Genomic DNA, 115,343 nt, shown 5'->3' with positions numbered 1-115,343 from the left:
GTAAACCCTGAACTAATGGGCTTTCCAAGTGATTGGGAAAACGAAGCAACCTGGTTAAAGTAGTAAATAGCTGCTCTAAATCCTAACGATCGTTGGGATTTTGACTTGTCCTAAAATAGGTTTACACAAAAAAGTGTAAAAATGAATCAAGAAAGTATAGCCATTTTAGGACAGTGGCGTAACAACAAGCTGTATTTCACAGATCATGAGAAAAAGTTGATTATCGAAGATTATCTCTCTGGGAATGAGACCAAGCAAACAGTTTATAGCCGTTATACTGGGTATCCATCTGAAAATGGTAAAATAACGATGTGGATGCGTAAATTTGGTATTGATGATAAATTCGCAAAAAACACTAATTTTGAGATTATGCCAAAGCAAAACAAAGAAAAATCACAAATTTCTGATGATTTTGAGATGCTCAAACTCAAGAAACGAATATCAGAGTTGGAAAAACAGTTGCAAACAGCTGAAATGAAAGCCATTGCTTTTTCAACCATGGTAGATATTGCTGAAAAAGAGTTTAATATTCCTATCCGAAAAAAGTCCAATACCAAGCTATAGAAATAATGAAGGAAAACTTCAAGAGTATAAGTTTAGCCGACTTATGCTCATGGTTTGGTGTGACCAGACAGGCTTATTACCAAAGTAAAAATCGCGTTCAACAGGATTTAATCGAGCAAGAGATATTGCTGGGCAAAATCGGCGATATTCGTAAAAATCATAATCGTTTAGGCGGAAGAAAATTATTTTTTAAACTAGAGGATTTTATGGATGAACATCATATAAAAATGGGTAGGGATGCTTTTTTTGATTTACTTAGGGATCATAATCTACTCATAAAACAGCGAAAACGTTATCATGTAACCACTAACTCGAATCATTGGATGAAGAAGTATCCCAACTTGATTAGAGAGATAGAACCTCTTGGTCCTAATCATGTTTGGGTGAGTGATATCACTTACTGGAAAACAAAAGGTGGGCACTACTACATCAGCTTTATTACGGATGCTTATTCAAGAAAAATCGTTGGTTATCAAGTTGCTGATACAATGGAGGCTGTAGAAAGTGTAGCTGCTTTGAAAATGGCAATTAAAACACTGAAACCAGGTGCTGATGGACTCCTGCATCATTCCGATCGAGGTTCACAATATTGTAGTTCAGTTTATGTAAAAACGCTAAAGAAAAGCAATATCGCAATATCAATGACGCAGAATGGTGATCCACTAGAAAACGCTATTGCAGAGCGTATTAATGGAATAATAAAGGGTGAGTATTTATTTGATTATGAGATAACATCTCTTTCAAAAGCAAAAGAGGTCCTAAAATCAGTTGTCAAGCTATACAATGAAGATCGTCCTCACTCAAGCATTGGCTATGCGGCTCCATCTCAAGTACACAACAATAATACGGACTTGGAAATAAAACGATTATGGAAAAATTACTATCAAACACACCAAGCATGCGAAATCATACGGTAGGTTTTTTTAGGCATATCTTCAGAATAGGTATTAAAAAACTCAGAACCGAAATCCTGAGTTTACCTTATCTGATCAACCTATTCCTCATTAGTTGCTCCTCAGCAGAGCTAATTTCCGCTTCAGTTGATAACAACAAATGTAAAACTATTTTAGGACTAAAATTTAAATGTAAATTTGTACAAGGACTATCAATAAATAAAAGTTAAATCTGTAAACTTTTTTTAGGACGGGTCAAACATCCATCTTCCCTCCTCCAACATCCCAAATCCCTCTTCTCAAATATATTTCTCAGGAAAAACCTCAAATAAATTTTGATTATTTCAAAAAAACGCTATTTTTGCAAACCCAATTGAGACTTCAATTTCTCCGGAAATAAAGTTAGGCCCTATAACTCAGCTGGTTAGAGTAGCTGACTCATAATCAGCAAGTCCCTGGTTCGAGCCCAGGTGGGGCCACAACATTGGAATGGAAGCACTTACCGCGAGGTAGGTGTTTTTTTAATATTAAATCTCTACTTGGAAATTGATTTTTAATTGTTTGAACACATTAAAAATAAAAATTGGACTTTTATGTGATATTATTTTATAATCCAATTAAAATGAAAGAAAATAATTCTAAAAATAAACTAAATAGATTGAAAATAAATTCGAATACCATTATTATTCTAATAACTTATTGAATTGTTTATTTAAAAAACAGTTAATAAATTAGTTAATTTCATTTATATCTGTCATTTATATTTGTAAATTGTTACTAATTGTATATATTTGCTTTTGACATGAAATTTTAAATTATGGAAAAGAAAAAATTATCTTTAGCTGCTGCTTCTATCTTTGGAAGTGCTTTAGCTGCAATTATTGGAGTCACTGCGGACAATAGCGTCGAAAACACGTTAAGTAATGATGGGAATGTGAATATTATTTCAAATAAAACTAAAAAACCAATAACTGTACTTAAGTTAAATCCTAGCAATCCTGAGGCTAGTAGACTTATTGCTCAGCATGGTTCGCACTCATCACATAGTTCGCATTCATCACACTCATCGCATAGATCGAGTTCTTTTGTATAACATCTATGGATTATATTTTTAAAGAAAATACAATTCATCTGTACTTTAATAAAAGTTTATACACACTTGATGCACTTTTTAAGTGTATATACTGGTATGGTAATAATTGGAACATAGTTATAGATGAGCATCCTGAGAAAATTGAATATTACGCATTAAATATTAGTCCGAAATCTGAAGATCTATCTCTGGACCATAACAAGGTTAAACTTTTTGTATCTAAATTCATTAATGACATTAATGATTATCAGTTACGAGATATAATTACTAAAGAAACAAAGAATATTAGAGATCTATTAGTTGCAAAAGCATTTTCATCTGGTGAATTTGATGAAGAGCCTCCTGGTGAATTTGAAGATTTTTTAGGAACTGTACAATAAATTATGGAAGTATTAAGAGCAGATAGGAAGTTTAAGGATTTTAATTATTATAACCTTAAACAAGATAATTATTTTTTACTCCCCTTTAAATTTCACCGATTAAAAAACAATAAAGAAGTTATTGTGAATGAGGTAGGTGATTTTATCATAGTAGATCCAGGAACTGTAGAAAAAATTGTAAAAAGGCAAGTGTCAAAGGAAGATGATGAAGATTTATATGCTAACTTATTAGCAAATTTTTTTATATCAGAGGAAAGAATCAGCCCACTTATTGATGTTTTAGCTACCAGATACAGAACAAAAAAGCATTTTCTTAATTATTTTACTGGGTTACATATATTTGTAATTACTCTTCGATGTGAACATACTTGTTTTTATTGCCAAGTTTCTCGAGCAACAGAAAATAAGGATATGTTCGATATGAGTATTGAAAATATTGATAGAGGTATAGAGTACATGCTTAGATCACCAAACCCTCATGTGACCATGGAGTTTCAAGGAGGTGAAGCATTGTTAGCATTTGATAGAATAAAATATGCAGTTGAAAAAGCGGAAGTAGAAACTTCCAAAGTAGGTAAAGGATTAACTCTCGTTGTTTGCACAAATTTAGCTGTTGTTAATGAAGAAATTTTACAGTATTGTAAAGAACATAAAATACTTATATCAACATCATTAGATGGCCCAAAACATGTCCATGATCATAATAGGCATAAACCACGCGCAAGTAGTTATGAGTTCGCAACAAATGGAATTAACTTAGCTAGAGAAATTCTTGGGCATGATCAAGTTTCTGCACTAATGACTACCACAAAATATTCTCTTGACTATCCAATAGAAATCGTTGAAGAGTATTTCAATAGAGGTTTTTCAGGTATTTTTCTAAGAAATATCAGTCCTTATGGTTTTGCATTACGTACTGAGAAAACTAAATACGAAACTGCCAAATTCCTTGAATTTTACAAAGTTGCTCTAAACAAGGTTTTGGAGTTTAATCTAAATGGAACATATTTCACTGAAGATTTAGCTAAAATCTTCCTTCAAAAAATGATTACTCCATTTGGTGTAGGTTATGTTGATTTACAATCTCCTGCTGGACTAATTAATGGAGTGATAGTATATAATTATGATGGAAGTGTCTATTGTACTGATGAAAGTAGAATGCTAGCAGAGCAAGCTGATTTCACTTTTAAATTAGGAACACTTGAAAATTCCTATGAAGAACTTTATTTCGGAGATAAGGCAATGGAAATTTCAGAAGTATGGGCAAATGAAGCACTGACAGGATGCTCAGAATGTGCATTCCAACAGTATTGTGGTGCTGATCCAGTTCACAATCATGCCACTCAAGGTAATATGTATGGTTATAGACCAACAAGTGACTTCTGTGAAAAAAACATGAGTGTCATTGAATATTTATTAGAGCTAATGGATGAGAATCCTGAAATTAAAGAAATCTTCGAAGGATGGGTTGCGCCAAGGACGCACTAGTTAAAATTTTGAGGTACAATGAATTTAAGAACAAAAGGTAAGGCTGAAAATATAGAGGAAATTTTTATTGGTAAAGTAAGTTTCAAAAATTCCGAGGAAGAATTTATTGAGGTTCATTCTATTGATGGAGATATTGTCTTTGTAACTAAGGAGTATTTACCAAATAAATCAAAGCAAGTTTTTAATATAAAGAATATTTGTGATTTCAGTTTAGAAGATGTTGTTTCAATAAATGGAGCAGGCGGAATAAATATTCTCTACAGAAAAAATTCATTTCATAACACACTCCTATTTACAGAACGGTGTAATAGTAATTGCCTAATGTGCTCGCAACCTCCAAAAGATAAGGATGATACAAAGGTTTGGCATTACATCCACTCCAAAGCCATTCCTTTAATTCCCAAGGACTGTTTTGAATTGGGAGTATCAGGTGGTGAACCCACCATATTGGGTGATAATTTTTTTAATCTAATCCAACAAATATCACATGAACTACCAGATACAAGCATCCATGTATTGACAAATGGTAGAAATTTTGCAAAAAATCATTGGGCTGAAAGATTAGGTAAAATAAACAATCCTAATATGATGTTAGGAATACCATTATATTCTGATTTTTATCAACAACACGACTATATAGTACAAGCCAAAAACGCATTTTATCAAACTATTTTAGGATTACACAATTTAAATAGATACAATATAAGGTTAGAATTAAGAATTGTTTTACATAAACAAACAATCGGGAGACTAAAAAACCTTTCACAATATATTTATAAAAATTTACCATTCATTGAGCATGTAACCTTTATGGGCTTAGAAAATATAGGATATACCCCATTCAACATGGATAAATTGTGGGTTGATCCTTTTGATTACAAAGAAGAGCTAGAAGAGGCTGTTTTATTTTTGAATAAGAAAGGTATGAGGGTTTCAATCTATAATACCCAGTTATGTTTATTGAATGAAAAGTCACATGAATTTGCGAAAAAATCTATTTCTGATTGGAAAAATGAGTATTTGGAAGTCTGTGATCTTTGTAAAAAGAAAGAGGAATGTGCAGGTTTCTTTAGATGGAATTTGGATATGAAAGGGAAACATGTTACTCCATTCGTGTAATAATTTTTATAAATTATTAGGTTATGAAATTTGGATTTAGAACCCCCAGTTTAAAGAAAAGAATTTCAGCTCAAATATCTCCTAAAAGATATTTAAGAGACAATCTGGGATTTAAAGTTCCTAAAGGATACGGTTTATTTACAAATCCAAAGAAAGCTGTTTATAACAAACTTTATAATAAAACTTCTACCGGTTGCATTCTTTTAATTGCACAAATCAGCATATCGGTCTTTATAGTATTATTTTTTATTCGTCATTAATGTTCTAGAATATAAATATTATACTCATTAATTTCTTTAATTTTCTTTAGCCTAAAAGACTTTGGTATTTCATATGTGTGATCTTTGCCTAATAAAAAATAAATTCTCTTAAAATCGTCAATTTTTACGTTTTTTAAAGATCTTAAGTCCGCAACCATTGCATTTTCCTTCGCATAAATCTTTGCTACAATTGGGAATTCAGTTACAATTAAATCATTTTTTTCATGAATTCTAAGAACTTCTAAAACTGGCTCTATTCGCGAGTACTTCTCATCATTGGAAAAGTTTTTCCTAGTTTCGAAAGTTTGATAAATTAAAATTGGAATTATGAGAGCAGATGCTATAATAGTTTTATCAGAGTACTTTAAATAAATCAAATTTAAATAATAGCTAATAAATATTGCTATTAAAGGAAAGAAAGTTGTAGTATATCTTAAGGTTTCAAAGGGAGTAACTCTACCAGTCAAAAGATAATTATAATGTCGATAGTGAAGAAAAGTAACTAGGTAATAACTTCCAATAAATAATACTACTAAGTAGATAAATTTATTACTTTCTTTTTTAAAGAAAAAAAGAAAAATAGATATTATAAGCAAAACACCTGATATTCCCCAAAGTTCAAAAGACATCATTCCTTTAAAAAAAGCAACTGTATTATCAAATAGATATTTTAATGAAAAAGTACTACTTCCAATGTCACTGGAATATTCCATTTCCGTATCATATACTCCTAATATTAATGTTAATAGAAGTGAGGTCAGAGTGATTGCGATAATATTAAATGCAATGTGCAAATGATATTTCACTTTATAAAAAAGTAAAATTATTGCAAAGATTATGAATAATATAAAGTTCTCTCTGTTAGAAATACTTGCAATACTTGCACATAATAAAAAATAGTAGAAATATTTATTACTTCCTTTTTTAAAATATTGAGAAGTTAGAATTAAACAAAGAAACACAAAAAGTGAAGAAAATATTTCTGAATTTCCTGTAGTTGAAAATAAAGGATAGAATGGCGTTAAACTAAGAATTAATGTGAAAATTACTCTTTGACCTTTTTCTTTTTCAAAGGTATAAAATGCCATTAATATTCCGAATGTAATTATTAAATTAAGAAGGAAAATATTAATATAATCACTTCCAAATATTTTATTGAAATTGTACACTACGTAAGCAAAAGTTGTATAATGAGCACCATATGATAGGTACGATATACAATCTTTATAAGATCCAATATCACATGAAATGCACTGAAAAATATTTTCTTTGTTTAAGATATGATTTTCAAAATTCAATGCATTATCATAATAAATAAATGAGTCCTCATATTCTAATCCCCAAAAATTAAATTCCAGGAAAAGTAATCGACTCAAAAAAAATATGGCAATCGTAAAAACTAAGAAGTAAATTTTTTTCATTTAATGATTATGCGAATAAAAGTAGGAACTAATAGTAAGTGTAATGTATCTGTTTTAAAATGAATATATAATAATTGAATTTATAATTAATATATAATAATTGAATGTACAATTAATAATTTAAAATAAACTTAATATTTAACCCGTTTTAAAAGATATAATTAAACAGAACTTTTTTCACATAACTATTTAAAGATGTTGAATGTTTGGCTATAAAGAGTTAAATTCACCTAGTATTTAGGTGAAAAATTATTGCTGGTATCCTTTTGAGCCTGCTTGTACATATTCAATATTATCACTATAATTTAATTTCAAAATGAATCTCCCTTTTGCAAAAAATTTATCAACTTCCAATTTAGCTTCTGTTTTCAACAATACTTCTGCAACCTATAAATTCTATTGGTTATTAAGTATTGTTGAATTAGTCGAAGAAGGAATTATAGAAATTCCTAAAACAAAAATTTTCGCAAGAATGATCAGTAATTCGTGGTACACCATCAATTATTTTCATTTGTCTTTTGGAAAGCAGGATAAATTTCAAACAGCAGTAGAAGAAATATTGATTTCTGAAAATCTAACTATTGATGCGAAAAAAGATAATATAAATTCCACTCTGGAAAATTCTTCCATTAAATCTACAAGAAAAAATTTATTTCATTTTGATAAAAATGTTCCACATTGGTTTCTTTCTTCGTGGTTTCCGAGCAAGAACAGGAACGAGATTTATATTGCTTCACAATCTTTCGAAAACAATTGCATATATGCACTTCATTCTGATAAGATTGTAATTAATGCGGAATGGATTGAATACTTACAATTAAATTCAAAAATTATAAAAGATTTCTGCTACTGGAATTTAGCATTGTTTTTACAAAATAGAAATCCAAATGTTCCCGACATTCCTAATAAATTGATTAAGCCTCCGGTTAGAAATGGTCTGTCAAAACAAACTAATCAATACTGGAAAATAGTATTTGAGGATAAAGGTTTTATCGAATGTATTTTTACCGGAAACAAATTAACTTTAGAAGACAGAAATTTCGCATTGGATCATTTTGTTCCTCATGCTTTTGTTTCTCACGATTTGATATGGAATCTTGTTCCTATAGATAAATCTTTTAATTCTTCCAAAAGTGACAAACTTCCTTCCATTGAAAGGTATTTTGATAAGTTTTTCTATCTTCAAAAAATGGCATTTGAGATAGTGAAAGATAAAAACCCAAAGAATAAATTCATCGAAGAATATCTAACCATATTCCCAATATTAGAAAGTGTAGATGATTTTAATTATCTACGATATAAAGAAAGTGTTCAGCCACTGATTACCATTGCAAGTAATAATGGTTTTTTATTAATGTAAAATGAATAATCAAAATCCAAATACTCACCTAACCGCGATTGAGAGAACGTCACTTTCTTATCCAGCGCGAATTATCCAAAAGCAAAACAAATTAGTTGGAAAGATTCTTGACTTTGGTTGTGGTATTGGAAAAGATGTAGAAATTTTAAAAGAAAAAGGTTTTGACATTGTTGGTTATGATCCTTTTTATTTTCCAAATTTTCCGACCGAACAATTTGATACAATTTTATGTTTCTATGTTCTTAATGTCCTGCTTCCAGAAGAACAAGCAGAAGTTTTAATGAATGTTTCACATCTTCTAAAACCAAACGGGAAAGCCTACTTTGCAGTAAGAAGAGATATTCAGTACGAAGGTTTTAGAATTCATAAAGTGCATAAGAAAGAAACATTTCAATGTATTATCAAACTTCCATATGTCTCAATTTTTAAAAATGAAAATTGTGAAATCTATGAGTATCTACATTATACAACAGCAAATAGAGGAAATGAAACGTTGTCTCCATTTTTGATAGGAGAGGAAACCAGAGAATTAATAGTGGAAACAGCTACAGTTTTTTCTTTCTCTGATAAATTTCCAGTTTCAGCAGGACACGCTTTGATTGTTCCTAAAAGACTGGTTTCAAATTATTTCGAATTAACACTCAAGGAACAAACTGCTTGTTGGATCGTTGTAAATAAAGTTCAAAAAATTCTTCAAGAAAAATATAATCCAGCTGGTTTCAATATCGGAATCAATATAAATGGAGAAGCTGGACAAACGATTTGGCATTCGCACATTCACATTATTCCCAGATACAGTGGAGATGTTGTCAATCCGAGAGGTGGAATCAGAGGAGTTATTCCTCACAAAAAAGAGTATTAAAATTCTATTAAAGAACTTTCAAGTTCAGCTTTTTCCAACTCATTTTTCTAAATTTGCCTCTTCAATTTTAACAAACCCTACAAATGATCGACAAAAACTTCTATCTCGAAAACCTTTCCGCCTTTGATATCCTCATTCAGGATGATGACCATAAACAGGCGAAGGAAGTTATTTTTCGCGTGTATAGTATGTTGCAACGCGACAAAATCTGGCTTCGTGAGGTCGCGACAGAAGAGGAGATCTTTGAAGAAGACGCTGAGCTTTTGGAAGAGGTTGAGGAAGAACTCAAAGAACTCGATCTGAAATATGATTTTCGTTTCGATGATTTTTACAAATTGGTTCAACAGGAAATGCGGAAAATTCAATCACCATCAAATTTGAATCTTACATCTGATCAATTTGAAGTTGAGGATGATGAAGAAGATTTTAAGGAAGATGATGATTTCGATGAAGACGAGGAGGATTTTGACGAGGAAGATGATGATGAGGACGACGAGGATCAATTCAGCCATCTTTCTGATGAAGAACTGGATTCCGTTACCGATTATATTCTGGAAAGTGCAAAAACAAGATTCGATTATACAGCGCTTTTAACCGAATTTCCGCATACGGATGAATCTTTTTTAGATGACGAATTTATTTTGCCACTCATCGCCGCAAAAGCTTTTGGGGAAACCGATCAGGAGATTGCGGAGAAAATGCTGGAGAGTTTTGAAATGTCCGGTTACCAAATTGAGATGCAAGAACTCCTCAAAATGATTGAAAAGAAAGGAAAAGAACTGGGACTCGAGATTTTAGCTTTTAAGATCGCAGCCGACTCTTTGCAGCAAGGAGCGCATCCAACTGCGGTGGTTCATCAGATCTCCCAGTTATTAAGAGCTTAAGTAAGTTGAATAAAATTTCGGTAGCTTTCTGACAATTTTGAATTTATCTTTGTTCCTTTAGAAATCCTACAAAATTTCGTCTCATGTCTCAAAAAATTGAATCAAAACTTCTTCATAAAAATACAAAACCGACCAGCATGCGGATTTTGGTTTATGACTTTTTAAGCGTGCAGGAAGCGGCACTTTCGCTTTCTGAAATTGAAAATCATTTTGACAATGCCGATCGCACAACCATTTACAGAACTCTAAAAACTTTTGAAGAAAAAGGAATTGTCCACAGCATTCAGGAGAATTCTACGACGAGATATAAGTTGTGTCATGATGATTGCGACGAAAAAACGCACAAAGACTGGCATCTGCATTTCTACTGCAAGATCTGTAAACAAACGACCTGCAAAGAAGATATTTCCTTTCCAGAATCGGTGCAGGGAAATTTTAGAATTGATGAGATCCGGCTTTTTGCAAAAGGAATTTGCGAAAATTGCCTCGAAAGTTTGCAATAGCATTGCATTTGCTATACCGTTACCTTTGCAATAAAATTATTCAATATGGAGGAATGCTGTAGTACAGAATCTAAAAAACAACCCACTCATTCGGAACATGAAGGTCACGATCACGATCACGATCATTCTCACGAAACGGGAGATCAAACGACTTTCCAGCTTTTTCTTCCGGCCATCATCTCTTTTATCCTTTTACTTCTCGGAATTGTTTTCGATTACTGGCTAGAACCCAAATGGTTTTCCGGCTGGATCCGCCTCGTTTGGTATCTTATCGCTTATATTCCGGTCGGAATTCCGGTTTTAAAAGAAGCTTTTCAAAGTATCATTCAGGGTGATGTTTTTTCGGAGTTTTTCTTAATGGGAATCGCAACCGTGGGTGCTTTTTCGATCGGCGAATATCCGGAAGGTGTTGCAGTAATGCTTTTTTATTCCGTCGGAGAAATTTTTCAGATAATGGCAGTAACCAAAGCACGATCTAATATTAAAGCTTTGCTCGATCAAAGACCCGATGAGGTGACGGTCATCACTTCCGGCAAACCTCAAATTGTAAAAGCTGAAAAAGTAAATATTGATGAAATTATTCAACTCAAATCCGGGGAAAAATTAGGTCTTGATGGAGAATTACTTTCTGAAAAAGCCTCCTTTAATACCGCTGCATTAACGGGTGAAAGCAAACCCTCTACCAAAATAAAAGGGGAAAAAGTCTTAGCAGGAATGATCAATCTCAACACGGTAAGTCAGATCAAAGTAACCGCCGCTTACGAAGACAGCAAGTTGAGTAAGATCTTAGAAATGGTTCAGAATGCAACTTCTCAGAAAGCACCAACTGAATTATTCATCCGGAAATTCGCGAAAGTTTATACGCCGATCGTGGTTTTTCTCGCTCTCGGAATTACATTCTTACCTTACTTTATAGTAAATGATTACGTATTTCGGGACTGGCTTTACAGAGCGCTCGTTTTCCTTGTAATTTCCTGTCCTTGCGCTTTGGTGATCTCGATTCCGCTCGGTTATTTTGGAGGAATTGGTGCCGGAAGTCGGAACGGAATTTTAATTAAAGGCAGTAATTTTTTAGATCTTCTTGCTAATATCCAAAACGTGGTCATGGATAAAACCGGCACCATGACAGAAGGGGTTTTCAAAGTTCAGGAAGTTAATTTTCAACCTGGATTTAATAAAGAAGAAATTCTCCTCATGGTCAATGCTCTGGAAAGTCAAAGTACGCATCCGATCGCGACTGCTATTCATGAATTTGTGGGCGAGGTCGATCATTCTCTCGTTTTGGAAAATGTGGAAGAAATTGCTGGTCAAGGTTTAAAGGCGACCATTAAAGGAAAAGAATTGTTGGTTGGAAATTTCAAATTGCTGGATCAGTTCAACATTTTGTACGACTTAAATCACGCCAATATTGTGTATACCTTGATCGCAATTGCTTTTGATCAAAAATTTGTGGGCTACCTCACGATTGCAGATGTTATTAAGGAAGATGCTCAGTTAACCATACAAAAGTTAAAAGCTTTAGGCGTGAAAACGACCATGTTGAGTGGCGACAAAACGGCGGTGGTGAAATATGTCGCGGAACAGTTGGGGATTGCAAATGCTTTCGGAGACTTGCTTCCGGAAGATAAAGTGAATAAACTGAAAGAAATTAAAGCGCTGAATCAAAGTGTCGCTTTTGTGGGCGATGGCGTCAATGATGCGCCGGTTGTAGCCTTGAGCGATGTTGGAATTGCAATGGGCGGTCTCGGAAGTGATGCCACGATAGAAACTGCAGATATCGTTATTCAGGATGATAAACCGAGCAAAATCCCAATGGCGATCAATATTGGGAAGCAGACGAAAAAGATTGTGTGGCAGAATATCAGTTTGGCATTTGCAGTAAAAGCCGTCGTCTTAGTTCTCGGTGCAGGTGGTTTAGCAACCATGTGGGAAGCCGTTTTTGCAGATGTCGGAGTCGCAATGCTTGCAATTTTAAATGCAGTCCGAATTCAGAGAATGACTTTTTGATCTTCTAGAATTTTTCCTCTTTAATTATTGATGTATTCATTGTTGTGGATCGTTGGGTGAAGTTTAAGAATTCAATTCCCTAACTCGACTAATTTAAATGTTAAGAGAAGTTAACTTGAACTGATCCATGTTCAAATAATATCTTATTCTCTAAATTTGTAGGATCAAAAAAATAATTGAAATGAATTTAAAAGGAAAAAGCGCCATTGTTACTGGTGGTGGAAGAGGTCTTGGAAAAGCCGTGGCTTTGATCTTAGCGAAAGAAGGAGTTAATATAGGGATTACCGGAAGAAATGAGGAAAATTTAAAAACGACGGTTGAAGAATTGAAAGGTTTAGGCGTTCAGGCTTCTTATGCAATTTTCAGTATGGATGAAGAAACTTCAGTGCAAAAAGGAATCGCAGATCTAGCAAAAGATTTGGGTGGAGTAGATATTCTCATCAACAATGCCGGAATCGGTAACTTCGGAAGTATTGAAGAAATGCCGTCTGAAACTTGGGAGCAAGTCATAAAGACGAATTTGTTTGGCGTTTATTATGCAGCAAAAGCAGTTTATCCATTTTTGAAAGAAAGAGGAGCCGGAGATATTGTAAACGTGGCTTCAACTGCAGGTTTAAAAGGTGGACCAAATATGTCGGCATATGCAGCTTCAAAAGCAGCGGTCGTTTCGTTATCACAATCGATGATGGCAGAATGGAGAAAAGAAAACATCCGCGTCATTACTTTAACACCAAGTACGATCGCTTCTGATATGTCGATTCAGGGCGGACTTACAGACGGAAATCCAGACACCGTTTTACAACCAGAAGATTTCGCAGAATGGGTAAGAGATATTTTAAAAATGAACAGAAGAGTATTAATTGCGAATGGTTCTATTTTTTCAACGAATCCATAAATTTCATTCCTGTGAAATACTCAAATACAATAAATATTATTATAGTAGCAACAATAGCAAGTTTTGCCTGCTTTTGTTGTTTATCGTTTAAAACGTTCATGATGCAAGCAGAAACTCAAATAATCGCGCACCGAGGATATTGGCAAACGGAGCCTCCAACAGCAAAAAATTCGCTTCAAGCTTTAGAAAATGCTCAGAAATTAAATATTTATGGGACAGAGTTCGATGTTCGAATGTCAAAAGACGGCGTGCTGGTCATCAAGCACGATGAGAATCATGGCACCATGAAAATTTCGGAAACTAATTTTGATGATCTGGAAAAACAGAAATTAGAAAATGGCGAGAACATTCCAACTTTAAAAAACTATTTAGAAAAAGGGAAAAAGAATCCAACTTTAAAACTGATTATAGAGTTAAAGCCAATTAAGTCGGAAACAAAGGAAGATGATTTGGTTCGTAAAACAATTCAAACGGTCAAGGAACTGAAATTGGAATCACAAACCGAATTTATTTCCTTCAGTTTAAATATTTGTGAACAGATCAAAAAATTAGAGCCAACTTTTAAAGTACACTATCTGAAAGGAGATCTTTCTCCTTTAGAAATAAAAGAAAAAAAACTTGATGGTTTAGATTACGATTATTCTGTTTTTCTGAAACATCCTACTTGGATTTCACAGGCGAAAACTTTAGGATTAATAACCAATTCCTGGACAGTTAACGATGTTGAAATATTCGAAAAGCTAAAAAAACAAGGAATTGATTTTATCACCACTGATATTCCTGATCAATTGATGAATAGGTAAAAAGAATTTCATTCAATCAACCTCAACTTAATATTTTTCATAACGGATTTTAGTGAAATTTCTTTGCGACCGTAATTTTTCAGAAGTAAGATGATTTAAAACTTTGCGTCTTCGCGAGAAAATGCCCAAAATTACTTGTTACAAAATCATGCTCAACTGCACTCTTTTCCGCTCTTCATCAATCTCTACAACTCTTACCTGAACATCTTGATGCAGTTTCACCACTTCATTCACATCCGACACAAAACCTTCTTTCAGTTGGGAAATATGAACCAATCCGCTTTCTTTAATTCCGACATCTACGAAACAGCCAAACGCTGTGATGTTGTTTATAATTCCGGGAAGAATCATTCCGGTTTTTAAATTCTTAATGGATTTTACATTCGGATCGAATTCAAAAACTTTAGCTGCTTTTCTTGGATCTAAACCAGGTTTTTCCAGTTCTTTCAAAATATCCTTAATTCCTAAAATACCAACAGTTTCGGTAATATATTTTTCAGGATCGATCGTTTTAATCTGCTCTTTATTCGCGATGAGGTCGTTCGTTTTAATTCCTAAATCTTTCGCCATTTTTTCTACAATTGAATATGCTTCCGGATGAACGGCAGAATTATCCAAAGGATTTTTACCATTTGTAATTCTAATAAATGCTGCGGCTTGTTGATAAGCTTTTTCACCCAATCTTGGAACTTTCTTTAATTGTTTGCGGTCTTCAAAAGCGCCATTTTCGGTGCGGTAATTCACTATGTTTTCTGCCATCTTTTCTCCAATTCCCGAAACATAGCTAAGTAGTGATTTACTCGCTGTATTCAAATTAATTCCAACCGAATTTACACATTTCATCACCGTAGAATCGAGTTCGTTTTTCAATTGCGTTTGATCTACATCGTGTTGATATTGTCCGACACCAATAGATTTTGCATCAATCTTCACCAATTCAGCCAACGGATCGGAAAGTCTTCTTCCAATAGAAATCGCTCCACGAACCGTTACATCAAAAGTCGGGAATTCATCTCTCGCAATTTTACTCGCAGAATAAACCGATGCTCCAGCTTCTGAAACCACAAAAACTTGCGGCGGCTTATCGAAAGCAATTTTCTTAATAAAGAATTCAGTTTCGCGACTCGCCGTTCCGTTTCCAATCGAGATCGCTTCAATATTAAACGAGTTCACGAGCGACCGAATTTTTTTCATCGCCATTCCCGTTTCATTTTGCGGTGCGTGTGGATAAATGGTTTCGTTGTGCAGCAAATCACCTTTTTCATCCAGACAAACTATTTTACAACCGCTTTTAAATCCTGGATCGATGGCCAAAATCCGTTTTTCACCCAAAGGAGAATCGAGGAGGAGTTGGCGCAAATTTTCAGAAAATATTTCAATGGCTTTTTGATCGGCTTTTTCTTTCGCTTCCTGTAAAGCTTCATTGGAAATGGCAGGTTCCAGCAATCTTTTATAAGAATCTTTGATGGCCAAAGCAATTTGATCTGCACATTCATTATTCGATTTAATGAGGGCATTTTCTATAAATTCCAGAGTTTCTTCCTTATCAATTCCAATATTGGTTTTTACGAAACCTTCCGTTTCTGCGCGCAACATTGCCAATAATCGGTGCGACGGAATTCTGTTCAAACTTTCTTCCCATTCGAAATATTGCGAAAATTTTTGAGCAGCTTCTTCCTCTTTTTTAGCTTTTACAACTTTGGAAGTGATGATGGCTTTTCGCTGAAACAATCGCCGCAAAATTTTCCGGACGTACATATTTTCATTGATCCATTCTGCCATAATATCTCTCGCACCTTGCAAAGCTTCTTCCTCAGAGGAAACTTCATCGTTCAAATATTTTGAAGCTAAAGAATTTACATCATTAGAATTTTGACTCATAATCATTCTTGCCAAAGGTTCTAATCCTTTTTCTTTCGCAGCATCGGCTTTTGTTTTTCGTTTTTTCTTGAAAGGCAAATACAGATCTTCGAGTTCCTGAAGATCAAAACTTTCATTAATTCTCCTCTTCAAATCTGGACTTAAAGCATCCTGTTCTTCAATCGATTTTAAAATGCTTTCTTTCCTTTTGACGATTTCCACAAACTGTTTGTTGAGTTTGAAAATTCCTTCAATTTGAACTTCATCCAGATTTCCCGTCATGTCTTTTCGATATCTGGAGATAAATGGAATAGTACAATCTTCCGACAACAATTTCAATGTAGCTTTGATGCTGTTGTCAGATAATTGGAGGGATTTTTTAATATAATCAATGGAATTCATATTGCATTTTTAGATGCGCTAAAATAAGAAGTTTAAGAGGAATTGAAAGGATTGTTTCAAGAAATTAAAAGTCTTAATTTAAATCGCATAAACCTGAATTTCTTTAAAATAAATTTCAAAATAGTCACATAGATAAAATAAATGAACGTTCATTCTTTTTTATTGTACCTTTGTAGAGTTAAAAAAAAGAATAAGATGAAAGTAATATTTTGGGTGATCATAAGTATATTTTTAGCAGGTTTAATGATGGTTTCAGGAGTGTATCACTTGTTGAATCCTGAATTTTACGTTCCTATCGTACCTTCCTATTTTCATTTTCCGCTGGCAATCGTTTATCTTTCGGGAATTGTGGAGCTGCTTTTAGGCATCGTCACTTTATTCTTGAATCAAAAATATACGAAGTACGGCTTGTTCGGAATTTTCGTTCTGATGTTGATTTTCCTGCCGCTTCATATTTCAGATGCTTTAAAAGATCAACCCGCTATCGGAAGTCATACCGTTGCTAATGTTCGATTGTTTTTTCAATTTGTATTGATCTGGCTTTCCTGGAAATCCTACCAATTTACTTCACTGGCAAGAATCGAATCAAGATGAAGAAAGAAAAAATATCCGACAAGAGAACTGCGCTTTTGAACGCAACCTTGACTTTGGTGAATAATCATGGTTTTCACAATGCGCCGATGTCTAAAATTGCACAACTCGCAGGTGTCGCTCCAGCTACGATTTATCTATATTTCGAAAATAAACAGGATCTCGTCAACAAGTTGTATTTAGAGGTTAAGGAAGATTTTAGCAATTGTGCTTTCCAAGGTTACACCGAGGATTTATCAGTAAAAAAAGGTTTTGAACTCATCTGGTTTAACATCGCTAATTACAAACTCAATCAAATTAAAGAAGCCAACTTCTTATCGCAATGTGATAACAGTCCAATGATCGAAGAGGAGATTCGGGTAGAAGGATTGAAAAATTTACAGCCTTTATTAAATCTTTGGGAAAGAGGAAAAAAAGAAGGAATTATAAAACCTCTTTCCGACTTTGTTTTGTACGCTTTTACCGTTTATCCGCTCTCTTTTTTATTAGGAATGCAGGAAAGGGAAATTTTTACTTTAAGTGAAGAAGCAAAAGCGGAGACTTTTAAAGCAGCTTGGGACGCGATTAAAATGTAAATTATTTTTCAAAATATTAATTCTTTAAAAATTAAAAAATTCAACACAATGAATAAAACAATAGTACTAAACAGTCGTCCAGTTGGGAAACCTCAACTTTCTGATTTTAAATTGGTGGAGGAAGAAATGCCTGTCGTGAAAGAAAGTGAAGTTCTTTTGAAAACAAAATTTGTTTCCGTAGATCCTTATTTGAGGGGAAGAATGAGTGATGCAAAATCTTATGTTCCGCCTTTTGAACTTCAAAAAGCAATGAGTTCTGGAGTCTTAGCAGAAGTTACAGAATCGCAAAATGAAAAATTCAAAAAAGGAGATTTCGTATCTGGAATGTTGAACTGGAAAGAATTTCAAACTTCAAAAGGAGAAAACCTTTTGAAAATAGATGATCAAACTGCACCACTTTCTAACTATCTCGGTGTTTTGGGAATGACCGGATTAACGGCTTATTTCGGATTAACAGAAATTGGAAAACCTCAAAAAGGAGAAACGATTGTAGTTTCCGGAGCAGCTGGAGCGGTCGGAAGCATCGTTGGTCAGATCGGAAAAATATTAGGTTGCAGAGTTATTGGAATCGCCGGAACAGACGAAAAAGTAGAAATGCTAAAATCTAAATTTGGTTTTGATGAAGCCATCAATTATAAAACAACGACGGACATGACCAAAGCGATTGCAGAAGTTTGTCCGGATGGAGTTGATGTTTATTTTGACAATGTTGGTGGAACAATTTCCGACAGCGTTCATGCTAATATCAACAGAATGGGAAGAATTATTGTGTGTGGTGCGATTTCGGCTTACAACGATACTTCAGTTCCGCAAGGTCCAAGAGTTGAACATTTCTTAATTCGGAAATCTGCTTTGATGCAAGGTTTCATCGTAGGAAATTATGCGGAAAAGTTTCCGGAAGGAATGAAACATTTATCCCAATGGTTATCCGAAGGAAAATTGACTTATTCAGAAACCATCGTGGAAGGTTTTGAAAATATTCCACAAGCTTTCATGGACCTTTTTGAAGGGAAGAATGAAGGAAAAATGATCGTAAAAATATAAAACAGTAAAATAAATAATATGAACAATTTTAAATACAGAAATCCAACAAAAATATTGTTTGGTAAAGGTCAAATAGAAAATCTCTCCACCGAAATTCCGGCAAACTCCAAAATATTAATGCTTTACGGTGGTGGAAGCATTATGAAAAATGGAATTTACGATCAGGTGAAAAAAGCACTTTCAGGCTATGAAGTTGTAGAATTTGGTGGTATTCCTGCAAACCCGGAATACAGCGTTTTACTAAAAGCTTTAAAAGTAATAAAAGACGAAAAGATCACTTACCTTTTGGCAGTTGGTGGCGGTTCTGTAATCGACGGAACTAAATTTTTATCAGCTGCAGCTTTATACGAAGGCGAAACGCCGTGGGATTTATTGACCAATAAAAAACCCGTAACAGAAGGAATGCCTTTCGCAACGGTATTAACGCTTCCTGCAACCGGTTCCGAAATGAATTCTGGATCCGTAATTACGAGAGCAGAAACAAAAGAAAAATTAGCTTTTGGCGGACCGGGAATGTTCCCGCAATTTTCTGTCCTTGATCCGGAAGTAGTAAAATCGATTCCTCAACGTCAGTTGGCAAACGGAATTGCAGATGCTTTCACGCACGTGATGGAACAATATATGACGTATCCGATCGGTGCAAAATTACAGGATCGTTTCGCGGAAAGTATCATGCAGACTTTGGTTGAAACGGCTCCGGAAATTATGAAAGATCCTTCAGATTATGAAGCGGCGTCTGATTTTATGTGGAGTTGTACCATGGCTTTGAACGGATTAATTCAACAAGGAGTTCCGGGAGATTGGGCAGTTCATTCCATGGGACACGAATTGACCGCTCTTTATGGAATTGATCACGCCAGAACTTTGGCCATTTTAGCCGGAAATCATTACCGATATAATTTCGAAACCAAGAAAGAAAAATTAGCACAATACGCAGAAAGAGTTTGGAACATTACAGAAGGTACTTTAGAGGAAAAAGCCCACGCTGGAATTGACAAAACAGACGAATTCTTTAAATCTTTAGGAATTGATATTAAATTATCAGACTACACCAAAGACTATTCTGAAACCGGAAGTACCGTTGCAAAACGCTTTACCGAAAGAGGTTGGGAAGGATTGGGCGAACATAAATCTTTGAAACCTTCTGACGCTCAGAAAATTATCGAAATGAGTTATTAAGAAAGAGATAAGGCAAGTTTTAACTTAAAATTGACCAAAGCCTTTGCTAAGTTTAATCCTTTGCGGCCTTTCGAAAACAGCATCTTTGTTAGAAAATCTTCGCGCGCTTTGCGTTAAAAATTGAAATATGAAACAGAGAGCAGAATTTAAATTAACTATTAAAAAAAATATATTATGAAAATATTATTTGTCTTAACATCACACGATCAATTAGGAAACACTGGCGAAAAAACCGGATTCTGGATTGAAGAATTTGCGAGTCCTTATTATTATTTAGTAGATAAAGGAGTTGAGGTTACTTTAGCTTCTCCAGCAGGCGGTCAACCACCAATTGATCCCACAAGTGACAAACCGGAAAATCAAACTGAATCAACGAAAAGATTTAAAGCTGATAAAGATTTACAGGAAAAATTAAGCAAAACACACCAACTTTCTGAAGTTTCAGCAACAGATTACGATGCTGTATTTTATCCGGGAGGTCATGGACCACTTTGGGATTTGGCAGAAAGCGAAACTTCCGCAAAATTGATTGAAAGTTTTTACAACTCCAATAAACCTGTTTCTTTTGTTTGTCATGCTCCTGCAGCGTTGAAACATGTGAAAAACAAGGACGGAGAACCATTGGTAAAAGGAAAGAAAGTTACCGGATTTACAAATACGGAAGAAGCTTTGGTGAAATTAACCGATGTTGTTCCATTCTTGGTGGAAGATATGTTGAAGGAGAATGGTGGAATCTACAGCAAAGCAGGTGATTTCGAACCTTACGCTTTAGAAGATGGTTTATTGATCACGGGACAAAATCCAGCTTCCTCTGAAAAAGTAGCTGAAATGTTATTGGCTAAACTTCAAAAATAAAATAGACTTCGGTTCTATTGATTAATTAAAATGTTTCAAAGTGAGTTTTCGCTTTGGAGCATTTCTTTTTAATATTGATACTTGTTTTTTGTGGTGATTACGAAGAAACATTGCGTTCTTTGCTCAAAATCTATATCCCAAACTTTCGACGAGATGAAATAATCTTTTCCTACTTTAGTACCAACCTAAAAATAATTTTTTGTGAACTCCAAAATCCTTATCATCGACGACGAATTAAAACTTCTCAAACTCCTCGGAATGATTGTTTCCAATGAAGGCTACGAAGTTTTTCAGGCTTCAACCGCGCGTTCCGGAATGAATATGTTGTCGAACAATGATATCGATTTGGTTTTGTGTGATGTTAAACTTCCGGATGCTTTTGGAGTTGATTTGGTTCGGGAAATTAAAACCAAATATCCACACCTCGAAATTATTTTGATGACCGCTTACGGAAACATTCCCGATGGCGTCCAAGCCATGAGAAACGGCGCATATGATTACATTGTGAAAGGAGATGACAACGAAAAAATTATTCCGCTCGTTGCCAAAGCTTTGGAAAAAGTAAAAGATAATCGCAAAAATATTCAGCAGGAAAAAGTGAATTCAAAAAGCGATTTTTCAACGATTATCGGGAAATCTCAAAGTTTTTTGTATTCGAAAATGCTCGCAGAAAAAGTTTCAAATACGGATACAGCCGTACTTTTAACAGGAGAAACCGGAACTGGAAAAGAAGTTTTTGCCAACGCAATTCACCACGAAAGTTCGCGGAAAAAAGGAAATTTCATGGCGATCAACTGTTCGGCTTTCGGAAAAGATGTTTTGGAAAGTGAATTGTTCGGACATAAAAAAGGTGCATTTACGGGTGCTGTTTCCGACAAAAAAGGTTTGATTGAGGAAGCCCAAAATGGAACTTTATTCTTAGATGAAATCGGAGAAATGCCTTTAGAACTGCAATCGAAAATGTTACGCGTTTTAGAAAGTGGGGAGTTTATCAAAATGGGTGATACCAAAATCTCTAATTCTAATTTTCGTTTGATCGCAGCTACAAATCGGGATTTGAAAGAAGAAAGTCGTCTCGGGAATTTTCGGGAAGATCTTTATTTCCGTTTAAATGTTTTCGAAATTCATCTTCCGCCTTTGCGGGAAAGAAAAGCTGATATTCGGGAATTGACAAACTTCTACATCGCTCAATTTTCGACGAAGATGAACCTTAAAAATATCATCATTAATGAAAATTTCTATAATAAACTAGAAAATAATTCCTGGAAAGGAAATATCCGTGAGTTAAAAAACACGCTCGAAAGAAGTCTGATTTTAATTGAAAACAACCAACTTTCTGCCGAAAATTTACCCACTTCAGAAAGTGGAAATTCGTTCGCCATGTCTTCCGTAGAAAAAGATCATATCTTAAAAGTTTTGAATTACACGAAAGGAAATAAAGCCGAAGCAGCGCGCCTTCTCGACATCGGCATTGCAACTTTATACCGCAAACTCGAGGAATATCAAATGAAATAAATAGAAATCTTTTGTCATTCTGAACAAAACAATGTACAATGAAGGATCTCTTTTTGAGATGCTTCGTTCCTCTTATGATAATTTCCGTTTTAAATTCCGATTGCTTTCTTACTGCTGAAAAATTTTAAAAAGAAACTTTTCGCCGTTGCTAAGTGAAACGCCTTTGCGCCCTTAATTTCTTCACAATGTTTTCAGCAATTCAGAAAAACCTTTGTGTTCTTTGCGTTTAAAAATCCCGCGCAATTCCATCTCATATTCACCTAAATAACTTCTCAATTTGAGAATCAAGCCTATCAAAATGATAGGCTTTTTTCATGTTTCTAATTTCAAAAAATCACCAGAAACTCTTTGTAGTAAGTCCATGCAAGGCTTTTAAAAAGTTGCGGACTACCATTTGTAAATCTTCTGGCATATTAAAATATAAAGCAATGATCAATTGGAGATTAAAATATTATAGAAAACTAAGATCCTGGCATTTACTCGCCGCTTTCTTTGGTCTCATTATTTTTGTCGGAATCACTTACAGAATCTTTAATCCTTAAAAATTTATAACAATGTTGACCCTCATTTTACTGGCTCTCGGAATTGGAATCTTTTTCCTCCTCGCCAAATCTATTAACTTTTTTGATAAAATTTAAACCTATGTGGACCTTATTTATCCTTTCACTCGCAGCATTTGGCTACATCTGCTACGTGCTCATCAAACCCGAAAAATTTTAAATTAAAACGAAATGAATATAGAATTACTAGGACTTGTCCTCATGTTCGTTGTCACCTTGATTTTAGCAATACCACTCGGGAAATATATCGCTAAAGTTTACGGACACGAAAAAACATTTTTGGATTTTATTTTTGATCCAATAGAAAGATTATTTTTCCGTCTTTCAGGTTTGAATCCGCTGACTGGCTGGAACTGGAAACAAAATATGATGGCTTTATTGGCAATCAATTTTTTGTGGTTTTTACTTGGATTGTTTGTTTTCATGAACCAAAGTTGGTTGCCTTTGAATCCAGATAATAATCCAAGTATGACCGCCGATCTGGCTTTCAATACGACTATTTCCTTTTTAGTGAACTGTAATTTGCAGCATTACTCCGGGGAATCTGGCGTAAGTTATTTGGGTCAGTTGTATTTAATGTTTCTTCAGTTTACCACAGCTGCAACAGGAATGGCCGCAGTTGCCCACGTTTTTGTCGCCTTCAAGGAAAAAACAACTGAAAATTTGGGAAACTTCTTTGATTTCTTCGTAAGATCTATTACAAGAATTTTAATACCACTTTCAATAGTAGTTGGTTTTATTTTATTGGTGAACGGAACTCCGATGACTTTCAACGGTAAAGACAAAATTACCAATATGGAAGGGAAAAGTATCGATGTTTCAACCGGTCCGGTTGCGGCTTTTGTACCGATCAAACATTTAGGAACGAACGGTGGTGGATTTTTTGGAACCAACTCCGCACATCCTTTAGAAAATCCGACCTACATTACCAATTTTACGGAGATGGTTTCACAAATGTTGATTCCTTTCGCTTTGGTTTTTGCATTCGGATATTTTATTAAAAGACGAAAATTAAGCTGGACCATTTTTGCCGTCATGTCAATTGGATTTTTATCCTTAATGGCCATGAATGTCGCCTTTGAAAATGCCGGAAATCCTGCTGTGCAGGAAATGGGTGCTAATATTTCCTTAGGGAATATGGAAGGAAAGGAAATTCGGTTTGGTTCCTCTGCTTCGGCTTACTGGAGCGTTGCAACCACCGTTATTTCTACTGGTTCTGTGAATTCTATGCACGACAGTTATATGCCACTTTCTGGAATGAATATGTTGCTCGCAATGATGATCAACTGTTTTTACGGTGGAGTTGGAGTCGGAATTCTAAATTATCTCGTTTTCATTATTCTCGCGGTTTTTATCAGTGGATTAATGGTGGGAAGAACACCGGAATTTTTAGGAAAGAAGATTGAAGCCAAAGAAATGAAGATTGCCATGATGATCGCACTTCTACATCCGCTTTTAATTCTCGCAGGAACGGCTTTAACGGCTTATCAACCGCAATTTGGAACGGCGACTTTGAATAATCCGTCCTTCCATGGGTTCAGCGAAATGCTTTATGAATTTACTTCTTCCTCTGCGAATAACGGTTCCGGTTTCGAAGGATTAGGTGATAATACGCAATGGTGGAATATCGCAACAGGAATCGTTTTGATTCTCTCCAGATTTCTGCCCATTATCGGTCCGGTTGCGATCGCAGGATTACTGGCTCAGAAAAAATACATCCCGGAAAGTGCCGGAACTTTAAAAACAGATACGCCGACTTTTGGTTTAATGACTTTGGGCGTGATATTATTGATCGCAGCACTGGCTTTCTTCCCGGCTTTAACACTGGGACCGATCGCAGAATATTTGACTTCGATCACCAAATAATTTTTGATAATTAAATAATGAAAACAAATAATACACAAAATCTTTTTCAAAAAGATTTAGTAAATGAAGCGCTGAAACAGGCTTTGGTAAAACTGGATCCCCGCGTGATGATCAAAAACCCAATTATGTTTTTGGTAGAAGTGGGAACGGTTGTGATGCTCGTTGTTTCCATCTGGACGTTGATGGGAGAAAAAAGTCAGGGAAGTTTCGGTTATAATTTTACCATATTTATTACGCTCTTTCTAACGGTTTTATTCGCAAATTTTGCGGAAGCCATCGCGGAAGCCCGTGGAAAAGCACAAGCAGATACTTTAAGAAAAACCAGAGAAGAAACTCCGGCTAAATTAATTTTAGAAAATAAACGAGGATTTGAAGTTGAAACCGTTCAGAAAATGTCTGCACAAATGCAACTCGGTGATATTTTCCTTTGCGTTGCGGGAGATCAAATTCCGATGGATGGCGAAATTATTGAGGGCTTAGCGACCATTGACGAAAGTGCCATCACAGGAGAAAGTGCTCCGGTAATTCGGGAAGCAGGTGGAGATAAATCTTCAGTTACAGGTGGAACAAAAGTTCTTTCCGACCGAATTAAAGTAAAAGTTAACACCAAACCCGGGGAAAGTTTTTTAGATAAAATGATCGCTCTGGTTGAAGGAGCAAGTCGACAAAAAACGCCTAACGAAATTGCTTTAACAATTTTATTGGCCGGATTTACTTTGGTATTTATCATCGTAACGGTTACCTTAAAACCTTTCGCAGATTATTCTCAAACTCCGATTACAATTGCAGCTTTTATTTCTCTTTTTGTTTGTCTGATTCCAACCACAATTGGTGGGTTACTTTCAGCCATCGGAATTGCAGGAATGGACAGAGCTTTGCGTGCAAACGTGATCACAAAATCTGGAAAAGCCGTAGAAACTGCGGGTGACATTGATGTTTTACTTTTAGATAAAACGGGAACAATTACCATTGGAAATAGAAAAGCGACTAATTTTTATCCATCAAATGGAGTAGTGGAAACAGACTTCATTAGATCTGCAGCCTTAAGTTCTTTGGCAGATGAAACTCCGGAGGGAAAATCAATTCTGGAACTCGCTGCTTTACAACCCGAAAACCTCATTATTGAAAATGCAAGTTTTATCGAATTCACCGCGGAAACCAGAAGTTCCGGAGTTGATTTCGCCGACACGAGAATACGGAAAGGTGCTTATGATTCCATTAAAAATATGACGGAAAAAGCCGGCAATTCTTTTCCTCCTGAAACGAAAGAAGCCGTGGAAAAAATATCTAATAACGGCGGAACTCCATTGGTAGTATTGGAAAACGATAAAGTGATCGGCGTTATTGAACTTCAGGATATTATCAAAACCGGCATGAACGAACGTTTCCAGAGGTTGCGTAAAATGGGTGTAAAAACCGTGATGGTAACCGGAGATAATCCTTTAACTGCAAAATTTATCGCCGAAAAAGCTGGAGTTGATGATTTTATTGCCGAAGCCAAACCGGAAGATAAAATGAACTACATCAAACGCGAACAGGAAAGCGGAAAACTCGTCGCCATGATGGGTGATGGAACGAATGATGCACCGGCTTTGGCGCAAGCAGATGTTGGTGTCGCGATGAACAGTGGAACTCAGGCTGCAAAAGAAGCCGGAAATATGGTCGATTTAGATAATGATCCAACCAAATTAATTGAGATCGTAGAGATCGGGAAACAACTTTTAATGACGCGCGGAACTTTGACAACGTTCTCCATCGCCAATGATGTAGCGAAATATTTCGCCATTATTCCAGCCTTGTTTATCACCTTTATTCCGGCCCTGCAATTTTTAAATATCATGAATTTGCACAGTCCACAAAGCGCCATTTTATCAGCGGTCATCTTCAATGCGATCATTATTCCGTTCCTCATTCCACTGGCTTTGAAAGGCGTAGAATACAAACCGATCGGTGCAAGTGCGTTGTTACGAAGAAACCTTTTGATCTACGGTTTGGGCGGAATTATCGTTCCATTTATCGGAATAAAATTGATCGATTTGGTCGTGACGTTCTTTATGTAAAAGTTTTTTATGGCAGACATTTGACTTCGTCGAAAAGCCTAATTTAATTTTTTTGGGCAGCTTTTTCCGCCTTCCATTCCCGCTTTTTTGCTCCTCGTTCCTCGTCACACAAAGAGCTTCATTCAAGTCGGGCTGCAATAATCGCTTGTTTCAAAACCCAGCTTTTAATAAAAAAATCAGTCAATTAATATAATTTTAATCTTAAAATAATGAAAAAATATATCGTACCAGCTTTAGTACTTACTTTAGGAATGGTAGTAGTAATCGGTGTTTACACGTTTATCGTCTTCGGTTTCGGAAAAATAATTCCAAACAAAGGACTTGCGGATCAAATTACCGTGAAAGGTCAGAAACAATATGCCAACATTGGACAACAGTTTACGCTTCCGCAATATTTTCACGGTCGACCATCGGTGGTCAATTACAATGCTGCCGGAAGTGGCGCAAGCAATAAAGGACCGAACAATCCCGAATATCTGGAAATGGTTCAAAAAAGAATTGATACTTTAAAAATGCAGAATCCGACCATGACTGAAGTAAAGATCCCAGTAGATTTAATTACCGCAAGTGGAAGCGGATTAGATCCAAATATTTCTGTTCAGGCAGCAGAATTCCAAATCGATAGAGTAGCCAAAGCCAGAAAAATCACTGCGGATAAGGTGAAAGAGTTGATCGCACAAAACTCAGCAGATGAAAATATAATCTTCTTTGCGCCTCAAAAAGTAAATGTGCTGAAATTAAACGCCTCGCTGGATCAACTGAAATAACCAATTTCCAGAAATAAGATCTTCAAACCGCAAAAGTAGCAAAAGACCGGATGGAAAGTGATCTGCAGAAGCAAGCAACATTTTATAATTGTTAAGATTCCCATCGATATGCGAACTTTTGACAGCAAAACAAAATCGGCCTTTTCTATCTTTTGTGGTTAAAGATTTTTAGACAAAATCTTGAGTTTCAAAATGTAACTCTTTAAAAAAAACAATACAATTTCATACCCTTTTTCAACAATGAAAAAATTAATTATATCAGCTTCAATATTGGCTTTTGGAATTTTCAATGCGCAGGAACAAACAGAATCAGCCGCTCCAAAAGTCACTTTTTCCGGTTATGCCGAAATTTTTTACTCCTACGATTTTAATCAGCCCGATAAGCATATTCGCCAACCTTTTCTTTATACCTACAACCGTCACAACGAGTTCAATTTGAATTTAGGATTGGTAAAAGCGAATTACACGACAGAAAACATGCGCGCCAATTTAGCTTTGATGGCAGGAACCTATCCGCAAGATAATATGTCTGCAGAACAGGATTTATTGAAACATGTCAGTGAAGCAAATATCGGATTCAAGATTTCTAAAAAGAAAAACATCTGGATCGATGCCGGAATTATGCCTTCTCACATCGGATGGGAAAGTGCCATCGGAAAAGATAATTTGACATTAACAAGAAGTATTGCTGCGGAAAATTCGCCTTATTTTGAAACGGGTGCAAAAATTTCTTATACCTCCGATAATGGTAAATTTTTCCTGAGTGGCTTGGTTTTAAACGGTTGGCAAAGAATTGCTCGTCCGGAAGGAAATCAAACGCTGGCTTTCGGACATCAGATCAGTTACAAATTCTCGGATAATTTTAGTTTGAACAGCAGTTCATTTGTTGGAAATGATAAACCAACCGTTGATAAAAAAATGCGTTATTTCCACGATCTTTACGCAAATTTTAATCTTGGAACAAAATGGTCCGGAATTGCAGGTTTTGACGCTGGAGCAGAACAAAATGCAAAAGGAAGTGAGAAATATAATTTATGGTATTCTCCCAATCTATTGCTGAGATATGCGATCACAGATCACACGAAAATCGGCGGTCGTGTTGAATATTTTAATGACGAAAAAGGCGTAATCATCGGAACTACAACACCAAATGGATTCCAAACTTTTGGATATTCCCTGAACATCGATCATGAAATTCAGAAAAATATTTTATGGCGAACCGAAGCGCGCGGATTTTCTTCAAAAGATGCTATCTTTATAAAAGATAATTTGCCTGAAAGCACGAATTTCTTTATTACAACAAGTCTTTCTGCCTGGTTTTGAAACTGAAAAAACTGCAGCTCAAATATAACAGTAACCAATCAGCCATGTCTTCAGCAGAACATTTTCTCGAACTCATTCAACGCTCCAAACGCGGTAAATTCAAGATTTATATCGGAATGAGCGCCGGTGTGGGAAAAACCTACAGAATGTTGCAGGAAGCGCATTCTTTGCTGAAACATGGTATTGATATTAAAATCGGCTACATCGAGCCACATCTTCGCGCAGAGACGATTGCTTTGGTGGATGGAATTCCTGCCATTCCAAGAAAATCTATTTTCTATAAAGGAAAATATTTAGAGGAAATGGATGTTCAGGCGATCATCAATGATCATCCTGACATTGTAATTGTTGATGAACTGGCGCATACGAATGTAGAAGGAAGCTCCAATAAAAAAAGATGGCAGGATGTCCTTGAAATATTGGAAGCCGGAATTAATGTTATCAGCGCCGTCAACATTCAACACATCGAAAGTCTGAACGAAAGTGTAAAAAATATCATCGGAATTGAAGTCACAGAAAGAGTTCCGGATAAAATTCTGGCACTTGCAGATGAGGTTGTGAATATCGATCTAACCGCAGATGAACTCATTTCGCGGTTGAAAGAAGGGAAAATTTATCCGGCAGACAAAATTCAAACCTCGCTCAATAATTTTTTTAAAAGTGATCATATTCTACAACTTCGAGAATTGGCTTTGAAAGAAGTCGCGACGCATGTAGAGAAAAAGGTAGAAACTGAAGTCACGAAATCGGTTAATACGCGTCCGGAAAAATTTTTAGCCTGCATCAGTAGCAACGAAAAAACTGCAAAAGCCGTGATTCGAAAAACCGCGCGTTTGGCGAGTTATTACAACAGTCGATGGACCGTTTTGTATGTTCAGTTACCCAAAGAAAATCCGGATAAAATTGCTTTAGATAAACAGAGATATCTCATCCACAATTTAAATTTTGCGCAGGAAATGGGAGCTCAGGTGGTGAAAAAAAATGGAAATTATATTTCAGATACGATCTTAGAATATGTGCAGGAAAATAAAATCACCACCGTTTGTGTCGGGAAACCACATCTCAATTTCTTTCAGCAATTCTTTCGACTCAACTGGTTTCATAACTTTGTGAATAAAATGATGAACGAAAAAGTAGATATCATCATTCTGTCGTAATTTTGCGGGCGTGTTGATATCAGCGTTTTTAATAAATGACCTCTTTCAATTAATTTTTCTAAAATGAAAATTAAAACAAAACTGACCCTCGGTGTCGGACTTTTATTCCTGATGATCGTTTTGCTCTCCGTCATCAGTGCATTGAACATTTATAAGCAAAAATCTGACACAGAAAAAATTCTGATCGCCAATTATAACTCTTTGGAATATTCTAAAAATATGATGCTGGCTTTGGATAAGATCGAGACAGACAGCACGCAGACGTCGATCTTTAAAAATAATTTAGCTTTAGAAAGTAAGAATTTAACAGAACCCGGCGAGAACGATTCTTACCAGAGTTTACTAAGCCATTTCCAGAATTTTCAGCAATCTCCGAATCTGGAAAGTGAAAAACTCATCAGAAATGACTTGGTAGAAATTATGCGGCTGAATATGAGCGCCATTGTTCAGAAAAGTGATACCGCTATCGCAACGTCCCAAACCGCCATCACCTGGGTGATTTCTTTGGGAAGTGTCTGCTTTTTAATTGCTTTTACTTTACTTTTTAATTTGCCCGGAAATATCGCCCGTCCAATCCGTGAACTGACAGAAAGTATCAAACAAATTGCGAATAAAAATTACCACGAACGCGTTCATTTTGAAGGCAGCGCTGAGTTTGAGGATCTGGCAAACTCTTTTAATTCCATGGCGGAAAAACTGGAAGAGTATCAAAGCAGCAATCTATCCAAGCAACTATTAGACAAAAAACGGGTCGAAACTTTGATCGCGAATATGCATGATCCTGTGATCGGTTTAGACGAAAATAATTTTATCAATTTCATTAATGAAGAAGCGCTGAAAATTTCCGGGTTGGTTAAGGAGGATATTTTTCGAAAATCAGCCTCCGAAGTTGCGGTTAATAACGACTTGTTGCGGGAACTTTTGCGCAATGCTTCTATGAATGACAAAACTGATTTCCCGATCAAGATTTTCGCAGACAATAAAGAAAGTTATTTTGAGCAGGAAATTATTCCCATCAATATTATTCCTACAGGTGAAACTGAAAAAAAAGAAGCTGGGAAAGTTATTTTATTAAGAAATGTTACGGCTTACAAAGAACTTGATTTCGCGAAAACAAATTTTATCGCTACCGTTTCGCATGAATTAAAAACTCCGATCTCCTCCATGAAAATGGGAACGCAATTGTTGAAAAATGAAAAATTTGGAACTTTAAACGAGCAACAAAAAGAACTCTTGAAAAGTATCGAAGAGGATGGCGAAAGACTACTCAATATCACAGGAGAACTGCTCAATTTATCTCAGGCTGAAAGTGGAAATATCCGTCTGAACATTAGAGATTGCAACGTTGCCAACTTAGTGAAAAATGCTTTGTCAAATAACTTGGTCATCGCGGAAAATAAAGAGATCGAATTGATTTCAGACATTCAAACAGAAGAAGTTCAAAACGTACAAGCTGACTTTGACAAAACGGTTTGGGTTCTCAATAATTTTTTGACCAATGCCATCAAACATTCTGAGATCGGCCAAAAAATAATTCTTTCTACAAAATCCGAGAATGGTAAAGTCAAATTTTCTGTGCAGGATTTCGGGAAAGGAATCGACGAAAAGTATCTATCAAAAGTCTTTGACCGCTATTTTCAAGTTCCGGAAGAACACCAGAACGGAACCGGTTTGGGTTTAGCGATCAGCAAAAATTTCATCGAGAAACAAGGCGGCGAGATCGGTGTAGAAAGTACTTTGAATGAAGGAAGTACTTTCTGGATGATTTTGTAAAAGCTCCGAAAGATTTCTATTTCCGATTCTTTTTCATAAAATCAGTCGTTTCTTTAAATCGATCACTTCCAGACCAAAGATATTGCAACACCATCGGAATATGACCTTTATTCAGGATGATCGGTTTCACATCTGGCTGAAATTCATTTAGCTTTTTCAGGAAATGTTCATTAGCAGTCTTAATCGACTGATAAGTTTTCGTTCCCACATAAATTAAAAATGGCGGCGAATTTTTATCCAGAAAATTAATGGGAGAGGCTTGATACCAGTTTTTCGGGTCATTACTCCAGGTTGCCAAATAATCGTCTTGCGAAGTCGGCGAATTTCTTTCCAGATAATCCTTCATATCAATTCCGGCGCCGTCATTTAAAATAATTCCCGCGATTGATTGTTCATCAATACCAAACTTCGGATTTAAAACTGCAGAAGCTACGAGTTGCGCACCCGCAGAATGTCCCGTCACAAAGAGATTTTTTGCGTCTCCGTTGTATTTTGAAATATTATTTTGAACCCATTTTACAGCAGATGCAATTTCCGTCGTCATTTCATCAACATTTGCTTTCGGACTCAAAGTATAAGAAGGAATCACCGTGATCACGTCTTTTTTTGCAAAGTTTCGCCCGAAAAAACCATATTGATCTTTATTACCACTGTTCCAGTTTCCGCCATGAACGAATAGTAGAACTGGTAACTTTTTATTTTCAGAATTTTTCGGGACAAAAATATTGAGTTTTAAATCTTCTTTTTTTGCAGATTGCCCGTACACCACATCTTTGTATTTTCTAGATTGACAGCTCATAAAAAGTAGAGATCCAAGCATGATATAAATTAATTTTTGCATGTTTAAAAATACGAGATTTTGATGAATTGGGTTTTGATAATGTCAAAACTAATTTTTATTGTAAAAACGCTAAATTAGTTTTTTATTAAATGAACATCTGAGAATATAAATTTTAGAGAAAAAGATGTAAAAATTAATTTTGAAAACCAGTATGATTAAAAGTTTTAAAAATTTAAGTGTATTGTTCATATTATGTTTTTTCGCAGGTTGTAGTGATAATAATGAGCGAAAAGAAATAGGTGAAAATATTATTAATGACAATGCAGATTTGTTTGTTTCTAATTTATATACGATTTCTCCTGAAAATACTCAGATATTCCTCATTAAAAAAGTTAGTGGTGGTGATTTTATTGATGAACATTGTGATTCTATTGTAGAAATGGAAGGCTTAAATTTGGTTGAAAATTGTAAAAAAGAACTTTATGAATTTTTAAACAAAGAAGGTTTTGATATCAACGAAAATACCAAATATGTAAGCTTTGACCTTGAAAAATTTCCAAGCAAAAGAACGGTGAAATTAATAGTAGATGAACAAGAAATTAGAGAAAAAGAGTATATAGAAGTAAGTTTTTCAAATTTTTATATTGACAATAAATTAGAAAAGGGATTTGTAATTGTTCGTGAGTCAAATCTTAGTAACGGTAGATATGGCGGGAAGGTTGAGATCTACTTTTTTGAAAATAAAGGAAATCGCTGGAAACTCTATAAAAACGAAATGTTACTAACGGCGTAATTTATATCTTTTGCAAATAAAAAAAAGCTGCGAGAAATTCGCAGCTTTTAATTGATAAGATAAGTTTTCTTAATGTTCTTCCTGACCATCAACGCCATGAGCGTGACCATGATCTAGCTCTTCTGCCGTCGCTGGACGGGTTGACTCAACTTCCAGATCGAAATGTAAAGTTTTCCCTGCCATTGGATGGTTAAGATCGGCGATAACCGCTTCTGGAGTCACTTCTAAAACGATTGCGTTCAAGTGATTTCCTTCAGGATCCTGTAAAGGTAAAATCGCTCCAACTGGCGGAATTCCCGATTCTTCAAACATTGAGATCGGTAATTCTGTTTTTGCATTCTCATCTTTGTCGCCATATCCTTCTTCCGGAACGATGGTAAAAGATTTTTTGTCTCCTGCAACCATTCCTTGAAGATGTTCTTCAAATTTTGGCAACATCATTCCAACACCATATAAAAAAGTGAAAGGATTTTCAGCATCTGTTTTTTCGATGAACGTTTTTTCACCATTGTCTTCGATTGCGTGAAGCGTGTATTGTAAAGCTACAACGTGATTTTTGTCTATTTTCATGAGGTTAATGTTAGCGGGGATTTCTAAATCCCTTTATTAAAGATCTATTTTAAAGACTAACTTTCAGTTTAATCTTATTCAGGTGCAAAGGTAATAATTTTGATTAAATTGGATTTTAAAACCAGAAAAGTCACAAAAGTGGTTTATTCTAAAGTGTGATCGAAGTTCAAATAAGATTTACAGTATTTAATTTCCGCAGAAAATCTTAATAATCTTAACATCTTATTTAAATCTTAATGGTAAAATTTTACGATCTATTTTCAAATGATGTTTAAAATTTATCAAGAAGGGCCTCGTTTTAATCAGTTTTCAATTCTACAGTAAAATTATCAGTCAAACGCAAAATTCCTTCAGTTAAACTTTCTGGATGTTCTGTAAATCCTTTCAGTTTAGAAGATTTTCCCTTGATCATCAGATCCTGAATCTGTTTCTCAGTCAATTTTTTCCCAAACATTTGAAATGGGACTTTAAATCCGCAACCTTTAAAATTAGAACAACCGATGGCAGTTTTTCCTTTCATCAGCTTGCTTTCTTTACATTTCGGACATTGTTCTTCTTCCCAAATAATCGTCGTAATTTTTCTTGGGGTTGGCTCTTTCTTTTCTTTCGTTTGAATTTCTTCCTGAATGGAAATCACTTTCGCTTTTTCGTTGATGACATTTCGGGTTAAATTCGTCACCATCGTGATCAACTCTTCTTTAAATTGAGAAGCATCATATTCGCCACGCTCGATTTTTCTGAGTTTAAATTCCCATTCTCCCGTTAATTCAGGACTTTTTAGCAATTCATCCTGAATCGTATCAATCAATTGAACGCCGGTTGAAGTCGCCAAAATATTTTTTTTCTTACGCTCAATATAATTTCTTTTGAAAAGTGTTTCGATAATGTTTGCTCGTGTTGAAGGTCTTCCAATCCCGTTATTTTTCATCATCTCCCGCAATTCTTCATCATCGACTTGTTTACCTGCAGTTTCCATAGCGCGAAGTAAAGTTGCTTCCGTATACGGTTTTGGCGGACTGGTTTTCCCCTGATGAATTATAGGTTTGTGTGGACCTTTTTCGCCTGCTTTAAATTCGGGAATCGTCTGTTCCTCGTCTTTTTCCTTTTTTTCGGGCTCTTCTTTTTTGTCTTTTACATAAACTTCGCGCCATCCTAATTCTAAAATCTGACGTCCCGAAGTTTTAAAAGGAATCGTTCCAACCTGACCTTCTACCAAAGTATTAGAAATTTTACATTCCGGATAGAAAACGGCGATAAATCTTTTCGCGATAAGATCATAAATTAATTTCTCTTCTCGGCTTAAGCTTGAAGAAGGCGGAATTTCTGTCGGAATGATCGCGTGGTGATCGGTTACTTTCGCATCATCAAAAACCGTTTTAGATTTAGGAATGGGCTGAGACAGAAGTGGTGCAGTAAATTCCCGGTAAAAATTCATGCTTTGAAGAATTCCTGCGATTTTCGGATGCAAACTTTCGGAAAGATAAGTCGTATCAACTCTTGGATAAGTCGTGTGTTTTTTCTCGTATAAACTTTGAATGTATTTCAAAGTATTCTCTGCAGAATAACCATATTTTTTATTTGCTTCAACTTGTAAAGCCGTCAAATCAAAGAGTCTGGGATTTTTTTCTTTTCCTTCTTTAATTTCAAAGGAGACAATTTCGAAAAGGTTTTGTTTTAAATATTCCAGACCTTTTTCAGCTTTTTCCCTCGTTTTTAAACGGTCGATCGCCGCAGTGAAAAGAACATCGCGATAAGTGGTTTTCAGTTCCCAGTATTCTTCGGTGTCAAAAGCATCGATTTCTTTTTGTCGTTGAACGATCATCGCTAAAGTTGGCGTTTGAACGCGACCGATAGAAAGTACGGTTTTATTTCCGCCAAATTTTTTGGTGAATAAGCGCGTCGCATTAATTCCTAAAAGCCAGTCGCCAATTGCTCGAGCGTTTCCCGCGAGATAAAGATTTTGATAATCCTCTGCAGGTTTCAAATTGGCAAAACCTTCTTTAATAGCTTCTTCAGTCAAAGAAGAAATCCAAAGTCTTTTTGTAGGTCTTTTACATTTCGCTTTGTGCAAAACCCAACGTTGAATTACTTCTCCTTCTTGCCCGGCATCGCCACAATTAATGACTTCCTCGCAATCGGCAACTAATTTTTCTATAATTTTAAATTGCCTTTCAACACCAGGATTTGAAATGAGTTTAATCCCAAAAGGATCTGGAATAATGGGAAGAAAAATAAGGTTCCAGGATTTAAGATGCGGACTGTAATCATGCGGTTCTTTGAGTGTACAAAAATGTCCAAAAGTCCATGTTACCCAATAACCGTTACCTTCGAAATAGCCTTGTTTTGGCATGTCTGCGCCTAAAACTTTGGCAATATCTCGCGCAACACTTGGCTTTTCAGCGATACATAATTTCATAGTTCAAACTTCATTTTCTAGACGTGCTACAAATTTGAGTAAATTTTTTCACATAAGGCGAATCATTTTTTTATTGAATAAAATCCTTCAAAAAAATTAAAAGCATTTTGCTTTTAATTTCCGAAGGAAATCTTAATTCTCTTAAAGTCTTCATTTAATCTTAATGGTAAAAATTTTAACTCCTTTAAGTTTTCAACACAAAAAAACGCTCCTGAAAAAATTCAGAAGCGCGAATATTATAAAGTTATTTATTTAAATATTCATAAACAATTTCGGGTTCACCGGCGTATTATTTTTATGAACTTCATAGTGAAGATGAGGACCTGTTGAACGGCCTGTATTTCCTGATTTCGCGATGACTTGATTTACATTCACGAGATCATTTGCTTTCACTAAAATCTGCGATAAATGTCCATAAAGAGTCGCTAAACCATTTCCGTGAGAAATAATCACGCAGTTTCCGTAACCTCCTTTTACCCCAGCGAAAATGACAGTTCCTTTTGCTGCACCGCGAACATCCGATCCATAAGGAACGGCAATATCCAATCCTTTATGAAACTGAATTTGATCTGCTTCTGCCGGTGGATTGTTTTTTTCTGCAAGAGAATTTTCAGGAGAATTTGGTAAAACTTTTTTTACGACATTTCCCAGACTGTCTTTCACTTCAACGTTTTGTGGAGTTGCTTTTGCGACAGGCTTTGTATTACCAACCGAAGCGAGTAGAACATTTCTGAAAGGAATTGGATTAACTCTCTTCCCGAAATTAGAAGAAATATAACCATCTGTAGGAATTCCGAGCGGAACTTGCTGCAGCTTATTTTGTAGATCGACTAAATACTTGCTGTAACGATTGCTCTGTTTTGATAAGTACACTGCATCTGAAAGGCTGTCTTGAGCAAGTGTTGCAATCTTTTCATCCGAAATATTTTTAGAAGCCAGAAAAGAATTGAGTTCTCTAACCGTATGATCCACCAAAACAAGATCTTTGCGCATTTCAGAATAATCGATGCTGTCTTTTTGAGTGTTGATCTGTACTAAATTGACTTCGTAATTTTTATTGTTTTTCTCAGAGAAAAGCTTTCCTATATAAAGAGCTTGTCCGAAAACCAGCAGTAGTAAAGCTCCCAAAAGTAGGTTTGTGTTTTTCTTTTTGCTTAAAAAGTTCTTCATTCTTATCTTGTTGAATTACAAATTTTTATGAATTTTGGTTTGCAAAACTAATAAAAAATTATCTTTAAGTAATTAATTTTATAAAAACTTTAACGTAGGGCTTAATTAAACGATTTCTTTCATTTTTGTTCAAAAGTCGAATGGAATACTTTTATTTAATCTTCTTTCTATTAATGTTTTGTCTTTTATATCTTGGATTTCTACCTTGTTTAATATTGTATCTTGCAAAAAAAAATTATGAAGAAACAGCTACTTTTTGTCTTACTATTTATCTCAATTACAATTTTTTCCCAGGATGTTAAAATTAAAAAAGAACAGGTGCTTTTAAATAATGTTCCAGTAGCGATCGTGAAAAATCCTTATCGCGACCATTATGAATATTCAAAATTGAATGGTGAAAAAATTTTCCAGGTAGATTTTAAAGGAATTATGCAATCTACTTCTCCCGATCCACTGTATTATTTAATCGTGCAATCAGCAGACGGTACTAAAAAAGGCGAAATTCCCTATGAAGTTTTAGTGACTTCTTTAAATTCAGAACGTATTATAACGCATGGTTTAGCTGTAAAATACAATGTATTCACAAGCCAGGGAATTGATACCAATGCATTGGATAAGATCTATGAAAAAGGGACTGGAACATTTTCTGATATCGCTGTTCAAGCGAAAACAGATGCAGGAGAGATCAATTCAAAAATAAATGGAATCACTGCAAACTTTAACCCCAAAATAACCAATACGAACGAAATTATTGCGAGTACTTTTGGTAGTGCAGCAAAAATTATAGGTAGAATTAATATGATTCCATGTAGCGCGTTTGATAGTAAAAGCTGCGTTTCTATTTATGATTTAGACGGAACTTTGGTAGCATCGGTAAAAGAATCGAAAGACGGCCACCGTAAATATGAAGTGAATACTTATGATGGAAAAAAATTCTTTTATAATTCAAAGGAAATGTATACGCCATCCAACAAATTTTTTGCGCAGGAATTAGTGACTAGAGTAATGGCAGAAGGATATATGCTTGCTCACCAAGCAAAAAATGATAACGAAAAAGTAAGAGTAGCGAGAATTGATGATGCAAAACAGCGCTCAGTCAATTTATATGGAATTCCCGGATTTGTTATCGAAAAAAATGGTACAAAAACAGAAGGGAACGTAACGGTTTATTTCCAGCAGCTAGATGTAAACAATACAGGAGAGGTTTTGCCAACGGAAGTTGCCGATAAGTTCGGTCAAGTTGTCATCGTGAAATATCTTAATGAGAAAAATCAGCCAAGAAGCAAAACGATCAACGCTTCTACAGGAGCGCAGTTTTGTGTGAAAACAAATACAGGCGAAACTTGTTATTATGGTTTGGATGTGAAAGGAGAAGCCATGAAAAAACTTCAGAATTTAAACTCTCTAAGTTTTAATAATTCCTATTATTACGAATTGTTATATAAAGGCCGCGGAATATCTGTTTTCCAGGATCCTGTTGAAAAGGAAAAATTGGTCGTTAAAATAGAGAAGGATCCAAAAGCTCTTATGTTAGATCGAAATTCATCCGACAAAGACGGCGCAAGACTTGCTGAATATCTTAAAGACTGTAAATCAGTTGTTGCAGACATTAAAAATAATAGTTTTAATATTAGAGAAATTGATGACTTAATACAGATCGCAAAAGAATACGGAGAATGCCGTAACTAAAAGGAAAATTAAATGAGACACTCTGCAATGAGTGTCTTTTTATTTTCACTAAAAATGATTCTAATTTGTATCTTTGTATTTGAAGTAATTATTATGGCAAATAAAGATCAAATCGACGATAAAGTGGTTGGAGTAATAGGAAGCGGAAGTTTTGCAACAGCGATTGTGAAAATGCTCACCGAAAACTGCAAAGTCGTGCATTGGTGTGTTCGAAACGAATTTGTGAAAGGAGCCATCGAGCTTCGTCATCACAATCCAACTTATCTGACGGCGGTCAATTTTAATGTTAAAAATTTAGCAATAACTACAAATGTTAATGAACTGGTTTCGGCTTGTGATATTGTAGTTTTAGCAACACCTTCCATTTATTTATCGGAAAGTTTAGATAAGATGACTTGTGATTATTCGGGGAAAATGTTTGTTTCCGCCATCAAAGGGATCGTGCCGAAAGTGAATGATGTTGTTGCCAATTATTTGCATGATGAATTCAAAATAGATTTTAAAAATCAGGCAGTCATCGCAGGACCTTGTCACGCGGAAGAAGTTGCGATGGAAAGACTTTCTTATTTAACGATCGCTTCCACAGCAGAAAATCAGAAGATTTTGCATGATCTTTTTTCCTCGCATTTTATTAAAGTGAACTCCAGTTGTGATGTCATGGGGAACGAATACAGCGCAATCCTGAAAAATATTTATGCCATCGGAGCCGGTATTGCAAGCGGTCTAGGTTATGGCGATAACTTTACGGCGGTTTTTGTAACCAACGCAATCCGCGAAATGGAGGTTTTCTTAGAGGGAATCCACGAAACGCCAAGAGATGTTAATGAAAGTGCTTATCTCGGAGATTTACTCGTTACGGCGTATTCACTTTTTTCCCGGAACCGCAATTTGGGAAATTTAATAGGAAAAGGATATACCGTAAAATCTGCTATTCAGTCGATGAATATGATTGCTGAAGGATATTATGCTGCAGATTCGATTTACAAAACATCCAAAGATAAAAAATTAAAAACGCCGATTATCGACATCATTTACAGTATTTTGTATGAGGAAAAAAACGCAGAAAAGCAATACAAAAAATTAACAGGAATACTGAATTGATGAAAACTGAAAAACAATATATCGTTCATACCTATTCGGCTTTAGAAGAAAAGTTAAATGTTTGGTCACATTTCATCGGCTTGCTGATGAGTGTGGTGGCGATGGTTTTATTGATTTTTCGTGCAATCGATTTAGAAAATATTTGGGCAATGATCAGTTTTCCTGTTTTTGGTTTGAGTATGGTGGTATTATATTCAGCATCAACACTGTATCATTATTCAAAAAGTCCCAAAATACGATATCGGATGAACATTGTCGATCATGCCGCTATTTATGTTTTAATTGCAGGAAGTTATACCCCTTTTGTTTTGGTTTCTCTGAATGGAGCAGAAGGTTACACCATTTTTTCCATCGTTTGGAGCATCGCATTTGTGGGCATTATTTTTAAAATTTTCTTTACAGGCAGATTCAATATTTTATCGACTGTTCTTTATGTCGCAATGGGTTGGCTGATTATTTTCAGTTTTAAAAGTCTCCTGCAACAACTTGATTTTAACGGAATTATTTGGTTGATTTCTGGCGGAGTTGCTTATACTTTAGGTGCTATTTTATATAGTATTGATAAGCTGAAATTAAATCATGCGATATTCCATCTTTTTGTTTTGCTGGGAACTTTCTGCCATTTTATTTCTGTTTATTTTTATGTGGTTCCTCTTGCTGCGACGCATATTTAATACCTTTTATCGAAATTCGTAATTCTAAATTATCAATATGCCAGATATCCTCAGTAAAAGAACGCCAAAACCAAAATATGATGTTGTCCTCATTGGCGGCGGAATTATGAGTGCCACACTCGCAACACTTCTTCACGAATTTGATCCTAATCTTCAGATTGCCATTTTTGAACGTCTCGGAAGATTAGCCAGTGAAAGTTCTTCCGCCTGGAACAATGCTGGGACAGGTCATTCTGCTTTTTGCGAACTTAATTATACGGTAGAAAAAGAAGATGGAACCATCGATATTTCAAAAGCAGAAAATATTGCGGAACAGTTTGAAATTTCAAAACAATTTTGGTCTTATCTCATTCAGAAAAATTATATCGACGAACCCAAAAATTTCATTAATTCCTGTCCACACATGAGTTTGGTTTTTGGGAAAAGTGATTCTGAATTTTTACGAAAACGTCATGAGAAAATGATAAAGTCAAACCTCTTCGAAGGAATGAAATTTTCTACCGATCATGACCAGTTAAGAGAATGGATTCCGCTCATCATGAGCAAAAGAAAAGATAATGAAGTTCTTGCCGCAACGAAAATGGATTTAGGAACTGATGTGAATTTCGGAACATTAACCAGAAAGATGGGCAGATTTTTGGCGGATGGTTCCAATGTAGAAATTTTCCTGTACCATGAAGCAAAAGATTTAGATCTTCTGGCGGATGGAAGTTGGAATATAAAAATTAAAGACCGCCTTCATAATCATAAGCAAGACGTTCACGCAGATTTCGTATTTATTGGAGCAGGTGGTTACGCATTGCCGCTTCTCGACAGTTCAGATATTTCTGAAAGTGCAGGATACGGCGGTTTTCCAGTTTCTGGGGAATGGCTCGTTACCTATAATCCTGAGTTAATTGCGCAACATCATGCGAAAGTTTATACCCAGGCAACAGTTGATGCACCACCAATGAGCGTTCCACACTTAGATTTAAGAATTATTGATGGAAAAAAAGCCCTGCTTTTCGGTCCCTTTGCAGGTTTTTCTACCAAATTTTTGAAAGAAGGAAGTTACCTAGATCTTCCTGAAAGCATTAATTTTAAAAATATTCGCTCTCTGTTCGGAGCTTGGTGGCATAATTTACCTTTAACCCAATATTTGGTGAGACAAGTTGCGATGACGAAAGCGCAAAGAATTCAGCATTTAAGGGAGTTTGTAAAAGATGCGAAAGAAGAAGACTGGGATTTAAAAATTGCTGGGCAACGGGTCCAAATCATTAAGAAGGATGACAAATTGGGTGGAAAATTAGAATTTGGGACAGAAGTTGTTGTGAACAAAAATGGGACCATTGCTTCACTTTTGGGAGCTTCTCCAGGTGCTTCCACAGCAGTTTTTGCGATGATGCAGGTGATAGAAAAATATTTTCCACATCAGTTAGAAAATGAATGGAAAGAAAAACTCCTGGAAATAATTCCTTCTTATGGTCAGAAACTATCTGAAAATAAGGATCTTGCCGAAAAAGTTAGAAATTATACGAAAGAAAAACTAGAACTGGAATATTAAAAATAAGCAATAAGTAATAAGCGATCAGAAAAAGTTTATTACTCATTACGGATTACTCATTACTCATCAACAAATGGCAACAATCACCAAACCTGAAATCATCCAGGAAGTACTGCAATCTCTCCAACCAAAGGTGGAGGAAGAAAAGCAAGTAATTGTTCACTGCTGTTTTCCGGCAACTTTTTTTGAAGGTAGTTTGATCAGAATCTGGAAATCTACTTATTTAATCGATGACAGTTTAGATCATAAAAGTAGTTTGATTCATCACGAAAATATCTCGCTTTTTCCTTACTGGACAGAGGTTCCTCCTTTTAAGGATTTTTGGTTTACGCTTATTTTTAGCGGTTTACCAAAGGAATGTAAAACGTTTGATCTTCAGGAAGTGATTCCGGAAGAAGGAGGTTTTCTGGTAAAAAATATTAAAAGAAATGGTACTGATGTGTATCGGGTAAAACTAACTTAATTATGAAAAAAATTACTTGCTTCTTATCATATCGTTGTTTTTGGTGAATTGTAATTCTCGTAACAGTACGGTTTCGCTGAGTTCTATTAGTTCAGAAAGAAAACAGATCGCACAGAACTTTGCACAAACCTTTCTAAAAAAATGCAGTGATAAAGATCATTCTGAAATTAGAGGTTTTAATATTTCAAAGAGGTTTCAACTTAAACTTTCTTCCGATTCCATTAAAAAAACCTGCGAAAGAATCGACCGAATCAACGGAAAAGTGACGGTCGAAAAATTAGTTTCTGTTCATACTAATAATTCTCCGAAGGATTTTCTGGATGTTTTTAATTTTAAAATTAAACAGGAAAAAATTCAAACGCAGTATTATCTTCATCTTGGAATGTATCGGGATCAGAATTATGTTGAACTTCCTTTTTATATTTCTACAGATGAAAATTATTACGAAACAGTCCGAAAAAAATATTATAAAAAATGAAGCCTCGCCAAATTTTAGTTTTATTCACCCTTTTGATATTTTCTTTTTCACAAGCACAGAAGAAAGAAATATCTGAGATTAAAAAATTCCAGAAAGAGTTGAATGCTGAATATAAAAATCCGAAAGAAACGCCTTTAAGAGGAAGCAATTTCACCAATTTCAAAAGACATCCTTTCTTTCCTATAGATTTAAAATATCGTGTTAAAGCAATATTTACGAAGAGCGAAAATGCGATTGCTTTTAAACTTCCAACTTCTTCAGGACGAACTCAACCTTATATCGAATTTGGGAAAGCTACTTTTAACTTAGATGGAAAAACTTACACTTTATCTATTTATCAGAGTTTGAATTTAAGTAAAAAAGAAGGTTTCGAGGATTATCTCTTTCTTCCTTTCCGCGATGTAACCAACGGAAAAGAAACCTACGGTGGCGGAAAATATTTGGATTTAAGAATTCCGAAAGCCGGAGAAATAATCATCGACTTCAACCAATCTTACCAACCTTTCTGTGCGTATAATGCTTACGATTATAATTGTCCGATAGTTCCTAAGGAAAATTTTTTACTGATAAAAATAAAAGCAGGAGTAAAATATGAAGATACTTATCATCATTAATTTTTTTAATGGCACAAAAATAGCTCTTTCAAAAGCAACTTAAAAATTGCAAATCATGGAATCTTCAAAAAAAAATACACCGGGACCAGTTGTTATAGCTTCAATTTCAGTAATTGTATTGTTAATTATTTTCTATTTTATACTCATGTTGTATTTTCCTGAATTACTTGCTCAAATGAGTTTAGGGGAAAAAGTGCCTGTGAAATAAAAGCTAAATAATTTTTAAAAATAGAATTGATTAGATTTATGTTTAAAGATTACGATATCAATTATCAAAAATTTAAAGTTGATATTTCGCAGCTATATATTCAGAAAAAAACACCGCATTTTAGCGGTGTTTTTCATTATTGATGTTAAATTACTTCTTGATGATCTTCACGGTCTGAGTTTTGGAAGATTTATCTTGAATTTTCAAAATGTACATTCCAGCAGATAATTTGGAAAGATCAAGTTTTACCGATTTTTCGTTCAGTTTTTGTTGTATTTGCAATTGTCCTGTAACTGAATAGATCATCACATTATCAATTTCTTCCTTATTTGAAACGTTCAAAAAATCTGTTATAGGATTGGGATAGAATTGAGCATTCAAACCAGAGGAACCTTCATTCACAGCAAGAGTTGCATCAATTTTAGTAAAGAATTGAAAATTTCCTGCCGTAATTAGAGTGGAGATGCTTGTAGCAGGATTCAAACTATAAATTCCTGTTGAAGTGGAAACTAAATAATTACCATTGCCCGCCGCGATTACGCCCCGAACAGAACCTGTAGAAATAGGCCATTTATTTAGCAGAACTCCTGCTGGAGAAAACTCATATATACCTGGAAGATTATTTCCTAAGGAACTAAATACCGCGACAATAACATTCCCGGAACTATTAAAATTCATCTGTTCTGGATTACTAACAACTCCAGAAGCAACAAATGCCGTGGAAACAGTACCGTTGTAAGAAATTTTAGCAATTCCATTCGTTGAAAATGAACTTACCAAAGCGTTTCCGGAACCTAAGTCTAAAACATCAAAAGGCGAAGTTATGGTGGGATAAACTCCTAAGTTTACACCCGCTTTTGAAAACCGAACAATTGAATTTGCCGTTGCTCCATTTGCAGTGCCTTCATTGGTCACCCAAACTTCATTATTTACAATATTTAATCCCCGAAGATTATCTAAACCTCCACTAATGGTAGATTGATAGGTTCCATTGAAAGAATAAATATAAATTGCATCTGCAAGTTGATCTGAGATCCATATTTTATTGTCAACTTGGGTTATACCTTTGATAGTTTGCGCTGAAATAGAGGAAGCGTCTATAAACGAAGCATTAAGAACTGAGCCATCACTTGCATTTAATTGAATCACTTTTTTAGTACTGGAATTCATTGCCAGAATACTTTGCTGAGCAAGCACCGAAACTAAGCAGCCAAAAACTGCCAGGAGAGAAAGAATAAATTTTTTGGTCATAACTGTATTTTTATTGGTTAACTATATAAAGATACAAATATTTCCTAAAAAATATATCTAAGGATTAAACGCTCTCCAGAAAATGATCGAAACTTAAAATAACCGAAACCGTTCCATCATTTTCTATTTTATTAAGTTGTAGCAACTCAATTTGATTGACAGAATTGATATCGAAAGGTTTTTGAACCCGAACATAATTTTCTGTAAACCCGAACATCATTCCATTTTTGTTTTCGTGTTCCCACAGTACAGGAAGAGTTTTGCCAACTTGACTTTGATAGAAGGCCATTTTCTTTTTCTCCGATAGAATTCTGAGCATCTTGTTGCGGCGTTTTCTTTCCGGTATAGGAACGACTCCATTCATTTCCGCAGCTTCGGTATTTTCTCTTTCAGAATAGGTGAAAACGTGTAAATAACTGATGGGTAATTGATTCAGGAAATTGTAGGTTTCTAAAAATTTATTCTCTGTTTCTCCCGGGAATCCGACAATAACATCAACTCCGATGCAGCAATCGGGCATCACTTCATGAATTTTATTAATTCTGTTTTGATAGAGAGAAGTTAAATATCGGCGTTTCATGTTCTTCAACAAATCGTCGCTCCCACTTTGCAGAGGCATGTGAAAATGTGGAACAAAACTTTTGCTTTGAGCCACCAAATCGATGCTTTCGTCTTTTAAAAGATTGGGTTCAATGGAGGAAATTCGGATTCTTTCAATTCCTTCGACTTGATCCAGTTCCGAAATTAAATCCAGAAAAGTATGTTCATGTTTTTTATTTCCAAATTCACCTTTTCCATAATCACCGATATTTACGCCTGTTAAAACAATTTCTTTAATTCCTTTTGCTGCAATTTCTTTGGCATTTCTTACAACACTCTCGATGGTGTCAGAACGTGAAATTCCACGTGCTAAAGGAATCGTGCAATAAGTGCATTTATAATCGCAACCATCCTGAACTTTTAAAAATGCTCTGGTTCGGTCTCCAATAGAATAACTTCCAATAAAAAAATCGGCTTCATCAATTTCGCAGGAATGAATGATCCCGTGGTTTTCAGTTTTCTGCAAATCATCCAAATAACTCAGAATGTTAAATTTTTCCTTCGCTCCTAAAACCAGATCTACACCTTCAATCGCAGAAATTTCTTCTGGTTTCAATTGAGCATAACATCCTAAAATAACTACCAAACCTTCTGGATTAGCTTTCATAGCACGCTTCACGTGAAGTTTACATTCCCGGTCTGCATTTTCTGTGACCGAACAAGTGTTGATGACATAAACATTTGCTTTGTCATCGAAACTTACTTTTTCGTAACCTGCACCGGTTAATTGTCGGGCAATTGTTGAGGTTTCTGCAAAATTTAATTTACAGCCAAGGGTATGAAAAGCAGCAGTTTTTGGGTGAAGTGAATTCAATTTGATAAAAAATTTAAGAATGCAAAGATAAGGAATTCAAAATTTCAAAAGATAAACTCTGAACCTTCTTTTTAGTTCTTATTCTATTTTGTATTCATCCCGAACTTCATCACTTTTTGCATAACAAACGGGTGAAGAATTTTGTTGAATCTCTGAGGAACCTTGATCTTTCAAAAGTTCAGTTGTATATTCGTGAGACTTATTTCTGGCGATGGAAAGGGTCTTCCAGTCCTCATTTTTTAACATTTTTGCTACATAAATAATTTGTCCGATATGGTAAGGATAATGCGCTAACTGCCGCAAAAGCGCATCGAAAACTGAATGGTTCTCACCCCGAATAAAAATAGTGGAATTTATATTTTCTTCGTTAATTTGGCTCAAAGCATCAAATAAAATAGTCCAGCCTTTTTCCCAGATTTGAAGCATTTTATCTTTTGAATGGATGTCGTTTTCAAATTCTGCATCTCGATTTCGCCATTCTTTTTCGCCATCTTCCGTCAGAAAATTCGTCCAGCGGGAAATCATGTTACCAGAAATATGTTTCACTATTGTTGCAATAGAATTACTGTCTGCATTATGCTGCCATAAAACCTGATCATCATTGAGTTGCTCAAAGGTTTTGTCTCCCAGATCTTTGTAATATTGAAATCTTTTTAATATTAAATTTTTCATTTTTATTAAAAATTAAATCTAAAGTTAACCATTTCATCGTATATATGCGTATGGATTGTAAAGTAACATCATTTATGGAGGATTTGAACTCCTTGAAAGTAGAAAATCTACAGAAATGGTTCAATGAAGAAAGTAAAATATGGATTCCACCTGCGAAAGAAATTCAGGGAGGAGGACGTATTTTAGCTATGTTCCGGGCAATTTTTAGAAAATATGAAAGTATCAACTGGCGCGAATCTGAAATTTTTGATCTAGGTAAAGGAAAATATTTTTACGAAACAATTTCTATTGGTAACCTTAGAGGAAAAGGTATTTACACCAATAATATTTGTACGGTTATAAGTTTTACGGACTGTGGTAAGATTAAATCGTTATCTGACTACTTTAAAGATACTTCTTCATTTTCATAACTACTACTACTCGAACTTTTCTTGATTATCCTTGAATAGAAATTGCATAAATTTTTGAGTTGAGGGATTTCAAATTCAAATATATTTTTTTTTAAATTTGAATACGGTTTATATTATTCCGTATTCAAATTATTTTTTTTAAAAAATTCTGATAAAACAATATTCAATACATTTGCACCTTATTTTAAATAAGACAGAAAAATGGATTTTAAAAACTTTACGATGCCTTTCAGCATCAACCCAGAATATTCTAAAAAAGTTGCTTATTTTTCAATGGAATTTGCCATTGATCAAGCCTTAAAGATTTATTCCGGCGGATTGGGATTTTTGGCAGGTTCTCACATGAGAAGTGCTTTTAACCTAAAACAGGATTTGGTAGGAATTGGTATTTTGTGGAAATTTGGCTATTACGATCAAGCCAGAAATCACGATCAAACTTTGCAGCCAACATGGACTGTAAAAATGTACAGTTTCTTGGAAGACACTGGAATTAAATTTCAAATTGAAATACATTCTGCACAAGTTTGGGTGAAGGTTTATTACCTTGATCCTGAAATTTTCCACACTGCTCCAATGTTTTTTCTTTCTACCGATGTGCCGGAAAATGATCATATCTCAAAAACAATCTGTCATCGATTATATGATGCGAACGAATCCACAAAAATTGCACAATATGTCTTGCTTGGAAAAGGCGGGGCAAAATTATTGGATGTTATGAATTGTGAAAGAGACATTTACCACTTAAACGAAGCTCATGGATTGCCTGCTGCATTTTATTTATTGGAAAAATTTGGAGGCGATTTAGAAAAAGTGAAAGAAAAGTTGGTTTTCACAACACATACTCCGGAAGAAGCAGGAAACGAGAAACACAATATTAATTTATGTCATGACATGTCTTATTTTTCTGGTTTGTCACTCGATGAAGTGAAGACCATTGAAGGAGTAGAAGACGCCCGTTTTAATCATTCACTTTGTGCGCTTAGAATGGCGAGAATCGCAAACGGTGTTTCTCAGCTTCATGGTGAAGTTTCCCGCAAAATGTGGAGCAAATACTCTAGAATTTGTGAAATTAAAGCGATTACCAACGCTCAGGATTTTAAATATTGGGCAGATAAACCATTATTCGATGCAAAAGACGATAATGATTCAGTTCTTTTCGACTTCAGAAAAAAGCATTTGAAAAAAAGAATGTTCAGAATTGTGGCTGATCAAACCGGAAATCTTTTCAATCCGAATATTTTTACCATTGTTTGGGCGAGAAGATTTGCAGGTTACAAAAGAGCAGATCTCCTTCTCCATGACAAGGAAAGATTCGAAAGATTATTGAACAATCCAAAATATCCGGTACAGATTATTTGGGCGGGAAAACCTTATCCAATGGATTACTCGGCGATTTCTACTTTCAATACTTTGGTTGAAGAAAGCAAATATTACAAAAATATGGCGGTTCTTACCGGTTATGAACTGGCGTTGAGTAAATCGATGAAACAAGGTTCTGATCTGTGGCTCAATAATCCAAGAGTTCCCAGAGAAGCTTCCGGAACTTCAGGAATGTCGGCCGCAATGTGTGGGTCTGTCAATCTTTCTACGGATGATGGTTGGATTCCGGAATTTGCGAAAAATGGAGTTAATTCATTTGTAACGCCGCAAGCAGATTATGATAATATGAGTATTTATGACCAGGATAATTTTGATCTTGAAAATTTATACCAAGTTTTGGAGAATGAAATTCTCCCAACTTATTACGATAATCCCGACCAATGGAGAAAAATTCAGCAGAATGCGATGGATGATGTGAAAGTTGCTTTTAATTCTGACCGAATGGCAGATGAATATTACAAGCAAATTTATACTGTATAAATTCAAAGTATTTCAATATTTAAGATCCGTCTCGTTGTATAATGAGGCGGATTTTTCTTTACATTTACCTTCATTTTAAAATTTTCAACTTATGAAACCAAGCATTTGGGAACTCGAAACTTTTTACCGAAATCGCGATGTAATTATCATTGGTGCTGGTTTTACCGGATTGTGGTCAGCAATTTCTATTAAAGAAAAATTTCCTGAACAATCAATTTTAGTGGTAGAAAGAAGTTTCGTTCCGATGGGAGCTTCTACTAGAAATGCTGGTTTTGCATGCTTTGGAAGTTTGACAGAAATTATTGCAGATGTTGAAAAAATGGGTTGGCCAAAAACTTTAGATCTGATCAGAATGCGTTTTGAAGGTTTGCAGAAAATTCAAACATATTTTAAAGCAGAAGAAATTGATTTTGAAAATTGCGGTGGTTTTGAAATTCTAAATGATGAAATGCCTTTGCAGCGAATAGAGGAAATTAATGAAAAATTGAAAACGATTACAGGATTAGAAAAAACTTTCTTTTTAAGCCCGGAAAAAATTGCTCAATTTGGTTTGAAAAGTGCCGGATATTTAGTTGAAAATCCTTGTGAAGGTTCCTTGCATTCAGGAAAATTAATTCAGAAACTTTTGGAAAGATGTCAAAAATTAGGGATTGAATTTCTTTTTGGGACAGAAATTCTGGAGATCTCTGAAGATGAAAATTTGGTCAAAATTATTACTGAGAATTTTCAAATTCAGTCTGAGAAATTGGTCACTGCAACCAATGCTTTTGCGACAGATCTGATCTCAAATATTGATTTATTTCCAGTTCGTGGACAAATTTTACTCACCGAACCTATCGAAAATTTAAAACTCAAGGGAACTTTTCATTACGACGAAGGATTTATTTATTTCCGGAATCTGGGGAATAGAATTCTATTAGGCGGTGCAAGAAATCAGGATTTTGAAACAGAAAAAACCATTTCTTTAGAAACGACCGAATTTCTTCAAAATTATCTCGCTCAATTTTTAAAAGAAGTTATTTTACCCGATCAGGAATTTAAAATTTCCAGTCAGTGGAGCGGAATTATGGCAATGGGAACTGAGAAATCTCCAATTGTAGAGAAGATTTCCGACAGACAAATCGCAGCAGTTCGACTCTCTGGAATGGGCGTTGCTTTGGCGCCGAAAATTGGCGAAATGGTGGCGGAAATGATTTAGTTGAAAAACGATACTTCTACTGTTTTCGTGATTATTACTCCCTAAAAAAATGCAATCCCTTTCAAAATTCAATTTAGGTTGAGCGAAAATTTCCGTATTTTTGCGAAAGTATGATTAACAGCGACCAAATAAAAGATGTTCAAGCCAGAATTGGTGCATTGTATAAATATCTTCAAATTGAAAAGAAAAAAATAGAAATCTCAAATGAGGAAGAGAAAACTCTCTCGCCGGAATTTTGGGATCAGCCGAAAGAAGCCGAAATTTTCATGAAACAGCTTCGGTCCAAAAAGAAATGGGTCGATGATTACGAAGAAATTTTTTCCCGATTTGAAGACATTCAGGTCTTAATGGATTTTGCAAAGGAAGACCCTGATTCTGAAGAGGAACTGAACGAATCTTTTCCAATTCTTGTACAAAAAATTGAAGATCTGGAGTTCAAAAATATGTTGTCCAACGAGGGCGACGAACTTTCTGCTGTACTTCAGATTACCGCAGGAGCAGGCGGAACGGAATCTTGTGACTGGGCGCAAATGCTTATGAGAATGTACTCAATGTGGGCAGAAAAGCAAGGTTATAAGTTGCGTGAACTCAATTTTCAGGAAGGTGAAGTTGCGGGTGTGAAAACCGTGACTTTAGAAATCGATGGCGAATTTGCGTTCGGTTATTTACGTGGTGAGAATGGAGTTCATCGTTTGGTGAGAATTTCGCCTTTCGATTCGAACGCAAAAAGACATACAAGTTTTGTGTCGGTTTACGTTTATCCTTTGGTCGATGACACGATTGAAATTAATATTAATCCGGCAGATATTTCCTTTGAAACCATGCGTTCGAGTGGAGCAGGAGGACAAAATGTAAACAAAGTAGAAACCGCAGTTCGGCTTCGTCACGCTCCTTCCGGGATTATGATCGAAAATTCGGAGTCGCGTTCACAACTTCAAAATAAAGAGAAAGCAATGCAATTGCTAAAATCCCGTTTGTATGAAATGGAGCTTGCCGAAAGAATGAAAGCTAGAAACGAGATTGAAGCCGGAAAAATGAAAATCGAGTGGGGAAGTCAAATTCGGAATTATGTCATGCAGCCTTATAAATTGGTAAAAGATGTAAGATCGGGCCACGAAACTACTGATGTTGAAGGAGTTATGAATGGTGATTTGACCCCGTTTTTGAAAGCTTTCTTGATGGCAGATGGAACTTCCGTTACGGACGATGATTTTACTTTGTAAACTTCAAGAAATTTAACAATTTATTCATATTTAAAAACCTTTCTTTTATTATCTTTGCGAATATGGGACATTTTGAAAGTTGGAAGGATTTACTAAATCCTGAATTTTATATACAAATGGGCGGTTTCTGGCTCATTTTGTTTATTATTTTTGCGGAGACGGGTCTATTTGTTGGTTTTTTTCTACCAGGCGACAGTTTGCTGTTTGTGTCAGGAATTTACGCTGTAGATATTATCAAAGAAACCTTCGGTTCTACAGGAAGCGATTTTTTAGATACCACCATCTTAGCGAGTGCAGTTTCAGTTGCTGCGGTAATTGGAAATGAAATTGGGTATTGGTTTGGTGTGAAAGCTGGTCCTGCGCTTTACAAAAAAGAAGATTCATTTCTGTTCAAGAAGAAATACCTTTTTCAGGCACATGATTTTTTTGAGCAACACGGCGCATTGGCTGTGATCATGGCGAGGTTTTTACCCGTTGTAAGAACATTTACTCCAATTGTAGCTGGAATTGTAAAGATGGATAAAACCCGTTTTTTAATTGATAATGTGATTGGAGCATTTCTATGGTCATTCTCACTTATTTTTGCGGGACATTATTTAGATGCCTTATTTCAAAATCAATTTAATATCGATTTGAAATCCCATTTAGAAGTGATTATTATCATCATCGTATTGATCACAACTGTTCCTATTATTGCTAAATTTTTCTTTGGTAAAAAGAAAGAAGTTTTAGTTTCAAAAGATGAAAATAGTCCAGAATAAATTCAATTGATTAAATTTTACAACAGCATTTTTCGAAATGCTGTTTTTTTTTATAATTAATGTTGAAGGTTTTCAACTTAATAAATCTGTGGAGATTAAGATAATTAATTATTTTGCTCTTTAATAAAAGTTAAGATATTTGGAAAGATAAAGGCATCGCGTTTTCGTTTTACAAATCTCGGAACATGACCAGAATCCTTCATAAATATTAATTTATGAGGGATGTTTTTTGAAGTTAAGACAGAATCTAAAGCTAAACCTTGACTTTTATTGACAAGAAAATCGCGATCACCTTGGAAAATTAAGGTTGGAATATTAGACACATTTGCAACTGGACTCGCTTTCTTAAAAGCTTCTAAATTGGAATCAAATTTTTCACCAACTACTTTTTGAAAAACTCCTTTGCTTATTTTATAATATTTGCTCTTCTGGTACCTTTCCGAATATAAATCGGTCGGACTGCTCATCGAAATCAATTTCTTGATCTCCTGTGGATTTTGATAGCCATAAAGCAGTGCTAAATGTCCACCTGCACTTTCGCCCAATAAAATGTAATTACTGGGTTTCAAATTCCAGGATTCTGATAGTTCATTGCTTTTGGAAATAGCTTTAGAAATATCTTCGACCTGTTCTTGATAACGGATTTCTTTGGTCATTAATCGATAATCAATATTGATGCTCGGAATATTATTTTCGAACAAAAAATTCTGAATCATTTTCATGTGTTCTTTATAACCAAATTTCCAACCACCGCCGTGAACAATCATTACGACTGGAGTTTCTTTAGAATAATTCGCTGGAAGAAAAACATCCATACGCTGTTGCTGATGATCACCGTATTTTATATTGTAGATTTTTTTGGAACCATTTTCTTCGATAGTTTTAAATTTTGTAGAACAGGAAGTGAAAACCATTCCTAGAATTCCAATAACCCAAAAGTGATAATTTAAAATTAATTTCTTCATGTTTTTATTGCTAACAATTTAATGCCAAAAAAGATTGTAAAACCTTTAATCATTATGTGTCAAATAAAAAAGAGACTTTGAAAAGCCTCTTTATATTTATTAGTTGAATAAGTCCCGAACTTTATCGAAAAAAGTTTTTTCTTTTCCGGAAGGTTCTGCCATCATTTCACCATTTTTAATTTGATTTTCAAAAAATTCTTTTTGATCAGGAGAAAGTCTTTGTGGCGTCCAAACATTGATATGAACGAACATATCGCCTTTTCCGTAACTATCGATACTCGGTAAACCTTTCCCTGAAAGTCTCAGAATTTTACCCGATTGAGTTCCGGCATCTACTTTAATTTTTACTTTTCCACCAACGGTAGGGATTTCTTTTTGCGTTCCTAAAGCTGCTTCAGCAAAAGAAACATATAATTCCTGATGAAGATTATCGCCTTCACGTTTAATGGTTGTATCAATTTCTTCTTCTACAACGACTAACAAATCTCCAGGATTTCCACCGAATGGAGCGTCGTTTCCTTTTCCGCGAACGCTGAGTTGAATTCCTTCTCTAGCTCCTGCGGGAATATTGATGGTTACTTCTTCGTCTTCTTTAATTAAACCCTGCGCATTTGCACCTGCAGGAATTTTATCGGCAATTTTACCAATTCCCTGACAAGTTGAACAATGTGCCTGAGTTTGTATTTGTCCAAACATGGTATTCATTACTTTGATCTGAACACCACTTCCGTGACAGGTTGTACAAGTTTTTGCAGTAGCTCCGGGAGCCAGTTTCATTTTCTTGACTTTAATGGTTTTTGTAGTTCCATTTACGATTTCTTCCAGATTCAATTTAATTCTCACCCGAAGGTTAGAACCGCGCAATTGTTGTCTTTGAGAACCGCCACCGCCGCCACCGAAATGTCCGCCAAAAATATCTCCGAACTGACTGAATATATCATCCATATTCATTCCGCCACCGAAACCGCCACCACCATAACCTCCTGCAGCACCGCCCATTCCTGCGTGACCATATTGATCGTAACGGGCTTTTTTGTTACCATCGCTTAAAACTTCGTAAGCTTCGGCCGCTTCTTTAAATTTTTCTTCTGCAGCACTATCGCCCGGATTTTTATCTGGGTGAAATTTGATGGCCATTTTTCGGTAGGCTTTCTTTATTTCCTCTGGTGAGGCAGATTTAGATATTTCTAAAACTTCGTAATAATCTCTTTTTGACATCTTAATTATATGAGTAATAAGAAATGAGTAATAAATAATGAAACCAAAAAGTTGTTCATCGTTTATTACTCATTGCTAATAATTTTTATTTACCTGTAACCACTTTTGCGAAACGAATCACCTTATCATTTAAAGTATAACCTGATTCGATAACATCTACAATTTTACCTTTCAATGCTTCGGTAGGTGCAGGAATTTGAGTTATTGCTTCGTGGAAATCTACATTAAAATCTTCTCCAGCATTTACTTCCATTAGTTTCAATCCTTTTTCAGTCAATTTATTTCTCAATTTTTGGTAGATCAATTCTACGCCTTGTAAATCAGCTTCGTTGCCATTTTTTGCAATTTCTTTTAAGGCTCTTTCGAAATCATCAAGAACACCCAACATTGAAATCATCATATCTTGATTTGCGTATTGGAAAAACTCCATTTTTTCTTTGGAAGTTCTTTTTTTATAATTTTCAAATTCCGCAAAAAGACGGATGTAACGGTCTTTTTCCTCTGCCAAAACTTCTTCCGACGAAGGTGCTGCTGTCACATTTTCTACCGTTTCGTTTTCATTATTCTCAGTGAACTCTTCTGGAGAATTCATTTGATCGTCTTGCATATCTTGATTTTCTGACATAATTTTATATTTTTAATATTCATCAATTCGCAAAGATTTTGCCAAAGAGCATTTTAGGACAATTCGGCAGAAAATATTCCTTTCCCAACATTAATGATAGGAAATTTTAGCAGAAAAACTGCATTATGGTAAAGTTATCGGAGGGTGTTAAATTTAAAAATAACTAATATTTCTTCCTTTGATCAGATTTAATGCGAAGGAAAAAATGTTTCAATGAGAAGATATAGGTTGAGAATGAGGATAATTCCGGCAATGATCCAAACCAAAATCTTCATCCATAATTTGTTTACGAATTCACCCATTTTCAGTTTTGAACCGGTGAACATTACTAAAGGTATGACGGCAAAACTCAATTGCATGGAGAGAATCACCTGACTTAAAACCAATAGATCGGTGGTTCCTTTTTCGCCGTAAATAATGGTTACAATTAACGCAGGGATTACTGCGATTAGGCGTGTAATTAAACGTCGCAACCAAGGTTTCAAACGGATATTTAAAAAACCTTCCATCACAATTTGTCCGGCTAAAGTTCCTGTTAAAGTAGAATTTTGCCCAGAAGCAAGTAGTGCAACTGCGAAAAATATACTTGCGAAGGTAGTTCCTAAAATAGGAGTCAACATTTTGTGAGCATCATGAATATCTGCAACATCTTTATTTCCGGTGGTGTGAAAAGTAGCTGCTGCGACAATTAAGATCGCGGCATTAATAAAAAATGCGAGGAACAAAGAAACGCTGCTGTCGATTGTTGCAAATTTGATCGCTTCTCTTTTACCTGCAGGTGTTCGTTCATAATTTCTGGTCTGTACGATACTGCTGTGTAAATATAAATTATGTGGCATGACGGTCGCTCCCAAAATTCCGATGCCAATATAAAGCATTGTCGGATTGGTGATGACCTCTTTTTGAGGAACCATTCCCGCCAAAATAGGGAAAATGTCTGGTTTGCTGAGAATGATCTCGTAAGCAAAACACCCGAAAATTACAACGATCAAACCGGCGACAATACTTTCAATAACGCGGAAACCTTTGGCCTGTAAAAATAAAATTAAAAATACATCGACGATGGTAATTGCTACTCCCCAAGTTAATGGAATTCCGAAGAGTAAATTTAAGGCAATCGCAGATCCAATGACTTCTGCCAGATCACAAGCCGCGATGGCGATCTCACATAAAATCCACAAAATAAAATTGGTGGTTGGATTAAAATTATCCTTACAAGCTTGCGCCAGATCTCTTTCTGCAACAATTCCTAATTTCAATGATAAATGCTGCAAAACAATCGCAAAAAGATTTGAAATTAAGATAACGGAAAGTAAGGTATAGCCAAACTGTGCACCACCCGCGATATCTGTTGCCCAGTTTCCAGGGTCCATATAACCTACCGCAACCATTAAACCCGGCCCGGCAAAAGCCATGAGTTTCCGCCAAAAGCCTGCGTCTTTAGGGATATTGATACTGGAGAAAACCTCAGGTAAAGAATTTGAAGATCTTTCTTTTCTCCAACCTTGCTTGAGGAGTTTTGACGCCATAAAAATGTTAAATGTTAGATTAGACTAACAAATTTAAATAAATAAATCTAATGTACAAAATTTAAATAAAAAAAATCCCGACCGAAGTCAGGATTTACGTTATATATTCTAAAGATTATTTTGCAAATCTTACTGCCATTTTTCTGTCAATAGCACGTTCATCGTTTGAAGCTGTAGGAGCGACAGTTGCGAATTTACTTCCGTAACCTTCAGCAGTCATTACCTGTGCGCCAACTCCTTTTTCAGTTAACCACTTTTTAATATAGTCAGCTCTGGCTTGAGATAACTTCACGTTAGCTGCTTCGTCGCCAACTTTATCAGTATAACCACCAACTTTGATTTTAGCTTCTGGATAGGCTTTTAAAATTGCTAATAAATTATCCATCTGTCCTGCAGAACCTGCTTCTAAATCAGTTGCAGATCCCATTTTAAAGTTTACTTTATCAAAAGTGTACCATTTATCTTTCAAAGCAGCATCATCAGCAGCATTTTTGTATCCGCCAGATTTCAGAAAAGAAATCATCGAATCTTCCATACCTCCTTTATATCCTTTCAATGCAGTACCATTTAAATCGATATTTTCATCAGTTTTGGTAGTTGTCATTGTAGCTGAATCAGCAGGAACCATTACAGCAGAAGAGTCTTTCGCTACCATTGTAGAATCAGTTGTAGTCGCTGTTTCTGTTGCCGGTTTGTTGCATTGTTTCCATAAGAACCATGCGGCAAGAGCAAGAAGTAATAAAGGCAATAACCATTTCCAGATTGATCCACCTTCGTTGTTATCGTCTGCTTTATCTACATTGACGTGGGTATTTGTATTTCCACCTCTGTTGACTTCAATTTTTGGTTCATCAAAAGAAGTAACTTTTACTTTTTCTGCTTCATGACCACCAAACATGTTTCCAACTCCCAAAGAAGCTAAAGATAATCCAGCAGGAAGCAATGATGAAACAATCCCCTTTTGATCGTGTAACAAGCTTGTAATTCCAGACGCACCTAGATTATTATCTGCGGCGTATTTTCCTACAGAACCTAATGTCGCTCCAGTAACCATATTTAACAATGAACTAGAAGAAGAATTACTCACTCCAGAATAAGTAGCTATTGCATTGACAATACCTTCAATTTTATCACCAAAAATTGCGGTTAAAACTGTTGTAATTAAAGAATTGTTTGAAGATCCTCCTAATAAATTACCAAGCATTCCGCTTGAAGAAGCACCTGTAATAGCATCTAAAACTCCTGGTTTGTCGGCATTGTTTGCCATTCCACCAACAATAGCTGGAAGTAATCCACTAATTGCTTTAGAAATTCCAGATTCACTTTCTCCAAACTGTGAAGCAGCTTGAGAAACTAATGCAGGACCTAATTGTCCTTTGATAAGATCAATGATGTTTAATGCCATAATAGTTTATTTTTAAAGTTTAACGTTCCCTGAGATAAGCAAATATTAATCCATTAACTTAAATAGTTCTTAATTTTATATAAAAATTAACATTTAAAACGCAAGTAATTAGGTATTTTGTCATTAATACGCTTTCGCAAAAATTACGCGCTGTGTTGAAGGTTTACCGGTGATTAATGAAACGCCTTCTTCCATTTTATTATCTAAAGGAATACATCTAATTGTGGCTTTTGTTTCATTTTTGATCTGCTCCTCTTCTTCGTCTGTTCCATCCCAGTGCGCAGAAATAAATCCGCCTTTTTCGTCCAGCACTTTTTTGAACTCTTCGTAAGAATTCACTTCTGTGATATGCTCATCTCGATAGGTTAAAGCTTTTTTATAAATATCTTCCTGAATTGTTTTAAGAAGGTTTTCAATGTAAACCTCGATATTTTCTAAAAGTTGCGTTTCCTTTGTCAAATTGTCTCTTCTAGCTATTTCAACGGTTTGGTTTTCTAGATCTCTGGCGCCAATTGCGATTCTGATCGGAACTCCTTTTAATTCATATTCTGCAAATTTCCAACCTGGTTTATTTTCAGTTCTGTTATCATATTTGACAGATATTCCTTTCTCTTTCAATTTTCTTTGAATCTCAAAAGCAACTTCGCTCACTTGCTGCAACTGCTCTTCTCCTTTAAAGATAGGCACAATAACAACTTGTATCGGAGCAAGAGTCGGTGGCAAAACCAATCCTAGATCATCAGAATGCGTCATGATCAACGCACCAATTAATCGGGTAGAAGTTCCCCAGGAAGTTCCCCATGCATGCTCTATTTTACCTTCTCTGTTGGTAAATTTTACGTCAAATGCTTTACCGAAATTTTGTCCTAGAAAGTGAGAAGTTCCTGCCTGAAGCGCTTTTCCATCCTGCATCAATGCTTCAATACAATAGGTTTCATCAGCTCCTGCAAATCTTTCGGAAGCAGTTTTTATCCCTCGAATTACAGGAATCGCCATGAATTTTTCTGCAAAATTTGCATAGACATCGAGCATCGTCTCGGTTTCTACAATCGCTTCTTCTTTTGTTGCGTGAGCAGTATGGCCTTCCTGCCAAAGGAATTCCGCCGTTCTTAAAAATAATCGGGTTCTCATTTCCCAGCGAACCACATTTGCCCACTGATTAATTAAGATAGGCAAATCACGATAAGATTGAATCCAGTTTTTATAGGTATTCCAAATAATTGCTTCGGAAGTTGGTCGAACAATCAATTCCTCTTCTAATTTCGCATCTGGATCTACAATCAGCTTTTTTGGATTATCAGGATCTGTCTTTAAACGATAATGCGTAACAACTGCGCATTCTTTTGCAAAACCTTCTGCATTTTTTTCCTCTGCTTCAAACAAACTTTTAGGAATAAAAATTGGGAAGTAGGCATTTACGTGCCCTGTTTCCTTAAATTTCTTATCCATTTCATCCCGCATTTTTTCCCAAATTGCATACCCATAAGGTTTGATGATCATACAACCACGAACTCCGGAATTTTCTGCCAAATCTGCTTTAACTACCAGTTCATTATACCACTTGCTATAATCTTCTGCTCTTGAGGTCAATTTTGCCATTATAATATATTATTTTATCTATTGATTTAACTTATTGATGCGCTTTGAATCTAATCTAAAAAGCGTAGTTTTACTCAAAATTCATACTATTTAATTGGTATAGTTTTGGTATAAATTGCAAATATAAATTAAATTAAACTTTTCACCTTATCATGGAAAAAATTACTTATAAAAAATTAATCAATTTGCTGAAATCCAAAGGACTTTTGGCAGTTGCAGGTGGATTACTTTTGATGTCTTGTGGATCCCAAATGGGTTATAGTGAGACCGACGGAGTATATTACGACCCGAGCAGAGATACTTTACCGGAAGGAACCGTTATGAACAGCGGGAATAGAGTAGGAGAATATTATGATTATCAGGCGAATGATAGCGCAAATAAATATCTGAATACCGATAATCGTAATGAAAACTGGAAAGATGATCAAAATTCTGAATGGGGAAATTATAATGGTACAGATACGTATTACAACGATTCCTCTTGGGGATCTCCTTATGGTTTTTATTCCGGATTTGGTGTTGGAATGAGTTTCGGTTGGGGTTCATCTTTTGGATACGGGGGCATGTATGATCCATGGGGTTACAATCCGTGGTATGGTTATTATAGTCCTTATTATGGTGGTTACTATAATAATTATTATGGTTATAATCCTTATTATGGTTACAATCCTTACTATGGCTACAATCCTTACGGAAATTATGGTTACGGAAACGGATACTACAATAGTTACAATGGTGGGTTTACTAATAAAAGAAGTGGTAGCGATGGTTCCTTTAATAATATGCGAAATTCTAACAATGGTTTAAGAAATAATAATTCTAACAATTCAGGTTTTAGAAATAACTCTCCCAATACAGGTATTAGAAATAACAATTCAGGAGGTTTCAGAAATGATGCTCCAAGATATAATACTCCGAGAATGAATAATGGCAATCAAAATAACCCAAGATTCAACCAGCAAAATAATGCACAGCCAAGAATCAGAACGAATTCTCAACCCTACAATACACCGAGACAAAACAATTCGCCGAGACAAGATGCGCCAACTTACCAACAGCCAACAAGAAGCAATTCTAATGACGGTGGCGGTTTCAGATCAGGAAACTCAGGTGGTGGATTCAACGGTGGTAATAGCGGATCTTCAAACTCTGGTTCCACCAGATCTAGCGGAGGTGGTGGTTTCAGAAGATAATATTTAAGAATTTATTTTAACAATAATAAGAAAATGATCAAAAAATCCTTAACGGTTTTGAGTATATCTGTTGCGTATTTTGCAAGTGCTCAAGATGTTTCAACAATTAGAAATACAGTAGAAGTTTATTCAAATTCAGCTCTAAACGGATCTTCCAAATATAATGCGATGGCAGGTTCTATGGGAGCTTTAGGTGGAGATGTTTCGGTTCTCAATTCAAATCCTGCAGGAATTGCAGTAAGTATAGCGAGCGAAATTTCCGGAACTCTATTTATTGAAAACAATAAAAATACAACAACCTACGCCGGAAAAACTTTGAACTACAAAGTTAACAAGACGAATTTAGGAAATACTGGCGGAATTGCAGCTTTTCAACTCAACTCATCATCTCCCTGGAAATTTGTGAATGTTGCGGTGAATTATTCAAATCAGTCTCTGGAAGATTATTCCGAAACTCCCGGTAATAGTAATTTAGTTTATGACATTAAAGATATTAGTGGCGTTGTAATAGACAACCTTGCTTTCGCAGGACATGCTTACAACCGGTACGGAAATCTTTCTAAAATGTCTGTCGGAGTCGGTGGTAATTACGACAACAGAATTTATGTCGGAGCGGGATTGAATTTTCATAGTGCAGCATTTGATCAATATGATACAGCAGCATTTACTGATAAAACAAACAATACCGACGTTTACAATAAACAATACACTCCTTTTTCGGAAACTTCAAATGGTTTTTCAGCAACTGTCGGAATTATCGGAAAAATTAATCACCAATTTAGATTGGGTGCGGCTCTTGAAACGCCAACTTGGTGGAGTATAGAAAGAGTTTATAGTGAGTATGGAAATTCTACAACCGGTGATGGAACCTACAGAGAATCTCGTAATCTTTCTACGCCATTGAAAGCTACTTTGAGTGCAGCATTTGTGGCAAACAAAAATTTCGCGATTAATGTTGATTATTCATTAGGATTAACCAAAGCCAAATATAAAGTAGAAGGACCTGCAGAAACCGAGTTGAATCAATTGATTTCAAATAATACCAAGAATCTTTCAGAAGTTAAAGTTGGTGCGGAATACAGAATAAGCGATTTCAGATTAAGAGGAGGTTACGCATTTGCGTCGAGTCCGTTTGACACGATGAAGATTAATTCAGTTCCAGATAATGGTGGTTCAGCAAATGTGGGCTACGACAATTTATTTGTAGGAAAAAGAAATACGATTGGCGCCGGAATTGGGTACGATTTCAAGTCTTTTTATATTGATGCAGCTTACCAAAATGTAACTTCAGAATATAGCAGTCCTTTCATTCAAGGTTCATTCGCAAATAATACTGGTTATTTCTCTGATCAATATGTTGTGAATTCAGATGCTTCAATTGTATCAAATGTGAAAAATAAGAAAGATAATTTCTTTGTTACACTCGGCTGGAAATTTTAAATTTCAGAACGATTTTAATCAATAACTTAAGGCTTCGAAGAAATTCGAGGTCTTTTTTTGTTCCAAATTTTTAATGCTGATGAAAAAGATGACCAGTCATCGCAAGCAAAATTCCCAATGTTACAAAACCGATTTTTTGCCAGTCAACATTATGGTTTTTATTGCTTTCGAAAATAATAACGGAAGAAATATGTAGGAAAATTCCTCCGACCAATGCAAGAAAATACACTTCTAAATCAGGATTAAAATATTTACCTAAAAGCAACCCAAAAGGTGAAGCCAATGCGAAAATTGCAATAATTAGAAAAGAGGAAGCCGAAAACTTTTTATTTTTAACCAAAAAAGCACCGAGTATAAAGGAAATTGGAATGTTATGAACCAAAATTCCGGTGAGATATGGGCTCAAGATTACCTTTTCATTTGCCAGCGGAATACCCTCCAGAAAGGCATGAACGAAGAGTCCAACCATCAAAGCCAAAGGTAGAATGTTTTTGCCTTCTGTATGATGATGAAAGTGACCGTGTTCAAATCCCTTCGTTAAATTTTCGAGCAACATCTGGAGCAAAACGCCGCCAATTACCCATAATCCAATATTGTGATGTTCTCCTGAATAAACTTGCGGGAAAACCTCATTGAGGCAGATCGTAATTAAAAATCCCGCACTCACAACCAAAAGATTTTTAGCAAATTTCTCTCTTTCTCCGAAAAATTTTCCAAGAAAAACACCGATCAAAACGCTTAAAATTAATAATAAAATAATCATTTGTCAGATTTAATAATTTTGCTTTTTCTGGAAAACATTGATGCAGCGTGGTGAATTTTCCAGATCGAAATCGCCCAGCTGATAATTGCCGAAGGTTTTCACCTTTTCAAAACCGAATTCCGCGCCATAATTTTCAATTTCTTCTAAAGTGTGAAGTTTTACTTTTTCAAAGTAATCATATTTTTGTCCTGTGTCCGTAAAACTGATATCTTTAATAATATGTCGGTCTTGAATTTTCTTTTTAATCGTAAATTCAATTTCTCCCTTTGTTTTTTGATCTTCTTTAATTAAAGTTTTCTCCACCCATTTTGCATTCAGAAAATCTAAAACAAAATAACCATTGTGATTCACCGCATTTGCAATGGACTGAAAAACTTTTTTGTCATCTTCGTCATTTTCAAAATAACCGAAACTCGTAAAAAGATTGAAGACAGCATCTGCTTTTTCGCTCGAAATTTTCGGAAAAATCTCATTTCGCATATCATGAACTTCAAATTTTAACCCTAAATTTTCGAACTGTTTATTATATAGAATACTCTCTTTCGACAAATCTAATCCCAAAACTTTGTAACCTAATTGATTTAAAAAAACAGAATGTCGTCCTTTTCCACATGCCAGATCAATAATTTTCGAGTCTTTCTGTAATGCTAAGTATTTGATTAGTAGAGATATAAAATTTTCAGCTTCTGCGAAATCCCTGTCTTTATAAAGAATGTGATAATAAGGTGTATCAAACCAAGTTTCAAACCATGCCATTGTGCAAAAATAACTAAATTTGCCGAAATAACTGAGCAACTTCTTTAGAGCTTTTTTCTCAAAGCCAAAGCAGTAAAGCCAATAACGAATTATGGATACAGAAAATTTAAAAATACAGATCAAAACTTTTTTCGGCCTCGAAGAAATTTTAGCAGAAGAGATTAGAAAACTTGGCGGATCAAATGTCGAAGTTAAAAACCGCGCAGTTAATTGTGAAGGCGACCTTGGTTTTCTTTATAAAATAAATTATTCCGCGAGAACAGCGCTGAAAATTCTCGTTCCTTTGCTTACTTTCAAAGCTTGGGATGAAAATCGTTTTTATGATAAATTGTTCGATTTTCCTTGGGATGAGATAATGACGGTTGATCAAACTTTCGCTATTGACACTACGATTTATTCAGATCGATTTTCGCATTCGCAGTTCATGTCTCAAAAAATGAAAGATGCGATTGTCGACTTCTTCAAATTTAAATACAATAAAAGGCCAAGTGTTGATACGCAGCAACCTGAAATAAAATTACACCTCCATATCGACAGAGAATTGGTGACGATTTCTTTGGATTCTTCTGGAGATGCGTTATTTAAAAGAGGTTACAGAAAAGAACAGGGTGAAGCGCCAATCAATGAAGTTCTTGCTTCCGGAATGTTGCAATTGGCAGGTTGGGACGGAAAAGGGAATTTCCTGGATCCAATGTGTGGTTCCGGAACTTTACTCATCGAAGCTGCGATGATCGCGATGGATTTACCTGCACAAACTTTCCGCAGAAAATTCGGATTTCAAAACTGGTTAAATTATGACGAAGAATTATTCAAAACCATCAAAGAAGTTCGCCTGAATCGTGTTCGGGAATTCACTGGGAAAATTGTTGGTTACGACATCGATGCCAACATGTTGCATGCATCAAGAATTAATATTGAAGCAGCCGAAATGGAAGATGTTATCGAAGTAAAAGAACAGGATTTCTTTGAATCAAAGAAAGATCTATTTCCGTTGTTGATGGTTTTCAATCCACCTTATGATGAGAGAATTGTAATTAATGATGACGAGTTTTACGCTAAAATTGGCGACACTTTCAAGAAAAATTATCCCAATACTTTGGCCTGGTTAATTTCCTCCGATCTTGATTCTATGAAAAGAATTGGTCTGCGACCTTCCCGAAAAATCAAACTCTTCAACGGGAAATTAGAATGCCGTTTTATGCAGTTTGAAATGTATGAAGGAACGAAGAAAATTCACAAATTAGAAGGCAGAGAAGGAGATAGTTAATTTCCAGTAGCAAATTAGCAAATCAACTAATTACCAAATCAGCGCATTGAATACCATATCAATCATCATCGCCATCTACAACCGAAAAGACGAACTTTTCGAACTCCTCAATTCCTTATCGCATCAAACCGATAATGATTTTGAGATCATTATTGTGGATGATGGTTCCGTGATCAATTTACGTCCAACTGCTGAATTATTTCACGAAAGGTTAAAGATTGAATTTTTCCGAAAAGAAAATTCCGGTCCAGGATTATCACGAAATTACGGCGCAAAACGTACCAAAAATGACTGGCTCGTTTTCGTAGATTCCGATGTGATTGTTGAAAAAGATTATATCGAAAACATTAAAAAAAATCTTGCAGAAATTCCATGCGACGCATTTGGTGGCGCCGACAAAGCGCACAAAGGTTTTAATCTCATGCAAAAAGCGATTTCCTATTCCATGACTTCCGTTTTTACTACGGGCGGAATTCGCGGAAGTAAAAAAGCCGTCACTAAATTCCAGCCGCGAAGTTTTAATATGGGCGTTCGAAAATCGGCTTTCGAAAAAGTCGGTGGCTTTTCAGAAATGCGAATTGGCGAAGATCCGGATCTCTCGATGAAGCTTTGGGAAAATGCCTTCACAACGGCATTTTTCGATAACATTGGTGTTTATCATAAACGAAGAGTTGATTTCGGAAAATTCTCAAAACAGGTTTATCAGTTTGGTTGCGCACGACCGATTCTAAATCAGCGGCATCCGAAATATGTCAAGATTTCCTTCGCATTTCCCTCGTTTTTTCTCATCGGTTATATCCTCGGATTCATCGAGTATTTCTTTTTTCAGCAAGGTTTGATTTTAGGATTTTACGGACTTTACACTTTCCTGATTTTTTTCCACGCTTTGTACCAAACCAAAAACATCAGTATCGCTGCAATGGCAATCATTTCAACGTATATTCAAATGTTTTCCTATGGTTATGGTTTCCTCAAATCCTGGATTTTACTCAATATTTTCCGTCAAAAACCCGAAGACGCATTTCCTTCCCATTTTCATAAATTTTAGTTTCATACAGAACTTTTTGGGCGACAAATTCCGCCCTCCATTCCCGCTTTTTTGTTTCGCGTTGCTACACAAAAAGAGCTCCATTCAGGTCGGGTCGCAATTCCCGCACAAAAACCTTATTTTTGCACAAAAGATAAACATGAACAATTACTTGGAATTCAATTTTAAGATAGAGCCTTTACAACCCTGGAATGAAATTTTAATGGCAGAACTCATAGAAATCGGTTTCGACAGTTTTACTGAGGAACACGACGGAATTTTGGCCTATATACAAACAGAATTATTCAAAGAAGAAGAACTGAAGGAAGTTCATTTGCTTCAGAATCCTGATATCAATATTTCGTATACTTTCCAGGAAATGCCGAACATCAACTGGAACGAAGAGTGGGAAAAAAACTTTTCACCGATTAATATCGAAGACCAAGTTTCTATTCGCGCAGAATTTCATCCAGATCAAAACTTACCGCACGAAATTATTATTCAGCCCAAAATGTCTTTCGGAACAGGACATCACGCCACAACATACTTGATGATCCAACAAATGCTCGGCATGAATTTTGAAAATAAAACCGTTTTAGATATGGGTTGCGGAACTTCTGTTTTAGCAATTTTCGCCAAACAGCAAGGCGCCGGAAAAACCGTAGCAATTGATATCGACGAGTGGTCTGTAGAAAACTCCATAGAGAATGCTGCGAGAAATAGCGTAGAACTTGAAATCTCTCAGGGAACTGCTGTGAATTTAGGAAAAGAAAACTTCGACATTGTTCTAGCCAACATCAACAGAAATATTCTCATTTCGGATATTCCGACTTATGTTTCTGTACTAAATACTGGTGGACAACTTTTATTGTCTGGGCTTTGCTTTTTTGATGTAGATGATATTCTGGAAGTTTGTACGGAACAAAAACTGACTTTGAAAAAGAAATTACAACGGGAAGAGTGGGTTTCTTTATTATTAGAAAATCAAAAAACCCTGTAAAAACAGGGTTTTAGTGACCTCGACTGGATTCAAACCAGTAACCTCCTGAGCCGTAATCAGGTGCGCTATTCAGTTGCGCCACGAAGCCGTTTTTCGGTCTGCAAATATAACAATTTTTTATTCGTCTCAAAAATGAAAAACTACATTTTATTAATTTTCATCTTATTTCTCAATTTTTCCTGCAAAAAAGAATCCAAAAGTGTAGAAAGCGATTGGCAAAAAATTTCAGGAAATGTTCAGCTTAAAACTGAAGGAAATGTTTTAAAATTAAAATCCGGGAAATTTAATTATGATTTACCCGCTTCAAAACTCCCTTTCAAAAAAGTCATTTTACTCAATGCAAGTTTGGTTGGTTACTTTACCGAATTAGGTTTAGAAAATAAAATCATCGGGATCTCAAGTCCGGAGTACGTTTTTTCTAAAAAGATTCACCAATTATTAAGTGAAGGAAAAATTCAAAATATTGGGAACGAACAGAAATATGATATTGAAAAAATTATCGCTTTAAAACCCGATGTCATCTTCACAAATTACATCGCAAGCTTCGATAATACCTACGATCTCCTCAAAAAAAATGGTATCGAAATTATTTTTCTGGATGAATATTTAGAGCAGAACCCTTTGGAAAAATCGAAATATTTATTGGTTTTCGGAAAGCTCTTAGATAAAGAAAAAGAGTCGGTTTCAAAATTTGATCAAATTAAAAATTCGTACGATTCGTTGAAAATTTTAGCTCAAAAATCAAAAGTAAAACCTGTAGTTTTAGCCAATGAAATGTACGGAAATCAATGGTTTTTGCCCGGCGGAAAATCTAATTTAGCCCAGTTTATTTCAGACGCAAATGGAAATTATATTAATGCATCTAATACAGATTTTAAAGCGGTTCCAATGAGTTTTGAAGAAGTATATGCGAAATCGCAGAAAGCTGAGTACTGGATCAATATCGGGAACCATCAAACAAAAAAAGAATTGTTGCAGATCAATCCCAATTACACCAAAATGAATGTTTTCAACGCCGGAAAATTATATACTTTGACCGGAAAAGAAGTCGGAAAATCTAATGATTACTTCGAAAGTGGCGTGGTTCGTGCAGATCTGGTCTTGAAAGATTATATCAAAATTTTTCATCCCGAATTATTCCCGAATTATAATTTAACTTACATGAAGGAATTGAAGTGAAATATATTTCTATTTTTGCACCTACAAATATTGATTACTCACAGACTTATTAACTATGTGGAAGAAAATTAAAAAACTTATTTTTATTATTATACTGGCGAATATCCTCTTTATTTTTTGGGGAAAATTCTTCAATCCACCGATTACGCTGACTCAGATTGGTGGTTTAATTGAATACGGAAAATTAGACAGAGATTATATTTCTTATGATGAAATGGGTTCTAACGTGAAAAGAGCCGTAATTGCCTCTGAAGATCAAGCTTTCTTTGACCACAATGGTTTCGATTATAAAGCCATTCAAAAAGCCATGGTACACAACGAACAAGGAAAAAAATTGCGTGGTGGAAGTACAATTTCGCAACAAACCGCAAAAAATATATTTCTTTGGCAGGGTAGAAGTTATATTAGAAAAGGTTTTGAGGCTATTTACACCTTCATTATCGAGTTGGTTTGGGGAAAAGATGTTATTCTAGAAAGGTATTTAAATTCCATTGAAATGGGACGTGGAGTTTTTGGTGTAGAAGCGGCTTCTCAATATTATTTTAATAAAAAATCCATCAATCTTACCAAAAGTGAAGCAGCATGGATCGCCGCAATCTTGCCTAATCCCGCAAAGTACGATCCGAAAAATCCTTCTGCTTATCTCAACAAAAAGCATAACTGGATTTTGCGCCAAATGAATAATGTGACTTTGAAATAATTTATCTTTGTCGCGATTATGCCAATTTACAGTCGAAATAAAGTCAGTTTTAAAGCTTTGCTTGAGCAATATTTCAGTTTCCGAAATGAGACGAAATCATTGGAGCCACTTTCTGAATTAATTCGAAATCTTCGGGAAAGTGATTTCGAGGATATTTTAGGTTTTCTGCGCGTTAATCACGATATCACCAAAAATTTCGGTTATTATATTAGAAATATTTTCAAGGATAAACCATTTAATTTATCATTGACGGAAGCTAATATTTTATCAGAAAATGCATTTTATCCCGAATTTAAAAAAAGACTTCTCAATAAAATTTTACCTGCTGTTGAAAACGAAAATACCGTTTGGTTTTTAGTCGATAGCGTGTCGGTCAGACCTTTGCGAGACCTTCAATATTTCAGAGATTTAGAAGATGAGCAATTAACAGAATTTTTTAAATTATTAGAGATTGATGATTTCATTACGCATCCAAATGTGAAATTAGAACTTCTTTTCTCCATGAATATTTTAGCATGGCGTATTATTGGAAATGCCATGGATGTTGAGGTGGTGAACATGGCGCCAGAATACAGAAAGTTTGATAACCCTTTTGTCGCGCTACAAAATGAACTCGATATTCTGAATGAAAATTATAAACAGGATCCAGATTTTGATCTTTCTTCCAAAGATGAACATTACAAACAGATCAAAGTTTATTTACAGCAAGGATTAGATTTTGTCAGTCTGGCTTTCAAAAATTCCGCGAAGTACGGAATTTCTGGCAAAATTAACCAATCGCTTCTCAAAATAAGACAGCAACTCGACCGAATGGGTGAAATTCTGGCGGTAATGGTTATTGATGACAAAGAAGAAGCTGTATTGAAGTCTAAACAATTGTTTTTCAATATATTAGAGTATAAATCGCATAAAACGAATCTTAGAGATCTGGTTGCAGACAGCACGACTTTGATGTCTCATCTTATTACGAATCACACCGCGGAAACCGGTACTCATTACATTACTTCAAACCGTAGAGATTACGTAAAAATGTTTTTGAAAGCGAGTGGTGGTGGAATCATCGTTGGTTGCTTGGTCGTTTTGAAATTATTTTTTGGTTCACTTTCCGGAAGCGATTTTTCTCACGCGATTTTGTATTCTTTTAACTACGCGATGGGTTTCATCATGATTTATTTGATGAGTTTTACTTTAGCTACAAAACAGCCTGCAATGACGGCTGCGACGATGGCAAAAGTTCTTTCAGAAGGAGAAAATACGCAGAAGAATTATGTTGATTTTGCTCATTTGGTTTCCAAAGTTTTCCGGACCCAATTTATAGCATTTATGGGAAATGTATTGCTTTCTTTCCCTGTTGCATTAATTCTTATTTATGGCTTAGACGTTCTTTTTCAACAGAATTTTGCGGCTGAAAAAGCCACTAAATTATTGCAGGATCAAGATCCGTTTCATTCAAAGGCGATTTTCCACGCATGTATCGCGGGATTTTTTCTTTTTATTTCGGGTATTATTTCCGGGAATGTTGCAAACAGTTCTGTATTTTACCATATTCCGAAAAGAATCGCGAAGAATCCGTTCTTAAATTACTTTCTTGGGGAGAAAAGGGCAAAAAGTATTTCAGAATATTATTCCCGAAACTGGCCTGGAATTATGTCTAATCTCTGGTTCGGTATTTTCCTTGGAATAACGGGTCCGATTGGTTTATTTTTAGGTTTAGATCTAGATATTCGTCATATTACTTTCGCAGCCGGAAACGTGGCTTTGGGATTTTATGGGAAGGGTTTTAATGTAGATACTTATACCGTTCTTTTAACGATAACCACGGTTTTCATCATCGGATTTTTTAATTTTGCGGTTAGTTTTGGGTTGTCGATGGTTTTAGCATTTCGCTCCAGAAAAGTAAATTTTGGAGAAGTGAGAGAGATTTATCGGGAGATTTTCAGATACTTTATGAGAAATCCGCTGCGGTTTTTCTTACCTATAAAATCTGAAAAATTAGATATTCGGGCACAAGAAATGGTTGATAATACAGTTTCTACAAAATCTGAAGATCAGTAAAATCTGCTTCCGGAAACTGTTCATTAAATTTATTCAGAAAAAAAGTTTTCCGCATTCTGAAATCATTTTTCAGTAAAGGAGATTTAATTTTTATTTCCAAAATTTTCTTACTCAGATTCACCGATTGTATTTCGTTGAAAAGAGCATCATTTAAATAGTCGTGCAGGAAATCTTTCACTTCAAAAGCCAGCAATTTATCTTCAAAACCATAAATTCTCGCGAAAGATTTCACGAGTTCAGAAGATTGATATTCTCTCTTTTTTTTCATTACAATTCAAATATTTTACTTTCCTCATTAATCCTTTTCACTACATTTTCCGTTCTTTCTTTGTTCGTATCAGTAATAAATATTTGTCCGAAATGTTCCTGATTTACGAGTTCTATTAATTGTGAAACTCTGGAATCGTCTAGTTTATCAAAAATATCATCCAACAAAAGAATTGGCGTTTTTCCGGTCAGTTCCTTAATTCTGTTCATTTGAGAAAGTTTCAGCGCGATTAAAAAAGATTTTTGCTGACCTTGACTTCCGATTTTTTTCAATGAATTTCCGTTCATTTCGAAAAGCAGATCGTCTTTATGAATTCCTTTGGTAGTATAAGTTATCGCTCTGTCTTTTTCTAAATTTTTGAGGAGTAAATTTTTGAATTTCTGGTCAGCTTGAGAATAGTCAAAACCTTCCTGTAAATCTGACTGATAATTAACCGTAACTTTTTCTTTTCCTTTGGAGATCGTTTCGTAATAACTTTGAATTAGAGGTAAGATCGAATCGGTAAACTGTTGTCTTTTTATAAAAATTTTGGTACCGAATTTAATTAATGGTTGGTTGTAAATTTCCAGATTATCTGCATCGAAATATCTGTTTTTTGCAAAACTTTTGAGCAAAGCATTTCTCTGTTGAACCGTTTTTTGATATTGGATGAGATTAAAAAGATATTCAGAATCAGTCTGTGAAATCATCGCATCTAAAAATCTCCTTCGACTTTCCCCAGAATCAGAAATTAAGTTAGAATCATACGGCGAAATAGTTACGCTCGGTAGAAAACCAATATGATCTGCGATTCTATCATAAGATTTGTCATTTTTCTTAATAATTTTCTTGGCATCTTTTGGTTGCTGAACTTTGATGATATTTTCTTTTTCGCCATCGTCAATTGTTCCTTCAATGGTGAAAAAATTTTCGTCAGTTTTAATGTTATTTAAATCTGTATTTCCCAAAAAACTTTTCGCCATCGATAAATAATGAAGTGCATCCAGAATATTGGTTTTTCCAACACCGTTATCGCCAACAAAACAGTTAATTTGCGCGGAAAATGCAAAGTTCCTTTCCTGATGATTTTTGAAGTTGAGAATTTTTAAAGTGGTGATGATCATAATCCTAAAATATTTGGTAGTTTTTCAGGGTTTTGATGATTTTCCCAAAATGAAATGATATAAATGATTTCTCCGTGAACGAGATAAATTAGACTATAATTTTTTAAAGTTAAAATCCTAGTTTCATTATTAAATGTTTTCTTCCCAGAAAAAGGACAGGTTTTTAATTGCTCAGTTCTTTGTTTGATCTCAATTTTTAATTTTTTTGAATACGATGTGTTTTTATTTCTATTATTCCAAAATAACAAAATTTCATCTCTTTGTTGCTTTGCAAAATGGGTCCATTCGACCATTAATTTAGCCATTCTTCATCCATTTTCTCCATTTCATCTTCGGTGTAAACTCCTCTATTTTTTACATCGTTCATTCCCCGTTCAATCATTTTCAAAACTGCAGGAGGTAAAATAATTTCTTCTTCCCGAAAATAGTCTTCTACTTCTTCCTCCGTCATTGGTTTCTCAGATTCATAGTGGGATTGCGGTCCAGAAACGGAATTAGTATTTTCCATATTCATTAATTCCCAAAGTTTGAAAATCAAATTTTGGTCTGAACTTTTGCTGATTAAATGAATAAGACTATTTTTAAGATCTTCGAAATTTTCCATCTTTCTAAATTTCAGTAAAGATAAAAATTTCATTTCAGACTGCTCTCAAAAAAGACTTTTGAATTTAGTTATCAAAATTAACGAAATGAGGAATATCGGTTCCAAATGAGTTGAAAGGGATCATATCGTTGCGATATCTATTAAAATCATACACTGGCTTGTTATCAAAAGGAACGCTCGGATAATACACAAATGAAACCTGAATTTTGTTGAAAACTAGATAGGGATTATTGATCAAGATACCGATCCCGAATTTTGAGTTTGTTTTCGCACTGAATAATTTTTGGTTGTTTTGTGAAAGCCAGCCTAAAGCGACAATACTATAGGGACTAAAATGAAAATTTTTCCAGGTTTTATCGATGAAAAATTGCATCTGATAGCGTAAAATCAATTTTTTTGTACCGATGAAATCACCGCTATAAGTAGGAAACTCATTTTGATTAGAAATATTGATACGGTCTTTGTAGGTAGAATTATAAAGTTCGCTTCCCCATGCAAAAGTAGGAGAGAAAAAATGTCTCACTTTGCCAAATTTAAAATTGTGCAGCTTTGTGTAATAAGTGCCCTCCAAACGGAAGGAATCGCTGTTTTCTGTTGCTTCATTAAAAAATCTTCCATATCCGGCGTTAACCGTAAAATAGCCCCAGTTGATAAAACTTCCAAGTGCTGCAGAAATTCCAGCATACGGAGTTACTTTACTGCTTCTTTTGATTAATCCTGAGGTAACTCCAAACGATTTACCGTAGGGAATATCTTCGGGAAGATTATAATCGAAGATATTTCTTTTAACAGAAAATTTCCTTTCTATATAGGTTGCTGAAGCTAAAAAGCTGTTGTAAGTCGCAAAGAAGTCCTGTTGGTCTATAATTGGACGATCTCTGTACTGGTAATTCTGAAAACGCCCCAAAACCGCAATATTCCGGGAAATTTCAGTTCTATCTCCGAAAAAAACAGGAAACTGATAACCGCCCCATAAATCTTGATTGTAAACTTTGATCTGAACTTCAGGGAAAACATCTGTGTTTTCAACAGGCATCAAAACTTTCCTCATAAAATATTCGAACGTAAATCCTCCCGCCCATCTTGTCAAAGGAGAAAAGAAATCTCGCCGCGCACTGAAATTGATTCTTTCATTATCCAAGAAATCTTTTTCTGCAGAAATTCCGGCATTGATGAACGTTCCAAACATGTTGTATGCCGTATAACTTCCATAAATTTTATTCTGTTTATCTTTGAAATCATTGTCATAAAGAAAACTAACTTCGTGTCCTAAACCCATCAAGTTTTCTTCTGTGATCCCGGCTCCAATTCTACTTCCGGAGAAATTTAAGCTAGGTTTCAAACTCCAGGAATCCAGAACTTTCACCATAACATCAATGGAATCTTTGGTTGCAGAACTGTCGATAATACTGATGTTTACTCGGTTGACAAATTGCATATTTCGCAAAACACGTTCAGATTCATATAATTTCTGAGCATTATATTTTTCACCTTTTTTGAAAAGAAGATAATTATTGATGGTAGATTTTTTAGAATCAATATGAACGCGGTCTGCAAGACGGTCGTACCATTTACTATCTCCATTTTTATCTGAAGTTTTATATCCAAAAGGGTCGATGGTCTCAATTTTTATATTTCTAATGATTTTGCCATCATAACTAACCTGAGCATGTTCTTTAGTTCTTGATTCCACTGAAACAGAATCTGCTTCTCGCCGAAAGATTAAGCGATGAATAAATTTTGTGGATTTTCGTTTGTCAGAAAACTTTTCAATTTTGTAGTATATCGAATCCTTTTTCTCTTGTGCGGAGACAAAAGATATGCAGGATAGTAATAAAATTAGAGGAAAAATAAATTTAGATTGCAATTCGTTTATTTTTGGGAAAGTGAATATCAATTAATGAGCCAATGTAACAGCATAAATAATAAAGGCATTCCGCTGCAAGTCTCTATCCAAAAAGAAAAATAAGAATCTTTATTACCGTTTTCTGACAAATAAATGAGGATAAAAGTGATGATCGATGTCAAATAAAAGGCAAAAGAATATTCGGGTTTTAAATAAAAAATAGCAATCATTAAACTTACAAAAACAAGGAAGTAAGCAAAATATTTTGTGTTTTGTTCACCTATTAATCGCGGGAAAGTAACAACAGTATCAGATTTCATATCCCGAATGTCAAACGGTAAAACCAACGCCGTGATGAACAGTAAACTGATCCAAAAAATCTCTGGATGAAAAGTTGGTAAGATCAACCAGGAATTGATCAATGCCCAGGTTAAACCCACATAAAATACTTTAAAAAGTGGAATTTTTCGAATAAAATATTTCAGGAATTTACTGTCATATAAAAGTCCAATAATAATAATGATCACCCATTTTACCAATCGACCATCATTGTGATTGTAGATAATTAAAGCCGCAGAAATAAGTCCGGAAATAACATTTAAAATTAATACTTTATAAAATATTTTCCCACTGTCCTGGTATTTCGTGTATAAATATCCGCTGAAGTAGGTAATGAAAATAAGCGCAATGGTCGGAGTTCTGATAATATCCTGCTCAAACATAAAAAACACAGCAAATAAAGTTCCCATTAAAGAAACATAAATTTGACTGTCGATGATGTATTTTTTTAGTAAATTTAAGCGGTGCATATCCATAAACCTACAAGGTTTCCAATCAGAAAACAAATCTATGAAAAATAAAATTTTTACAATCCTCCTTTTGCTATTTAGTTTTGCTTATGTTTTCGGACAGAAACAATATGATGACCAATGGAAAAAAGTCGCTGAAAATTACAAAACGGGAAAGTTCAAATCGAATCTGCCTTTAATTTTAGAAATTCAAAACCAAGCTATGAAAGAAGACAACTCCATTCAACTCATTCGTTCTTTGAAAGCAGAATTTAGCATTCTCAATCAAACTTATGATGATACTCAAAATAATTCTTCAAGCAAATTTTTTAAAAAATTGAGCGGTTTAGATGAGAAATTGAAAGGCGATGAAAAATTATTATATCAGGTTTTATTGGGCGAGTTTTTCAGTGATTATTACAATGAAAATCAATGGCAAATTAATCAGCGAACCAATTTCAATAATCAGGATGTTTCGCAGATTGAAACTTGGTCGAAACTGGATTTTAAAAATTATCTGACCAAACATTTTACCAGTTTAGAAGGGAAGAAATTGGAGTTACAGAAAATTAAAATGTCTAAATACAAAGAGATTTTTGAGGAAACCGAAGACTTAGATTTCTTCCCAACTTTGTTTGACTGGAATGCGATGAACGAAATTAAATTCTATAGTAATTCGCAGCTCTTCACGCCAAATGAACTGAAGATCAATCAATCTAAAATTTCAGATCTACATTCAGCATTAATAAATAAAAATTCGAGAAATTCAAAACTCTACTTTCAGCATCAAAAATTGAATGATGATTGCGCGTTTTCAAAATGTAAAGACAAATCCCAGCAACTTCAAAATCTCGCAAACTCACCCATAGAAGGTGATTATAAAGTATTGATCATTGCAGAGATCATCGATCAGTTAACTTCTGACCAAAAATATGCTGAAGCACTCTCTTTAATTAAAAATACGAAGCAGAAATATCTAAAATCTAAATTTATAAACAGTATTCTGAATCGGGAAAATGGAATTTTACAACCAACTTTAACGATACATTACGAAACTCACACGCAAGCAAATTTGCCGATTCACCTGGTTGCCGAAGCTAAAAATGTTTCGAAGTTGTCATTAAATATTTATGAAGTTAAAGATGATCAGCAGAACTTTTTGAAATATGTAGCGAACTCGTATGATAAAACTCGTTTTCCGGCGGTGAAGAAAACTTTGATCAGAAAAGAAGCTTTTGACGTTCAAGATCTAAAAGATTATAAAAATCATAAAACTTCTTTAGAAATTAAAGCACTTCCGTCTGGGATTTATCTCGCGGAATATGTGGTGGAAAATGCGATTCAGGAGAATTTTTATTTCATTGCGACGAACTCCAGAATCATCTATAATAAAAAAGATGAACGTAAACCGATCGCTGACCAATTACAACTGGTGAATCGTGAAAATGGAAAATCCGTTTCTAATGAAAATCTGAAAATCTTTGAATTTACAAACGATAAAAAAGCCAATTCTTTTATGGTAAAAACTGACCAATCTGCGCTATTCAAATTTCCAATTTCTAAGAGTAATGACTATTACCGTCATTATCTGGTTCAGCAACCTTCTTCAAATGATTACAATTTGATGCAGGTTTATGGCAATCGAAATTATAATCAACCGCAGAAAGCTGGACAGGAAAATCTTGCTCAGATTTTTATAGATCGTGGAATTTATCGCCCGGGACAAATTGTTTATTTTAAAGTAATAAACACAAAATTGCTAATGGATAAAGAATCTGTTGCGTCGGGAGTTTCGCAGCAAATAACTTTGAAAGATGCAAATGGGGAAATGATTTCTTCTCAAAAATTCACCACGAATGATTTCGGTTCTTACCACGGCAGTTTCAATTTACCCAATGGAAAACTCAACGGACAATTTTCTCTGGAAGTGGATTCCGATGATTTAGATCGTGAAGCGTCCAAATATTTCCAGATTGAAGAATACAAACGTCCGAAATTTGAAGTGACGTTTGAACCGATTAAAGAAGAGTATAAATACGGACAAACCATTGAACTGAAAGGAAAAGCAATGATGTTTTCCGGCGTTGCTTTGAGTAATGCAACCGTAAATTATGAAATCAAAAAACAGAATATTCGCTGGAGATATTTTTGGTGGTATCCAAGAGGAAATGATAATGAAAATTCGATCCTTGGAGAAGTGAAAACCAATGATAAAGGAGAATTCACCATTAAATTAGATCTGAAAGAAGATGAAACTTTAGAAGGTATTCAAATAGACAATTATCAGATCAACGCGTCTGTTACGGACATTAATGGTGAAACGCAATCTTCTACAGAAAATGTAAAAGTTGCCTCCGTTTCACATTACATTAAAACCGATGATATTAAAGATACTTTCACAGACGAACCTTTAAAAATTAAAGTTGAAACCAAAAACTACAACGATCAAAATTTAAAGAAATCGTACCAAGTTAAGTTGTCTAAACTTCAACCGAAAGAGAGAGTTTACCGTTCTAATTTCGAAACTCAAATTCAGGATTTACCGAAATTTTCGAAAGCAGAATTCATTCAGAAATTTCCCCACGATTATTTTTCAAAAGAAGATCAGGAATGGAAAACACAATCTGTCATTCTGAATGGAGTGCAGCGAAATGAAGAATTTCTCGATTTAGGAAAACTCGCCGCTGGAAATTATAAACTCGAACTCTATAATATCGAAGGAAAAGATACCATTAAAACAGAAAAAACATTTGAAGTTTTCGACAAGCGATTTTTAACAGATTCCCAAAAACCATATTTAAAAGTACTTCAACCGAAAACCGAATTCAAGCGAACTGAAAAAGCGAAAATATTTGTGTATTCCTCAGTGCCAGATGCTTTGGTCAATGTTTATGTCCAAAACGGAAATGGCGAAACTTCAACCGAACAGAAGAAATTTAAAAATGGACTTTTAGAATATGAAGTTTCATTTCCGAAGGACGAAAGTATTGATCAAATCAATGTTCAGTTTCAGTTGGTCGCTTTTAACGATGTAATAACGGAATCTATTAATTTAAATATTGCTTCCGACAAAAAACCTTTGCGAATTGAAACCGTAACCTTCCGCGATAAATTACAACCCGGACAAAAAGAAAAGTGGACAGTAAAAGTTCTTGGTGATGATAAAGAGAAAGTCAACGCCGAAGTTTTGGCGAATATGTATGATAAATCTTTAGATCAGTTTGCGGGAAATTCTTATATGTGGCAGGAAATCTATCAGAAATATTTCATCATGAATTCTTATGGAATTAATGAAAATTTGGCGGAGGAAAGTTTTAGTAAAAGAGTTCCTTATTTAGAACAGAGGAATTTAAGTATTCCAGAATTTAATTGGTTTGATGGTGCTATTTATGGAAATGTGTTGTACAATATGGCTCCTTCTCCGATGAAATCTGCAAATATGGAAGTGATGGCAGATTCTCAAATGGAAGTTTCTGGAAAAGTAGCGGGAATGAAAATGAAAAGAGATACAATATCCAAAAATAAAGAAATTGAAGAAGTTATAAAGATAGGAGGCGTGAAGAAAAAAGAAAACCTCGACAAAATTTCAGTTCGTCAAAACCTGAACGAAACAGCCTTTTTCTATCCAAACTTAATGACCGACAAAGATGGAAATGTTACTTTTGAATTTACTTCTCCGGAAGCGTTAACACAATGGAAACTCATGTTTTTAGCGCATACCAAAGATGCCCGTTCAGCAACTTTAGAAAAATCAGTGATTACGCAGAAAGAGTTTTCAGTAACGCCGAATTATCCACGCTTTTTGCGAGAAGGTGATGAACTGAATCTGCAATCAAAACTTTCCAGTTTGGTTGATAAAAAACTAAGTGGAACTGCGCAGTTGCAAATTTTAGATGCGTTTACCTATGAAGATATTTCATCTAAATTTAATTTAAATGAAACTCAAAAATCCTTTGAATTAAAGGAAAATGGAAATGAAGTCGTGACCTGGAAAGTGAAGGTTCCAAATGATGTTTCTTCCATGATTATTAAAGTCGTGGCAAAAGCGGGAGATTTTTCAGATGGCGAACAAAAAGCGATCGCTGTTTTACCAAACAGAATTTTGGTTACAGATGCTGTTCCGATCTTCGTGAAAGAAGGTCAAACCAAAACTTTTACATTAGAAAATTTAGCAAAAAACACTTCAACAACGGCAACGAACTTTTCTAATACTTTGGAATTGACGACGAATCCGATTTGGGAGATCATGTTTGCTTTGCCAAGTTTAAAAAATGATCCGAACAATTCTGCGGATGTGGTTTTCAACAAATGGTTTGCTGATGTTTTGGCTTCTGAGATCTTTAAAGCCAATCCGAAATTAAAAACTGTTTTTGAAGAATATCAAAGCAAAGGCTTGTTGGTTTCGAATCTTGAAAAAAATCAGGAACTAAAACAATTATTGCTGGAAGAAACTCCATGGGTTTTAGAAAGCAAAAATGAAACCGAACAAATGGAAAAACTCGCAAGATTATTTGATGCGAATAATATGCGAAATTCCGTTAAAGAAGATTGGTCAGAATTGCAGAAATTGCAAAATCCAGATGGTGGCTTTTCCTGGTATCAAGGTTATCCGAGTTCCTATTACAACTCGCTTTACATCTTGAAAAATTTAGGGAAAATTAATGAATGGCTGAAAGGAAATACGGTTGATTATCAATCTTCAGAACAAAAAGAAATGGTTGCCAAACTTATTAATTATGTTGATTCTGAAGTTCATAAATATTGGGATGTGAAGAAAGAATATGTGTGGAATAATTATGTTTTGGACTATCTCGACACGCGTCATTACTGGGAAAAAGACTTTCCACTAAAAGGAAAAGGAGCACAATTGAAAACTTTGGTCATTAAAAAAGCACCAACAGCAAAAATTACCGATTTCACTTTCTTTGGTTTACATCGTGCGGCGTTACTTTTCAATGATTATAAACTTCCAATTTTATCTAAAAAATTACTGACTTATTTGAAAGAAACTTCGACTGATTCAGAAACGCAGGGAATTTACTGGAAACAAAATCTCAACGATTGGGGATGGTATTCTTCCAAAACTGTAAATCACGCCGGAGCTTTGGAAGCCTTCAATAAATTAACGCCAAATGATGTTAATTTTATTGAAGAAATGAAGATCTGGCTGATCACACAAAAAGAAGTTAATTCCTGGGGAAGTTCCCGTGGAACGGCAGAAGTTATTTTTACCATTTTGAATTCAGGTATATCCTGGACTTCGAATGAAAGTGATAAAGCCACGATTATTTGGGGCGGAAAAGAATTGACTAATCCAGATCCGAAAGCAACAGGTTATCTAAAATCAACTTTAAAAAGAGAAAATATCGACAAAAATTTGGGAACAGTTACGGTTACAAAACCAGGTCCTGGAATTGTTCAGGGTGGATTATTCTGGCAATATTATGAAGATTTAGATAAAATTAAATCTTCTGAATCGTATCTTTCAATTACGAAAGAATTGTACAAAAAAATAAAAACAGTGAACGGTGAAGAATTACAAAAAATCACAGTTGAAACTCCGCTGAAAGTTGGCGATAAAGTTACCGTAAGAATGATTTTAAATACCGATAGAAATATGGAATTCATTCATCTGAAAGACATGCGTGCGGCAGGATTTGAACCTTTAAATGTGATTTCCGGTTACGAATGGAAAAACGGTTTAGGTTACTATCAATCTACAAAAGATGCTTCCACTAATTTCTTCATAGAATATATGCCAAAAGGAAAATACGTTTTCGAGTATGATTATATTTGCAACGCATCCGGAACATTCAGCAATGGAATCACGACGCTTCAAAATTATTATGCGCCGCAAATGAATGCGCATACGAAAGGAACGAACATCACGATTACCGAATAATTTTCGCTCCTATTAATAACAAATCCGTTTCAATTTTGAAGCGGATTTTTTTGGGCCATCTCGTGGGAAAACATTTGCTTGCGACAGCAAGAAAATGTTTTCCCACGAGACCGCGCTTTCCATTTCAATCTTTTTTATTTTGCCTGCGCTTTTGCCTTTCAAAAAAATAAAAAAGGATTTCCATTACAATCGCTTGTCCGAAATTCGGCAGAAATCATTAAACTCATTTTCTATACGGACAAGTTGCAACTTTTCCTTATGATTTTATGTGATATATCACTTTTTGATAAATGTCAAAGGATTCTTACCACAATAGCTGCAACTTTGTACCATCAAACAAACAACAGACAAAATGAAAACCTTTAAAAATAATTTGAGCAAACTGCTGCTCTTTTTTCCAGTATTTATATTTGCGCAACAGGCACCAACTTTAAAGGAGTTAATTGATAATGCTTTAATAAATGACGGAGCTTTAAACCAACAAATACTCGAAAATAAATACACCAAACTCGATGATCAAAAACTGAAAGATGTCTTTCTTCCGAAAGTAGAAGTGTCGGGTAAAGCTGGTTACTTATATGCTTCAGCACATTTACAATCTCCCGAAATTAATATTCCTGCCCTTCCGCCAATTTTTCCGGGTGCGACAATTCCAGAAGGACAACTTTCCAATAATCTTAATATTTCAGGGATTTCAGTCATGACAAAAGCCGAAGCAAGTATTCTTCTTTATTCAGGTGGAAAAGTGAAATACCTGAAAGAAGCCAATAAAGAAAAAAATATTTCTGAGAATTTATTAATGCAGAAAAGCCGTGATGAAATTATTACTGAGATTTCAAAAGCGTATGATCAAATGGCTTTGGTTCAAGAATCTAGGAAAGTTTTAGACGAAGCCAAAAAACGTTTAGATATTAATAAAAAAACTGCAGATAAAGCATTAGGTTATGGATTAATTACGCCTTACGATCACAAAAAAATAGAATTAGCACAAGCAAATCTGGACTCCAAATTAGTGGAGTATGAAGGGAAAAAGGAATTACTGATCACTCAGATTTATTTGTTAACAGGAATTGAGCGTGAAAGAATTGCCCAAATTCAACCCCAACTTCAAACGATTTCGTACGAAGTTCTAGACCAAAATATTGAAAATAGAGTAGAAATTCAAGCTTTAGATCACGGCATTAAAGCAACCGATTACAAAATAAAAGCCGAAGGACGATGGTGGGTTCCAAAAGTTCAGGCACAAACATCGGTAAGTTATTTTGGATTGTTTAATAATAATATTTCCACTTCAAAAGAACTCTTACCAAACTCTGGAAAAAAATTAGATTTGAATCCCGCAAATTTAAATATTTTACCTTTAGTTCAAGCCGGAGTTGGTTTTAAATGGGATGTTTTTGATGGTAATGAAGGAAAGCACTTGGTTGAAAAAGCCAAAATTGAAAAAGAAATTTTAGAAAATAAAAAACGTGATGCTTCCAAAAAGTTAAATTTGAATTTAGCAAACAATCAAACCATTTACACGATTGCAAATGCTCAAATCAAGTTGAAAGAAAAATCCCGTGAAATTGCAAAACAAGGTCTAGAACAGGTTGAAAAAGAATTCAGATATGGTACCAAAACTTCATCAGCTTTAATCGATGCCGAAAATGATTTAGAAAATGCAGAACTAGATTTGCAAAATTCCATATTTAATCAAAGAAGAAGTGCCATCGAACTCATGAAATCTACACAGAATTTACAGATCGAAAAACTTTAAAAACTAAAAACCAACCATAACAAACAAACAAAATGAAAAATACTGTATTAAAATCTTTCGTATTACTGGGCATTATCGCCCTTTCTGGGTGTAAAGAATCAAAACCGGAACGAGCTATCGTCGGGAAAACCAAAAAAGAAGTCGTTTCTTTTTCTCCAAAATTGACGGGCAGAATTCTAAAAATTTATGTGGAAGAAGGTCAAACCGTAAAAGCAGGAGATACACTTGCAATATTAGATGTTCCTGAAGTTTCTGCAAAAATCGCACAGGCAAAAGGGGCAACTTCTGCAGCAAAAGCACAAGTTCAAATGGCAAAAAATGGAGCGACAGCCGATCAACTTCGTCAGTTAAAAGCCAAACAAAAAGGATTGCAGGAGCAGTTTCAATATGCGCAGAAATCTTTTAACAGAGCAAAAAATATGTACCATGACAGTTTGCTTTCGCCCCAAAATTATGATGAATATTTTGCAAAATACCAAGGAGCAAAAGCACAGTTAGATGCTGTAAATGCTGAACTCCACGATGTGGAAGCAGGAACGCGTTTTGAAAAAATTGAAATGGCACAAGGTCAGGAAAACCAAGCAATGGGCGCTTTGCAGGAAGCAAATGTTGCTTATTCCGAACGATATGTAATTGCGACAAATGATATGGAAATAGAAACCATCGCTTTAAACAAAGGAGAATTAGCAACTGCTGGTTATCCGCTTTTTACAGGTTATATTCCCGCAACTTCTTATTTCAGATTCACAATTCCGGAAAGTAAAATTGCAAAATACCAAAAAGGAATGAGTGTAAAAATGCTCGTGAATTATTCAAATAAAGAATTCTCCGGCAAAATTGTAGCAATCAAACAATTGGCAAAATACGCCGATATTACAACCGCTTTCCCAGATTACGAACCAGAAGAAGCGATCTACGAAATTAAAGTGGTTCCCGAAAACCAAAATGTTGCTAAAGATATTTTGGTGAATTCTAATGTTACCTTAAAATAGTTCCCAAAACCCAATAAAATGAAACAAATAAGATATTTATTGAAAAGGGAATTCCGACTATTCTTTACAAACAGAACCATGTTATCGGTCTTCTTTTTGGCGCCGGTTTTTTATGCCTTGCTCATTGGTTTTACATACCAATCGGGGAAAGTCGAAAATATTCCTGTGATTGTAGTGAACCACGATAATACTCCGTTATCGAATCAAGTGGTTGAAATGTTGCAGGATAGCAAAACACTCAGAATCCTTAATTATATTAATGAACCCGCAAATCTGAAAGATGAAACGATTAAGACGGAAGCGGCGGCTGTGATTGTAGTTCCGGAACGTTTTGAAGCCATGATGCTTCAGAAAAAATATCCGGAAGTCAATGTTTATGTGAATACTTCAAATGTTTTAACAGCTAATTTTGCTACGAAAGCAATTCAGTTAACCTTAGGAACATTTTCCGCTGGTGCTGAAATTAAAACTTTGCAGAAAAAAGGAATGAATGCTGAAATGGCGAAAACCCAGTTCGAACCTTTTAAAGCAAATTATATTACGCTCTTCAACACGACCAGTAATTACCTTATTTTTATGTGGCCTGCGATGATGGCAGTAGTTTTACAGCAGGTTATTTTGTTGGCAATGGCAGTAACTTTTTCTGAGGAATTTAAAAGAGAATCTTTCATCAAAGATTTTGCAGGAAAAGAAAAGTATGCAGTTTTTGTGATGACCATAAAATGTCTTCCGATCTGGATTTTCGCGAATTTTAATATCCTATTTTTCTATCTGTGCAGCCTCTATTTTAAAATTCCCGTGCCGGAAAATCTCTGGAATTTCTTTTTAATAACCGCAGTTTTCGTTGTCGCAGCAACAAATTTGGGAGTTCTCATCAGTATTTTAGTTCCAGATGCGTTGAAAGCCACGCAAATTTTAATGGTTATCGCATCTCCCGCATTTATCATCAGTGGATTTACCTGGCCTTCTTATGCAATGCCAGAATTTATTAAAAGTTTCACCGCAATCATTCCGTTAACGCCTTATTTAGAAGCTTTAAAGATTATGGTTGTTCAAAACGGATCTGATTTTTTGACCAAAAAATACCTTATTCATTTATTAATTTTAGGTTGGATTTATTTCATTTTAGGCTGGATTGCCCTGAAAATTAAAATCCATCTTCTCTTTAAAAAATATAAAATTTCTGAAAACTATCAGGAAGAAACCGCTGAAGAAGAAAATCCAAACTTAATCATTTAGATTCTCTGTTTTTAGTTTTAAAAAATAACAGTTTTCATACTGTTTGTTTGTTGGGAACGTCTGGAAAAAATTTTCCCGGACGTTCTTTTTATTAATGATTTTGACAAATGTCAAAAGAATATCGGATTAAAAGGCGGTACTTTGAAGTAGATTCAACATCGGAACAATTCTCGATTTTGGTAAAGACAATCTACCTTTCAAAACCATCATATTTTAAACACCTAAAAATTTAATACAATGAAAATAACAAACGTAACTATCGCAGGAAGCGGAGTTCTAGGCTCCCAAATTGCATTTCAGTCAGCTTTTCATGGCTATCACATTGTGATTTATGATATTAATGAGCAAGTTTTAGAAAAAGCAAAAAAAAATTTAGCAATACTTGCAGAAAATTTCAAGCGAGATTTAAATACGAGTGATGGTCAGATAGAATCGGCATTTAGAAGGATTTCATATTCAACAGATTTAAAAGATGCCGTGAAAAATGCTGATCTTATGATTGAAGCAATTCCCGAAAATCCGGCTATAAAAACTGAGTTTTACACAAAGTTGGCGCCTCTTGCACCAGAGAAAACTATTTTTGCAACCAACACATCCACATTATTACCAAGTACATTCGCGGCAGTAACAGGAAGACCAGAGAAATTTTTGTCTCTGCATTTCGCTAATGAAATCTGGAAGCACAACACGGCTGAAATTATGGGTCATGCTACAACTGATCCTGAGGTTTTTCAGAATGTAGTAGATTTTGCAAAACATATCGGGATGGTTGCTTTGCCACTTACCAAAGAACAACCCGGCTATATTGTGAATTCGCTCCTGGTCCCGCTTTTAGACGCAGCCACAAAATTATTGGTTAATGGAGTAGCGGATATTGAAACGGTTGACAAAGCTTGGATGGTCGCAACCGGTGCTCCTGTTGGTCCGTTTGGAATCTTGGATGTTGTCGGAATTACCACTGCGTACAATATCAATAAGATTAAATTTGATAAAACAAACGATGAAACAGCAGGGAAAGTAGTCGATTTTTTAAAGAAAAATTTTATAGATCAAAATAAACTTGGAGTTTCAACCAATGAAGGCTTTTATAAATATCCAAATCCAGTTTATAGAAAAGCAGACTTTTTGAAACCTTAAGCTTCAGATTTAATGTTCCTTTAATTTTTACGATCACAGAACGTTTCATTTTTTGGAACGTTCTTTTTTATTAAATTCGCAAAAATCATTGTATGGAACTTTTAGACGCTCTTCCCCAAAATCTGAAAACCAATCCCGATATTGAGAAATTTTTATCGGAAGATTTTCAAACCAAAAATTTCAAAAAGGGAGAATTAATAAGTAAACAGGAGCAATACAATCGAAATGTTTACTTTGTGGAGAGAGGTTTGGTTCGCTCTTTTTATTATGAAAACGGAAAAGAAGTTACAACCAAATTTTATATAGAGGGAAATTTGATGGCCAATACCGACACGCTTTTTCAAAATAATCCTACCAGATATAATTTTGCGGCAATAGAAGAAAGTACCCTTAAATTTTGCAACTACGCTAAATTGGAAGAATTATGTGCTGTTTCGTTGGAAAGTGCCAATTTTAGCCGTTTTGTTTTGGGAAATATTATTATTCAGATGACAGACCGTATTTCTTCATTACAGTTTCTTTCCGCCAAAGAAAAATACTTAAAATTAATTCAGGAGAATCCCAACATTATTCTTCGCGCTCCATTAGGAATGATTGCTACTTATCTGGGAATCTCTCAGGAAACATTGAGCCGTATTCGCAGCGAAATTTAAATTAAATATTAGCGTAAATAATTCTATTTTTGTGTAGTAAAAACTTAAATCATGCAAGACATTTTCAACGCAAAAGATTCTCAAAATTATATTGAAAGAATTAACAAACTTTCGCCGGAAACCAATAAAAATTGGGGAACAATGAGGGTTGACCAAATGTTGGCGCACTGCAACGTGACTTATGAAATGATTTTCGAACCGCAGAAACATAAAGCTCCAGGCGGAATTGCGAAGTTTATTTTAAAGAATTTTGTCAAGTCGAAAGTAGTAGGCGAAAAATCATATTCACAAAATTCTCCGACCGCGCCTCAATTTAAGATCAAAGAAGATCAAGATTTCGATGTTGAGAAAAAACGACTTATCGGCTTTATTCAAAAAACACAGCAATTAGGAAGAGAAGCTTTTGACGGAAAATCGTCACATTCATTCGGGAAATTAACCGCACAAGAATGGAACAATATGTTAGCAAAACATCTTAATCATCATCTGGAGCAATTTGGCGTTTAGATTTTCTCTTACTTTTTAAAAACACAAACTATGAAAACACTTTTATTGATTTTGCTTTTTTTTAGCAGTTTCATTTCCGCTCAAATGCCCAATATTTCGGAGGTCTGGCTCAATAATTCTAAGCCTTACGTCGGAACAATTGGCAATACAAAAGAAGAAATTAAGTTTAAAGTAAATGTTTCCGAACGCAATAAAAAGAATGACCAGGAATATTTTCTTTCCGGTTACTCTTTGGTTGATAAAAATTTTTCAAAATTTGAAGGAAAAGTTAAAATTACCAAATATAAAGATGCCAAAAAACGCAGTTCTGTTTATGGCGAATATGAATTTTCTGAAGAACCAGGCGGAAAACATTCGGGAACTTTTAAAGGAAAATTTGTTTACACTTTCTTCTGGAATAAAAAAACGGAGAAAATAGAAAAACAATACCTCGAATTCATCGGTGACTGGAAAAGTTACGACGGTAAATTATCATATAAAACCACCTGGAAAAATTAATATCTAAAAACATAAAAAAATGGCAACAATCAATCCGTATTTAACCTTCGATGGAAATTGCGAAGAAGCCTCTAATTTTTATAGATCCGTTTTCGGTGGTGCGTTTCCGATGGTCAGAAAATTTAGTGATATGCCACTGGAAGAAGGGATGTCGACGATTTCAGACGAAGCAAAAAGACGAATTATGCATATTACACTTCCGATTTCTGCAGAAACTATTTTGATGGGAAGTGACACGATTCCTGAAATGCACACGCATAAAATCGGAAATAATATAGCGCTCTCCATCAACACCGATTCCAGGGAAGAAGCCGACCGGATTTTCCACGGACTTTCTGCAGACGGAAACTTGACAATGCATCTGGAAGACACTTTTTGGGGTGCTTATTTTGGCATGTGGACCGACAAATTTGGCGTCAACTGGATGGTGAATTACGATGATCCTTCCAAAGTTCAGGCGCATTAATTTTTTTAGGAGCAACCCATTTTTCGCATCTTATAAAAACCCGTCCCGCTTTCCGCTATATCTTTTGCTACACTCCGTTTCGCAAAAGGATGCCGCTGCAATCGGGGCTAAAATAAAGTTTTCGTTTTCTTTTAAACGGTAATAAATGCAATAAGAAATTTCTGCGGTAAAATCTTTTCAGCCTTTAAAGATCTGAAAGGGTTCTAAAATAATCGTGAGAATATTTAAATATTTACATTTTCTAAAATCACTGCATAACCTTGTCCCACGCCGATACACATCGTTGCTAAAGCATATTTTTTTCCAGTTTTCTTCATTTCTAAAGCTGCAGAATACGTAATTCTTGTTCCACTCATTCCAAGCGGATGACCTAAAGAAATTGCGCCACCGTTTACATTAACTCTTGCATCATCATTCGCAATTCCAAGTTCTCTTAAACATGCGATACTTTGTGCGGCAAAAGCTTCGTTCAATTCGATGATATCGATCTGATCCAAAGTTAAGTTTGCTCTTTTCAAAGCCAGTTTCGTTGCTTCAACCGGACCGATTCCCATAATTCTGGGTTCCACTCCAACAACGGCAGAACTCAGGATTTTTGCCATTGGTTTTAAATTGTAATTCTTTACGGCGTCATCTGAAGCAATAATTACTGCAGCGGCTCCGTCATTTAGTCCGGATGCATTTCCTGCGGTTACCGTTCCAGTATCTTTTACAAAAGCTGCTCTTAATTTTCCTAATATTTCTAAAGTAGAACTTGGTTTGATAAATTCGTCTTTATTAATAACGATCGGATCACCTTTCCTTTGTGGAATTTTAATATCAGAAATTTCTTCGGCTAATCTGCCGCTTTCCTGCGCTTTTTTGGCTTTCATTTGAGAATTTAAGGCAAATTCATCTTGCTCTTCTCGTGAAATGTGATACAGTTCTGCCAGGTTTTCTGCTGTTTTACCCATCGCGTCGATCCCGTACAATTTTTCCATTGCGGGATTAATAAAACGCCATCCGAAACTGGAATCAAACATTTTTGAATCTGTTCCAAAAGCCGATTCCGACTTCGAAAGGACATACGGTGCTCTCGACATTCCTTCAACTCCGCCGGCAATAAATAAATCTCCTTCACCAGATCTTATCGCTCTCATCGCCTGAACGATAGAACTCATCCCCGAAGCACACAATCTATTTACCGTTTCACCCGGAACATTAACAGGAATTCCCGCTAAAAGAAGCGCCATTCTTGCAACATTACGGTTGTCTTCGCCGGCTTGATTAGCGCAACCAATAATCACATCATCGATTTTGTCTAAGGGTAAATCTGGATTTTTTTCAATGAGACTTTTCAATACTGAAGCCATTAAATCATCTGTTCTTACTGCTGCCAAACTTCCTTTGAAATTTCCGATTGCAGAACGGGTTCCGTCGATGATATATGCGTTTTTCATTCTTAATTTTTAGTAAGCGTAAATTTAGGAAAATTTATGGACTGCCTGTTTCAATTAATTTTCGATCACTTTTTACTGCTCTCTAGAAAAAAATTACAGCGCTGATTTTTTATAAAATATTTTTAGACAACTGCTTATAAAAAGCATTCCCGCAAAAGATAAGGCAATGAAATAAATTTCCTGACTTACTTCTTTATTCGCGATTGCAATTGCAATTAAAGCCCAAACTGCAACGAAAGCGAAAACCGGTGCGTTTTTTTTCCAGGTCATAAAAAGATGAATAAGGGAAGCAATAATTATTAAAATAATGGTCCAGTTTATTTCTGAAATTCCCAAACCGCTCCACTTAATTTTCGTCAACCAGGCAGCAACTGCAGCAATTAAGGCAACACTTACCCAACCTGTATAAATTTGAAACGGAATGTTGATAAACCATTTTTGAGCGACACCTGAATTGTATTTTAAGGCTTCCAACAGTATGATTAAAAGCGCAACAAGTGAGACTAATAAGACGATTACTGATATTCCGGTAAACCCATAAAGCCAAGTGACAATCCAGGCGCAATTTGCTAAACAGGAAATTACAAACCACCATCCGATTTTTTCTACAAAACCATCTGATTCATTTTTGGAAGGGTTGAACAAACTTCTGCCTGTATAAAAAACGAAACCTATTAACAGTAAATAAATGACGCCCCAAATCGAAAATGCGTAACCTGCAGGCGTAAATAAATTATGGTATTGATCAGAAACATTTGCGATGGTCTTGCCATTAAATATTCCTGTGTTGCTCAAATAGTTGAATATAATTGTAAACACGAGGAAAAAACCGTTCGCGATCTGTAATTTTTTTAACATTTTGTCAAGTTTAAATTGGTGAAATTAATTGAATTTGCAACTCTAAATTTAATAATTTAAAACTAAGTAATTACCTATTTTTCACAAATCGAATAAAATTTTACTATTGATCACCGATTTTCTTGATACAAATTCCACCATTTATCGTACAATTTTTGGTCATCTTCCCAATATACTTTTTCTCCAATTTTGGGAGTAATTAATCGCAGATTTTCACTTTCGTTCAGAACCGAAATTTTTTGCATTGGTTCCTCCCAATGATGCAATGCAAGTACAAATTTTGAATTATGAACCGGAATGATTCTCCTGGCTTTCAGATTTTTTGCGGCAATTAGAAATTCTTCGGGCATCATATGAATGTATCGCCAGTCTTTGTTATACTGGCCGTTTTCGAGAATTGCCAAATCGAAACCACCATATTTATTACCTATTTTTTCAAAGTGATCATCAAACCCGGAATCACCACCGATGTAGATTTTTTTGTCTGGTGTTTCGAAAACAAAGCTTGCCCAGATTGCCTGATTTCTTTTAAAAGTCCGTCCCGAAAAGTGTCTCGCTGTTTCTGCATAAATTTTAAATCCATTTCCTATATCGAAATTTTCGCCCCAATCTAATTCAATGATTTTTTTTGGATCGTAATTCCAGTATTCCAAATGCTCGCCGGTTCCCAATCCTGTAATAACCCATTTTACTTTGAGATTTAATTCTTTCACAGTTTTATAATCGAGATGATCCCAATGATCATGCGTGATAATCAAATAATCCAATTCTGGAATATCATCTGTAGAATATAGATCAGCGCCCGGAAAAGCTTTTGTTATAAAGGAAACGGGTGATGCATTTCCACTAAAAACGGGATCTACAAGAATTTTCTTACCGTCAATTTGAAGATAATAAGAAGAATGACCCATCCAGACATATACATTTTCATCGGGATTTAAATTCTTCAAATCGGTTTTCGAAAAATTAAATTGATGTTTTGGACTCAAATTTTTCTTTTTACCAAAAAGAAAACGAAGCATTATTTTTGGCATCGAAGCATCTTCTGCAAGCGGTGGCGTGAAATTAATATTATCGAATTTGTCTTTTTTATAATGTGGAGATTTTAGAATTCTTTCCAAACGTTTTCCCGACGGTGCTTTTCCAAATTTTGGATGTTGCATGAAAAGGATTGTCACTGCAAAAAATGCAATAATTATCGGGAGTAATATAATCATGTTTTTCTTTAAATTTATAACGCTGAAATTAAGTGACCACTTTACTAAAGACGAATTCGCTATTTGTTTACTTTAAAAAATTCAAACAAATTTGATTTAAAATTTAAACAGAATATTGTCTTAGAGTTTACGGTTAGCAACTTTAATGCAAAAGAATAAATAGAATAATGAATATTATTTAGATCGCGTCTTCCAATTTTCTTTGTTGCACTTTTTTGAAGGTATAAGCACTCATTAGAATACTGAATTCATACAATAAAAGAAGTGGTAAAGCTGCCATGATCATACTCAAAACATCCGCAGGAGTAATGATCGCCGCTACAACAAGAATTAATACAACTGCGTGACGACGGTAAGTTCTCATAAATTTCGGCGTTAATATTCCGATCATCGTTAAGAAATAAACAATCACCGGGAAAAGGAAAACTACGCCCATTCCTAATACGACCTGCATAAATAAAGTCGTATAATCGCTCAGATCAAATAGTTGTACGATCGAATCTGAAATTTTGAAAAGTAATCCAAAATTAATGGCGAAAGGTAAAATGAGAAAGTATCCACACAGAATTCCCAGCATAAAAAGGATCCATACGAAATTGATAACGAAAACAGAATTTTTTCTTTCTTTTGGATGAAGTGCAGGAGAAATAAAACGCCATAATTCCCAGATAATATAAGGAAAAGCCAGGACCATTCCGCCAAAAACGGAAACTGCCATCATCACATTGAATTGCTGAAATAGCTTTTTCTGCTGTACCGCAAAATGTCCGGGTAAAGTGATGCTGTCATGACCAAGAAGTTCGCGGGAATAATGATTAACTACTCGAAAAGTGAAAAAGTCATTTCTTGTTGGGCCGAAAAAAACATTGTCCATGATCCAGTTCACATTGAATCCGATTATAATTCCGCCAATAATAATCGCAATGACTGAGCGGGTTAAGTGACCTCTCAATTCCCCAATGTGTCCCCAAAAGGACATTTCTTTTGCCTCGCTCACGAATTTTATTTTTAAGTTTTGAAGATGCGAAATTACTTAATTATAAGTTTATAATGATAATGTCGCTCTGTTTTTATTGATATACGATGGGAAAGTTAGATGAGATTTTATTTTAGTTAATTCCTTCGTCTAGCAAACGGTGAATATCGATGATGCCGAAATATTTATCATTTTCGGTGACGATCAGCTGTCCGATATTTTTATCTTTTAAAATTGCCATCGCTTCTTTTGCCAAAGCATTTTTATCAACACTTTTGGGATTTTTGCTCATGATGTCTTTTGCAGAAATTTGAGAAACGTCTTGATCGCTCATCAACATTCTGCGCAGATCACCATCGGTTATCACGCCAATAATCTGGTCATTTTCCGTCACCACCGTAATTCCGTGGGAAGAACTGCTGATTGAAATAATAATTTCTCTGATGTTCGCATTTTCTGAAACCTGTGGTTTTTGAGAAGACAGGAACTGTTCTACTTTTGCAGTAAGGTTTTTTCCTAAACTTCCACCCGGATGAAATTTAGCAAAATCATTTTCTTTAAAATTATTCATTTCCATTAGACAAACTGCTAAAGCATCGCCTAAAGCCATTTGAACAGTGGTCGAACTCGTTGGTGCTAATTTGATGGGACACGCTTCTTTTTCCACAGAACTATCTAAAACAACCGATGAAAATTCCGCCAGTTTTGAATTTAAATTTCCCGTCATTCCAATTAATGCAGAAGAATAATCTTTTAGAAAAGGCAAAAGACTGACGATTTCTGGTGAATTTCCCGAATTAGAAATACAAAGCACTACATCTGTTTTCTGAATCACTCCCAAATCTCCGTGAAGGGCTTCTGAAGCATGCAGGAATTGCGATGGTGTACCGGTTGAATTCAACGTAGCAACAATTTTATTGCCTACATGAGCAGATTTCCCAATTCCGACAACGATCAGTTTTCCTTTAGCAGAATTAATGATTTCTACTGCTTTAAGAAAATTTTCGTCTAAACGGTTTTTGAGGTTTTCAAGTTCTGAAATTTCTATACTAATGGCTGTTTTAGCGATCTGAAGGATTTCGGGATGAGTCATTTTTGTGATTTACCGGTCAATAATTGGTTATAAAGTACAACACTCTTTTAAGTAAAGAGTTCAAAATTAAAAATCTATTTTCTTGTTTTCGATAATTATTCTTTAACTTTGGGTAAATGCAAATTTAACAAACAAATTTAGATGTTGCGCCAAAGACCAAAATAATTGTATTGCAATTTGGTTTTACCGGCGTTGAATCTGTAGATATAAAAGTGAAAATATCCAATGAATACAAAAAATGCCGATTTATCGAAAGAACTTAAAAAGTATTTCGGCTTCTCAACATTTAAAGGTCAACAGGAAGAAATTATAAAAAATTTACTTGAAGGTAAAGACATCTTTGTTCTCATGCCGACAGGTGGCGGAAAATCTTTGTGTTATCAACTTCCTGCGCTTATTTCTGAAGGAACTGCGATTGTAGTTTCACCTCTAATTGCACTAATGAAAAATCAGGTCGATGCCGTGAACGGGCTTTCCTCCAATGAAGGTGTTGCTCACGTCTTGAATTCTTCTCTTAACAAAACCCAGACAAAACAAGTTTTCGACGATATTAAAGCAGGTAAAACAAAATTACTCTATGTTGCCCCGGAATCTCTGATCAAAGAGGAATATATGGAGTTTCTTCGCGACGTTAAGATTTCTTTCGTCGCAATCGATGAAGCGCATTGTATCTCCGAATGGGGTCATGATTTTCGACCGGAATACCGAAATTTAAAAACTATTATCGATAAGATCGCAGATGTTGCGGTAATTGCTTTAACTGCGACTGCGACTCCAAAAGTTCAGGATGATATTCAGAAGACTTTGGGAATGAGCAATGCTTTGGTTTTTAAAGAAAGTTTCAACCGGCCAAATCTTTATTATGAAGTTCGACCGAAAGTAAATATCGATAAAGAAATCGTAAAATTTGTGAATGGGCATCATGGAAAATCAGGAATTGTATATTGTCTGAGTCGCCGGAAAGTGGAGGAGTTTGCACAACTCCTGCAAGTCAACGGAATTAATGCGCTGCCTTATCACGCAGGTTTAGACCAAAAAACCAGGGTTACGAATCAGGATCGATTTCTGATGGAAGATGCCGATATCATTGTCGCAACAATCGCATTCGGTATGGGAATCGATAAACCAGATGTTCGTTTTGTCATTCATTACGATATTCCGAAATCTTTGGAAAGTTACTATCAGGAAACTGGTCGCGCCGGAAGAGATGGTGGCGAAGGAATTTGTTTAGCATTTTACGATCCTAAAGATATTGAAAAGTTAGAAAAATTTTTAGCTCAAAAACCAGTCTCAGAACGCGAGATTGGACTTCAGTTATTAAATGAAGTCGTTGGATATGCCGAAACATCGATGAGTCGCCGACAGTATATTTTGAATTATTTCGGGGAACAGTTTGATCCGATCAATGGTGATGGTGCGATGATGTGCGACAATTCTGTAAATCCGCCCAAACTTAAAGATGCAACTAAAGAGCTAAAATTAGTGTTGACTTTGGTCAAAGAACTGGAAGAAAAATTCCGGACCAAAGATTTAATTTCTGTTTTGGTTGGGAAGGAAAATTCGGTGACCAAATCTTATAAATTAGAATCGACAAAGCATTTTGCGATCGGTAAAAATGAAAGCGAAAATTATTGGAAAACGATCATCAGACAGGCAACGGTTCAGAATTTTTTACAGAAAGATATTGAAACGTACGGCGTTTTAAAATTGACGGAAAAAGGGCTAAAAGTCATAATAGGAAAAGATAAAAGTCCGTTCCTGATCGCAGAAGACCGGGAATATGACTTGGCTCAGACTAAAGCTGATTCAGATCAGGTCCAGGTTCAACAAAGTGGCGGTTTAGATCAGATTTTATTTGGACATTTAAAAGAACTGAGAAAAACAGTTGCTAAGAAAAATGGAATCCCGCCATACACGGTTTTCATGGATCCAAGTTTAGAAGACATGACTGTTCAGTATCCGACGAGCATTGAAGAAATTGGAAAAATTTATGGAGTAGGAGAAGGTAAGGCTAAGAAATTTGGAAAAGATTTTGCAGATTTTATCAAGAAATATGTGGTAGAAAATGAGATCGAAAGAACTCAGGATATGGTTTTGAAACAGGTCGCCAATAAATCTTCGCACAAAGTATTTATCATTCAAAGTACCGATAAGAAAATTGATCTGGAAGATATTGCAAAAGCAAAAAATCTTTCCATGGATGATCTGTTGAAAGAAATGGAGCGGATCGTTTATCAGGGAACAAAATTAAATATCAATTACTACGTCGATGAAAATTTTGACGAAGATGTAGTTGAAGAGTTTATGGATTTTATGAAAGGAAGTGAAAGCGACAGTATGAAAGTTCTTTTGGGTGAATTCGGAGACGATTTGAGCGATGAAGAAGTAAGAATGCTCAGAATAAAATTTATCTCAGACGTTGCAAATTAAATAGTAAGTCATGGAAAATTCAATGATAGACATCAAAAATAATTTAATTGAATGGATTGAAAATACTTTTGATTTAGAAGTATTACAAAAAATAGTAGAACTTAAAAGTGGTATTGAATCACCGTCATTAATTTCAGATATCAATTCTGAAACCAGTATTCAAGATGATTTTGATGAACAGTTTGCTGCAGGAATGACCTCCGACGAACTCATGGAAAATATCACAGCTCATATAGAAACGATGGCGTCGGAAGAATCATCTTCGGTTGTTTCTGATACCCAATCCGAATATGCGGTTAAAGATGATTTTGATGAAAGGTTTGCTGAGGGGTTGAATTCTGAAAATGCAAGAAAACAGTCAAAAGAAAAAGTGAGAGAATGGTGGGGGAAATAATTTATTCACCGTTTTTTATTTCTGAATTAGATGATCTTGCAAAGGTTCTTTATCAACAAAAATATTTTAGTTTTGTAGAAGATGTCGATGTTTATATCGACAAAATTTATGAGTTCATAAAAGGTAATATAGAACATCCAATTTCTAGAAATTCCCCGAAAAATTCCTAAAAGACGGCAAGAAATTTCTTCGCTACAAAGCCAACAATCAAACTTCTTGGTATATCTTCTTTGAGCAAAAAGGCAATTGCAATTTAGTAAATCATATTTTAAATAACCATTCTCAGGACTTTCCCGAATTGTTGTAAATTCGCATTTAACCTTATCACGGTTTGGAACTTTGACAAGGTTTTCTTAAGAAAAGCATGAAAAAAATCTCTATTCTACTTATACTTCCCGATTTAGAAACTGGTGGCGCAGAAAGAATTGTCACCACGATTGCGAATCATTTGCCACGCGAAAAATTCGAACCTAAAATTCTTCTCTTAAGAAAAGAAGGTGGTTATCTGGAATTTTTAAAAGACGATATCGAGATTATTGATCTAAAAACTCCAAGAATTCGCCATTCATTATTGCCAATTTTAAAGGAAATCCGCAAAAGAGAACCCGATATTGTTTTCAGTGGTTTTGGAGAAGTAAATGCGTATTTGGCTTTGTTTATTAAGTTTTTTCCAAAAATAAAATTCATCGCGAGAGAAACAAATGTCGTTTCGCAACACGTTACCAGAAAGGAAATAAGATTTTTTTACAAGTTTTACAATAATTATGATAAGATTATTTGTCAGAGTGATGACATGCAAAATGATCTGATCGAGAATTTCAAAATTAAAAAAGAGAAATTGATCAAGATCAATAATCCGGTTGATTTTGATTTTATCGAAGAAAAATTAGCTTTCTCAGAAAAGCCGGAATCTTTCAAAAATAATTTTAATAATATTGTTGCCATTGGAAACCTTTCTTCCAGAAAAGGTTTTGATAATTTGTTAAAAGTTTTTAGTCATTTAAAAAATGAAAAAATCTTACTTCATATTTTAGGAGATGGACGAGATAGAGAATTGCTTCATAAAATGAAAAGCGATTTAGGTTTAGAAAATGTCATCTTCCACGGACAGCAAAAAAATCCTTATCAATTTTTGAAATTTGCTGATTTATTCATTCTTTCTTCCCGTTACGAAGGTTTTCCAAACGTTTTGTTGGAGGCAGGAGCGTGTGGAACTTATTCTTTGGCAAATAATTGTCTTGGCGGAATAACAGAAATTATTCAACCTGGAATAAATGGGGAGATTTCAAATATCGAAAACCATCAGGAATTTGCCGATAAAATATTTAGTATTCTTGAAGAAACTCATGATTCTGGAGCCATCAAAAATTCTATATCTTCTCGGTTTTCTAAAGAAATTATTCTGGATAAGTACGAAAATATCTTCAAAGAAATTGTGATTTAAATCATAAATAATTTTTGTTTTTTGTAAACTTTCATTACTGTTAATATATTTATTTAATTGATAATCAATATTTTAAATTAAATTATTTGTAAACTTTTTTTTATTGAAAGATACTTCTGTATATTTATTTCGTCAAAAAAAATAATTATGGAAGCAACTGCCTTTGCAAAAAAAATAAAAACTTATACTTACGATGAAGCAATTCAATCTTCTTTACAATATTTCGAAGGTGATGATTTGGCCGCCAAAGTTTGGGTGAGTAAATATGCCCTAAAAGATTCAGCGGGCAATATTTACGAGCAAAATCCTGATGATATGCATCACCGGATTGCGTCGGAAATTGCCAGAGTTGAAGCGAAATATCCGAACTCACTTTCGGAAGAAAAGGTTTTCGATCTCATTAAAAAATTTAAATATATTATTCCACAAGGAAGTCCGATGACGGGAATTGGCAATAATTTCCAGATTGCTTCTCTTTCAAATTGTTTTGTAATTGGCAGCGGAACACAAAGTGATTCTTACGGTAGCATCATGAAGATCGACGAAGAGCAAGTTCAATTGATGAAACGCCGTGGTGGAGTTGGTCACGATTTGTCCCATATTCGTCCGAAAGGTTCTGCGGTAAAGAACTCTGCTTTGACTTCGACTGGCTTGGTTCCGTTTATGGAAAGATATTCAAACTCGACGCGCGAAGTTGCGCAGGATGGAAGAAGAGGCGCTTTAATGCTTTCGGTTTCTGTGAATCATCCAGACTCTGAAGATTTTGTGGATGCAAAATTGGAGCAGGGAAAAATTACGGGTGCGAATATTTCTGTAAGAATCGATGATGAGTTTATGAAAGCGGTTGTTGGAAAAGAAAAGTATATTCAGAAATATCCGATTCACAGTCAAAACCCGAAGTTTCAAAAGGAAATAAAAGCGACTGATCTTTGGGATAAAATTATTCACAACGCTTGGAAATCTGCCGAACCGGGAATTCTTTTCTGGGATACCATTATTAATGAATCTTTGCCAGATTGTTATGCAGATCTCGGCTACGAAACGGTTTCCACAAATCCGTGTGGTGAAATTCCTTTGTGTCCGTATGATTCTTGTCGATTGTTGGCCGTGAATCTTTTCTCGTATGTCGAAAATCCGTTCACGAAAAAAGCGAAATTTAATTTTGAATTATTCAAGCAGCATGTTGGTTACGCCCAAAGAATGATGGATGATATTATCGATCTGGAAATTGAAAAAATTGATGCGATTCTAGCAAAGATAGAATCTGATCCAGAAGGAGATGAAATCAAAGCAACCGAGAAAAATCTCTGGACAAAAATTCGTCACAAAACAATTGAAGGTAGAAGAACCGGCGTTGGAATTACCGCAGAAGGCGATATGTTGGCTGCTTTAAATATTCAATATGGAAGTAAAGAAGGAAACGAATTTGCGACTTCTGTCCATAAAACTTTGGCTTTGGCTGCGTATCGTTCATCGGTGGAAATGGCGAAAGAAAGAGGAGCGTTTGCAATTTATGATGCTAAAAGAGAAGCGAAAAATCCTTTCATTTTAAGATTGAAAGAAGCGGATCCTAAATTGTATGAAGATTTGATAAAATACGGTAGAAGAAATATTGCTTTATTGACGATTGCTCCGACAGGAAGTACGTCTTTAATGTCGCAAACTTCGTCTGGAATTGAACCTGTCTTTATGCCCGTTTATAAAAGACGCAGAAAAGTAAATCCAAACGATCAGGATATTCGTGTGGATTTTGTAGATGAAGTTGGCGATTCCTGGGAAGAGTATTTGGTTTTTCACCACCGTTTTAAAGAATGGATGGAAGTCAATGGAATCGACACGGACAAAAATTATTCTCAAGAGGAATTGAATAAAATTATTGAGCAATCGCCTTATTACAAAGCGACTTCCAATGATGTGGATTGGTTGAGCAAAGTAGAAATGCAAGGTTCGATTCAGAAATGGGTAGATCATTCGATTTCGGTGACGATCAATGTTCCGAACGATGCGACGGAAGAATTAGTGAATCAACTCTACATCAAAGCGTGGGAAGTTGGTTGCAAAGGTGTGACCGTTTATCGCGACGGTTCGCGTTCTGGAGTTTTGATTTCCGCAGATGAGAAAAAAGACGAAAAACCTGAGATGATTACGTCGGTATTCCCAACGAAAAGACCGCATATTTTAGAAGCGGATGTTGTTCGTTTTCAAAATAATAAAGAAAAATGGATTGCATTTGTCGGATTAATTGAAGGCAAACCTTACGAAATTTTCACAGGTTTAGCCGAAGATGAGGAAGGGATTTCCGTTCCACGTTGGGTGAATGATGGCGTAATTATTAAAAACCAGGATGAAAATGGAAAATCCCGTTATGATTTCCAGTTTAAAAATCAGCGTGGTTATAAAACAACGATTGAGGGACTTTCGCACAAGTTCAAACCAGAATTCTGGAATTATGCAAAACTGATTTCCGGAACATTGAGACACGGAATGCCGATTGAAAATGCGGTGGAATTAATTAACCGTTTAGAACTCGATTCTGAATCCATCAACAACTGGAAAGCTGGAGTTGCACGTGCTTTGAAACGCTATATCGCCGATGGAACCGAAGCTGCTGGAAAATGTTCGAGTTGTGGTTCTGACCAGGTGGTTTATCAGGAAGGTTGCTTGACTTGCAAGAATTGTGGGAATAGTAAGTGTGGGTAGAATAGTAGAGCAAGAATCTTTATAAATTTAAAATCCGCCTCAATTTGATATTGTGGCGGATTTTTGAATCTTGACTATTTAAGAATGTGCTAAAGAATAGTAAGGAAAAATTTATATTTTATTACTAAAAAAAAATTATTGTCCCGATCGAATTTGCTTTAATTTTTTTCTGATGCTCAATATTTCCCGAACCAACATGAAACTTACGGTAAATGAAAATAAAAGAAACAGGATGAATAAGTACACAACATAACCATTCACGTAGGTATTTAATTCTGAAATTTCAACTGAAGCGATGTTAAAATACTGCTTAAAAATAAATGTTAAGTAGAGAAATGTAAAAAAAAGAACGCTTATTAAAAGCAGTTTTATGGGTTTTTTCATCGGGTCAGGTCAATCAATATTTGTTCTTTGATAAAATTTTTCTAATGCTGGAAAAGGTAGGATCACTCCAAAAAAGAGTGAAATTCTATATCTTATTACTAATGCCAAAAGTAAAGTAAATACGATAGTTCCGAAAGGTTTTACCTTATCGTTTTCAGTATAATGGTAAAGGCTTTTTGTCTTAAATTCTTTCTATGATGAGGTTTGGACGATGTTTGAAATGATTTAGGTCAGTTTTAGAAATAGATTTTAGACTTTTTCTGATGATGTTGTTTATCAGGAAGGTTGATTAATTTGTGAAAAATTAAAGACGCCTTTGATTGCGTCTTTTTTAGGTGTAAAAATTAATTTTTTTATGACTTATTTCTCCTGCTCACTTTTCCATTCGTGCTCAATATTGGTCATCAATAAAGCGTTATCAAAATTCACAGAACCTTTTGGAAAGATTTCTTCATTTTCGAAAAAGCTTGATTTCACATTTGAGACTTTAAGCGGTTTGACTTCCCAATTGTAGGCTTTCAATCGTAATCCATCAAACTTTTCGTTGTTGGGTGAATATCCAAGGTCGCTATTTTTAAAAAACTCAGAAGCGTTTTCTAAAGTCTCGAAGATTGAGTTCTCATTAAATGCTTTGGTTTCAGCTGCATCAATGGATGTTTCGGTTTCGTCTGAACTTTTAAAGTCGATGTGATAATTTCCGTTTACTTCTTGTACGTTGAATTTTGCTAAATAATGTTTGCCTGGAAATAGTCGACCGCCAACAAAGGCATTTAATTTTAGAGAAGTGTCTCTGCGTGGAATGTAAACGCCCGATTTTATTTCCCCATTTTCGTCCCATTCAACGGCAATTCTGTGGGCGCCGTTTTCAGAATTTACGCCGATGAAGTTTGGAAAACCTTTTGGTTTAATGTCTTTTAATCTGATCAAAAAAATTCCTACAATTGCTTTGCCTTTGTAAATTTTTGGTCGAAAAGGAAATGGAATTATTTTCTCCACCGATTTTAGATCAGCAGTGAAGTTGATTAAAATTCTTCTGTTAATATAACCGTGGATTGTGGGGATTTTCATTAATATTAAATATTCTTTATCACTCTGTTGAATTCGTGCGATTGATCTAAGGAATAAGGTTAAAATTTAATGTTGTTTGCCTACAACTTTTTCAATATTTTCAATACGTTTTTCAAGTTTTGAATTTTTTATTGTTAAAGCTGTTATCGCAATTATTAAAGATAGTATGGGAATCAGTATCTGTACAACGTTTTTTAAAAATTTTAATAAAATATTCTGGTTGCGTTTTAAGTATTTTTCTTCTGCAAAAGAAATATAACCATTAGAAGTTAAATATAATCCGTCAAATCCGATATTTTTAACCCCAACTTCATTAGTTTCATTTAAATATTGAAATACATTGAATGCTTCATTATCTTCTTCTTTAATAAGAAGTTGTAGGCGCTCATAGCTCAAACCAAAATTGTATTCAGGATTTGCCAAATTATCATTTTTCATTGCCACATAACTAATGGAAAGATGTTTTAAAATTTTGTGTTTTACACGATTATTATTCATAATAAATATACTTTTTAAAAATGAATGAGTTTATATTCATTCCAAAATTTCATGAATGATCGAAAATCTTTATTAATTATTTAGCAGTAGGTTTTAATTTTTATATAATTCCTCATTTCGTTTATCCCAATAATTTCCCAATTGCTGACGACTTGTGAAAATTAACTCAATAATTTCTTTTAGTGAGTCTTCGGAGAATTGTAAATATTCTTGTTCCATACCATTAGTTGAAATTCTTAGGTTTACATAAGTGTAACCGTCATCATCTGTGTTTTCCCAATCTGCGTGGACAACTAAATTGCGTAATCTCCCAGTTTCCTTAAGATTGGAAATTAAGTTTTCAAATTCCTCAATTTTATTTTCACAACAGAGATGGAACTCATCACTAAATCTTTTGAATAAATCTACCTTTGTCGAATAACTCATCTTGTGCAATACAATTAGTCCAGTTGCATCTGTTCTATCAGTGAACATTTGACAAATTATACTATCAAGCGATTTTTCAAGGCCATTAAAATACATAACAACTAATCCTATGAGAGGAAGAGAATTGTCTAAGTATTCTTCAGCCTTGTCTTCATCTTCAATTTCATGATAGAGGTGTTGTTCAAATATTTTCTTTTTTTGTTTCATTGGTTTCAATTTCTGCAAACAAGTAAATGTACAAAGATTTCTTTCAAATCCCAATCTCATAGCCCTGATTGCAGCGGCATCCTTTTTTGCATTGCTCGAAATTTTCTTTTTATAAATATGTTTTCGAGCAAAAAAGATATAGCGGAAAGCAGGTTCCCGGCTTCTAAAAAATATTAGCATTTTAGTTAACAGATTGCCACGTCATTCATTCCTCATTCCTCGCAATGACAGTCAGGAAATTATTCAACAGATTGTTTCGTTACTCGCAATGACGAAAAGTAGCATCCAAAGCGAAAATATTTCGTAAATTTGCCCTACTTTTAATTAAATCATAAAAAGATAAATATGAGTCAATTCGATGTTACCGTAATCGGTTCCGGTCCTGGTGGTTATGTTGCAGCAATTAGATGTGCGCAACTGGGTTTCAAAACAGCAATTATTGAGAAATATTCGGTTCTTGGCGGTACTTGCCTGAACGTAGGTTGTATTCCGAGTAAAGCGCTTTTGGACAGTTCGGAGCATTTTTATAACGCCAAACATGCTTTTGCTGATCACGGAATTATCATCAACGATCCTGTGGCAGATTTGTCTAGAATGATTGCGCGCAAAAGTGAAGTGGTAGATCAAACAACGAAAGGAATTCAGTTCCTGATGGATAAAAACAAGATCACTGTTTTCGAAGGAGTTGGAAGTTTCGAATCTGCAACTCAGATCAAAGTGACGAAAAACGATGGTTCTACGGAAACCATTGATTCAAAATATACAATTATCGCAACGGGTTCTAAACCGAGTACGCTTCCTTTTATTACTTTGGATAAGGAAAGAATTATTACTTCTACGGAAGCCCTGGAACTGAAAGAAATTCCGAAACACCTGATCGTTATCGGTGGTGGTGTGATTGGTTTGGAATTAGGTTCCGTTTACAAAAGATTAGGTTCTGAAGTAACGGTGGTAGAATTTATGGATAAAATTATTCCAACCATGGATGCGTCTTTATCGAAAGAATTGAATAAAGTTCTAAGAAAACAAGGAATGAAATTCAACCTTTCTACGGGAGTTCAGTCTGTGGAAAGAAATGGAGATACGGTAAAAGTGACCGCGAAAGATAAAAAAGGCGAAGAAGTAGTTTTCGAAGGTGATTACGTTTTGGTTGCTGTAGGTAGAAAACCTTACACTGAAGGTCTTGCTGTTGAAAAAGCAGGTGTTGATTTAAACGAAAGAGGAAGAGTAAAGGTGAACGAACATTTACAAACTAATGTTTCTAATATTTACGCAATCGGTGATGTTGTAGTTGGTGCAATGCTGGCGCATAAAGCGTCTGAAGAAGGAACGATGGTTGCTGAATTGATCGCTGGACAAAAACCGCATATCAATTATAATTTGATTCCGGGTGTTGTTTATACATGGCCAGAAGTTGCTGCTGTTGGTAAAACAGAAGAGCAATTGAAAGCGGAAGGTGTTGCCATTAAAGTGGGTAATTTCCCGATGCGTGCTTTGGGAAGAAGCCGTGCTTCAGGTGATGTTGATGGTTTTATTAAAGTGATCGCTGACGAAAAAACGGATGAAATTCTTGGAGTTCACATGATCGGAGCGAGAGCGGCAGATTTAATCGCAGAAGCGGTTGTTGCAATGGAATACAGAGCAAGTGCTGAAGATATTTCCAGAATGTCTCACGCACATCCAACGTATGCTGAAGCAATGAAAGAAGCGGCTTTGGATGCGACTGGGAAGAGAGCGATTCATTTTTAAGAGCCAAGCAAAAAGTTAAAAAAGCCAAGGTAAAATTTACAAATTTATTGTCGGTTCAGATTGTATGATAATATTAATGAGAAGTTTCGGCTTCTCTTTTTTTTGGAATTCTTTTAAGCCACGAATTCTAATTTTTTAATCACATCCTTTTATTTATTCTTTCAAGAAATTCATGCGTTCTTGTAAAAATAATTTGGAGTGTTGAAATTCGCTTTGATGAGGTTTTTTAAAGAAGGTTAAAGCAGTTTTGAGGGAATTAAAGTATAATTGAGTTATTTTCAATTATTCAAGGAAATAACGTGATAGTCGTACTTTTTGGCATCATAATAGAGTAGTGTTTAGTAATCTTTAAAATTTACAAAATGAAAACAATCTTTACTATTGGGGTCTTATTAATGAATCTTAGCGTTTTTGCGCAAGAGGCAGGAAAAGCCGGAGAACTTCTGAAAAATGAAGCGAAAACGAGTGAAATGCAAACGCAACGGAATGACGGATTTCGGGGAAACAACAACAACAACAACAACAACAACAAAGTTTTGGATCAACCCAACAACAGAATCGATCCAACTTTTAGAAATCCAAAACCGATTGCAAATAAGGATTATCGCTGGAATTATAATTATGGAAATTCAGAAGTGTTTTTAAGAATTCCACAGAACGGAAATTACGCGGTGGAAATCGGCGATCAGTTCATGAGTAATCCTACAGGAAAATTCAGATTTTTTGAATTAAGATCCGGAAATGTTCCGATCTCCATTTATGAAAATAATTATTTGATTTACAGAACGAAGGTCAACGTGAGAAACAGCACGCGTTTGGTGCTGGATTTCTTTCCAAATCAAGGATTATATCTTTTGGGAAATTATCCGGTTCAAAACCAATCTTACGGAATTAATGAATGGGACGATGTCTGGAATAATCCTTACGGAAACCAAAACGATAACTGGAATGGAAATAACGGGAACGGAAATAATTACGCAAACGTAATGAACAATCAGGAATTTGTTACTTTCCTTACGGCTCTTAAAAGAAATGCGAGTTTTGATAAAGATAAAATAACAATAATTTCCTCAATCGCTAGAAATACAAATTTCACTTCATCACAAGTACAGACTTTGATAAAAGCAATGTCTTTTGATGATAACCGATTAGAAGTCGCAAAGCAGTTGTATCAGAATTGCGTTGATCGCCGGAATTATTATATCGTTAATGAGGCATTTGATTTTGACAGCGGAAGAAGAAAACTCAACGAATATATTTCAAGATTTTAAGAAGAAAGAGAAGTGAAAGCTTCTCTTTTTTTGTATTTTAAAAGTAAAGGTCAGATTTTTTTATTTCCTATTTAAACGGTTTCGGGTTTCAATGGAGGCTTCGTAAATTTTCTTTCTGATTTGTTGAATTTTTCCGACGGGTTGTAGATTTTCAGCATTTTCAAAGGGATTGAAATTGAGGTTTTCAATTGTTGAACTCTTAGAGTCAAGCGCAGAATCCTGCAGTATAACAATTTTTCCTAAAAGATATTCGGGTGCGTTTTTCCAGGTTTTCATTAAATCATTGATGGGCTGATCTTCTAAATTTTCGCAAAGCTGCACCGTCAACAAAAAATGGGAATCCTGAAGGGAAATAAATTCATTGATAGAATCTCTCTGCAATTCATCTTTGCCAATTTCGGAAAGGTTTCTCACAGGTTTCAAGCCGATCTTCATCACATAATCACCAATTCGGTAAGATCCAATTCCATCAAAATGAAAGGAAAAGAAAAAATCCTTTCGTTTCGGAATGAATTTCAATATCTTCTTAACTAAATCTACCGAAAACATGGAACTGAAAAGAGATAAACTGTTTTTAATCAGGGAGGGCAGATCTAAAACTGAAACCAGAAAATTATCCTGTTTCGTGACTAAAAAAGTATTTACCGATCTGAAAAAATTTAGAAAAACTGAGGGAGAATTCGTCGGAAATAAAGGGAAATTAACCAAAGGAAAATTTGCGTCCTGACCTTTTACATTTTTAATTTTTAAAGAAAATCCATAGAGTGGGGAATCTCTGCCTTTTTTATTGATGACTAAATTTCCATTAGAGAATCTTGCTAAAAGGTCATATTCTTTTTGGTCGAAAATTTCAGTTAAAAAGTCCGGTAAACTTTCTGATATCGTTAAAAATCCTTTTGCCGTCGCATAAGTTTTGGCATGAGCATCTCGTGTTGCATGATCGACCTCACTTATTTTTGAAGAACTTTCTATAAATTTTTCAACTGATTTTACAGCTTTATCTAGATCTTTGGTTTCTTGTGAGGAAAGTTGGTCGAATTCGTGACGGTATTTTAGAAGCAGTTTCATGAATTTTTTCTTTTGAACAAGCAACAACCATTCCCGAAAATCAATAATTTGTTCGTAGGAAAACTGCTTAATTTTTAACGAACATTGGAAAAATAATAAATAAAAAAAAGCTGTTTCACTTAATTCTTAATTACTTTCGTAACAGAATTTCCCACTTTAAATAAATAAGATCCTGCAGGTAAATTAGTTGTATCAACAGAATTTTTAGAATTGTTATTTAATAATTTACTCATCATCAATTTCCCACTCATATCAAACACTTGAAGTTGATTAGAATCAGAATTTTTTAATTCTAAAAAAGCTTCATTTTGAACTGGATTTGGATAAATAGTATGATTTTTTTGATTTTTAAAATTTGTTGTGTTTAAAGTAGAATCACCAGTAATAACAAAATTAGCCCAAACCAGAGCTTCTCGATAATCGGTAATACTTTCAGACGGAACATATAAATAACATTCATTTTGGGTAACTCCTGCAAAAACATTAGAATTAATATCTACTGGAAAAATAACATTGCAATAAATGGATTTTAAACTTTCGCAGTTTTCAAAAGCTTGATCTCCAATTGATGTAACACTAGATGGAATCTTGATTGATTTTAAACTTGTACAGGAAAGAAATGACCCTTTTCCGATAGTAGTTAAAGAATTTGGAGTGTTTACAGAAATTAAATCATAACAATTTTTAAAAACATTTGCTTCGATTATGGTTACAGCATTTGGAATTATAATGGAGGTAATACGTGTACAATTTTCAAATGCACTTTCTTTAATTGTTGTAACAGAATTAGGAATGAGGAAAGAAGTTAAACCATTACAATTATAAAAAGCTGCATTTCCTATTGATTTTATGGTATTAGGAATAGTTAAGAGAACAAACGCTTGACATCCGTAAAAAGTTTCGTCTGCAATTGCTTGTAAAGTATCGGGAAGTTCAATTTCATTTAATGCATTACAAAATTTAAAAGCACCTTTTCCAATAGTAGTCACAGAATCAGGAATAACCATTGAACTTAATGAACTACAAGAAGTAAAAGCATATTCTCCAATAGAAGTTAAAGAATTTGATAAAGTAACCGAAGTTAGATTCATATTATTATCAAAAGCAAAATCACCTATTGAAGTTACCGAGTTTGGAATTGTGATGGAAGTAATTGTATTGCAATTTTTAAAAGCATCTGTACCAACCGAAGTTACAGCGTAAGCAATATTGTTATTCGTAACACTCGCCGGAATTATTAAATCACCTGAAAAACAATTATTTGGAGCGATTTTCACATTGGTTGTACCTTCTATAACACTATAAAATATACCATTAACTACAAAAGTAGAATCACTACTAATTGGATTAAAATTTTTCCAAACTAAAGCTGATTGATATGCAGAAACACTCCCAGAAGGAACGGTTAACTTACAAGAATTTTGTGTAATTCCCGCAAAAACATTTGCATTAATAACTAAAGGTGTTGCAATATCACAAGTAATAGAAGTTAAACTAGAGCAATTTTCAAAAGCTTGGTCTCCAATAACTGTCAAAGAATTTGGAAGAATAATTGATGTTAAGTTAGTACAATCTAAGAAAGTTTTTTTTCCAATAGAAGTTACAGAATTCGGAATAACGACAGATTGTATTTTGATACACCCTTGAAAAGCAGATTCATCAATAGAAGTCACAGAATTTGGAATGTTAACAGCTATTAAACTAGAACAATTATAAAAAGCAGATGGTCCTATAGAAATCACGGAATTCGGAATCGTAATTGAAGTTAATTTTATACAAGCTATGAACACATTTTTTTCCAAAGAAGTAAGGGAATTTGATAAGGTAACAGAGGTTAAAAATCTACAACTATTGAAAGCACCTTCTCCAAGAAAAGTAACAGAATTTGGAAGGATAAGCGAAGTTATTAATGCATCTCTGAAAGCATATTTTCCGATAAATGTTACCGAATTTGGAAAGTCAATTTGATCTACAGTTGATTTATCAAAAGCATAATCTTTAATGGTAGTTACGGTATTTGGAATAGATAAAAAATCTATGGATAAATTGCTAAAAGCATTTTCTGCAATTGAAGTAACACTGTAATTTTTTGTTCCATCAGAAACGTTTCCAGGAATAATTAAATCCCCTACATAATAATTATTTGGCGCAACTTCTACATTATTGGTTCCAGAAATCACGTTATAAAATATACCATCAACTTGAAAAGTTTGAGATTTTGCAAAAATAAGCGTGAAGAATAGTAGTAAAAAAGATAATTTTTTAATCATTGTGTTATTTATAAATTGTGTTTAGCGTGCAAATCTAAATAAAATATTTAGAATTTTCTTTACGTGGAAATTATTATGTTAAATATAAAATTATGAATATATCCCGTCACAAAGAAAAGCCGTTTCAAAAAATTGAAACGGCTTTTTAAATAAATTATAATTTATTTCTTAATTACTTTAGTCGTAGAATTTCCGACTTTAAATAAATAAATTCCCACAGGTAGATTACTTGTATCTATCGTATTCTTAGAATTATTATTTAATGATTTTTTTAGCACCAATTTTCCGTTGGTGTCATAAATTTCAAGTTTAGTATTAGCAGAATTATTTAAGTCTAAAAAAGTTTCATTTTGAATTGGATTTGGGTAAATAGTAATATTTTTTTGATTTTTAAAATTGGTCGCAGCTAAAGTTCCACTTCCTGTAATGGGATTAAAATTTTTCCAAACATCTGCGGCTTTATAGGCTATTACACCAGATGAAGGAACAGTTAAACTGCAAGCGTTCTGATTCACGCCGCCAAAAACTGATGAATCAATTACTGGTGGCATGGGATTGTTAATGATGATTGATGATAAATTAGTGCAATTTGAAAAAGCATCACTGTCAATATGACTAACTGATTTTGGAATTGTAATAGAAGTTAAACTTGTGCAATTAGTAAAAGCAAAGTTCCCAATGTTTGTCAATGAATTTGGGATGTTTATTGAGGTTAAATTTGAACAGTTTGCAAACGCACCACCGCCAATCCAAGTCACAGAATTTGGGATGTTTATTGAGATTAAATTTGAACAGTTTGCAAACGTACCATCGCCAATCCAAGTCACAGAATTTGGAATTGTAAACGTAGTTAAAGCAGTACAATTATCAAAAGCGTAATCTCCAATAGAAGTTACAGAATTTGGAATTGTAAACAAAATTAGAGAGGTACAAAATTGAAAAGCGTTGTCTCCAATTGTGATGAGAGAATCAGGAAGTATAACATTCGTCAAAAATACGCATTCTTCGAAAGATCTAACCCCAATTTTTGTTACTGTGTTTGGAATGGTTACAGACTGAAGTGTTTCAACAGTATTAAAAGCAAGATCACCAATGGCAGTTACCGTATACGTTTTATTATTGAAAGTTACAGTTGAAGGTATTACCAAGTTGCTTTCCACAAAATACGGCGAAAGAGATACTTCAACATCAGTTCCTGAAATAACCGTATAATTAACGTTATCTACTATGAAAATCTGTGCGGTAAGAAACGTTAATCCCGAAAATAAAAGAAGTAAGAAAGATAATTTTTTGATCATAGTTTTGATTTTTCAATTGTTTTATAACAAAAATACACCTAAGTTTTTTAGAGATGTTATCATATAAATTAAATTAGAAGGGAATTTCGAAAAATAAAGAGGTAAATTCAAAAAACTGAGAAAAGCTTTTATTTTCACGCAAGCTGCAATATTTTTCGCCACAAATTCTAAGATTATTAAATTGTTTTAAGTTTCGAATATTTAGTATTGCGTCAACTTTGCTTCTCATCAACTCATTAATAAAAGAAGATGGAACTTTTTTTCAATCAAAATCGTTCCCTTGCTTTGCGTGAATTCTTTTGTCTCGTCTATTGAATAAAATGAAAATTCATTGGCATCCTTTGAGAAAGAATTTCACTTAAATTTTTAAACTCATTTTTATTAAACTAAATTTGCATTTCTAATCTCAGAGATTAAAATTCATCATTAAAGTACCCAACATGAACATCGGAAAAACTCAATTATTAAAGATCGCAGAAAAAAATTATTCAGGTTTATTTCTGGAAGATGAAGATGGTGAAAGAGCTTTTCTACCTAAAATTTTTGCGTCTGAAGATGCAGAAATTGGTGATGAAATGGAAGTGTTCGTTTTTCAGGACGATGATAAATTAAAAGCGACGACCGAAAAACCCAATGCTGAAGTTGGCGAGTTTGCTATCATGACCTGTGTTCAAAGTTTGCCAACCGGCGCTTTTATGGATTGGGGAATTATCAAGGATTTATTTGTTCCCTATAAACAACAGAAAGCGAAAATTATCGAAGGAAAAAGATATTTGGTTTATGTTTATGTTGATGAATTTTTAGAATTGATAACAGGAACAACGAGGTATAAAAGAAATCCGCACTACGAAAATTTACCTTTGCAAAAAGGAGAAAAAGTACATTTAATTGTTGCAGGCGAAAGCGAATTGGGTTGGAATGTCATCATCAACAAAGAATATATCGGTTTGATTTATACTTCAGATGTTTATAAAAGACTCTTTCCTTTAAGCGAAGAAGTTGGCTTCATTAAAACCATTCGCGAAGACGGTAAAATTGATGTTTCTCTGCAACCGGAAGGTTATGAAAATATTGATGAATTTCAGAAAATCATCCTAGATAAACTCGAAATCAATTACGGTCTGCTTTATCTTTCCGACAAATCGACGCCGGAAGAAATTAAAGATGAACTCCAGATGAGCAAGAAGAATTTCAAAAAAGCCATCGGTGGTTTGTACAGAGATAAAAAAATTGAGATTTTAGAGGATAAAATCAAGTTGATCGACGAAGCTTAATTTGAACGACTTCATTTAAAATAAAAAAAGAAGCCGTCTCAATACTGAGGCGGTTTTTTTGTATTTTTTCCTGTATGTTTTTTGGTTGATTTATCAGATTTTATTATCTTTAAGTATTGATAATCAATGATATGAATATTAAGTTTAAAGATTATAATCAACAACAAAACTGGTTATTCCCACCCTCAATCGAAGAGTTGATTCCTGAAAGTCATCCAGTTCGGATTGTCAATGGAATCATTGAACAACTGGATCTGAGATTAGTCGTTGCCGAGTATAGTAAAGATGGTAAGCCGAGCTTTCATCCTAAGATGATGCTCAAAGTGATGGTTTACGCTTATATGGATAATACTTATTCCAGCAGGAAGATCGAAAAAGCGATGCGGGAAAATATCAATTTCATGTGGTTGTCGGCTCAACAGATTGCAGACCATAATACCATTGCACGTTTTCGAAGCAAGAAACTCAAGACTATTTTCAAAGATATTTTTAAACAGGTTGTCCTGTTATTAGCAGAGGAAGGACTGGTGAGTCTGAAGGAGGTTTTTACCGATGGGACCAAGATAGAGTCTATTGCCGGGAGATACACTTTTGTTTGGGGCAATGCCATTAAGACCAGAAAAGAGAAGATGGCAGAACAACTCGAGCAAATGTGGAGTTATGCGCAAAGTATTGCTGATGAAGAAGACACCGATCCTACACCACCAGAGTTTAAGACGATCGATAAAGAAAAGATAGAGAAGACCGCCCAGAAAATAGAAGAGATCATCAGCAAAAATCCGAAAGCTTCTACTAAAGCAAAGGCAAAATTAAGATATATCCAAAAGAATTTTTCTCAGAACCTGGACAAGTACGAGCAGCAGGAAGAAATTTTAAAAGGACGTGGAAGCTACAGCAAGACCGACCCAGATGCTACCTTTATGCGCATGAAAGATGATCATATGCAGAATGGGCAACTTAAACCCGCCTACAATGTGCAGGTAAGTTCAGAATCTCAGTTCGTCATTCATTACACTTTGCACCAAACCACCAACGATTTAAATACCCTTAAGCCACACCTCAATACTTTCAAAGATCTTTATGAGTTTTTGCCGGAAGAACTTACTGCTGACGCAGGTTATGGTAGTGAAGAAAACTATGATTTTCTGGAAGGCAAAGACATTAAAACCTATGTAAAATACAATACCTTCGATAAGGAACAAGGTATTTTAAAATCGAAAAGAAAGAAAATCAACGAAGACTTCCACCGCGATAAGCTTTATTATAACGAAGAAAAAGATCAGTATATCTGTCCGATGGGGCAACCGATGAACAAAATATCTTCTAAAAACCGAAAAACCAAAAGCGGTTATGCTCAGGCAAGTTCTTTGTACCAAGCTCAAAACTGTAATGGTTGCCCGCTGCGAGGGACTTGCCATAAATCGAAGGGAAACAGAATAATAGAACGG

The 115,343-nt window shown here is 34.9% G+C and carries 102 protein-coding genes and 2 tRNA genes (1 of these 104 running past the window's edge); 69 read left to right on the top strand and 35 right to left on the bottom strand.

Going from position 1 to position 115,343, the window contains the following annotated elements; genetic code table 11:
- The 9 genes from OA86_RS10715 to OA86_RS10675 form a co-directional block, all read left to right on the top strand.
- Positions 1 to 63, top strand: the 3' end of a protein-coding gene (locus OA86_RS10715) for an Abi family protein (protein ID WP_039352824.1). 828 nt of this gene lie to the left of the window's left edge; 63 of the gene's 891 nt are visible here — the last part of the coding sequence; the start codon falls outside the window, past its left edge; the stop codon is at positions 61 to 63.
- A 78-nt stretch (positions 64 to 141) separates the two neighbouring features.
- Positions 142 to 564 carry a hypothetical protein gene (locus tag OA86_RS15365; protein WP_052257487.1) on the top strand — a complete coding sequence of 141 codons (423 nt, stop codon included), beginning with the start codon at positions 142 to 144 and terminating at the stop codon, positions 562 to 564.
- Positions 565 to 569: 5 nt separating this feature from the next.
- A complete protein-coding gene (locus OA86_RS10705; protein ID WP_126340433.1) occupies positions 570 to 1,481 on the top strand; it encodes an IS3 family transposase in 912 nt (303 codons plus the stop codon).
- Between the two features lie 381 nt (positions 1,482 to 1,862).
- Positions 1,863 to 1,936 (top strand) — tRNA-Ile (locus OA86_RS10700).
- Between the two features lie 338 nt (positions 1,937 to 2,274).
- A complete protein-coding gene (locus OA86_RS15870; RefSeq protein ID WP_039352821.1) occupies positions 2,275 to 2,550 on the top strand; it encodes a hypothetical protein in 276 nt (91 codons plus the stop codon).
- 5 nt (positions 2,551 to 2,555) lie between these two features.
- The gene (hxsD, locus tag OA86_RS10690) at positions 2,556 to 2,930 is read left to right on the top strand and encodes a His-Xaa-Ser system protein HxsD (protein ID WP_052257486.1); all 375 of its coding nucleotides are present in this window, start codon (positions 2,556 to 2,558) and stop codon (positions 2,928 to 2,930) included.
- A 3-nt stretch (positions 2,931 to 2,933) separates the two neighbouring features.
- On the top strand, positions 2,934 to 4,418 hold the full coding sequence (gene hxsB / locus OA86_RS10685; RefSeq protein WP_039352818.1) for a His-Xaa-Ser system radical SAM maturase HxsB: 1,485 nt from the start codon (positions 2,934 to 2,936) through the stop codon (positions 4,416 to 4,418).
- Between the two features lie 18 nt (positions 4,419 to 4,436).
- Positions 4,437 to 5,537 carry a His-Xaa-Ser system radical SAM maturase HxsC gene (gene hxsC / locus OA86_RS10680; RefSeq protein WP_039352817.1) on the top strand — a complete coding sequence of 367 codons (1,101 nt, stop codon included), beginning with the start codon at positions 4,437 to 4,439 and terminating at the stop codon, positions 5,535 to 5,537.
- Between the two features lie 23 nt (positions 5,538 to 5,560).
- The gene (locus OA86_RS10675; RefSeq protein WP_039352814.1) at positions 5,561 to 5,797 is read left to right on the top strand and encodes a hypothetical protein; all 237 of its coding nucleotides are present in this window, start codon (positions 5,561 to 5,563) and stop codon (positions 5,795 to 5,797) included.
- Here OA86_RS10675 and OA86_RS10670 read toward each other — a convergent pair.
- Positions 5,794 to 7,218 carry a glycosyltransferase family protein gene (locus tag OA86_RS10670; protein ID WP_039352811.1) on the bottom strand — a complete coding sequence of 475 codons (1,425 nt, stop codon included), beginning with the start codon at positions 7,216 to 7,218 and terminating at the stop codon, positions 5,794 to 5,796. The genes OA86_RS10675 and OA86_RS10670 overlap by 4 nt on opposite strands.
- Before the next feature lie 316 nt (positions 7,219 to 7,534).
- Between OA86_RS10670 and OA86_RS10665 the strand changes: the two genes are divergently transcribed.
- The 7 genes from OA86_RS10665 to OA86_RS10635 all read left to right on the top strand — a co-directional run bounded on the left by OA86_RS10665 (position 7,535) and on the right by OA86_RS10635 (position 14,532).
- Positions 7,535 to 8,578, top strand: a complete 1,044-nt coding sequence (locus OA86_RS10665; RefSeq protein ID WP_039352809.1) for an HNH endonuclease domain-containing protein — start codon at positions 7,535 to 7,537, stop codon at positions 8,576 to 8,578.
- A 1-nt stretch (position 8,579) separates the two neighbouring features.
- Complete coding sequence (locus OA86_RS10660; RefSeq protein ID WP_039352805.1) at positions 8,580 to 9,440, top strand: HIT family protein; 861 nt, start codon at positions 8,580 to 8,582, stop codon at positions 9,438 to 9,440.
- A gap of 83 nt (positions 9,441 to 9,523) precedes the next feature.
- Positions 9,524 to 10,324 carry a hypothetical protein gene (locus tag OA86_RS15715; RefSeq protein WP_039352803.1) on the top strand — a complete coding sequence of 267 codons (801 nt, stop codon included), beginning with the start codon at positions 9,524 to 9,526 and terminating at the stop codon, positions 10,322 to 10,324.
- An 83-nt stretch (positions 10,325 to 10,407) separates the two neighbouring features.
- Positions 10,408 to 10,827 (top strand): Fur family transcriptional regulator, encoded by a 420-nt coding sequence (locus OA86_RS10650; RefSeq protein WP_039352799.1) that lies wholly within the window; start codon positions 10,408 to 10,410, stop codon positions 10,825 to 10,827.
- A gap of 45 nt (positions 10,828 to 10,872) precedes the next feature.
- Complete coding sequence (locus OA86_RS10645; protein WP_039352796.1) at positions 10,873 to 12,834, top strand: heavy metal translocating P-type ATPase; 1,962 nt, start codon at positions 10,873 to 10,875, stop codon at positions 12,832 to 12,834.
- A 181-nt stretch (positions 12,835 to 13,015) separates the two neighbouring features.
- Positions 13,016 to 13,729, top strand: coding sequence for a 3-ketoacyl-ACP reductase (locus tag OA86_RS10640; protein ID WP_039352793.1), 714 nt, complete (start codon positions 13,016 to 13,018; stop codon positions 13,727 to 13,729).
- A gap of 98 nt (positions 13,730 to 13,827) precedes the next feature.
- Positions 13,828 to 14,532, top strand: a complete 705-nt coding sequence (locus OA86_RS10635; protein WP_082017322.1) for a glycerophosphodiester phosphodiesterase family protein — start codon at positions 13,828 to 13,830, stop codon at positions 14,530 to 14,532.
- Positions 14,533 to 14,670: 138 nt separating this feature from the next.
- On the opposite strand, the gene OA86_RS10630 is transcribed toward OA86_RS10635, so the two are convergent.
- Entirely contained in the window at positions 14,671 to 16,794 is a 2,124-nt protein-coding gene (locus OA86_RS10630) for a Tex family protein (RefSeq protein WP_039352791.1), read from the bottom strand.
- A 195-nt stretch (positions 16,795 to 16,989) separates the two neighbouring features.
- On the opposite strand from OA86_RS10630, the gene OA86_RS10625 reads away from it, so the two are divergent.
- From OA86_RS10625 to OA86_RS10570, 13 genes are all read left to right on the top strand, one after another.
- Positions 16,990 to 17,388 (top strand): DoxX family protein, encoded by a 399-nt coding sequence (locus OA86_RS10625; RefSeq protein ID WP_039352789.1) that lies wholly within the window; start codon positions 16,990 to 16,992, stop codon positions 17,386 to 17,388.
- Positions 17,385 to 17,960, top strand: a complete 576-nt coding sequence (locus OA86_RS10620) for a TetR/AcrR family transcriptional regulator (protein ID WP_039352787.1) — start codon at positions 17,385 to 17,387, stop codon at positions 17,958 to 17,960. Before OA86_RS10625 ends, OA86_RS10620 begins: the two co-directional genes overlap by 4 nt.
- Before the next feature lie 48 nt (positions 17,961 to 18,008).
- Complete coding sequence (locus OA86_RS10615; RefSeq protein ID WP_039352786.1) at positions 18,009 to 19,004, top strand: NADP-dependent oxidoreductase; 996 nt, start codon at positions 18,009 to 18,011, stop codon at positions 19,002 to 19,004.
- An 18-nt stretch (positions 19,005 to 19,022) separates the two neighbouring features.
- Positions 19,023 to 20,183 carry an iron-containing alcohol dehydrogenase gene (locus OA86_RS10610; RefSeq protein ID WP_039352784.1) on the top strand — a complete coding sequence of 387 codons (1,161 nt, stop codon included), beginning with the start codon at positions 19,023 to 19,025 and terminating at the stop codon, positions 20,181 to 20,183.
- A gap of 174 nt (positions 20,184 to 20,357) precedes the next feature.
- Complete coding sequence (locus tag OA86_RS10605; protein WP_039352782.1) at positions 20,358 to 21,038, top strand: type 1 glutamine amidotransferase domain-containing protein; 681 nt, start codon at positions 20,358 to 20,360, stop codon at positions 21,036 to 21,038.
- 201 nt (positions 21,039 to 21,239) lie between these two features.
- Positions 21,240 to 22,553 carry a sigma-54-dependent transcriptional regulator gene (locus OA86_RS10600; protein ID WP_039352780.1) on the top strand — a complete coding sequence of 438 codons (1,314 nt, stop codon included), beginning with the start codon at positions 21,240 to 21,242 and terminating at the stop codon, positions 22,551 to 22,553.
- A 642-nt stretch (positions 22,554 to 23,195) separates the two neighbouring features.
- Positions 23,196 to 23,273, top strand: coding sequence for a potassium-transporting ATPase subunit F (locus OA86_RS16180; RefSeq protein ID WP_126340520.1), 78 nt, complete (start codon positions 23,196 to 23,198; stop codon positions 23,271 to 23,273).
- 11 nt (positions 23,274 to 23,284) lie between these two features.
- Positions 23,285 to 24,979: a potassium-transporting ATPase subunit KdpA gene (gene kdpA / locus OA86_RS10595; RefSeq protein ID WP_039352778.1), complete on the top strand. Its 1,695-nt coding sequence runs from the start codon at positions 23,285 to 23,287 to the stop codon at positions 24,977 to 24,979.
- A gap of 17 nt (positions 24,980 to 24,996) precedes the next feature.
- Positions 24,997 to 27,039, top strand: a complete 2,043-nt coding sequence (gene kdpB, locus OA86_RS10590; RefSeq protein ID WP_039352776.1) for a potassium-transporting ATPase subunit KdpB — start codon at positions 24,997 to 24,999, stop codon at positions 27,037 to 27,039.
- A 209-nt stretch (positions 27,040 to 27,248) separates the two neighbouring features.
- Positions 27,249 to 27,806 carry a K(+)-transporting ATPase subunit C gene (gene kdpC, locus OA86_RS10585; protein WP_039352773.1) on the top strand — a complete coding sequence of 186 codons (558 nt, stop codon included), beginning with the start codon at positions 27,249 to 27,251 and terminating at the stop codon, positions 27,804 to 27,806.
- A gap of 240 nt (positions 27,807 to 28,046) precedes the next feature.
- Positions 28,047 to 29,129, top strand: a complete 1,083-nt coding sequence (locus tag OA86_RS10580) for a porin (protein WP_039352770.1) — start codon at positions 28,047 to 28,049, stop codon at positions 29,127 to 29,129.
- A gap of 44 nt (positions 29,130 to 29,173) precedes the next feature.
- Positions 29,174 to 30,286, top strand: coding sequence for a histidine kinase (locus OA86_RS10575; protein ID WP_039353097.1), 1,113 nt, complete (start codon positions 29,174 to 29,176; stop codon positions 30,284 to 30,286).
- Between the two features lie 63 nt (positions 30,287 to 30,349).
- Positions 30,350 to 32,059, top strand: a complete 1,710-nt coding sequence (locus OA86_RS10570; RefSeq protein WP_039352767.1) for an ATP-binding protein — start codon at positions 30,350 to 30,352, stop codon at positions 32,057 to 32,059.
- A gap of 16 nt (positions 32,060 to 32,075) precedes the next feature.
- Here OA86_RS10570 and OA86_RS10565 read toward each other — a convergent pair whose 3' ends face one another.
- Positions 32,076 to 32,900 (bottom strand): alpha/beta hydrolase, encoded by an 825-nt coding sequence (locus tag OA86_RS10565; protein ID WP_039352764.1) that lies wholly within the window; start codon positions 32,898 to 32,900, stop codon positions 32,076 to 32,078.
- A gap of 139 nt (positions 32,901 to 33,039) precedes the next feature.
- Here OA86_RS10565 and OA86_RS10560 point away from each other — a divergent pair, with 139 nt between their 5' ends.
- On the top strand, positions 33,040 to 33,633 hold the full coding sequence (locus tag OA86_RS10560; RefSeq protein WP_126340444.1) for a hypothetical protein: 594 nt from the start codon (positions 33,040 to 33,042) through the stop codon (positions 33,631 to 33,633).
- Positions 33,634 to 33,702: 69 nt separating this feature from the next.
- Here OA86_RS10560 and OA86_RS10555 read toward each other — a convergent pair whose 3' ends face one another.
- The 3 genes from OA86_RS10555 to OA86_RS10545 form a co-directional block, all read right to left on the bottom strand.
- Positions 33,703 to 34,203 (bottom strand): FKBP-type peptidyl-prolyl cis-trans isomerase, encoded by a 501-nt coding sequence (locus OA86_RS10555; protein WP_039352759.1) that lies wholly within the window; start codon positions 34,201 to 34,203, stop codon positions 33,703 to 33,705.
- A gap of 298 nt (positions 34,204 to 34,501) precedes the next feature.
- The gene (locus OA86_RS10550) at positions 34,502 to 36,619 is read right to left on the bottom strand and encodes a type IA DNA topoisomerase (protein WP_039352756.1); all 2,118 of its coding nucleotides are present in this window, start codon (positions 36,617 to 36,619) and stop codon (positions 34,502 to 34,504) included.
- A gap of 252 nt (positions 36,620 to 36,871) precedes the next feature.
- Complete coding sequence (locus OA86_RS10545) at positions 36,872 to 37,789, bottom strand: M23 family metallopeptidase (RefSeq protein ID WP_039352753.1); 918 nt, start codon at positions 37,787 to 37,789, stop codon at positions 36,872 to 36,874.
- Positions 37,790 to 38,026: 237 nt separating this feature from the next.
- Here OA86_RS10545 and OA86_RS10540 point away from each other — a divergent pair, with 237 nt between their 5' ends.
- The 8 genes from OA86_RS10540 (at position 38,027) to OA86_RS15705 (ending at position 44,559) form a co-directional block, all read left to right on the top strand.
- The gene (locus tag OA86_RS10540; protein WP_126340443.1) at positions 38,027 to 39,478 is read left to right on the top strand and encodes a hypothetical protein; all 1,452 of its coding nucleotides are present in this window, start codon (positions 38,027 to 38,029) and stop codon (positions 39,476 to 39,478) included.
- Between the two features lie 93 nt (positions 39,479 to 39,571).
- Positions 39,572 to 40,579 (top strand): NAD(P)H-dependent glycerol-3-phosphate dehydrogenase, encoded by a 1,008-nt coding sequence (locus OA86_RS10535; protein ID WP_039352747.1) that lies wholly within the window; start codon positions 39,572 to 39,574, stop codon positions 40,577 to 40,579.
- Positions 40,579 to 41,253 (top strand): PAQR family membrane homeostasis protein TrhA, encoded by a 675-nt coding sequence (gene trhA / locus OA86_RS10530; RefSeq protein WP_039352743.1) that lies wholly within the window; start codon positions 40,579 to 40,581, stop codon positions 41,251 to 41,253. Before OA86_RS10535 ends, trhA begins: the two co-directional genes overlap by 1 nt.
- A 37-nt stretch (positions 41,254 to 41,290) precedes the next feature.
- Positions 41,291 to 42,796: a malate dehydrogenase (quinone) gene (gene mqo, locus OA86_RS10525; RefSeq protein ID WP_052257485.1), complete on the top strand. Its 1,506-nt coding sequence runs from the start codon at positions 41,291 to 41,293 to the stop codon at positions 42,794 to 42,796.
- 73 nt (positions 42,797 to 42,869) lie between these two features.
- Entirely contained in the window at positions 42,870 to 43,259 is a 390-nt protein-coding gene (locus OA86_RS10520; RefSeq protein WP_039352741.1) for a hypothetical protein, read from the top strand.
- A gap of 16 nt (positions 43,260 to 43,275) precedes the next feature.
- Positions 43,276 to 43,737: a hypothetical protein gene (locus OA86_RS10515; protein WP_126340442.1), complete on the top strand. Its 462-nt coding sequence runs from the start codon at positions 43,276 to 43,278 to the stop codon at positions 43,735 to 43,737.
- Positions 43,734 to 44,351 (top strand): DUF1684 domain-containing protein, encoded by a 618-nt coding sequence (locus tag OA86_RS10510; protein WP_039352736.1) that lies wholly within the window; start codon positions 43,734 to 43,736, stop codon positions 44,349 to 44,351. Before OA86_RS10515 ends, OA86_RS10510 begins: the two co-directional genes overlap by 4 nt.
- A 55-nt stretch (positions 44,352 to 44,406) precedes the next feature.
- Entirely contained in the window at positions 44,407 to 44,559 is a 153-nt protein-coding gene (locus OA86_RS15705; protein ID WP_156127379.1) for a hypothetical protein, read from the top strand.
- A gap of 150 nt (positions 44,560 to 44,709) precedes the next feature.
- Here the strand turns inward: OA86_RS15705 and OA86_RS10505 are convergent, their stop codons facing one another.
- The 3 genes from OA86_RS10505 to OA86_RS10495 form a co-directional block, all read right to left on the bottom strand.
- Positions 44,710 to 45,810 carry a T9SS type A sorting domain-containing protein gene (locus OA86_RS10505; RefSeq protein ID WP_039352735.1) on the bottom strand — a complete coding sequence of 367 codons (1,101 nt, stop codon included), beginning with the start codon at positions 45,808 to 45,810 and terminating at the stop codon, positions 44,710 to 44,712.
- A 64-nt stretch (positions 45,811 to 45,874) separates the two neighbouring features.
- The gene (gene mtaB / locus OA86_RS10500; protein ID WP_039352734.1) at positions 45,875 to 47,224 is read right to left on the bottom strand and encodes a tRNA (N(6)-L-threonylcarbamoyladenosine(37)-C(2))-methylthiotransferase MtaB; all 1,350 of its coding nucleotides are present in this window, start codon (positions 47,222 to 47,224) and stop codon (positions 45,875 to 45,877) included.
- 78 nt (positions 47,225 to 47,302) lie between these two features.
- Complete coding sequence (locus tag OA86_RS10495) at positions 47,303 to 47,896, bottom strand: DUF1572 family protein (protein ID WP_039352733.1); 594 nt, start codon at positions 47,894 to 47,896, stop codon at positions 47,303 to 47,305.
- A 50-nt stretch (positions 47,897 to 47,946) separates the two neighbouring features.
- Here OA86_RS10495 and OA86_RS10490 point away from each other — a divergent pair, with 50 nt between their 5' ends.
- The 5 genes from OA86_RS10490 (at position 47,947) to OA86_RS10470 (ending at position 53,348) form a co-directional block, all read left to right on the top strand.
- Positions 47,947 to 48,306, top strand: coding sequence for a hypothetical protein (locus OA86_RS10490; protein ID WP_143071374.1), 360 nt, complete (start codon positions 47,947 to 47,949; stop codon positions 48,304 to 48,306).
- Positions 48,307 to 48,507: 201 nt separating this feature from the next.
- A complete protein-coding gene (gene glgP / locus OA86_RS10485) occupies positions 48,508 to 50,166 on the top strand; it encodes an alpha-glucan family phosphorylase (protein WP_039352729.1) in 1,659 nt (552 codons plus the stop codon).
- A gap of 91 nt (positions 50,167 to 50,257) precedes the next feature.
- Entirely contained in the window at positions 50,258 to 51,364 is a 1,107-nt protein-coding gene (locus tag OA86_RS10480) for an NAD(P)/FAD-dependent oxidoreductase (protein WP_039352728.1), read from the top strand.
- 110 nt (positions 51,365 to 51,474) lie between these two features.
- A complete protein-coding gene (prfB, locus tag OA86_RS10475; RefSeq protein WP_039352725.1) occupies positions 51,475 to 52,587 on the top strand; it encodes a peptide chain release factor 2 in 1,113 nt (370 codons plus the stop codon).
- A gap of 62 nt (positions 52,588 to 52,649) precedes the next feature.
- Positions 52,650 to 53,348, top strand: coding sequence for a DedA family protein (locus OA86_RS10470; protein ID WP_039352723.1), 699 nt, complete (start codon positions 52,650 to 52,652; stop codon positions 53,346 to 53,348).
- A 104-nt stretch (positions 53,349 to 53,452) separates the two neighbouring features.
- Here OA86_RS10470 and OA86_RS10465 read toward each other — a convergent pair whose 3' ends face one another.
- The 6 genes from OA86_RS10465 to proS all read right to left on the bottom strand — a co-directional run bounded on the left by OA86_RS10465 (position 53,453) and on the right by proS (position 60,689).
- Positions 53,453 to 54,313: an alpha/beta hydrolase gene (locus tag OA86_RS10465; RefSeq protein ID WP_039352720.1), complete on the bottom strand. Its 861-nt coding sequence runs from the start codon at positions 54,311 to 54,313 to the stop codon at positions 53,453 to 53,455.
- 99 nt (positions 54,314 to 54,412) lie between these two features.
- A complete protein-coding gene (gene dnaJ, locus OA86_RS10460; RefSeq protein ID WP_039352713.1) occupies positions 54,413 to 55,531 on the bottom strand; it encodes a molecular chaperone DnaJ in 1,119 nt (372 codons plus the stop codon).
- Between the two features lie 85 nt (positions 55,532 to 55,616).
- On the bottom strand, positions 55,617 to 56,156 hold the full coding sequence (locus OA86_RS10455; protein WP_039352710.1) for a nucleotide exchange factor GrpE: 540 nt from the start codon (positions 56,154 to 56,156) through the stop codon (positions 55,617 to 55,619).
- A 188-nt stretch (positions 56,157 to 56,344) separates the two neighbouring features.
- A complete protein-coding gene (locus OA86_RS10450; protein ID WP_039352706.1) occupies positions 56,345 to 57,685 on the bottom strand; it encodes an Nramp family divalent metal transporter in 1,341 nt (446 codons plus the stop codon).
- A gap of 115 nt (positions 57,686 to 57,800) precedes the next feature.
- Positions 57,801 to 59,090, bottom strand: coding sequence for an OmpA family protein (locus OA86_RS10445; protein WP_039352703.1), 1,290 nt, complete (start codon positions 59,088 to 59,090; stop codon positions 57,801 to 57,803).
- Positions 59,091 to 59,213: 123 nt separating this feature from the next.
- Positions 59,214 to 60,689 carry a proline--tRNA ligase gene (gene proS / locus OA86_RS10440; RefSeq protein ID WP_039352700.1) on the bottom strand — a complete coding sequence of 492 codons (1,476 nt, stop codon included), beginning with the start codon at positions 60,687 to 60,689 and terminating at the stop codon, positions 59,214 to 59,216.
- A gap of 152 nt (positions 60,690 to 60,841) precedes the next feature.
- On the opposite strand from proS, the gene OA86_RS10435 reads away from it, so the two are divergent.
- Together OA86_RS10435 and OA86_RS10430 are read left to right on the top strand one after the other, a co-directional pair.
- Positions 60,842 to 61,882, top strand: a complete 1,041-nt coding sequence (locus tag OA86_RS10435) for a hypothetical protein (protein ID WP_052257484.1) — start codon at positions 60,842 to 60,844, stop codon at positions 61,880 to 61,882.
- Positions 61,883 to 61,915: 33 nt separating this feature from the next.
- Positions 61,916 to 63,322, top strand: a complete 1,407-nt coding sequence (locus tag OA86_RS10430) for an OmpP1/FadL family transporter (protein ID WP_039352697.1) — start codon at positions 61,916 to 61,918, stop codon at positions 63,320 to 63,322.
- A 70-nt stretch (positions 63,323 to 63,392) separates the two neighbouring features.
- Here OA86_RS10430 and OA86_RS10425 read toward each other — a convergent pair whose 3' ends face one another.
- Both OA86_RS10425 and OA86_RS10420 read right to left on the bottom strand, forming a co-directional pair.
- Positions 63,393 to 64,085 carry a ZIP family metal transporter gene (locus OA86_RS10425; RefSeq protein WP_039352694.1) on the bottom strand — a complete coding sequence of 231 codons (693 nt, stop codon included), beginning with the start codon at positions 64,083 to 64,085 and terminating at the stop codon, positions 63,393 to 63,395.
- 9 nt (positions 64,086 to 64,094) lie between these two features.
- Positions 64,095 to 64,841 (bottom strand): class I SAM-dependent methyltransferase, encoded by a 747-nt coding sequence (locus tag OA86_RS10420; RefSeq protein ID WP_039352692.1) that lies wholly within the window; start codon positions 64,839 to 64,841, stop codon positions 64,095 to 64,097.
- Positions 64,842 to 64,932: 91 nt separating this feature from the next.
- Between OA86_RS10420 and OA86_RS10415 the strand changes: the two genes are divergently transcribed.
- From OA86_RS10415 to prmA, 3 genes are all read left to right on the top strand, one after another.
- Positions 64,933 to 66,108 carry a THUMP domain-containing class I SAM-dependent RNA methyltransferase gene (locus OA86_RS10415; RefSeq protein ID WP_039352689.1) on the top strand — a complete coding sequence of 392 codons (1,176 nt, stop codon included), beginning with the start codon at positions 64,933 to 64,935 and terminating at the stop codon, positions 66,106 to 66,108.
- A 46-nt stretch (positions 66,109 to 66,154) separates the two neighbouring features.
- Positions 66,155 to 67,156: a glycosyltransferase family 2 protein gene (locus OA86_RS10410; protein WP_039352686.1), complete on the top strand. Its 1,002-nt coding sequence runs from the start codon at positions 66,155 to 66,157 to the stop codon at positions 67,154 to 67,156.
- 139 nt (positions 67,157 to 67,295) lie between these two features.
- A complete protein-coding gene (prmA, locus tag OA86_RS10405; protein WP_039352684.1) occupies positions 67,296 to 68,135 on the top strand; it encodes a 50S ribosomal protein L11 methyltransferase in 840 nt (279 codons plus the stop codon).
- Between the two features lie 14 nt (positions 68,136 to 68,149).
- Here prmA and OA86_RS10400 read toward each other — a convergent pair.
- Positions 68,150 to 68,223, bottom strand: a tRNA-Arg gene (locus OA86_RS10400).
- Positions 68,224 to 68,267: 44 nt separating this feature from the next.
- On the opposite strand from OA86_RS10400, the gene OA86_RS10395 reads away from it, so the two are divergent.
- From OA86_RS10395 to OA86_RS10385, 3 genes are read left to right on the top strand one after another with little or no spacing between them, the layout of a single operon-like run.
- Complete coding sequence (locus tag OA86_RS10395) at positions 68,268 to 69,314, top strand: ABC transporter substrate-binding protein (protein ID WP_039352681.1); 1,047 nt, start codon at positions 68,268 to 68,270, stop codon at positions 69,312 to 69,314.
- 55 nt (positions 69,315 to 69,369) lie between these two features.
- Complete coding sequence (gene mtgA / locus OA86_RS10390) at positions 69,370 to 70,014, top strand: monofunctional biosynthetic peptidoglycan transglycosylase (protein WP_039352679.1); 645 nt, start codon at positions 69,370 to 69,372, stop codon at positions 70,012 to 70,014.
- A gap of 18 nt (positions 70,015 to 70,032) precedes the next feature.
- Entirely contained in the window at positions 70,033 to 72,069 is a 2,037-nt protein-coding gene (locus OA86_RS10385; protein WP_039352677.1) for a transporter-like protein, read from the top strand.
- On the opposite strand, the gene OA86_RS10380 is transcribed toward OA86_RS10385, so the two are convergent.
- The 6 genes from OA86_RS10380 to OA86_RS10355 form a co-directional block, all read right to left on the bottom strand.
- On the bottom strand, positions 72,047 to 72,337 hold the full coding sequence (locus OA86_RS10380) for a hypothetical protein (RefSeq protein WP_039352675.1): 291 nt from the start codon (positions 72,335 to 72,337) through the stop codon (positions 72,047 to 72,049). The genes OA86_RS10385 and OA86_RS10380 overlap by 23 nt on opposite strands.
- On the bottom strand, positions 72,337 to 73,440 hold the full coding sequence (gene recF, locus OA86_RS10375) for a DNA replication/repair protein RecF (protein WP_039352672.1): 1,104 nt from the start codon (positions 73,438 to 73,440) through the stop codon (positions 72,337 to 72,339). The genes OA86_RS10380 and recF overlap by 1 nt, the downstream gene beginning before the upstream one ends.
- A complete protein-coding gene (locus OA86_RS10370; RefSeq protein WP_039352670.1) occupies positions 73,437 to 73,745 on the bottom strand; it encodes a type II toxin-antitoxin system RelE/ParE family toxin in 309 nt (102 codons plus the stop codon). The genes recF and OA86_RS10370 overlap by 4 nt, the downstream gene beginning before the upstream one ends.
- Positions 73,733 to 74,044: a hypothetical protein gene (locus OA86_RS10365; RefSeq protein WP_126340440.1), complete on the bottom strand. Its 312-nt coding sequence runs from the start codon at positions 74,042 to 74,044 to the stop codon at positions 73,733 to 73,735. Before OA86_RS10365 ends, OA86_RS10370 begins: the two co-directional genes overlap by 13 nt.
- A gap of 64 nt (positions 74,045 to 74,108) precedes the next feature.
- The gene (locus OA86_RS10360; protein WP_246008068.1) at positions 74,109 to 75,737 is read right to left on the bottom strand and encodes a BamA/TamA family outer membrane protein; all 1,629 of its coding nucleotides are present in this window, start codon (positions 75,735 to 75,737) and stop codon (positions 74,109 to 74,111) included.
- Positions 75,738 to 75,937: 200 nt separating this feature from the next.
- Positions 75,938 to 76,705 (bottom strand): UbiA prenyltransferase family protein, encoded by a 768-nt coding sequence (locus OA86_RS10355; RefSeq protein ID WP_039352663.1) that lies wholly within the window; start codon positions 76,703 to 76,705, stop codon positions 75,938 to 75,940.
- Between the two features lie 34 nt (positions 76,706 to 76,739).
- On the opposite strand from OA86_RS10355, the gene OA86_RS10350 reads away from it, so the two are divergent.
- The 9 genes from OA86_RS10350 (at position 76,740) to OA86_RS10305 (ending at position 89,831) form a co-directional block, all read left to right on the top strand.
- Entirely contained in the window at positions 76,740 to 82,580 is a 5,841-nt protein-coding gene (locus OA86_RS10350) for an alpha-2-macroglobulin family protein (RefSeq protein ID WP_039352660.1), read from the top strand.
- 352 nt (positions 82,581 to 82,932) lie between these two features.
- Positions 82,933 to 84,339 carry a TolC family protein gene (locus tag OA86_RS10340; RefSeq protein ID WP_052257483.1) on the top strand — a complete coding sequence of 469 codons (1,407 nt, stop codon included), beginning with the start codon at positions 82,933 to 82,935 and terminating at the stop codon, positions 84,337 to 84,339.
- A gap of 32 nt (positions 84,340 to 84,371) precedes the next feature.
- The gene (locus tag OA86_RS10335; protein ID WP_039352653.1) at positions 84,372 to 85,331 is read left to right on the top strand and encodes an HlyD family secretion protein; all 960 of its coding nucleotides are present in this window, start codon (positions 84,372 to 84,374) and stop codon (positions 85,329 to 85,331) included.
- Positions 85,332 to 85,349: 18 nt separating this feature from the next.
- Complete coding sequence (locus tag OA86_RS10330) at positions 85,350 to 86,570, top strand: ABC transporter permease (RefSeq protein WP_039352651.1); 1,221 nt, start codon at positions 85,350 to 85,352, stop codon at positions 86,568 to 86,570.
- Between the two features lie 237 nt (positions 86,571 to 86,807).
- Positions 86,808 to 87,707: a 3-hydroxyacyl-CoA dehydrogenase gene (locus OA86_RS10325; protein WP_039352649.1), complete on the top strand. Its 900-nt coding sequence runs from the start codon at positions 86,808 to 86,810 to the stop codon at positions 87,705 to 87,707.
- Between the two features lie 92 nt (positions 87,708 to 87,799).
- A complete protein-coding gene (locus tag OA86_RS10320) occupies positions 87,800 to 88,360 on the top strand; it encodes a Crp/Fnr family transcriptional regulator (protein ID WP_039352646.1) in 561 nt (186 codons plus the stop codon).
- Positions 88,361 to 88,411: 51 nt separating this feature from the next.
- Positions 88,412 to 88,867: a DUF1569 domain-containing protein gene (locus OA86_RS10315; protein WP_039352644.1), complete on the top strand. Its 456-nt coding sequence runs from the start codon at positions 88,412 to 88,414 to the stop codon at positions 88,865 to 88,867.
- A 30-nt stretch (positions 88,868 to 88,897) separates the two neighbouring features.
- The gene (locus tag OA86_RS10310; protein WP_039352640.1) at positions 88,898 to 89,365 is read left to right on the top strand and encodes a hypothetical protein; all 468 of its coding nucleotides are present in this window, start codon (positions 88,898 to 88,900) and stop codon (positions 89,363 to 89,365) included.
- Positions 89,366 to 89,384: 19 nt separating this feature from the next.
- Positions 89,385 to 89,831: a VOC family protein gene (locus tag OA86_RS10305; protein ID WP_039352638.1), complete on the top strand. Its 447-nt coding sequence runs from the start codon at positions 89,385 to 89,387 to the stop codon at positions 89,829 to 89,831.
- Positions 89,832 to 90,055: 224 nt separating this feature from the next.
- Here the strand turns inward: OA86_RS10305 and pcaF are convergent, their stop codons facing one another.
- The 5 genes from pcaF to OA86_RS10280 form a co-directional block, all read right to left on the bottom strand.
- Positions 90,056 to 91,270: a 3-oxoadipyl-CoA thiolase gene (gene pcaF, locus OA86_RS10300; protein WP_039352635.1), complete on the bottom strand. Its 1,215-nt coding sequence runs from the start codon at positions 91,268 to 91,270 to the stop codon at positions 90,056 to 90,058.
- A 93-nt stretch (positions 91,271 to 91,363) separates the two neighbouring features.
- A complete protein-coding gene (locus OA86_RS10295) occupies positions 91,364 to 92,128 on the bottom strand; it encodes a TspO-related membrane protein (RefSeq protein WP_039352633.1) in 765 nt (254 codons plus the stop codon).
- A gap of 110 nt (positions 92,129 to 92,238) precedes the next feature.
- Entirely contained in the window at positions 92,239 to 93,345 is a 1,107-nt protein-coding gene (locus OA86_RS10290; RefSeq protein ID WP_039352630.1) for an MBL fold metallo-hydrolase, read from the bottom strand.
- Positions 93,346 to 93,523: 178 nt separating this feature from the next.
- Entirely contained in the window at positions 93,524 to 94,342 is an 819-nt protein-coding gene (gene tatC / locus OA86_RS10285) for a twin-arginine translocase subunit TatC (protein WP_177187122.1), read from the bottom strand.
- Positions 94,343 to 94,454: 112 nt separating this feature from the next.
- Positions 94,455 to 95,414 (bottom strand): KpsF/GutQ family sugar-phosphate isomerase, encoded by a 960-nt coding sequence (locus OA86_RS10280; RefSeq protein ID WP_039352627.1) that lies wholly within the window; start codon positions 95,412 to 95,414, stop codon positions 94,455 to 94,457.
- A gap of 225 nt (positions 95,415 to 95,639) precedes the next feature.
- On the opposite strand from OA86_RS10280, the gene recQ reads away from it, so the two are divergent.
- From recQ to OA86_RS10260, 5 genes are all read left to right on the top strand, one after another.
- Positions 95,640 to 97,844 carry a DNA helicase RecQ gene (recQ, locus tag OA86_RS10275; RefSeq protein ID WP_039352625.1) on the top strand — a complete coding sequence of 735 codons (2,205 nt, stop codon included), beginning with the start codon at positions 95,640 to 95,642 and terminating at the stop codon, positions 97,842 to 97,844.
- A 10-nt stretch (positions 97,845 to 97,854) separates the two neighbouring features.
- On the top strand, positions 97,855 to 98,238 hold the full coding sequence (locus OA86_RS10270) for a hypothetical protein (protein WP_039352622.1): 384 nt from the start codon (positions 97,855 to 97,857) through the stop codon (positions 98,236 to 98,238).
- Positions 98,223 to 98,408, top strand: a complete 186-nt coding sequence (locus tag OA86_RS15700) for a hypothetical protein (protein ID WP_126340439.1) — start codon at positions 98,223 to 98,225, stop codon at positions 98,406 to 98,408. Before OA86_RS10270 ends, OA86_RS15700 begins: the two co-directional genes overlap by 16 nt.
- 194 nt (positions 98,409 to 98,602) lie before the next feature.
- On the top strand, positions 98,603 to 99,682 hold the full coding sequence (locus OA86_RS10265; RefSeq protein ID WP_039352619.1) for a glycosyltransferase: 1,080 nt from the start codon (positions 98,603 to 98,605) through the stop codon (positions 99,680 to 99,682).
- Between the two features lie 147 nt (positions 99,683 to 99,829).
- Complete coding sequence (locus OA86_RS10260) at positions 99,830 to 102,382, top strand: adenosylcobalamin-dependent ribonucleoside-diphosphate reductase (RefSeq protein WP_039352617.1); 2,553 nt, start codon at positions 99,830 to 99,832, stop codon at positions 102,380 to 102,382.
- A gap of 744 nt (positions 102,383 to 103,126) precedes the next feature.
- Here the strand turns inward: OA86_RS10260 and OA86_RS10255 are convergent.
- From OA86_RS10255 to OA86_RS10245, 3 genes are all read right to left on the bottom strand, one after another.
- Entirely contained in the window at positions 103,127 to 103,834 is a 708-nt protein-coding gene (locus OA86_RS10255) for a DUF2071 domain-containing protein (protein WP_039352614.1), read from the bottom strand.
- A gap of 66 nt (positions 103,835 to 103,900) precedes the next feature.
- Positions 103,901 to 104,332 (bottom strand): hypothetical protein, encoded by a 432-nt coding sequence (locus OA86_RS10250; protein WP_039352611.1) that lies wholly within the window; start codon positions 104,330 to 104,332, stop codon positions 103,901 to 103,903.
- Positions 104,333 to 104,425: 93 nt separating this feature from the next.
- The gene (locus OA86_RS10245) at positions 104,426 to 104,965 is read right to left on the bottom strand and encodes a hypothetical protein (RefSeq protein ID WP_039353082.1); all 540 of its coding nucleotides are present in this window, start codon (positions 104,963 to 104,965) and stop codon (positions 104,426 to 104,428) included.
- A gap of 345 nt (positions 104,966 to 105,310) precedes the next feature.
- On the opposite strand from OA86_RS10245, the gene lpdA reads away from it, so the two are divergent.
- Positions 105,311 to 106,714, top strand: coding sequence for a dihydrolipoyl dehydrogenase (gene lpdA / locus OA86_RS10240; protein WP_039352608.1), 1,404 nt, complete (start codon positions 105,311 to 105,313; stop codon positions 106,712 to 106,714).
- A gap of 362 nt (positions 106,715 to 107,076) precedes the next feature.
- Positions 107,077 to 107,985: a proline and serine-rich protein 1 family protein gene (locus OA86_RS10235; RefSeq protein WP_039352606.1), complete on the top strand. Its 909-nt coding sequence runs from the start codon at positions 107,077 to 107,079 to the stop codon at positions 107,983 to 107,985.
- Positions 107,986 to 108,045: 60 nt separating this feature from the next.
- Here OA86_RS10235 and OA86_RS10230 read toward each other — a convergent pair whose 3' ends face one another.
- From OA86_RS10230 to OA86_RS15355, 3 genes are all read right to left on the bottom strand, one after another.
- The gene (locus tag OA86_RS10230) at positions 108,046 to 109,053 is read right to left on the bottom strand and encodes a catalase family protein (RefSeq protein ID WP_039352604.1); all 1,008 of its coding nucleotides are present in this window, start codon (positions 109,051 to 109,053) and stop codon (positions 108,046 to 108,048) included.
- Between the two features lie 119 nt (positions 109,054 to 109,172).
- The gene (locus OA86_RS15360) at positions 109,173 to 111,323 is read right to left on the bottom strand and encodes a leucine-rich repeat domain-containing protein (protein ID WP_052257482.1); all 2,151 of its coding nucleotides are present in this window, start codon (positions 111,321 to 111,323) and stop codon (positions 109,173 to 109,175) included.
- Positions 111,324 to 111,484: 161 nt separating this feature from the next.
- On the bottom strand, positions 111,485 to 112,621 hold the full coding sequence (locus OA86_RS15355; protein WP_052257481.1) for a leucine-rich repeat domain-containing protein: 1,137 nt from the start codon (positions 112,619 to 112,621) through the stop codon (positions 111,485 to 111,487).
- A gap of 440 nt (positions 112,622 to 113,061) precedes the next feature.
- On the opposite strand from OA86_RS15355, the gene OA86_RS10210 reads away from it, so the two are divergent.
- Positions 113,062 to 113,895 (top strand): CvfB family protein, encoded by an 834-nt coding sequence (locus OA86_RS10210; RefSeq protein WP_039352602.1) that lies wholly within the window; start codon positions 113,062 to 113,064, stop codon positions 113,893 to 113,895.
- A 131-nt stretch (positions 113,896 to 114,026) separates the two neighbouring features.
- The coding region (locus OA86_RS10205) for an IS1182 family transposase (protein ID WP_039352599.1) at positions 114,027 to 115,343 on the top strand (1,317 nt) is incomplete at its 3' end.

The sequence above is a fragment of the Kaistella jeonii genome (assembly GCF_000812865.1).
Lineage (GTDB): Bacteria > Bacteroidota > Bacteroidia > Flavobacteriales > Weeksellaceae > Kaistella > Kaistella jeonii.
Note: the sequence above shows the minus strand (reverse complement) of the source record. Positions and strands in the feature narration are given on the sequence as shown.

Coding starts and splice junctions, on each gene's coding strand:
- OA86_RS10630 (WP_039352791.1), bottom strand. CDS start 16,794: ATGAATTCCATTGATTATATTAAAAAATCCCTCCAATTATCTGACAAC.
- OA86_RS10395 (WP_039352681.1), top strand. CDS start 68,268: ATGAAAAACTACATTTTATTAATTTTCATCTTATTTCTCAATTTTTCC.
- OA86_RS10640 (WP_039352793.1), top strand. CDS start 13,016: ATGAATTTAAAAGGAAAAAGCGCCATTGTTACTGGTGGTGGAAGAGGT.
- OA86_RS10580 (WP_039352770.1), top strand. CDS start 28,047: ATGAAAAAATTAATTATATCAGCTTCAATATTGGCTTTTGGAATTTTC.
- OA86_RS10325 (WP_039352649.1), top strand. CDS start 86,808: ATGAAAATAACAAACGTAACTATCGCAGGAAGCGGAGTTCTAGGCTCC.
- OA86_RS10380 (WP_039352675.1), bottom strand. CDS start 72,337: ATGAAAAAAAAGAGAGAATATCAATCTTCTGAACTCGTGAAATCTTTC.
- OA86_RS10290 (WP_039352630.1), bottom strand. CDS start 93,345: ATGATTATATTACTCCCGATAATTATTGCATTTTTTGCAGTGACAATC.
- OA86_RS10365 (WP_126340440.1), bottom strand. CDS start 74,044: ATGGAAAATTTCGAAGATCTTAAAAATAGTCTTATTCATTTAATCAGC.
- pcaF (WP_039352635.1), bottom strand. CDS start 91,270: ATGAAAAACGCATATATCATCGACGGAACCCGTTCTGCAATCGGAAAT.
- OA86_RS10210 (WP_039352602.1), top strand. CDS start 113,062: ATGAACATCGGAAAAACTCAATTATTAAAGATCGCAGAAAAAAATTAT.
- OA86_RS10575 (WP_039353097.1), top strand. CDS start 29,174: ATGTCTTCAGCAGAACATTTTCTCGAACTCATTCAACGCTCCAAACGC.
- OA86_RS10430 (WP_039352697.1), top strand. CDS start 61,916: ATGATCAAAAAATCCTTAACGGTTTTGAGTATATCTGTTGCGTATTTT.
- OA86_RS15360 (WP_052257482.1), bottom strand. CDS start 111,323: ATGATTAAAAAATTATCTTTTTTACTACTATTCTTCACGCTTATTTTT.
- OA86_RS10545 (WP_039352753.1), bottom strand. CDS start 37,789: ATGAAGAACTTTTTAAGCAAAAAGAAAAACACAAACCTACTTTTGGGA.
- OA86_RS10315 (WP_039352644.1), top strand. CDS start 88,412: ATGCAAGACATTTTCAACGCAAAAGATTCTCAAAATTATATTGAAAGA.
- recQ (WP_039352625.1), top strand. CDS start 95,640: ATGAATACAAAAAATGCCGATTTATCGAAAGAACTTAAAAAGTATTTC.
- recF (WP_039352672.1), bottom strand. CDS start 73,440: ATGATCATCACCACTTTAAAAATTCTCAACTTCAAAAATCATCAGGAA.
- OA86_RS10490 (WP_143071374.1), top strand. CDS start 47,947: ATGGATTGTAAAGTAACATCATTTATGGAGGATTTGAACTCCTTGAAA.
- trhA (WP_039352743.1), top strand. CDS start 40,579: ATGAAAACTGAAAAACAATATATCGTTCATACCTATTCGGCTTTAGAA.
- OA86_RS10435 (WP_052257484.1), top strand. CDS start 60,842: ATGGAAAAAATTACTTATAAAAAATTAATCAATTTGCTGAAATCCAAA.
- OA86_RS10305 (WP_039352638.1), top strand. CDS start 89,385: ATGGCAACAATCAATCCGTATTTAACCTTCGATGGAAATTGCGAAGAA.
- dnaJ (WP_039352713.1), bottom strand. CDS start 55,531: ATGTCAAAAAGAGATTATTACGAAGTTTTAGAAATATCTAAATCTGCC.
- OA86_RS10465 (WP_039352720.1), bottom strand. CDS start 54,313: ATGAAGAAATTAATTTTAAATTATCACTTTTGGGTTATTGGAATTCTA.
- OA86_RS10615 (WP_039352786.1), top strand. CDS start 18,009: ATGAATAAAACAATAGTACTAAACAGTCGTCCAGTTGGGAAACCTCAA.
- OA86_RS15715 (WP_039352803.1), top strand. CDS start 9,524: ATGATCGACAAAAACTTCTATCTCGAAAACCTTTCCGCCTTTGATATC.
- OA86_RS10650 (WP_039352799.1), top strand. CDS start 10,408: ATGTCTCAAAAAATTGAATCAAAACTTCTTCATAAAAATACAAAACCG.
- OA86_RS10420 (WP_039352692.1), bottom strand. CDS start 64,841: ATGGCATGGTTTGAAACTTGGTTTGATACACCTTATTATCACATTCTT.
- OA86_RS10295 (WP_039352633.1), bottom strand. CDS start 92,128: ATGTTAAAAAAATTACAGATCGCGAACGGTTTTTTCCTCGTGTTTACA.
- kdpC (WP_039352773.1), top strand. CDS start 27,249: ATGAAAAAATATATCGTACCAGCTTTAGTACTTACTTTAGGAATGGTA.
- hxsB (WP_039352818.1), top strand. CDS start 2,934: ATGGAAGTATTAAGAGCAGATAGGAAGTTTAAGGATTTTAATTATTAT.
- OA86_RS10425 (WP_039352694.1), bottom strand. CDS start 64,085: ATGATTATTTTATTATTAATTTTAAGCGTTTTGATCGGTGTTTTTCTT.
- prmA (WP_039352684.1), top strand. CDS start 67,296: ATGAACAATTACTTGGAATTCAATTTTAAGATAGAGCCTTTACAACCC.
- OA86_RS15700 (WP_126340439.1), top strand. CDS start 98,223: ATGGTGGGGGAAATAATTTATTCACCGTTTTTTATTTCTGAATTAGAT.
- OA86_RS10570 (WP_039352767.1), top strand. CDS start 30,350: ATGAAAATTAAAACAAAACTGACCCTCGGTGTCGGACTTTTATTCCTG.
- OA86_RS10260 (WP_039352617.1), top strand. CDS start 99,830: ATGGAAGCAACTGCCTTTGCAAAAAAAATAAAAACTTATACTTACGAT.
- OA86_RS10555 (WP_039352759.1), bottom strand. CDS start 34,203: ATGAAAATAGACAAAAATCACGTTGTAGCTTTACAATACACGCTTCAC.
- OA86_RS10255 (WP_039352614.1), bottom strand. CDS start 103,834: ATGAAAATCCCCACAATCCACGGTTATATTAACAGAAGAATTTTAATC.
- lpdA (WP_039352608.1), top strand. CDS start 105,311: ATGAGTCAATTCGATGTTACCGTAATCGGTTCCGGTCCTGGTGGTTAT.
- OA86_RS10610 (WP_039352784.1), top strand. CDS start 19,023: ATGAACAATTTTAAATACAGAAATCCAACAAAAATATTGTTTGGTAAA.
- OA86_RS10455 (WP_039352710.1), bottom strand. CDS start 56,156: ATGTCAGAAAATCAAGATATGCAAGACGATCAAATGAATTCTCCAGAA.
- OA86_RS16180 (WP_126340520.1), top strand. CDS start 23,196: ATGTGGACCTTATTTATCCTTTCACTCGCAGCATTTGGCTACATCTGC.
- OA86_RS10565 (WP_039352764.1), bottom strand. CDS start 32,900: ATGCAAAAATTAATTTATATCATGCTTGGATCTCTACTTTTTATGAGC.
- OA86_RS10540 (WP_126340443.1), top strand. CDS start 38,027: ATGAAGAAACAGCTACTTTTTGTCTTACTATTTATCTCAATTACAATT.
- OA86_RS10320 (WP_039352646.1), top strand. CDS start 87,800: ATGGAACTTTTAGACGCTCTTCCCCAAAATCTGAAAACCAATCCCGAT.
- OA86_RS10645 (WP_039352796.1), top strand. CDS start 10,873: ATGGAGGAATGCTGTAGTACAGAATCTAAAAAACAACCCACTCATTCG.
- OA86_RS10520 (WP_039352741.1), top strand. CDS start 42,870: ATGGCAACAATCACCAAACCTGAAATCATCCAGGAAGTACTGCAATCT.
- OA86_RS10415 (WP_039352689.1), top strand. CDS start 64,933: ATGGATACAGAAAATTTAAAAATACAGATCAAAACTTTTTTCGGCCTC.
- OA86_RS10495 (WP_039352733.1), bottom strand. CDS start 47,896: ATGAAAAATTTAATATTAAAAAGATTTCAATATTACAAAGATCTGGGA.
- OA86_RS10470 (WP_039352723.1), top strand. CDS start 52,650: ATGGGACATTTTGAAAGTTGGAAGGATTTACTAAATCCTGAATTTTAT.
- kdpB (WP_039352776.1), top strand. CDS start 24,997: ATGAAAACAAATAATACACAAAATCTTTTTCAAAAAGATTTAGTAAAT.
- OA86_RS10335 (WP_039352653.1), top strand. CDS start 84,372: ATGAAAAATACTGTATTAAAATCTTTCGTATTACTGGGCATTATCGCC.
- OA86_RS10535 (WP_039352747.1), top strand. CDS start 39,572: ATGGCAAATAAAGATCAAATCGACGATAAAGTGGTTGGAGTAATAGGA.
- OA86_RS10370 (WP_039352670.1), bottom strand. CDS start 73,745: ATGGCTAAATTAATGGTCGAATGGACCCATTTTGCAAAGCAACAAAGA.
- OA86_RS10355 (WP_039352663.1), bottom strand. CDS start 76,705: ATGGATATGCACCGCTTAAATTTACTAAAAAAATACATCATCGACAGT.
- OA86_RS10270 (WP_039352622.1), top strand. CDS start 97,855: ATGGAAAATTCAATGATAGACATCAAAAATAATTTAATTGAATGGATT.
- OA86_RS10605 (WP_039352782.1), top strand. CDS start 20,358: ATGAAAATATTATTTGTCTTAACATCACACGATCAATTAGGAAACACT.
- hxsC (WP_039352817.1), top strand. CDS start 4,437: ATGAATTTAAGAACAAAAGGTAAGGCTGAAAATATAGAGGAAATTTTT.
- prfB (WP_039352725.1), top strand. CDS start 51,475: ATGATTAACAGCGACCAAATAAAAGATGTTCAAGCCAGAATTGGTGCA.
- OA86_RS10620 (WP_039352787.1), top strand. CDS start 17,385: ATGAAGAAAGAAAAAATATCCGACAAGAGAACTGCGCTTTTGAACGCA.
- OA86_RS10230 (WP_039352604.1), bottom strand. CDS start 109,053: ATGAAACTGCTTCTAAAATACCGTCACGAATTCGACCAACTTTCCTCA.
- OA86_RS15705 (WP_156127379.1), top strand. CDS start 44,407: ATGGAATCTTCAAAAAAAAATACACCGGGACCAGTTGTTATAGCTTCA.
- kdpA (WP_039352778.1), top strand. CDS start 23,285: ATGAATATAGAATTACTAGGACTTGTCCTCATGTTCGTTGTCACCTTG.
- OA86_RS10675 (WP_039352814.1), top strand. CDS start 5,561: ATGAAATTTGGATTTAGAACCCCCAGTTTAAAGAAAAGAATTTCAGCT.
- OA86_RS10385 (WP_039352677.1), top strand. CDS start 70,033: ATGCCAATTTACAGTCGAAATAAAGTCAGTTTTAAAGCTTTGCTTGAG.
- OA86_RS10250 (WP_039352611.1), bottom strand. CDS start 104,332: ATGAATAATAATCGTGTAAAACACAAAATTTTAAAACATCTTTCCATT.
- OA86_RS10445 (WP_039352703.1), bottom strand. CDS start 59,090: ATGGCATTAAACATCATTGATCTTATCAAAGGACAATTAGGTCCTGCA.
- OA86_RS15355 (WP_052257481.1), bottom strand. CDS start 112,621: ATGATCAAAAAATTATCTTTCTTACTTCTTTTATTTTCGGGATTAACG.
- OA86_RS10450 (WP_039352706.1), bottom strand. CDS start 57,685: ATGGCGTCAAAACTCCTCAAGCAAGGTTGGAGAAAAGAAAGATCTTCA.
- OA86_RS10310 (WP_039352640.1), top strand. CDS start 88,898: ATGAAAACACTTTTATTGATTTTGCTTTTTTTTAGCAGTTTCATTTCC.
- OA86_RS10510 (WP_039352736.1), top strand. CDS start 43,734: ATGAAGCCTCGCCAAATTTTAGTTTTATTCACCCTTTTGATATTTTCT.
- mqo (WP_052257485.1), top strand. CDS start 41,291: ATGCCAGATATCCTCAGTAAAAGAACGCCAAAACCAAAATATGATGTT.
- hxsD (WP_052257486.1), top strand. CDS start 2,556: ATGGATTATATTTTTAAAGAAAATACAATTCATCTGTACTTTAATAAA.
- proS (WP_039352700.1), bottom strand. CDS start 60,689: ATGGCAAAATTGACCTCAAGAGCAGAAGATTATAGCAAGTGGTATAAT.
- OA86_RS10340 (WP_052257483.1), top strand. CDS start 82,933: ATGAAAACCTTTAAAAATAATTTGAGCAAACTGCTGCTCTTTTTTCCA.
- OA86_RS10350 (WP_039352660.1), top strand. CDS start 76,740: ATGAAAAATAAAATTTTTACAATCCTCCTTTTGCTATTTAGTTTTGCT.
- OA86_RS10625 (WP_039352789.1), top strand. CDS start 16,990: ATGAAAGTAATATTTTGGGTGATCATAAGTATATTTTTAGCAGGTTTA.
- OA86_RS10505 (WP_039352735.1), bottom strand. CDS start 45,810: ATGACCAAAAAATTTATTCTTTCTCTCCTGGCAGTTTTTGGCTGCTTA.
- OA86_RS10265 (WP_039352619.1), top strand. CDS start 98,603: ATGAAAAAAATCTCTATTCTACTTATACTTCCCGATTTAGAAACTGGT.
- OA86_RS10245 (WP_039353082.1), bottom strand. CDS start 104,965: ATGAAACAAAAAAAGAAAATATTTGAACAACACCTCTATCATGAAATT.
- OA86_RS10550 (WP_039352756.1), bottom strand. CDS start 36,619: ATGAAATTATGTATCGCTGAAAAGCCAAGTGTTGCGCGAGATATTGCC.
- OA86_RS10280 (WP_039352627.1), bottom strand. CDS start 95,414: ATGACTCATCCCGAAATCCTTCAGATCGCTAAAACAGCCATTAGTATA.
- OA86_RS10705 (WP_126340433.1), top strand. CDS start 570: ATGAAGGAAAACTTCAAGAGTATAAGTTTAGCCGACTTATGCTCATGG.
- OA86_RS10480 (WP_039352728.1), top strand. CDS start 50,258: ATGAAACCAAGCATTTGGGAACTCGAAACTTTTTACCGAAATCGCGAT.
- mtgA (WP_039352679.1), top strand. CDS start 69,370: ATGTGGAAGAAAATTAAAAAACTTATTTTTATTATTATACTGGCGAAT.
- OA86_RS10665 (WP_039352809.1), top strand. CDS start 7,535: ATGAATCTCCCTTTTGCAAAAAATTTATCAACTTCCAATTTAGCTTCT.
- OA86_RS10660 (WP_039352805.1), top strand. CDS start 8,580: ATGAATAATCAAAATCCAAATACTCACCTAACCGCGATTGAGAGAACG.
- OA86_RS10635 (WP_082017322.1), top strand. CDS start 13,828: ATGATGCAAGCAGAAACTCAAATAATCGCGCACCGAGGATATTGGCAA.
- glgP (WP_039352729.1), top strand. CDS start 48,508: ATGGATTTTAAAAACTTTACGATGCCTTTCAGCATCAACCCAGAATAT.
- OA86_RS10330 (WP_039352651.1), top strand. CDS start 85,350: ATGAAACAAATAAGATATTTATTGAAAAGGGAATTCCGACTATTCTTT.
- OA86_RS10670 (WP_039352811.1), bottom strand. CDS start 7,218: ATGAAAAAAATTTACTTCTTAGTTTTTACGATTGCCATATTTTTTTTG.
- OA86_RS15870 (WP_039352821.1), top strand. CDS start 2,275: ATGGAAAAGAAAAAATTATCTTTAGCTGCTGCTTCTATCTTTGGAAGT.
- OA86_RS10235 (WP_039352606.1), top strand. CDS start 107,077: ATGAAAACAATCTTTACTATTGGGGTCTTATTAATGAATCTTAGCGTT.
- OA86_RS15365 (WP_052257487.1), top strand. CDS start 142: ATGAATCAAGAAAGTATAGCCATTTTAGGACAGTGGCGTAACAACAAG.